The organism is Spiribacter curvatus (genome assembly GCF_000485905.1).
Lineage (GTDB): Bacteria > Pseudomonadota > Gammaproteobacteria > Nitrococcales > Nitrococcaceae > Spiribacter > Spiribacter curvatus.
Genome location: NC_022664.1, coordinates 1 through 114,286, shown reverse-complemented (window position 1 = coordinate 114,286; position 114,286 = coordinate 1). Strand labels below are relative to the sequence as shown.

109 protein-coding genes, 1 tRNA gene and 1 pseudogene (1 of these 111 cut by a window edge) are annotated in these 114,286 nt (G+C 65.4%); 55 read left to right on the top strand and 56 right to left on the bottom strand.

What is annotated here, in order from left to right:
• The 3 genes from glnE to SPICUR_RS00540 all read right to left on the bottom strand — a co-directional run.
• A protein-coding gene (gene glnE / locus SPICUR_RS00550) for a bifunctional [glutamate--ammonia ligase]-adenylyl-L-tyrosine phosphorylase/[glutamate--ammonia-ligase] adenylyltransferase (RefSeq protein ID WP_041381531.1) crosses the window boundary here: on the bottom strand, nt 1–1,740 show its 5' portion. 1,179 nt of this gene lie to the left of the window's left edge; the window shows 1,740 of its 2,919 coding nt (coding positions 1–1,740); the start codon lies at nt 1,738–1,740; its stop codon lies off the left edge, out of view.
• 144 nt (nt 1,741–1,884) lie between these two features.
• Nucleotides 1,885–3,534, bottom strand: a complete 1,650-nt coding sequence (groL, locus tag SPICUR_RS00545) for a chaperonin GroEL (protein ID WP_023364955.1) — start codon at nt 3,532–3,534, stop codon at nt 1,885–1,887.
• A 55-nt stretch (nt 3,535–3,589) separates the two neighbouring features.
• The gene (locus SPICUR_RS00540) at nt 3,590–3,880 is read right to left on the bottom strand and encodes a co-chaperone GroES (protein WP_041381529.1); all 291 of its coding nucleotides are present in this window, start codon (nt 3,878–3,880) and stop codon (nt 3,590–3,592) included.
• A gap of 175 nt (nt 3,881–4,055) precedes the next feature.
• Here SPICUR_RS00540 and dsbD point away from each other — a divergent pair, with 175 nt between their 5' ends.
• The 5 genes from dsbD to accC all read left to right on the top strand — a co-directional run bounded on the left by dsbD (nt 4,056) and on the right by accC (nt 8,856).
• The gene (gene dsbD, locus SPICUR_RS00535) at nt 4,056–5,975 is read left to right on the top strand and encodes a protein-disulfide reductase DsbD (protein ID WP_023364951.1); all 1,920 of its coding nucleotides are present in this window, start codon (nt 4,056–4,058) and stop codon (nt 5,973–5,975) included.
• Nucleotides 5,972–6,505 (top strand): TlpA family protein disulfide reductase, encoded by a 534-nt coding sequence (locus SPICUR_RS00530; RefSeq protein ID WP_023364949.1) that lies wholly within the window; start codon nt 5,972–5,974, stop codon nt 6,503–6,505. Before dsbD ends, SPICUR_RS00530 begins: the two co-directional genes overlap by 4 nt.
• A gap of 94 nt (nt 6,506–6,599) precedes the next feature.
• On the top strand, nt 6,600–7,043 hold the full coding sequence (gene aroQ / locus SPICUR_RS00525; RefSeq protein ID WP_023364947.1) for a type II 3-dehydroquinate dehydratase: 444 nt from the start codon (nt 6,600–6,602) through the stop codon (nt 7,041–7,043).
• 6 nt (nt 7,044–7,049) lie between these two features.
• Entirely contained in the window at nt 7,050–7,502 is a 453-nt protein-coding gene (accB, locus tag SPICUR_RS00520) for an acetyl-CoA carboxylase biotin carboxyl carrier protein (protein ID WP_023364945.1), read from the top strand.
• Nucleotides 7,503–7,512: 10 nt separating this feature from the next.
• Complete coding sequence (gene accC, locus SPICUR_RS00515; RefSeq protein ID WP_023364943.1) at nt 7,513–8,856, top strand: acetyl-CoA carboxylase biotin carboxylase subunit; 1,344 nt, start codon at nt 7,513–7,515, stop codon at nt 8,854–8,856.
• Nucleotides 8,857–8,860: 4 nt separating this feature from the next.
• Here accC and SPICUR_RS00510 read toward each other — a convergent pair whose 3' ends face one another.
• Nucleotides 8,861–9,652 (bottom strand): sulfite exporter TauE/SafE family protein, encoded by a 792-nt coding sequence (locus SPICUR_RS00510; RefSeq protein WP_041381926.1) that lies wholly within the window; start codon nt 9,650–9,652, stop codon nt 8,861–8,863.
• 92 nt (nt 9,653–9,744) lie between these two features.
• Between SPICUR_RS00510 and SPICUR_RS00505 the strand changes: the two genes are divergently transcribed.
• Both SPICUR_RS00505 and SPICUR_RS00500 read left to right on the top strand, forming a co-directional pair.
• Nucleotides 9,745–10,710, top strand: coding sequence for a complex I NDUFA9 subunit family protein (locus SPICUR_RS00505; protein WP_041381924.1), 966 nt, complete (start codon nt 9,745–9,747; stop codon nt 10,708–10,710).
• On the top strand, nt 10,677–11,945 hold the full coding sequence (locus SPICUR_RS00500) for a multifunctional CCA addition/repair protein (RefSeq protein WP_237220335.1): 1,269 nt from the start codon (nt 10,677–10,679) through the stop codon (nt 11,943–11,945). Before SPICUR_RS00505 ends, SPICUR_RS00500 begins: the two co-directional genes overlap by 34 nt.
• On the opposite strand, the gene SPICUR_RS00495 is transcribed toward SPICUR_RS00500, so the two are convergent.
• From SPICUR_RS00495 to folB, 5 genes are read right to left on the bottom strand one after another with little or no spacing between them, the layout of a single operon-like run.
• Nucleotides 11,942–12,739: an undecaprenyl-diphosphate phosphatase gene (locus SPICUR_RS00495; RefSeq protein WP_023364935.1), complete on the bottom strand. Its 798-nt coding sequence runs from the start codon at nt 12,737–12,739 to the stop codon at nt 11,942–11,944. The genes SPICUR_RS00500 and SPICUR_RS00495 overlap by 4 nt on opposite strands.
• The gene (locus tag SPICUR_RS00490) at nt 12,740–13,429 is read right to left on the bottom strand and encodes an adenylate/guanylate cyclase domain-containing protein (protein ID WP_023364933.1); all 690 of its coding nucleotides are present in this window, start codon (nt 13,427–13,429) and stop codon (nt 12,740–12,742) included.
• 50 nt (nt 13,430–13,479) lie between these two features.
• Nucleotides 13,480–14,688, bottom strand: coding sequence for a class I SAM-dependent methyltransferase (locus SPICUR_RS00485; protein ID WP_023364931.1), 1,209 nt, complete (start codon nt 14,686–14,688; stop codon nt 13,480–13,482).
• Between the two features lie 2 nt (nt 14,689–14,690).
• Nucleotides 14,691–15,191: a 2-amino-4-hydroxy-6-hydroxymethyldihydropteridine diphosphokinase gene (folK, locus tag SPICUR_RS00480; protein ID WP_023364929.1), complete on the bottom strand. Its 501-nt coding sequence runs from the start codon at nt 15,189–15,191 to the stop codon at nt 14,691–14,693.
• Nucleotides 15,188–15,550: a dihydroneopterin aldolase gene (gene folB, locus SPICUR_RS00475; protein WP_023364927.1), complete on the bottom strand. Its 363-nt coding sequence runs from the start codon at nt 15,548–15,550 to the stop codon at nt 15,188–15,190. The genes folK and folB overlap by 4 nt, the downstream gene beginning before the upstream one ends.
• An 80-nt stretch (nt 15,551–15,630) precedes the next feature.
• On the opposite strand from folB, the gene plsY reads away from it, so the two are divergent.
• On the top strand, nt 15,631–16,218 hold the full coding sequence (gene plsY, locus SPICUR_RS00470; RefSeq protein ID WP_023364925.1) for a glycerol-3-phosphate 1-O-acyltransferase PlsY: 588 nt from the start codon (nt 15,631–15,633) through the stop codon (nt 16,216–16,218).
• Here the strand turns inward: plsY and tsaD are convergent.
• Nucleotides 16,215–17,237: a tRNA (adenosine(37)-N6)-threonylcarbamoyltransferase complex transferase subunit TsaD gene (tsaD, locus tag SPICUR_RS00465; RefSeq protein ID WP_023364923.1), complete on the bottom strand. Its 1,023-nt coding sequence runs from the start codon at nt 17,235–17,237 to the stop codon at nt 16,215–16,217. The genes plsY and tsaD overlap by 4 nt on opposite strands.
• Before the next feature lie 117 nt (nt 17,238–17,354).
• On the opposite strand from tsaD, the gene rpsU reads away from it, so the two are divergent.
• From rpsU to arsH, 8 genes are all read left to right on the top strand, one after another.
• Nucleotides 17,355–17,570, top strand: a complete 216-nt coding sequence (gene rpsU, locus SPICUR_RS00460) for a 30S ribosomal protein S21 (protein ID WP_023364921.1) — start codon at nt 17,355–17,357, stop codon at nt 17,568–17,570.
• 15 nt (nt 17,571–17,585) lie between these two features.
• Nucleotides 17,586–18,032 (top strand): GatB/YqeY domain-containing protein, encoded by a 447-nt coding sequence (locus SPICUR_RS00455; protein ID WP_023364919.1) that lies wholly within the window; start codon nt 17,586–17,588, stop codon nt 18,030–18,032.
• Nucleotides 18,033–18,074: 42 nt separating this feature from the next.
• Nucleotides 18,075–19,826, top strand: a complete 1,752-nt coding sequence (gene dnaG / locus SPICUR_RS00450) for a DNA primase (protein WP_023364917.1) — start codon at nt 18,075–18,077, stop codon at nt 19,824–19,826.
• Nucleotides 19,827–19,920: 94 nt separating this feature from the next.
• A complete protein-coding gene (gene rpoD, locus SPICUR_RS00445) occupies nt 19,921–21,777 on the top strand; it encodes an RNA polymerase sigma factor RpoD (RefSeq protein ID WP_023364915.1) in 1,857 nt (618 codons plus the stop codon).
• 14 nt (nt 21,778–21,791) lie between these two features.
• Nucleotides 21,792–21,867: transfer RNA gene (locus SPICUR_RS00440), tRNA-Ile, on the top strand.
• A 70-nt stretch (nt 21,868–21,937) separates the two neighbouring features.
• The gene (locus tag SPICUR_RS00435) at nt 21,938–22,465 is read left to right on the top strand and encodes an arsenate reductase ArsC (RefSeq protein WP_023364913.1); all 528 of its coding nucleotides are present in this window, start codon (nt 21,938–21,940) and stop codon (nt 22,463–22,465) included.
• Nucleotides 22,440–22,808, top strand: coding sequence for a metalloregulator ArsR/SmtB family transcription factor (locus SPICUR_RS00430; protein ID WP_023364911.1), 369 nt, complete (start codon nt 22,440–22,442; stop codon nt 22,806–22,808). Before SPICUR_RS00435 ends, SPICUR_RS00430 begins: the two co-directional genes overlap by 26 nt.
• Nucleotides 22,809–22,821: 13 nt before the next feature.
• The gene (arsH, locus tag SPICUR_RS00425) at nt 22,822–23,538 is read left to right on the top strand and encodes an arsenical resistance protein ArsH (RefSeq protein ID WP_023364909.1); all 717 of its coding nucleotides are present in this window, start codon (nt 22,822–22,824) and stop codon (nt 23,536–23,538) included.
• A 53-nt stretch (nt 23,539–23,591) separates the two neighbouring features.
• On the opposite strand, the gene aceA is transcribed toward arsH, so the two are convergent.
• The gene (aceA, locus tag SPICUR_RS00420; protein WP_041381922.1) at nt 23,592–24,881 is read right to left on the bottom strand and encodes an isocitrate lyase; all 1,290 of its coding nucleotides are present in this window, start codon (nt 24,879–24,881) and stop codon (nt 23,592–23,594) included.
• A gap of 115 nt (nt 24,882–24,996) precedes the next feature.
• Between aceA and SPICUR_RS00415 the strand changes: the two genes are divergently transcribed.
• The gene (locus tag SPICUR_RS00415; RefSeq protein WP_023364905.1) at nt 24,997–25,950 is read left to right on the top strand and encodes a LysR family transcriptional regulator; all 954 of its coding nucleotides are present in this window, start codon (nt 24,997–24,999) and stop codon (nt 25,948–25,950) included.
• On the opposite strand, the gene SPICUR_RS00410 is transcribed toward SPICUR_RS00415, so the two are convergent.
• Both SPICUR_RS00410 and SPICUR_RS00405 read right to left on the bottom strand, forming a co-directional pair.
• Nucleotides 25,947–27,266, bottom strand: a complete 1,320-nt coding sequence (locus tag SPICUR_RS00410; RefSeq protein WP_023364903.1) for an OmpA family protein — start codon at nt 27,264–27,266, stop codon at nt 25,947–25,949. The genes SPICUR_RS00415 and SPICUR_RS00410 overlap by 4 nt on opposite strands.
• A gap of 7 nt (nt 27,267–27,273) precedes the next feature.
• On the bottom strand, nt 27,274–28,419 hold the full coding sequence (locus SPICUR_RS00405) for a hypothetical protein (protein WP_023364901.1): 1,146 nt from the start codon (nt 28,417–28,419) through the stop codon (nt 27,274–27,276).
• Between the two features lie 107 nt (nt 28,420–28,526).
• Between SPICUR_RS00405 and SPICUR_RS00400 the strand changes: the two genes are divergently transcribed.
• The 5 genes from SPICUR_RS00400 to SPICUR_RS00380 are packed head-to-tail and all read left to right on the top strand — an operon-like array spanning nt 28,527 to nt 31,356.
• Nucleotides 28,527–29,576, top strand: a complete 1,050-nt coding sequence (locus SPICUR_RS00400) for an AI-2E family transporter (RefSeq protein WP_023364899.1) — start codon at nt 28,527–28,529, stop codon at nt 29,574–29,576.
• A 7-nt stretch (nt 29,577–29,583) separates the two neighbouring features.
• Entirely contained in the window at nt 29,584–29,793 is a 210-nt protein-coding gene (locus tag SPICUR_RS00395) for an oxidoreductase-like domain-containing protein (protein ID WP_023364897.1), read from the top strand.
• A complete protein-coding gene (locus SPICUR_RS00390) occupies nt 29,790–30,284 on the top strand; it encodes a J domain-containing protein (protein ID WP_023364895.1) in 495 nt (164 codons plus the stop codon). The genes SPICUR_RS00395 and SPICUR_RS00390 overlap by 4 nt, the downstream gene beginning before the upstream one ends.
• On the top strand, nt 30,284–30,637 hold the full coding sequence (locus SPICUR_RS00385) for a CidA/LrgA family protein (RefSeq protein WP_023364893.1): 354 nt from the start codon (nt 30,284–30,286) through the stop codon (nt 30,635–30,637). The genes SPICUR_RS00390 and SPICUR_RS00385 overlap by 1 nt, the downstream gene beginning before the upstream one ends.
• Complete coding sequence (locus tag SPICUR_RS00380) at nt 30,637–31,356, top strand: LrgB family protein (RefSeq protein ID WP_023364891.1); 720 nt, start codon at nt 30,637–30,639, stop codon at nt 31,354–31,356. Before SPICUR_RS00385 ends, SPICUR_RS00380 begins: the two co-directional genes overlap by 1 nt.
• Here the strand turns inward: SPICUR_RS00380 and SPICUR_RS00375 are convergent.
• From SPICUR_RS00375 to def, 25 genes are all read right to left on the bottom strand, one after another.
• Entirely contained in the window at nt 31,342–31,926 is a 585-nt protein-coding gene (locus SPICUR_RS00375; protein ID WP_041381525.1) for a YceI family protein, read from the bottom strand. The two genes, SPICUR_RS00380 and SPICUR_RS00375, sit on opposite strands and share 15 nt — an antisense overlap.
• Nucleotides 31,923–32,498, bottom strand: a complete 576-nt coding sequence (locus SPICUR_RS00370; protein ID WP_023364887.1) for a cytochrome b — start codon at nt 32,496–32,498, stop codon at nt 31,923–31,925. The genes SPICUR_RS00375 and SPICUR_RS00370 overlap by 4 nt, the downstream gene beginning before the upstream one ends.
• Nucleotides 32,499–32,530: 32 nt before the next feature.
• Nucleotides 32,531–33,334 (bottom strand): co-chaperone DjlA, encoded by an 804-nt coding sequence (djlA, locus tag SPICUR_RS00365; protein WP_023364885.1) that lies wholly within the window; start codon nt 33,332–33,334, stop codon nt 32,531–32,533.
• A gap of 63 nt (nt 33,335–33,397) precedes the next feature.
• The gene (gene lpdA, locus SPICUR_RS00360) at nt 33,398–34,819 is read right to left on the bottom strand and encodes a dihydrolipoyl dehydrogenase (RefSeq protein ID WP_023364883.1); all 1,422 of its coding nucleotides are present in this window, start codon (nt 34,817–34,819) and stop codon (nt 33,398–33,400) included.
• A gap of 23 nt (nt 34,820–34,842) precedes the next feature.
• Nucleotides 34,843–36,150 carry a 2-oxoglutarate dehydrogenase complex dihydrolipoyllysine-residue succinyltransferase gene (gene odhB / locus SPICUR_RS00355; RefSeq protein ID WP_023364881.1) on the bottom strand — a complete coding sequence of 436 codons (1,308 nt, stop codon included), beginning with the start codon at nt 36,148–36,150 and terminating at the stop codon, nt 34,843–34,845.
• Nucleotides 36,151–36,166: 16 nt separating this feature from the next.
• On the bottom strand, nt 36,167–39,004 hold the full coding sequence (locus SPICUR_RS00350; protein ID WP_023364879.1) for a 2-oxoglutarate dehydrogenase E1 component: 2,838 nt from the start codon (nt 39,002–39,004) through the stop codon (nt 36,167–36,169).
• 191 nt (nt 39,005–39,195) lie between these two features.
• A complete protein-coding gene (tatC, locus tag SPICUR_RS00345; RefSeq protein WP_023364877.1) occupies nt 39,196–39,975 on the bottom strand; it encodes a twin-arginine translocase subunit TatC in 780 nt (259 codons plus the stop codon).
• A complete protein-coding gene (gene tatB, locus SPICUR_RS00340) occupies nt 39,972–40,295 on the bottom strand; it encodes a Sec-independent protein translocase protein TatB (RefSeq protein ID WP_023364875.1) in 324 nt (107 codons plus the stop codon). Before tatB ends, tatC begins: the two co-directional genes overlap by 4 nt.
• Nucleotides 40,296–40,314: 19 nt before the next feature.
• Nucleotides 40,315–40,599: a twin-arginine translocase TatA/TatE family subunit gene (gene tatA / locus SPICUR_RS00335; RefSeq protein ID WP_041381524.1), complete on the bottom strand. Its 285-nt coding sequence runs from the start codon at nt 40,597–40,599 to the stop codon at nt 40,315–40,317.
• A gap of 32 nt (nt 40,600–40,631) precedes the next feature.
• Nucleotides 40,632–40,961 carry a phosphoribosyl-ATP diphosphatase gene (locus SPICUR_RS00330; RefSeq protein ID WP_023364871.1) on the bottom strand — a complete coding sequence of 110 codons (330 nt, stop codon included), beginning with the start codon at nt 40,959–40,961 and terminating at the stop codon, nt 40,632–40,634.
• Nucleotides 40,954–41,349 (bottom strand): phosphoribosyl-AMP cyclohydrolase, encoded by a 396-nt coding sequence (hisI, locus tag SPICUR_RS00325; RefSeq protein ID WP_023364869.1) that lies wholly within the window; start codon nt 41,347–41,349, stop codon nt 40,954–40,956. Before hisI ends, SPICUR_RS00330 begins: the two co-directional genes overlap by 8 nt.
• Nucleotides 41,349–42,119, bottom strand: a complete 771-nt coding sequence (gene hisF / locus SPICUR_RS00320) for an imidazole glycerol phosphate synthase subunit HisF (RefSeq protein WP_023364867.1) — start codon at nt 42,117–42,119, stop codon at nt 41,349–41,351. The genes hisI and hisF overlap by 1 nt, the downstream gene beginning before the upstream one ends.
• 2 nt (nt 42,120–42,121) lie before the next feature.
• On the bottom strand, nt 42,122–42,865 hold the full coding sequence (gene hisA / locus SPICUR_RS00315; protein WP_023364865.1) for a 1-(5-phosphoribosyl)-5-[(5-phosphoribosylamino)methylideneamino]imidazole-4-carboxamide isomerase: 744 nt from the start codon (nt 42,863–42,865) through the stop codon (nt 42,122–42,124).
• The gene (gene hisH / locus SPICUR_RS00310) at nt 42,856–43,491 is read right to left on the bottom strand and encodes an imidazole glycerol phosphate synthase subunit HisH (RefSeq protein WP_023364863.1); all 636 of its coding nucleotides are present in this window, start codon (nt 43,489–43,491) and stop codon (nt 42,856–42,858) included. Before hisH ends, hisA begins: the two co-directional genes overlap by 10 nt.
• Nucleotides 43,488–44,081, bottom strand: a complete 594-nt coding sequence (hisB, locus tag SPICUR_RS00305) for an imidazoleglycerol-phosphate dehydratase HisB (RefSeq protein WP_023364861.1) — start codon at nt 44,079–44,081, stop codon at nt 43,488–43,490. The genes hisH and hisB overlap by 4 nt, the downstream gene beginning before the upstream one ends.
• Nucleotides 44,082–44,131: 50 nt before the next feature.
• Nucleotides 44,132–44,584 carry a D-aminoacyl-tRNA deacylase gene (dtd, locus tag SPICUR_RS00300; protein WP_023364859.1) on the bottom strand — a complete coding sequence of 151 codons (453 nt, stop codon included), beginning with the start codon at nt 44,582–44,584 and terminating at the stop codon, nt 44,132–44,134.
• A complete protein-coding gene (locus tag SPICUR_RS00295; RefSeq protein WP_023364857.1) occupies nt 44,581–44,892 on the bottom strand; it encodes a tetratricopeptide repeat protein in 312 nt (103 codons plus the stop codon). Before SPICUR_RS00295 ends, dtd begins: the two co-directional genes overlap by 4 nt.
• Before the next feature lie 25 nt (nt 44,893–44,917).
• A complete protein-coding gene (locus SPICUR_RS00290; RefSeq protein WP_023364855.1) occupies nt 44,918–46,375 on the bottom strand; it encodes a TrkH family potassium uptake protein in 1,458 nt (485 codons plus the stop codon).
• A gap of 14 nt (nt 46,376–46,389) precedes the next feature.
• Complete coding sequence (gene trkA, locus SPICUR_RS00285; RefSeq protein ID WP_023364853.1) at nt 46,390–47,766, bottom strand: Trk system potassium transporter TrkA; 1,377 nt, start codon at nt 47,764–47,766, stop codon at nt 46,390–46,392.
• Nucleotides 47,763–49,133, bottom strand: coding sequence for a sigma-54-dependent transcriptional regulator (locus SPICUR_RS00280; protein WP_023364851.1), 1,371 nt, complete (start codon nt 49,131–49,133; stop codon nt 47,763–47,765). The genes trkA and SPICUR_RS00280 overlap by 4 nt, the downstream gene beginning before the upstream one ends.
• On the bottom strand, nt 49,133–51,307 hold the full coding sequence (locus SPICUR_RS00275) for a sensor histidine kinase NtrY-like (RefSeq protein ID WP_023364849.1): 2,175 nt from the start codon (nt 51,305–51,307) through the stop codon (nt 49,133–49,135). The genes SPICUR_RS00280 and SPICUR_RS00275 overlap by 1 nt, the downstream gene beginning before the upstream one ends.
• A complete protein-coding gene (locus SPICUR_RS00270; protein WP_023364847.1) occupies nt 51,304–51,846 on the bottom strand; it encodes a DUF4390 domain-containing protein in 543 nt (180 codons plus the stop codon). Before SPICUR_RS00270 ends, SPICUR_RS00275 begins: the two co-directional genes overlap by 4 nt.
• Nucleotides 51,847–51,856: 10 nt before the next feature.
• Nucleotides 51,857–53,173, bottom strand: a complete 1,317-nt coding sequence (gene rsmB / locus SPICUR_RS00265) for a 16S rRNA (cytosine(967)-C(5))-methyltransferase RsmB (protein ID WP_023364845.1) — start codon at nt 53,171–53,173, stop codon at nt 51,857–51,859.
• The gene (fmt, locus tag SPICUR_RS00260) at nt 53,151–54,110 is read right to left on the bottom strand and encodes a methionyl-tRNA formyltransferase (RefSeq protein WP_076742121.1); all 960 of its coding nucleotides are present in this window, start codon (nt 54,108–54,110) and stop codon (nt 53,151–53,153) included. Before fmt ends, rsmB begins: the two co-directional genes overlap by 23 nt.
• Nucleotides 54,107–54,640, bottom strand: coding sequence for a peptide deformylase (def, locus tag SPICUR_RS00255; RefSeq protein ID WP_041381918.1), 534 nt, complete (start codon nt 54,638–54,640; stop codon nt 54,107–54,109). Before def ends, fmt begins: the two co-directional genes overlap by 4 nt.
• A gap of 119 nt (nt 54,641–54,759) precedes the next feature.
• Between def and SPICUR_RS00250 the strand changes: the two genes are divergently transcribed.
• The 5 genes from SPICUR_RS00250 to tsaC are packed head-to-tail and all read left to right on the top strand — an operon-like array spanning nt 54,760 to nt 59,779.
• Entirely contained in the window at nt 54,760–55,161 is a 402-nt protein-coding gene (locus tag SPICUR_RS00250; RefSeq protein ID WP_023364839.1) for a hypothetical protein, read from the top strand.
• A complete protein-coding gene (dprA, locus tag SPICUR_RS00245; protein WP_023364837.1) occupies nt 55,154–56,305 on the top strand; it encodes a DNA-processing protein DprA in 1,152 nt (383 codons plus the stop codon). The genes SPICUR_RS00250 and dprA overlap by 8 nt, the downstream gene beginning before the upstream one ends.
• Entirely contained in the window at nt 56,302–56,775 is a 474-nt protein-coding gene (locus tag SPICUR_RS00240) for a Smg family protein (RefSeq protein ID WP_023364835.1), read from the top strand. The genes dprA and SPICUR_RS00240 overlap by 4 nt, the downstream gene beginning before the upstream one ends.
• 6 nt (nt 56,776–56,781) lie before the next feature.
• Nucleotides 56,782–59,190, top strand: coding sequence for a DNA topoisomerase I (locus SPICUR_RS00235; protein WP_023364833.1), 2,409 nt, complete (start codon nt 56,782–56,784; stop codon nt 59,188–59,190).
• Nucleotide 59,191: 1 nt separating this feature from the next.
• Complete coding sequence (tsaC, locus tag SPICUR_RS00230; protein WP_023364831.1) at nt 59,192–59,779, top strand: L-threonylcarbamoyladenylate synthase type 1 TsaC; 588 nt, start codon at nt 59,192–59,194, stop codon at nt 59,777–59,779.
• 86 nt (nt 59,780–59,865) lie between these two features.
• Here the strand turns inward: tsaC and moaA are convergent, their stop codons facing one another.
• Complete coding sequence (gene moaA / locus SPICUR_RS00225; protein WP_023364829.1) at nt 59,866–60,783, bottom strand: GTP 3',8-cyclase MoaA; 918 nt, start codon at nt 60,781–60,783, stop codon at nt 59,866–59,868.
• Nucleotides 60,780–61,223 carry a molybdenum cofactor biosynthesis protein MoaE gene (locus SPICUR_RS00220; RefSeq protein ID WP_023364827.1) on the bottom strand — a complete coding sequence of 148 codons (444 nt, stop codon included), beginning with the start codon at nt 61,221–61,223 and terminating at the stop codon, nt 60,780–60,782. Before SPICUR_RS00220 ends, moaA begins: the two co-directional genes overlap by 4 nt.
• An 84-nt stretch (nt 61,224–61,307) precedes the next feature.
• On the opposite strand from SPICUR_RS00220, the gene hemF reads away from it, so the two are divergent.
• From hemF to SPICUR_RS00175, 9 genes and pseudogenes are all read left to right on the top strand, one after another.
• On the top strand, nt 61,308–62,234 hold the full coding sequence (gene hemF, locus SPICUR_RS00215) for an oxygen-dependent coproporphyrinogen oxidase (RefSeq protein WP_023364825.1): 927 nt from the start codon (nt 61,308–61,310) through the stop codon (nt 62,232–62,234).
• A 205-nt stretch (nt 62,235–62,439) separates the two neighbouring features.
• Nucleotides 62,440–65,121, top strand: a complete 2,682-nt coding sequence (gene aceE, locus SPICUR_RS00210; RefSeq protein ID WP_237220334.1) for a pyruvate dehydrogenase (acetyl-transferring), homodimeric type — start codon at nt 62,440–62,442, stop codon at nt 65,119–65,121.
• 29 nt (nt 65,122–65,150) lie between these two features.
• A pseudogene (gene aceF / locus SPICUR_RS00205) lies at nt 65,151–66,409 on the top strand (dihydrolipoyllysine-residue acetyltransferase).
• 20 nt (nt 66,410–66,429) lie between these two features.
• Nucleotides 66,430–68,220: a dihydrolipoyl dehydrogenase gene (lpdA, locus tag SPICUR_RS00200; protein ID WP_023364817.1), complete on the top strand. Its 1,791-nt coding sequence runs from the start codon at nt 66,430–66,432 to the stop codon at nt 68,218–68,220.
• Between the two features lie 6 nt (nt 68,221–68,226).
• On the top strand, nt 68,227–69,240 hold the full coding sequence (locus SPICUR_RS00195; protein WP_023364815.1) for a 3-oxoacyl-ACP synthase III family protein: 1,014 nt from the start codon (nt 68,227–68,229) through the stop codon (nt 69,238–69,240).
• Nucleotides 69,237–74,069 carry an NAD-glutamate dehydrogenase gene (locus SPICUR_RS00190; RefSeq protein ID WP_023364813.1) on the top strand — a complete coding sequence of 1,611 codons (4,833 nt, stop codon included), beginning with the start codon at nt 69,237–69,239 and terminating at the stop codon, nt 74,067–74,069. Before SPICUR_RS00195 ends, SPICUR_RS00190 begins: the two co-directional genes overlap by 4 nt.
• A complete protein-coding gene (locus SPICUR_RS00185; protein ID WP_023364811.1) occupies nt 74,066–74,860 on the top strand; it encodes an alpha/beta fold hydrolase in 795 nt (264 codons plus the stop codon). Before SPICUR_RS00190 ends, SPICUR_RS00185 begins: the two co-directional genes overlap by 4 nt.
• A gap of 17 nt (nt 74,861–74,877) precedes the next feature.
• Nucleotides 74,878–77,169: an NADP-dependent malic enzyme gene (locus SPICUR_RS00180; protein ID WP_023364809.1), complete on the top strand. Its 2,292-nt coding sequence runs from the start codon at nt 74,878–74,880 to the stop codon at nt 77,167–77,169.
• Entirely contained in the window at nt 77,166–78,143 is a 978-nt protein-coding gene (locus tag SPICUR_RS00175) for a quinone oxidoreductase family protein (protein ID WP_023364807.1), read from the top strand. Before SPICUR_RS00180 ends, SPICUR_RS00175 begins: the two co-directional genes overlap by 4 nt.
• Here the strand turns inward: SPICUR_RS00175 and SPICUR_RS00170 are convergent.
• From SPICUR_RS00170 to SPICUR_RS00150, 5 genes are all read right to left on the bottom strand, one after another.
• The gene (locus tag SPICUR_RS00170; protein WP_023364805.1) at nt 78,140–79,357 is read right to left on the bottom strand and encodes a heme biosynthesis HemY N-terminal domain-containing protein; all 1,218 of its coding nucleotides are present in this window, start codon (nt 79,355–79,357) and stop codon (nt 78,140–78,142) included. The two genes, SPICUR_RS00175 and SPICUR_RS00170, sit on opposite strands and share 4 nt — an antisense overlap.
• Nucleotides 79,354–80,502 carry a uroporphyrinogen-III C-methyltransferase gene (locus SPICUR_RS00165; RefSeq protein WP_023364803.1) on the bottom strand — a complete coding sequence of 383 codons (1,149 nt, stop codon included), beginning with the start codon at nt 80,500–80,502 and terminating at the stop codon, nt 79,354–79,356. Before SPICUR_RS00165 ends, SPICUR_RS00170 begins: the two co-directional genes overlap by 4 nt.
• Entirely contained in the window at nt 80,486–81,259 is a 774-nt protein-coding gene (locus SPICUR_RS09485; protein WP_023364801.1) for a uroporphyrinogen-III synthase, read from the bottom strand. Before SPICUR_RS09485 ends, SPICUR_RS00165 begins: the two co-directional genes overlap by 17 nt.
• Nucleotides 81,256–82,179: a hydroxymethylbilane synthase gene (gene hemC / locus SPICUR_RS00155; protein ID WP_023364799.1), complete on the bottom strand. Its 924-nt coding sequence runs from the start codon at nt 82,177–82,179 to the stop codon at nt 81,256–81,258. The genes SPICUR_RS09485 and hemC overlap by 4 nt, the downstream gene beginning before the upstream one ends.
• Before the next feature lie 82 nt (nt 82,180–82,261).
• Nucleotides 82,262–83,002, bottom strand: coding sequence for a LytR/AlgR family response regulator transcription factor (locus SPICUR_RS00150; RefSeq protein ID WP_023364797.1), 741 nt, complete (start codon nt 83,000–83,002; stop codon nt 82,262–82,264).
• 152 nt (nt 83,003–83,154) lie between these two features.
• Between SPICUR_RS00150 and argH the strand changes: the two genes are divergently transcribed.
• Nucleotides 83,155–84,558 (top strand): argininosuccinate lyase, encoded by a 1,404-nt coding sequence (gene argH / locus SPICUR_RS00145; RefSeq protein WP_041381910.1) that lies wholly within the window; start codon nt 83,155–83,157, stop codon nt 84,556–84,558.
• Here argH and SPICUR_RS00140 read toward each other — a convergent pair.
• Nucleotides 84,555–85,229: an alpha/beta hydrolase gene (locus SPICUR_RS00140; RefSeq protein ID WP_023364793.1), complete on the bottom strand. Its 675-nt coding sequence runs from the start codon at nt 85,227–85,229 to the stop codon at nt 84,555–84,557. The genes argH and SPICUR_RS00140 overlap by 4 nt on opposite strands.
• 51 nt (nt 85,230–85,280) lie before the next feature.
• On the opposite strand from SPICUR_RS00140, the gene lptM reads away from it, so the two are divergent.
• From lptM to ubiB, 11 genes are all read left to right on the top strand, one after another.
• Nucleotides 85,281–85,409 (top strand): LPS translocon maturation chaperone LptM, encoded by a 129-nt coding sequence (gene lptM, locus SPICUR_RS09850; RefSeq protein ID WP_023364791.1) that lies wholly within the window; start codon nt 85,281–85,283, stop codon nt 85,407–85,409.
• Nucleotides 85,409–86,647 carry a diaminopimelate decarboxylase gene (lysA, locus tag SPICUR_RS00135; protein ID WP_023364788.1) on the top strand — a complete coding sequence of 413 codons (1,239 nt, stop codon included), beginning with the start codon at nt 85,409–85,411 and terminating at the stop codon, nt 86,645–86,647. The genes lptM and lysA overlap by 1 nt, the downstream gene beginning before the upstream one ends.
• A complete protein-coding gene (gene dapF, locus SPICUR_RS00130) occupies nt 86,644–87,483 on the top strand; it encodes a diaminopimelate epimerase (RefSeq protein ID WP_023364786.1) in 840 nt (279 codons plus the stop codon). Before lysA ends, dapF begins: the two co-directional genes overlap by 4 nt.
• The gene (locus tag SPICUR_RS00125) at nt 87,480–88,181 is read left to right on the top strand and encodes a DUF484 family protein (protein WP_023364784.1); all 702 of its coding nucleotides are present in this window, start codon (nt 87,480–87,482) and stop codon (nt 88,179–88,181) included. Before dapF ends, SPICUR_RS00125 begins: the two co-directional genes overlap by 4 nt.
• 2 nt (nt 88,182–88,183) lie before the next feature.
• A complete protein-coding gene (gene xerC / locus SPICUR_RS00120) occupies nt 88,184–89,104 on the top strand; it encodes a tyrosine recombinase XerC (protein ID WP_023364782.1) in 921 nt (306 codons plus the stop codon).
• 71 nt (nt 89,105–89,175) lie between these two features.
• On the top strand, nt 89,176–89,724 hold the full coding sequence (gene hslV, locus SPICUR_RS00115) for an ATP-dependent protease subunit HslV (RefSeq protein WP_023364780.1): 549 nt from the start codon (nt 89,176–89,178) through the stop codon (nt 89,722–89,724).
• Nucleotides 89,724–91,058, top strand: coding sequence for an ATP-dependent protease ATPase subunit HslU (gene hslU / locus SPICUR_RS00110; RefSeq protein ID WP_023364778.1), 1,335 nt, complete (start codon nt 89,724–89,726; stop codon nt 91,056–91,058). The genes hslV and hslU overlap by 1 nt, the downstream gene beginning before the upstream one ends.
• A 7-nt stretch (nt 91,059–91,065) precedes the next feature.
• On the top strand, nt 91,066–91,458 hold the full coding sequence (locus tag SPICUR_RS00105; protein ID WP_023364776.1) for a gamma-butyrobetaine hydroxylase family protein: 393 nt from the start codon (nt 91,066–91,068) through the stop codon (nt 91,456–91,458).
• Entirely contained in the window at nt 91,455–92,219 is a 765-nt protein-coding gene (gene ubiE, locus SPICUR_RS00100; RefSeq protein WP_023364774.1) for a bifunctional demethylmenaquinone methyltransferase/2-methoxy-6-polyprenyl-1,4-benzoquinol methylase UbiE, read from the top strand. Before SPICUR_RS00105 ends, ubiE begins: the two co-directional genes overlap by 4 nt.
• Nucleotides 92,209–92,820 carry a ubiquinone biosynthesis accessory factor UbiJ gene (locus tag SPICUR_RS00095; RefSeq protein WP_023364772.1) on the top strand — a complete coding sequence of 204 codons (612 nt, stop codon included), beginning with the start codon at nt 92,209–92,211 and terminating at the stop codon, nt 92,818–92,820. Before ubiE ends, SPICUR_RS00095 begins: the two co-directional genes overlap by 11 nt.
• The gene (gene ubiB / locus SPICUR_RS00090) at nt 92,817–94,487 is read left to right on the top strand and encodes a ubiquinone biosynthesis regulatory protein kinase UbiB (protein WP_023364770.1); all 1,671 of its coding nucleotides are present in this window, start codon (nt 92,817–92,819) and stop codon (nt 94,485–94,487) included. The genes SPICUR_RS00095 and ubiB overlap by 4 nt, the downstream gene beginning before the upstream one ends.
• On the opposite strand, the gene SPICUR_RS00085 is transcribed toward ubiB, so the two are convergent.
• Entirely contained in the window at nt 94,484–95,767 is a 1,284-nt protein-coding gene (locus SPICUR_RS00085) for a S41 family peptidase (RefSeq protein ID WP_148291352.1), read from the bottom strand. The genes ubiB and SPICUR_RS00085 overlap by 4 nt on opposite strands.
• A 10-nt stretch (nt 95,768–95,777) precedes the next feature.
• Entirely contained in the window at nt 95,778–96,926 is a 1,149-nt protein-coding gene (locus SPICUR_RS00080; protein ID WP_077176279.1) for a murein hydrolase activator EnvC family protein, read from the bottom strand.
• Nucleotides 96,927–96,987: 61 nt separating this feature from the next.
• Between SPICUR_RS00080 and SPICUR_RS00075 the strand changes: the two genes are divergently transcribed.
• Genes SPICUR_RS00075 through SPICUR_RS00065 form a run of 3 tightly spaced genes read left to right on the top strand, consistent with a single transcriptional unit; the run spans nt 96,988 to nt 98,992 of the window.
• Nucleotides 96,988–97,416 carry a rhodanese-like domain-containing protein gene (locus SPICUR_RS00075; protein ID WP_023364764.1) on the top strand — a complete coding sequence of 143 codons (429 nt, stop codon included), beginning with the start codon at nt 96,988–96,990 and terminating at the stop codon, nt 97,414–97,416.
• A gap of 36 nt (nt 97,417–97,452) precedes the next feature.
• Nucleotides 97,453–97,980, top strand: coding sequence for a protein-export chaperone SecB (secB, locus tag SPICUR_RS00070; RefSeq protein WP_023364762.1), 528 nt, complete (start codon nt 97,453–97,455; stop codon nt 97,978–97,980).
• Nucleotides 97,981–97,984: 4 nt separating this feature from the next.
• Nucleotides 97,985–98,992: an NAD(P)H-dependent glycerol-3-phosphate dehydrogenase gene (locus SPICUR_RS00065; protein ID WP_023364760.1), complete on the top strand. Its 1,008-nt coding sequence runs from the start codon at nt 97,985–97,987 to the stop codon at nt 98,990–98,992.
• 1 nt (nt 98,993) lies between these two features.
• On the opposite strand, the gene SPICUR_RS00060 is transcribed toward SPICUR_RS00065, so the two are convergent.
• The 4 genes from SPICUR_RS00060 to glnA form a co-directional block, all read right to left on the bottom strand.
• Nucleotides 98,994–99,467: a tRNA (cytidine(34)-2'-O)-methyltransferase gene (locus tag SPICUR_RS00060; RefSeq protein WP_041381907.1), complete on the bottom strand. Its 474-nt coding sequence runs from the start codon at nt 99,465–99,467 to the stop codon at nt 98,994–98,996.
• Between the two features lie 12 nt (nt 99,468–99,479).
• Complete coding sequence (ntrC, locus tag SPICUR_RS00055) at nt 99,480–100,883, bottom strand: nitrogen regulation protein NR(I) (RefSeq protein ID WP_023364756.1); 1,404 nt, start codon at nt 100,881–100,883, stop codon at nt 99,480–99,482.
• Nucleotides 100,883–101,938, bottom strand: a complete 1,056-nt coding sequence (glnL, locus tag SPICUR_RS00050) for a nitrogen regulation protein NR(II) (RefSeq protein WP_023364755.1) — start codon at nt 101,936–101,938, stop codon at nt 100,883–100,885. Before glnL ends, ntrC begins: the two co-directional genes overlap by 1 nt.
• A gap of 76 nt (nt 101,939–102,014) precedes the next feature.
• Entirely contained in the window at nt 102,015–103,430 is a 1,416-nt protein-coding gene (gene glnA / locus SPICUR_RS00045; RefSeq protein WP_041381515.1) for a glutamate--ammonia ligase, read from the bottom strand.
• Nucleotides 103,431–103,683: 253 nt separating this feature from the next.
• On the opposite strand from glnA, the gene glyQ reads away from it, so the two are divergent.
• Genes glyQ through SPICUR_RS00025 form a run of 4 tightly spaced genes read left to right on the top strand, consistent with a single transcriptional unit; the run spans nt 103,684 to nt 107,971 of the window.
• Nucleotides 103,684–104,589, top strand: a complete 906-nt coding sequence (gene glyQ, locus SPICUR_RS00040) for a glycine--tRNA ligase subunit alpha (RefSeq protein WP_023364751.1) — start codon at nt 103,684–103,686, stop codon at nt 104,587–104,589.
• Entirely contained in the window at nt 104,586–106,676 is a 2,091-nt protein-coding gene (glyS, locus tag SPICUR_RS00035) for a glycine--tRNA ligase subunit beta (protein WP_023364749.1), read from the top strand. Before glyQ ends, glyS begins: the two co-directional genes overlap by 4 nt.
• 3 nt (nt 106,677–106,679) lie before the next feature.
• Nucleotides 106,680–107,213: a D-glycero-beta-D-manno-heptose 1,7-bisphosphate 7-phosphatase gene (gene gmhB / locus SPICUR_RS00030; RefSeq protein ID WP_023364747.1), complete on the top strand. Its 534-nt coding sequence runs from the start codon at nt 106,680–106,682 to the stop codon at nt 107,211–107,213.
• A complete protein-coding gene (locus SPICUR_RS00025) occupies nt 107,210–107,971 on the top strand; it encodes a lysophospholipid acyltransferase family protein (protein ID WP_023364745.1) in 762 nt (253 codons plus the stop codon). The genes gmhB and SPICUR_RS00025 overlap by 4 nt, the downstream gene beginning before the upstream one ends.
• Here the strand turns inward: SPICUR_RS00025 and gyrB are convergent.
• The 4 genes from gyrB to dnaA form a co-directional block, all read right to left on the bottom strand.
• Nucleotides 107,952–110,369 (bottom strand): DNA topoisomerase (ATP-hydrolyzing) subunit B, encoded by a 2,418-nt coding sequence (gene gyrB, locus SPICUR_RS00020; RefSeq protein ID WP_041381512.1) that lies wholly within the window; start codon nt 110,367–110,369, stop codon nt 107,952–107,954. The genes SPICUR_RS00025 and gyrB overlap by 20 nt on opposite strands.
• 65 nt (nt 110,370–110,434) lie before the next feature.
• Nucleotides 110,435–111,526: a DNA replication/repair protein RecF gene (recF, locus tag SPICUR_RS00015; RefSeq protein WP_023364741.1), complete on the bottom strand. Its 1,092-nt coding sequence runs from the start codon at nt 111,524–111,526 to the stop codon at nt 110,435–110,437.
• 2 nt (nt 111,527–111,528) lie between these two features.
• Complete coding sequence (gene dnaN, locus SPICUR_RS00010; RefSeq protein WP_023364739.1) at nt 111,529–112,629, bottom strand: DNA polymerase III subunit beta; 1,101 nt, start codon at nt 112,627–112,629, stop codon at nt 111,529–111,531.
• Nucleotides 112,630–112,845: 216 nt separating this feature from the next.
• Nucleotides 112,846–114,186, bottom strand: coding sequence for a chromosomal replication initiator protein DnaA (gene dnaA / locus SPICUR_RS00005; protein WP_023364737.1), 1,341 nt, complete (start codon nt 114,184–114,186; stop codon nt 112,846–112,848).
• Nucleotides 114,187–114,286 lie beyond the last annotated feature (100 nt).

Below are 114,286 nucleotides of genomic sequence, written 5' to 3'. Positions count from 1 at the left end.
GGGACTGCCACCCACCAGCCGGACCAGCTGAGAGATGGCCATGGGGTGTTCGTTGAGCAGCGCCAGATAAGCGGTCCGACGAACGATCCCGTCGAGCAGTGTCAGCAGCCGACTCAGCGCCGCATCCGGCGAGTCACAGCCATGCACGGCGGCCATCAGCATTGGCATGAGCCGGTCGAGCCGCTTTCGGCCCTGCTCCGAGAGTGCGCGCACCCGGGCACCGTCCCGGAAACGCTGGATCAGAGTCAGTGCCGCACTGGGATCCGCGAAATCGGCCATCGACATAATCTCGCGACCGGTCGCCTCGTCCACCGCGTCATGCCAGATATCGGCGAAATCCGGTTCGTCGGTGACCTCCGCCTCATCCTCCTGCTGCGGGGCGACAAACACCTGATCGAAATGCCCTTGAACGCGCAATCGCCAGTGATCGAGTTCGCGATGGAGTTCGCTCCAGTCCGCGACTCCCATCGCGAGCACCAGCCGCGCGCAGTCGAGGTCGTTGGTCGGCAGATCGTGGGCCTGACGGTCGTACATCGCCTGGATGCGATTCTCGATCCGGCGGAGGTAGCGATAGGCTTCGGTCAGATCGCGCTGGGCATGCTCGGGGATCAGCGCCTGCTCGCAGAGATAGGCAAGGACCGGCTGGAGGCTGCGTTGGCGCAAGGCTGCCTCCTGCCCGCCGCGGATCAGCTGGAACGCCTGGGCGATGAACTCGACCTCGCGAATACCGCCGCGACCCAGCTTGACGTTGTCCGATAACCGGCGACGCCGGACCTCCCGCGTGATCATTGCCTTCATCGAGCGCAGCGACTCGAGCGCGCCGTAATCCAGGTAACGGCGATAGACGAAGGGCGAGAGCATATCGAGAAGTGCCTGTCCCGAAGTCTGATCGCCAGCCACCACGCGGGCCTTGATCAGCGCGTAGCGCTCCCACTCGCGTCCCTGGTCAACGAAGTAGAGCTCCATTGCCGGGACACTCATCGCCAGGGGACCGCTGTCGCCGTATGGACGCAGCCGCATATCAACGCGGAAGCACTGCCCGTCGGGCGTCTGTTGATCGAGTGCGGCAATCAGGGAGCGGCCCAGGCGCAGGAAGAACTGTTCGTTGGCCTTGGGCTGGGTGGCATCGGTGAATCCGGGCTCGGGGAAGGCGAAGATCAGATCGATATCAGACGAGAAATTGAGCTCTCGCCCACCGAGCTTGCCCATCCCCAGCACGATCATCTGCTGGGCATTGCCGGCATCATCCCGGGGTGTGCCGATCTGCTTGCAAAGCCGTGGGTAGAGCCAGGCGAGCGCCTCATCGATGATGACGTCGGCGAGCTCGGAGAGATCCGCCAAAACATCGTCCAGATCGGCTCGTCCGGTCAGATCCCGCCAGGCGATACGAAGCATTTCACGGGCCCGGAAGCGCCTCAGGGCCGAGTGGAGCGCGGCCTCATCGTCAACGCCCTCGAGCCGTTGCCGGAGACGAACCCGAAAACCACCGTCGGGATAAGCGTGATGCAGATCACCGCTATCGCAGAGATCAACCAGCATGCCCATATCCCGCACACAGACACGGGCCGCGAAGTCGCTCATGGCCCAGACCCGTGGGAGTTCAGCGAGCACGGCTTCGTCAGCGGGCAATGACGTACCGTCCGGGAGCCTCTCCAGCGCCGTAGCAACGGGTGTCACCAACGCCTCGGGGAGGGCAGCCAGTGCGGTTCTCAGGGGAGTCGGCGCCGTCTCGGTTTCCATCCCATCAGCTTAACCACCAAACGGGACGGCCACAATTTGCAACGGTTTGGGACAGGCACATAGCAATCGCCCATAAAAAAGCCCCGCCGGAGCGGGGCCTTGAGGCAGCCGGCCCCACGCGGGGCCGGTGGCGCTGGGGGATGATTACATCATGCCGCCCATACCGCCCATGCCGTCCATGCCACCCATGCCGGCGCCGCCGCCGTCATCCTTCTCTTCCGGATGATCGGCGATCATGCACTCGGTGGTGATCATCAGGCCGGACACGGAAGCAGCGTTCTGCAGGGCCGTACGCGTGACCTTGGTCGGATCGAGGATACCCATCTCGACCATGTCACCGTACACCTCGGTCTGGGCGTTATAGCCGTAGTTGCCCTCGCCGGCCTGAACGTTGTTCACAACAACCGAGGAGTCCTCGCCGCAGTTGTAAACGATCTGGCGCAGCGGCTCCTGCAGGGCGCGACGGACAATGCCCACACCGACATCCTGGTCGTGGTTATCGCCAGTGACGCCGTCCAGGCCCTTGAGCGTGCGCAGCAGTGCCACACCACCGCCGGGCACGATGCCCTCTTCGACCGCGGCACGGGTTGCGTGCAGCGCGTCCTCGACACGGGCCTTCTTCTCCTTCATCTCGATCTCGGAACCAGCACCGACCTTGATCACAGCGACGCCGCCGGCGAGCTTGGCAACCCGCTCCTGAAGCTTCTCGCGGTCATAGTCACTGCTGGAATCCTCGATCTGGGCACGGATCTGATCGACACGCGCCTTGATCTCGTCAGCGCGGCCACCGCCGTTGACGACCGTGCTCTCTTCCTTGGAGACGTTGATCTTCTTCGCCGTGCCCAGATCTTCTAGGGTCGCCTTCTCAAGGGTCAGCCCGACCTCTTCAGAGATGACCGTGCCGCCGGTCAGAACAGCGATGTCCTGCAGCATGGCCTTACGGCGATCACCGAAGCCAGGTGCCTTCACAGCGGCGACCTTGACGATGCCGCGCATGCTGTTGACCACCAGCGTGGCCAGCGCCTCGCCCTCGATGTCCTCGGCGATGATCAGCAGCGGACGGCTCGACTTGGCGACGCTCTCCAGCAGCGGCAGAAGCTCGCGGATATTGGAGATCTTCTTATCGCAGATGAGGATGTAGGGGTCCTCAAGCTCAGCGGCCATGCTCTGCTGGTTATTGATGAAGTAGGGGCTGAGATAGCCACGGTCGAACTGCATGCCCTCGACGACGTCGAGCTCATTGTCCAGGCCGCTGCCCTCTTCAACGGTGATGACACCCTCTTTGCCGACCTTCTTCATGGCGTCAGCAATGATCTCGCCAACTTCCTGATCAGAGTTCGCGGAGATGGCACCCACCTGGGCGATCGCGGTGTCGGTCTCACAGGGCTTGGACAGGCTGTGGAGCTCCTTGACGGCGGCGTCAACGCCCTTGTCAAGGCCCCGCTTGAGGTCCATCGGGTTCATGCCGGCGGCGACCGCCTTCATGCCCTCGTGGACGATGGCCTGGGCGAGCACGGTCGCGGTCGTGGTGCCGTCACCGGCGGCGTCGGAGGTCTGCGAAGAGACTTCCTTGACCATCTGCGCGCCCATGTTCTCGAACTTGTCCTTGAGCTCGATTTCCTTGGCGACGGACACACCGTCCTTCGTCACCGTCGGCGCACCGAAGGATTTGTCGAGCACAACGTTGCGGCCACGCGGGCCGAGAGTCGCCTTGACCGCACTCGCCAGGGTGTTAACACCTGAGACCATGCGATGACGGGCATCATCACCAAAACGTACGTCTTTTGCTGCCATTCTTTATTTCCTCTTGATTCTGTTGCTGTCGCGTCCGGCGGCGGAAATCGGGCGTTCAGCCCTCGATCACTGCCATGATGTCGTCCTCACGCATGACGAGGACGTCTTCCTCACCGACCTTGACTTCGGTCCCGGAGAACTTGCCGAACAGCACCTTGTCGCCGACATGAACGTCGAGGCCACGGACCTCGCCGTTGTCCAGGCGCTTGCCACTGCCGACAGCCACCACCTCACCGCGGATCGGCTTTTCGGCCGCGGTGTCGGGGATGACGATGCCCCCGGGGGTGGTGCGCTCTTCTTCCATGCGTTTTACGACGACTCGATCGTGTAGGGGGCGAAGATTCATTGATTGATCTCCCTGCAGTTGATTGTTGTTGAACCCGAGTGCCTTGTTAGCACTCAATACTGGTGAGTGCTAATGATAGAGACGAAAGCCGTCCCGTCAAGGCCCATCGGAGAAGTGGTGGCAGCGGTGCTAACATTCAAGGGGTAATGCGCCGATCAATAACCAAGGGGCTTGTATGACCCAGCGATGGATTCAGCGAATCGTGGCCGGTATCGGCCTGTGGCTGATCATGGCGCTTGCCACCGCGACCGCACAGTCCAGCCTCAGCGATCTGTTCGGGGATGACGATTCGGGAGGGGCCACGCTCCCGGTGGCGGAGGCCTTCGACATCAAGCTCGATACCGATGGCGGCGGAGGGCCGTCGATCCGCATCGACATCGCCGATGGTTATTACCTCTATCGCGACAGTGTGACGATTCAGCGCGCAACCGACGGGGCTGACGGCTCAGCGCTCGCCCTGGCATTCCCCGAACCACAGATCAACGTCGATGAGTTCTTCGGCCGCCAGCCAATCTACAAGCGCCCCATTGACCTGCCGATCAAGGGTGATGACGGGCTCGCCGCATCGACACCGATCACGATCACCTTCCAGGGCTGCTCCGAGTCCGGCGTCTGCTATCCGCCCTATCAGGTCACTGGCAGCGCCAACGACACCACACTCAACTATGCCATCAACCCGGAGGCGGTCCGCCTCGAGGCCAACACGACCGACGGGACGGCGGCCGGTCCATCCGCCGATCCGTCGACGACGGCGACGCCATCCGCCGGTGCCGGGGGCGGCGAGGCCGGACGTCTCGAGGGGCTGTTACAGACCGCCAGCCTGCCGGCCATCCTTGTCGGATTCTTCGCCGCCGGGCTGCTGCTGGCCTTCACTGCCTGCCTCTATCCGATGATCCCGATCCTCTCCGGTCTGATTGCCGGAGACCCGCATCGCAATGGCAGTCTGCGCGCATTCGTCCTGTCGCTGGTCTATATCGAATCCACCGCGATCACCTACGCACTCGCCGGTGTCGCCGCAGGGATGACCGGCGCCGCCGTGCAGGCCGATCTGCAGTCACCGTGGGTGCTGGGGAGCTTCGCAGCGCTGTTCGTGGTGCTTGCGCTGGGCATGTTCGGCGCCTTCGAGCTGCGACTCCCGGGCGCCCTGCAGACGCGCCTGACCCTGCTCGCCAATCGACAGAAAGGCGGCACGGTGATCGGCGTTGCACTGATGGGCGTGCTCTCGACGCTGATCGTCGGCGCCTGCTCGGGGCCGGCACTGATCGCCGCGCTGGTGTTTATCGGCAGCACCGGCGACGCGTGGATGGGCGGACTCGCTCTGTTTACACTTGCCAACGGCATGGGTCTGCCGCTGATGCTCATCGGCACGGCCGCGGGTCGCTGGCTGCCTCGCAGTGGCCCCTGGATGAATACCATCCGCGCGCTCTTCGGGGTGGGCTTTCTGGCGGTGGCGCTGTGGACCCTCGAGCGCTTTCTGCCGGGCACGATCACCCTCGCGCTCTGGGGCGTGCTACTGATCGGTTGTGGCGTCTGGCTGGGCGGACTCGAGCGCAGTGACGGCGCACTCGGCAATCGCCAGCGCGCGGCCCGCACGCTGGGGCTGGCGGCGCTGATCTGGGGTACTGTCAGCCTGATCGGGGCATCCGGCGGGGGCGACAATGTACTGCGCCCCCTCGATGGCCTGTCGCTGTCGGGCGGTGAGCGCGCCGAGAGTCAGGCAATGGCGTTTCGCGATATCGAGACCGTGGCCGATCTCGACACGGCGCTCGCCGATGCCCGATCCGCCGGGCGGCCCGTGATGATCGACATCTATGCCGACTGGTGCATCTACTGCGTCCAGCTCGAGGAGCGCACCTTCACCGACCCATCGGTGCAGGAGGCGGTCGCTGATGCCGTGTTGCTGCGCGCCGATGTGACCGACATGACCGCCGGTCACCGGGCATTGATGAGCCGACTGGATGTCTACCTGCCCCCGGCGGTGATCTTCTATGGTCCCGGGGGTGAGGAGCGACGGGATGCCCGTGTGGTCGGCTTCCTGCGTCCAATGCCTTTTATTGACCGTGCCCGTCAGGGGCTTGGAGCAGCGACATCATGAGTGCAGGCGTGCGCATCGCGCTGACCGTTCTACTCGCCGCGGTCGTTGGTGCTGGCGGTGGCATACTGGCAGTCCTCTGGCTGCAGGACTCATCCGCTGCCGAGACGCTCCGCCCTGATTTCACACTCGAGACGATCGACGATGGCCGGCGCAGCATCGACGAGTGGGACGGACAGATTATCGTGCTCAACTTCTGGGCGACCTGGTGTTCGCCGTGTCGCAAGGAAATCCCGCTATTCTCGCGCCTGCAGAACGAGTATCGGGATAATGGCGTGCGCTTTCTGGGCGTGGCCATCGATGATCCCGAGGCGATCCGGGGTTTCCTGGACGCCGTCGACATGGATTATCCAAGCTTCTTTGGCATGGAAGGTGCCATCGATGTGGCGGCGGCCTATGGCAACCCACGTGGCACATTGCCCTATACCGTGGTGATCGATCGCGACGGGGTGATCGTGGAGCGCTTCAGCGGGCAGGTCCATGAACCGGACCTGCGGCCACTGCTGAGCGACCTGGCCGGCAGACAGGGCTGATCTGCGGCGATCCGGTCGCCATCGGCGCCGACCATGGACAAAAAACAGCGGCTGGGCCAGAATCAACATTTGTCTTGAAGGGTGAGTGCCTGTAATGACGCGATTACTGGTTCTCCATGGGCCGAACCTCAATATGCTCGGCGTGCGCGAGCCGGCGCTCTACGGCTCGTCGGGCCTGGATGCCATCAACGCACGCCTCGGGCAGCGCGCAGCGGCCGCCGGCATCGAGATCGAGTGTTTCCAGACCAATGCCGAGCATGCCCTGATCGATCGGATCCAGCAGGCACCGGCGGCGGGGGTTGATGCGATGATCATCAATCCCGCCGCGTTCACGCACACCAGCGTCGCCCTGCGCGACGCACTGCTGGCGGTGGGCACGCCCTTCATCGAAGTGCATCTATCCAACATTCACGCCCGCGAGCCCTTCCGCCAGCACTCCTATCTGTCGGATATCGCCAGCGGCGTGATCGCGGGGCTGGGGCCGATGGGCTACGAGCTCGCCCTCAGCGCCCTGCTTGAAACCACCCAACGGAACTGACCCGCCATGGATATTCGCAAGATTAAACGCCTGATCGAGCTGCTGGACGAATCCGGCGTCAACGAGATCGAGATACACGAGGGTGAGGAGAGCCTGCGCATCAATCGCGGCGTGACTCAGGTCGCCCCGGCAGCCGCGCCCGCGCCGGCCGCCGCCCCCACGCCTCCGCCAGCGGCCCCAGCCAGTCCGCTCAAGGAGGACACCGCGGGCACCACGGAGGCAGCCGGTCACACGATCCGCTCGCCCATGGTCGGTACCTTCTACCGCGCCTCGTCACCCGACGCCGATGCGTTCGTCGACGAGGGACAGAGCGTCGATATCGGCGACACGCTCTGTATCATCGAGGCGATGAAGATGCTCAACCAGATCGAGTCGGATCGAGCGGGCGTTGTACGCAGCGTGCTGGTCGAAAACGGACAGCCGGTGGAGTTCGATCAGCCGCTGTTCATCATCGAGTAGGGTGGCTGGGATGATCGACAAGGTACTGATCGCCAACCGCGGCGAAATCGCCCTGCGTATCCTTCGCGCCTGCCGGGCGCTCGGCATCGGTACGGTGGCCGTCCACTCCACCGCCGATCGCGACCTCAAGCATGTCCGTCTGGCGGACGAATCGGTGTGCATTGGTGGTGCCAGCTCCGCGGAGAGCTATCTCAACATCCCCGCCATCATCAGCGCGGCAGAGCTGACCGATACCGTCGCCATCCATCCCGGCTACGGATTTCTCTCGGAGAATGCCGATTTCGCGGAACGCGTGGAGCAATCCGGATTCCGGTTCATCGGCCCCCGCGCCGAGACCATCCGGCTGATGGGCGACAAGGTCTCGGCGATCGAGTCGATGAAGGCCGCCGGCGTGCCCTGCGTACCGGGCTCGGACGGCGAGCTGGGCGATGACGACGCCGAGAATATGCGTCTGGCCCGGTCGATCGGCTTTCCGGTCATTATCAAGGCCGCGGCCGGCGGCGGGGGCCGCGGCATGCGCGTGGTCCACAGCGAGGGCGCGCTCCTGCACTCCATTTCCATGACCCGCACCGAGGCAACCAATGCCTTCGGCAGCAGTACGGTCTATATGGAAAAATACCTGGATAACCCCCGCCATGTAGAGATTCAGGTGATGGCCGACGAGTTCGGCAACGCCGTCCACCTGGGTGAGCGCGACTGCTCCATGCAGCGCCGCCACCAGAAGGTGATTGAAGAGAGCCCGGCGCCAGGGATCAGTGCCGAGGAGCGCGCCTTCATCGGCGAGCGCTGCGCCGAGGCCTGCCGGCGACTCGGGTATCGCGGTGCCGGGACATTCGAATTCCTCTACCAGGATGGCGAATTCTACTTCATCGAGATGAATACCCGCATACAGGTGGAGCACCCGGTCACTGAGATGGTGACCGGCCGCGACCTGGTCGCCGAGCAGATCCTCATCGCCGGCGGCGAAGCGCTCTCATTCGAACAGTCGGATATCGAATTCCGCGGCCATGCCATTGAGTGCCGGATCAACGCCGAGGACCCGGTTCGATTCGTGCCCTCGCCCGGCCAGATCACGCTCTACCACCCACCCGGTGGCCCCGGCGTGCGGGTCGACTCCCATGTCTACAGCGGCTATCGCGTCCCGCCCCACTATGATTCGATGATTGGCAAGGTGATCACCTGGGGCGCGGACCGGGATAGTGCCATCGCCCGTATGCGCACCGCGCTGAGCGAACTGGTGATCGAGGGCATCACCGATAACACCGCACTGCATGAGGGCCTGCTCATGGATCGCGGTTTCCAGGAAGGCGGCACGAATATCCACTACCTCGAAAAGAAGCTCGGCCTTTCCTGAGCGTTTAGCCCGAGAACAGCAGCCTCAGCCCGACAATCACCAGAAACCCGGCGAAGGCCCGGCGCAGCCAGACGGCCGGTACGCGGCTGGCGACCCGCGCGCCCAGCGGTGCGAGGAAGACGCTGGCCACGGTAATCCCGCCCACGGCCGGCCAGTAGATATAGCCCGTGCTCAGGGCGGGCAGCTGGTCCTCGCCGGTCCCTGCGATGATAAAGCCGATACTGCCCGCCAGCGCGATGCTTACGCCGGCCGCTGACGAGGTCCCGACGGCCTGACGCATGGTGACGCCCGACCAGATCAGAAAGGGCACCAGCAGCGTACCGCCGCCGATCCCCACGAGACTCGAAATCGTGCCGATCATAAAGCCCACCAGGCTGACGACGAACGGCTGGGGCATCACCCGGCCGGCCGGTGGTTCAAGGGCGAAGATCATCCGCGCCGCGAGTGCCAGCACGAATAATGCAAAGATGATGCGCAGGATATCCCCGGACAGGGCCGCCGCCAGCTGTGCGCCGCCCAGTGCGCCGGTCACCAGCCCCACCACCAGCCACGGCAGCGCGGAGAGCACAAGGTTACCCAGCCGCCAGTGCGCCCGCGCCGACGAGAGCCCGGTCACAACGATGGTCGCCAGGGAACTCCCCACCGCCATATGCATGGCCACATCCATGCCCAGCCCCTGGGCCTGGAAGATCGGTAACAGCATCGGCACGACGATGACGCCACCGCCGATACCGAACAGCCCGGAGACAAAACCCACCACCGCACCGGCGGCTATGTAGATGAGCAGCGAAAGCAACAGCACCTCGGTCCAATGGATGAAAACCGAGAGTAAGTCATTTGCTCTACAATGTGGTCATCAAAAGGCCAAACAGGGAGCGCGCGGTCATCATGCGCATCCAGACTGTCTGCATACTCGGCGGCACCGGCTTCGTCGGTCGCCAGATCGCCAACCGCCTCGCCAACACCCCGATCCGGATCAAGGTGTTGACGCGCCGTCGCGAGCGCAATCGCCATCTGCTCCCGATCCCCAATCTCGAGCTGGTGGAGGCGAACATCCACGACCCGGCAGAGCTCGCGCATCAGCTCGAGGGGGTGGATGCCGTGATCAATCTGGTGGCGATCCTCAACGAGTCGAGCAAACCCGGACGCGGCTTCGAGACGGTCCATGTCGAGCTGGTGGAAAAGCTCCTCGAGGCCTGCCAGACGGCGGGCGTACGCCGTCTGCTGCATATGAGCGCCCTGGGTGCCGCGGTGGACGGTCCCAGCCGCTATCAGCAGACCAAGGGCGAGGGTGAGCGCCTGGCGCTGGCCGCCAATGGCGACGACCTGGCGGTCACGGTGTTCAAACCGTCTGTGGTGTTCGGGGCCGCCGACGGCTTCCTCAACACCTTCGCCGGGATGCTGAAGCTCGCGCCAGTGATGCCGCTGCCAACGCCCAACGCGAAGTTCCAGCCGGTGTATGTGGATGACGTGGCCGCGGCATTCGAGCATTCACTCACCGATCGGCGCACCTTCGGCAGGACCTACGAGCTGGGTGGGCCGAATGTGTATACCCTCGAGACCCTGGTCCGCTACGTCGCCAGGCTGCTCGGACTCAAGCGGGCGATCATTGGACTGCCGGATGGTCTGTCGCGGCTTCAGGGCCGGATCCTGCAACGCTTCCCCGGCAAGCCCTATACCTATGACAACTACCTGTCGAGTCAGGTCGACAACGTCTGCAGCCACAATGGCCTACCCGAACTGGGCGTGCATCCGACCTCGCTTGAGGCCGTGGCTCCGGGCTACCTCGGCGCGGGCAAATCGCGCGATCGCTATGATGAGTGGCGGCGCGACGCGGGGCGTCATTCCGAGTGACCACCGACGGCCTCGAGATCTATGAGGTGGGCGGCGCCGTTCGCGACCGCCTGCTGGGACGCCCGGTCCAGGAGCACGACTGGGTCGTGGTCGGCGCGACCCCCGAGGCAATGACGGCGCGGGGGTTCCGGCCGGTCGGGCGGGAGTTTCCGGTGTTCCTGCACCCCGAGACCGACGAGGAATACGCGCTGGCGCGCACCGAGCGCAAGACCGGTCCCGGCTATCATGGCTTTACCTTCCATGCCAGTCCCGATGTCGAGCTCGAGGCCGATCTGGCCCGCCGCGATCTTACTGTGAACGCCATGGCACAGGCGCCGGACGGCACCCTGATCGATCCATTCCATGGCCGCGACGATCTCAACGCGCGGCAACTCAGGCATGTCTCGACGGCGTTCCGTGAGGACCCGGTCCGCATCCTGCGGCTGGCGCGGTTCGCCGCCCGTCTGGCACCGCTCGGATTCGAAGTGGCCGCCGAGACCATGGAGCTCTGTCGTGAGATGGTCGCAAGTGGCGAGGTGGAGGCGCTGGTGCCCGAGCGGGTCTGGCAGGAAACCGCGAAGGCGTTGATGGCACCCGCACCCGCGGCGTTTATCCGGGTCCTGCGTGACTGTGGGGCACTGGCAAGGCTGATGCCGGAGGTCGACTGCCTGTTCGGCATCCCCCAGCCACCCCGTCATCACCCGGAGATCGACACCGGCGAGCATATCCTGCTGGTGCTGCAGCAGTGCGCGCGGCTCGAGGCCGATCTGCCGACCCGCTTTTCGGCACTGGTCCATGACCTCGGCAAGGGCATCACTCCGGCCGATCATCTGCCTGGCCATCGCGGCCATGAGGCACGTGGTGTTCCTCTGGTGGAGGCACTCTGCGAACGGTTGCGGGTGCCGGCCCAGTGCCGTGATCTGGCGCTGGGTGTGACCCGCCACCACCTGAACTGCCATCGCGTCCGCGACCTCGACCCGGCGGATATTCTGGTAATGCTGGAAGGACTGGACCTGTTTCGGCGTCCATCCCGCATGGATGGCTTCCTGCTTGCCTGTGAGGCCGATTATCGCGGTCGACTGGGGCTCGAGGACCGCCCCTATCCGCAGGCCGACTGGATGCGCTCAACGCTGGCGCAGTGCCGACAGATAGACGCCTCACGCTTTGTGGCGGCCGGTCTCAAGGGCGCGGCCATCGGTGACGCGATCCGCGACGCCCGTCTGGCCGTCATCAGCGACAACCAGGCCAGTGACTAACCAGTGAACAGCACCAACAGCACCACGCCCAGCACCAGCCGGTAGATCACGAACGGCGTCATACCCACCCGCGAGACCAGCGCCAGAAAAGCCTTGATGCATAGATAGGCAGCCACCGCCGAGACCAGCGCCCCGAAGCCGAACACGCCCCAATCAACGGCGCTCTCCGCACCGGCCAGCTGCAGCGTCTTCCAGGCCCCCGCCAGACCAATCGCCGGCATCGACAGCAAAAACGAGAACCGCGCCGCGGCCGTGGCATCGAGGCCCAGCCACAGCCCGGCGGTCATGGTGATACCCGAGCGCGAGGTACCGGGGATGATCGCGAGAACCTGCGCGGCGCCGATGAAAAGCGCCGCTCCCGGGCTGATGCTCCGCTCATCGCGATCACCGGCCCGACGCGCCACGACCCAGAGCAACAGCCCAAAGCCGATGGTCGCCGCCGCGATGATCCGCGGATCGCGGAGCAGGCCCTCGGCGGCATCGGCCAGCACCAGCGCGCCTGCTACCAGCGGCAGCGTCCCGATCACCAGCGCCCAGCCCAGCTGACTCTCGCCCACGGGCCGGCGCTGCCAGGCGGAGCGGATGGTGTCATGGACCAGCGGCAGGACCTGCCGGCGGAAATACAGCATCACCGCGAGCAGCGTCCCGACGTGGACGGCAACGTCGAACGCCAGTCCCTGATCCGGCCAACCGAGCAGACGCGGAAGCAGGATGAGGTGCGCCGAGCTCGAGATCGGCAGGAACTCGGTCAATCCCTGGATGATGCCCAGCCACAGCGCCTGCAACGGATCCATTCAGCTGCGCCTCGAGCGATAGACTGGCACGACTGCATCGATGTCGGCGCGCCCCTGGTCGGTCTGCACAGGCGCAAAACGCTCGGCGATCTCTGCGGTGAGCGCGCCCCGCAACCGCTCGCTGATGACCACGTCCTGCCCGCGTGCGAAACCCGTCAGCCGTGCCGCCCAGTTAACGGTATCGCCGATCGCGGTGTAGGTACGCCGGCTTTCACAGCCGAGCGTACCCATCGCGACATCACCGCGGTGCAGTCCGGCTCCGATCGGCGCCAGGGCGGTCTCGCCATAACGCACCGCAGGCAGTGCCCGGGTCACGACCTCCAGCGCGCAGCGGCAGGCGTTATCCGCCATCTGAGGGCCTTCGAAGATCGCCATCAGTCCGTCTCCGGTGAAGTTATCAACGTATCCGTCATAGTGCTCGATGATCCGGATCTGCCGACCGATGCAGGCATCGACCGTGCGAAACAATGTATCCGACCGGATGGCACGCGACAGATCGGTGAATCCGCGGATATCGGTGAAAAGAATACAGACATCGGCGTTCCGGGGTGAGCGCAATAACCACTGGGCCTGGGGGCCAGCATCAAGGAGCTCGCGGACGGGGCGCGATAGATAGGGCGAGAACCAGTCCTGGCTGGCGGCGTAAAGCGTGTTCGCGGGCCAGTAGCGATAGCGGCCGGGGGACTCCATTCCTTTCTCCCGTTGCTCACATTCCGTGTTGATCCTTTTTCACTACTAAATTAAATTTTATTGACTGACAACCGTGCACGATGATCGGTAAAGGCAAAACCGGGCAGGGTTGTCTCCATGCCGCGACCGAGTCCCAACACCTTGAACCGCTCTCCCAGCTCGTCGGGAAAGATCAGCGGCTTGGCGCTCTGGGCGAGCTCGGCGGCGCGGTTGGGGTCGTCGCCCGCCTGCGCCTGCAGCACATCGGGTAGCCCGGCCCCGGCCAGGAAATTGCCCTGGGTCGCGAAACCGAGCAGCTCCAGTCCGGCATCGATCCCGGCCTCAGCGGCCGCCGTAAAGTCTGCCGAGGCGGTAATGTCCTGAAGCCCGGGCCAGAAAAACGGGTCGTCGTGGGCGCGATGACGGTAGTGGCACAATAGGGTGCCGGTCGCCCGCTGCGGGTGATAGAACTCCGTGCGGGGATAGCCATAATCGATGAGCAGGGCGACACCGGCATCGATCAACGCTCCGAGTTCGGCAATCCAGGGCGCGAGTGAGGGACACCACTCAGAGCAGTACCCCGCCGGCAGGCGCTCACCGATCGCCGCCTCGATGGCCGTCACCGCCGCCTGAAGCTCATCATCCGCGACCTGCGGCTGCCAGCTGAGCGCGCCGGATGCATCGTGACCCACGGCGAGGCAGTCCACACCGGTCTCAGTGCGCCGGAAGCGCCGGACCGGCAGGGCATCCATCACCTCATTGGCGAGCACAACGCCGCGGATCGGCTCCGCAGGCAGGCGATCAAGCCATGCAACACGGGCCCGCAGATCCGGATCGAGGGCGTCGAGTGTGCGTGCCTGTTCCGCGCGCAGGTCGGCGCTGACCTCGACGATGAGATAGCGCGCCGGCGGCGCGTCCGCGGCGGCCATGGCCGCGAGGATATCGGCCGCCATACGGCCTGTGCCGGCACCAAACTCCAAGACCGTGTCGCCGCCCACGGCTTCGAGGCTGCGCTGCACCTCGCGGGCCAGCGTCCAGGAGAAAAGCGGCGATATCAGCGGTGCTGTGGTGAAATCCCCGCCGGCCCCGAACCGCGTCTGACCCGCGCTGTAATACCCCAACCCCGGCGAGTACAGGGCCATCGCCATGTACTCAGCGAAGTCCATACGCCCGCCCGCCATGGCAATGGACGCATCAATCCGCTCGCGCAGATCGGCGCTGTAACGGGCGGCGGTCGCATCGGGCTCGGGCGGTGCGTCGGGACCGTCACGGCGGGCCATGGTCAGCCACCGCTTTCGGCGGAGAGATCAAGCGCGATGGGTACCACGCCTCCGTCGTCCTCGAACGAGGACCAGATGTCGGCGTAGCGCCGACCGTCAAGGGGATGTCGCTCGTCGGGCGCGATATCCACCAGCGGTTTGAGCACGAAGGCATACTTGAGGATCTCATCCCGCGGCAGGATGGGCACGTCATCGCGGATGATATTCCCCAGTGTGAGCAGATCGATATCGAGCGTTCGGGCACTGAAGCGACGGGCGGTCCGCTGCCGACCATGCTCGGTCTCGATCTCGCGGCAGGCGGCCGCCAGCTGATCGACGGCGGTATCGGTGTCGAGCCCGACGACCAGGTTATAGAAGTCGTCACCGTCGAATCCGACAGCAGGTGTCTGATAGACCGGAGAGAGGGTCAACTCGCCAAAGCGGTCATGAAGCGCGGAAATGGCGGCGCGCACATGGCGCTCGGGGTCGATGTTGCTGCCGATGCTGAGATAGGCGCGATTCATGGGACCTCTGACTGGCTTCGGATGATTCTGACACCGACGCTCCTGGCCGTCGGGACCGCGCCCGGTTTGCGCAGCGTCAAATCGACGGACTCGATGCGGTTATCCTCGAGGACGACGTCCGCAAGGCGCGCCGCCAGCGTCTCGATGAGCTGGCAGTCTGCGGTCGCCGCCCGCTCGGCCAGACGCTCACTGAGGGCCGCGTAATCCACGGCCGCGTCGATCGCATCCGTCGCGGCGGCGTCCCGAGTATCCACAGAGAGGTTCAGATCCAGCTCGAGCCGCTGGGCGAAGGACCGCTCCCAGGGATGGACCCCGATCACGGAGCGTAAGGTCAGCGCCTCAAGGAACACGGTATCCATTGCCGCTGGAGCATTTCATGTCGCCGCGGCCAGCACAAGGGCCGCTTGACCCCGTCCCGGCCAGCGGATGGAATGACACCATGATCGACATCGCACTCATTCTCTTCGGCTATCTGGCCGGCTCATTATCCACTGGTGTGCTGGTCGCGCGGCTGCTGGGAATCGCCGATCCACGCAGCGATGGCAGCGGCAATCCGGGCGCCACCAACGTGCTGCGGCTGGGGGGACGGAGTGCGGGAGCGGCAACCCTCCTGGGCGATGCCCTCAAGGGGGCTGTCCCGGTTCTCTGCGGCTATGCACTCGGGCTGCCGGCGACGACCATCGCGGTCATCGGTGGCGCGGCATTCCTGGGGCATGTCTATCCCGTGTTCTTCGGGTTTCGCGGCGGCAAGGGCATCGCCACCGGGCTGGGGATTTTTCTTGCCTGGTCGTGGCTGCCCGGCGTCGTGGCGGTACTGACCTGGCTGGGGGTGGCCGGCCTGAGCCGTCTCTCGTCGCTGGCCGCACTGGTCAGCTTTGCGCTGGCGCCGGCCTACTTCCTGGCCATCGATCAGTCGCCGGCGCTCGCCGGCGCCGCGGCGGGCATGGCGCTGCTGACGGGCTGGCGGCATCGCGGCAATATCCAGCGCATCGCCAGCGGCACTGAACCGCGCATCGGTCGACGCTAGCCGCCACCCGGCGACAGCAGCTCGTCCAGCGGCCATCGCGGGCGAACATCGGTACCCGCAGCGTCGCGCTCGCCGGCGGCCAGCCGGCAGTGCCCGGCGTAGGCGATCATGGCGCCATTGTCGGTACAAAACGCCAGCCGCGGGTAGGCCACCGCCACGCCCTCGGCGCGAGCCACCGACTGCAGCCCATCGCGCAGGGCCTGATTCGCGCCGACACCGCCGGCGACCACGAGATGACTGACGCCGCTCGAGCGCAGCGCGCGACGGACTTTGATGGCAAAGGTATCGACCACCGCATCCTGAAAGGCCCGGGCCACGGCGGCGCGGCGGGCGAGGTCGTCGGGCCCGTCTCGGACTGTGTTGAGCACCGCGGTCTTGAGACCACTGAAGCTGAAATCGAGCCCGGGGCGATCCGTCATTGGCCGCGGGAAGCGCAATGATCCGGCCTCGCCGTCGCGCGCCAGCGCCTCCAGTTCCGGACCGCCGGGATAGGGCAGCCCCAGCAGCTTGGCGGTCTTGTCGAACGCCTCACCGGCGGCATCATCCAGCGATTCGCCCAGGACCCGATAGCGGCCGACGCCCGCCACCTGGACAAGCAGGGTATGACCACCGGACACCAGCAGCGCGAGGAAGGGAAACCGGGGCGGGTCGGGCTCGAGCATGGGCGCGAGCAGATGCGCTTCCATGTGATGGACCCCGAGTACCGGGCAGTCCAGCGCCCAGCCCAGGCTCTCCGCGACCGCCGCCCCCACCAGCAGCGCGCCGGCGAGTCCCGGGCCGCGGGTATACGCGATGCCATCGACGTCGGCCACGCTCAGCCCGGCCTCGGTCAGGCAGTCCTCAATCAGGGGCAGGACACGGCGGATATGGTCCCGCGATGCCAGTTCGGGCACCACACCCCCGTACTCGGCGTGGGTGGCCGCCTGACTGTGGAGACGGTGGGCAATGAGCCCGGCGTCATCGGAATAGAGCGCGATGCCGGTCTCATCGCAGGAGGTCTCGATACCGAGCGTGATCATCGCGGGCGGCAGGTCTGGAGCTTTTGCAATCGATTCATTCCCGGCTTAAACTGTAGGGCTAGTCGGAATCCACGAGATTCTACGTCGTTTACATCAATACGGTAAGGTTAGAGCACTATGCCGAACGTTAAGGTTCGCGAGAACGAGCCCTTCGAGGTGGCCCTGCGCCGCTTCAAGCGGTCCTGTGAGAAGGCCGGTGTGCTGTCAGAAGTGCGCCGTCGCGAGAGTTATGAAAAGCCCACCCAGGAGCGTAAGCGCAAGCAGGCCGCTGCGGTGAAACGCCACGCCAAGCGCGTGCAGCGTGAAAACCAGCGTGGCCAGCGCCTTTACTAGACGGGATATTGCCTCGTGAGCGACCTCAACACGCAGCTTCGCGATGCCGTCAAGGCCGCCATGCGGGCCGGCGACAAGCCTCGGCTTGCGACGCTGCGAATGGTCAGCGCCGCGATCAAGCAAAAGGAAGTCGACGAGCGTCGGTCGCTCGAAGATGCCGATGTGCTTGCGATACTCGATAAGATGGTCAAGCAGCGCCGCGAGTCCGTCGAGCAGTACGAGGCGGCCGGGCGTGCGGAGCTGGTCGCCACCGAGCGAGCGGAGATCGAGATCATTGACGAGTTCCTGCCCCAGGCGCTCACCGAGGCCGAAATCGATGAGCAGGTCACCGCGGCCATCCGCGAAACGGGGGCTGAATCGGTCCGCGATATGGGCCGGGTCATGGCACTGCTCAAGCCGCAGATGCAGGGCCGTGCTGATATGAGTGCGGTGAGCGCACGCGTTAAACAGCAGCTCGGCTGACCCGCCGACTGGACACCGGCGGTTTGCCGTAGAGTGGCAATCATGGCCGGCAGAATCCCTGACTCCTTCATCGATGAACTGCTCGCCCGCGTCGACATTGCCGATGTCGTGGGTGAGCGCGTGCAGCTGAAACGCTCGGGCAGCAACCAGCTCGGGCTCTGCCCCTTTCACGGCGAGAAAAGCCCATCTTTCACGGTCAGCACCGCCAAGCAGTTCTACCACTGCTTTGGCTGCGGCGCCCATGGCAGTGCGATCCGCTTTCTCATGGAGTATGACCGCCTCGATTTCCGCGAGGCGGTGGCCCAGCTCGCCCAGATGGCCGGCATGGAGATGCCCGAGAACACCCAGGATCCGGCCGTCCAGCAGAATCATGCACCACTCTATGCACTCCTTGAGCGGGCGGATCGCGCCTATCAGCAGTGGCTTCGGCAACACCCCCAACGCCAACGGGCCATCGACTACCTGCGCCAGCGAGGACTCAGCGGCGAGATCGCCCGGCGCTTCGGGATCGGATTCGCGCCGCCGGGGTGGGACAACCTGATCTCACGACTCGGTGCCTCTGACGACCTCCAGCGCGTCGGCCTGGTCATCGAGCGCGACGGGGGGCGAATCTATGACCGGTTCCGGGACCGCATCATGTTCCCCATCCGCGACCGCCGTGGGCGCACCATCGGCTTTGGTGGCCGGGTGCTCGATGAGGGCGAGCCGAAATACCTGAATTCCCCGGAGACGCCGGTATTCCACAAGGGCGAGTCCCTCTACGGGCTTTATGAAGTGCTCCAGGCCGACCGCCACCCGGCCGACATCGTCGTGGTGGAGGGCTATATGGATGTGCTCGCACTCGCCCAGCACGGCCTCCCCCGCGCGGTGGCCACGCTCGGGACAGCGACCTCCACCCGCCAGGTCGAGCGTCTGCTCAAGACATCATCGGACATCATCTTTTGCTTCGACGGCGACAATGCCGGTCGGCAAGCCGCCTGGCGGGCGCTGGAGAACGCCCTGCCGACCATGCGCCAGGGCCGCCAGATACGCTTCCTGTTCCTGCCGGACGGCGAAGACCCGGACAGTCTGGTCCGTGCCCTCGGACGCTCGGGCTTCGAGGCGCGACTCCAGCAGGCGACGTCGCTGTCAGACTATCTGATCGAACGCCTTGAGGCCGATACCGACATGCAGAGCATGGATGGGCGCGCACGGTTCGTGGAAAAGGCGCTGCCGCTCCTCCAGCGTCTGCCACCGGATGTCTATCGACACATGCTCTGCGAGCGCCTGGCTGGTCTGGCGCGATTGGATACCGACTACCTCGAGGGGGTAGTGGATGGCCGCGAAACCCTCAGCCGCGACCAGCGGGCGCGGCGCCGTGAGCCCGCCGGCACCGATACCGGTGGCGTGCGACGCACGCCAATCCGGCTGGCCATCGCGCTGTTACTGCAGTCACCGGCGCTGGCCAACAACGTCGACGAGATCGACTCGTTGCGTGGCCTCGACGACCTCCCTGGGCTACCCCTGCTGGTGCAGATGGTTGAACTCGCCCGTCATGAGCCCCATCTCAACCCGGGAGCGATACTTGAAAGGTTCCGGGACAGTGAGCACGAGAGCGCGCTCTGGAAGCTCGTCACCTGGGACCACCTGGTACCGGCAACCGGCCTCGAAGCGGAGTTCGCGGATGCAATGGAACAGATTCGCCGGATCACGGCGGAAAGACGCCTGCGGCATCTCAACGAACGGCTCCAGGCCGGCACCCTCACGACCGATGAATGGTCGGAGTGGCAGCGAATCAAACAGAAGGGGCAGTGATTGGGCATTACATTGTAGATTAGCCAATCGATGCTAATATACGCTGTTATGCATTAATTGCGTCCCTCCGACACAACTCCAGCATCGGTAGTTTATGGCAAGCCAGGATCAGCAATCCCAGATCAGAGAACTCATTGCCCGTGGCAAGGAGCAGGGATACCTCACTTACGCCGAGGTCAACGATCATCTACCCGACGATATCGTCGAGCCGGATCAGATCGAAGACATCATCAGCATGATCAACGACATGGGGATCCCGGTCCATGAGACCGCGCCGGATGCCGACACCCTCATGCTCAGTGACAGCGCCGTGTCGACCGACGAGGATGAGGCCGAGGAAGCCGCGGCGGCCCTGGCGGCGGTGGATGCCGAGTTCGGTCGGACCACCGACCCGGTGCGGATGTACATGCGCGAGATGGGGACTGTCGAGCTCCTCACCCGCGAGGGCGAGATCGAACTCGCCAAGCGTATTGAGGACGGCCTCGATCAGGTACTGCGGGCATTGTCCGGATATCCGGAGTCGTCGCGCACCATGGTCGCCCTGCACAGGGGCATCCAGAATGGCGAGCTGCGGCTTGCCGAGGTCGTCGCCGGCTTTCGTAACATCACCGAGCTCGTCGACAACGTCCCCGAGGTTGTCGCGCGGCATCAGGCACAGGCCGACGAGGCGGCGCGCGAAGCCGAGGCCCGCGAAGCAGAGGCCGACGAGGAAGATGAGGTGCCGGCGGCCGAGACGGGGCCCGATCCCGAGCGCGCGGCGGAGATCTTCGATCGCATCGAGATCCTCCATGCCGAGCTGGTCGAGCTCCTCGAGCAGTCCGGCCCCGATAGCCCGCGGGTCGGCGAGATCCGGGACGAGATGACCGGGTTGTTCCTCGCCATCAAGTTCGTGCCCAAGGTCATCGATGGGCTGGCAGCCAACCTGCGCAAGGCGGTCGAAGGCGTGCGCGCCGGCGAGCGCGAGGTCATGCGCGTGGCCACCAAGCAGGGCGGTATGCCGCGCAAGGACTTCATCGCCAGCTTCCCGGGACACGAGACCGATACCGGCTGGGTTGACAAGGTCGCCGCCCAGGGTAAGAAGTACAGCAGCCAGATCGCCCAGTGCCGGGACGCGCTGGTCGAACAGCAGTCCGAGCTGATCCGGATCCGCGAGCTCACCGGCCTGCCGCCGGCCGAGATCAAGGAGATCAACCGGCGGATGTCGATCGGCGAGGCCCGGGCGCGCCGCGCCAAGAAGGAAATGGTCGAGGCCAACCTGCGGCTGGTCATCTCCATCGCCAAGAAGTACACCAACCGCGGCCTGCAGTTCCTGGATCTGATCCAGGAGGGCAACATCGGGCTCATGAAGGCGGTGGACAAGTTCGAGTACCGTCGCGGTTACAAGTTCTCGACCTATGCCACCTGGTGGATCCGCCAGGCCATCACCCGCTCGATCGCCGACCAGGCGCGGACCATCCGTATCCCGGTCCACATGATCGAGACCATCAACAAGCTCAACCGCGTATCGCGGCAGATGCTCCAGGAGATGGGCCGCGAACCCTACCCCGAGGAGCTTGCCGAGCGCATGGAGATGCCCGAGGACAAGGTCCGCAAGGTGCTCAAGATCGCCAAGGAGCCGATCTCGATGGAGACGCCGATCGGCGACGACGAGGACTCGCACCTCGGCGACTTCATCGAGGATACGTCGGTCATGTCACCGGTGGACTCGGCCACGCGCGAGGGGCTGCGCGAGTCGGTGCGGGAGATACTGGGTGGACTCACGCCGAGGGAGGCGAAGGTCCTGCGGATGCGCTTCGGGATCGACATGAATACCGACCATACCCTCGAGGAGGTCGGCAAGCAGTTCGATGTCACCCGTGAGCGTATCCGCCAGATCGAAGCCAAGGCGCTGCGCAAACTGCGCCACCCGACCCGTTCGGACAACCTGCGCGGGTTCCTCGACGAGCAGTAGCCGCCGCCGATTGCGGGCCCATAGCTCAATGGTCAGAGCAGAGGACTCATAATCCTTTGGTTCCAGGTTCGAATCCTGGTGGGCCCACCACCTGTTGGGGCATGACGAACATACGGATATGCGTATACACTAATGCCTCATCTGGTCATCGGGGCATATCATGGCTCATTACAACGTTCTTTTCCTGTGCACCGGTAACTCCGCGCGCAGCATCATCGCCGAATCGCTGCTCAATAAGATGAGCGACGGCCGCTTCACCGCCTACAGCGCTGGCAGTATGGCCACCGGCAGCGTCAATCCGCTGGCCATCAAGGTGCTCGAGAGCATGGACCTGCCCACCGCGGGCCTGCACAGCAAGAACTGGGACGTATTCGCGACGGACGACGGCCCGACAATGGACTTCATCTTCACCGTCTGCGACCGTGCCGCCGCAGAGCCCTGCCCCATCTGGCCCGGTCAGCCGATGACCGCGCACTGGGGATTACCCGATCCAGCCGCTGCCGAAGGCACCGAGGAACAGCGCCTCCGCGCCTTCCGTGACACGGTGACAGCGCTGCGCCGGCGCATCGGGCTTTTTACCAATCTGCCCATGCAGTCGCTGGATCGGCTCAAACTGCAGAGCGAGCTCGAAGCGATTGGCGATAACCGGACGGAGAACCGCGATGGAAGCGATCGCCCGACCCACTGAACCCACGCTGGACCCGGTCCGGGTGTTCCGGCTGCTCGGCGACGAGACCCGCCTGCGCGCGGCGCTGCTCATGCACCGGCGCGGTGAGCTGTGCGTCTGCGAGCTCACCGAGGCGACTGGCGTCAGCCAGCCCAAGATGTCCCGCCATCTCGGGCATCTCCGGGACGTCGGCCTCGTCGTCACCCGGCGCAGCGGTCAGTGGGTGCACTATGCCCTCCGCGCCGATCTGCCGGATTGGCTGCACCAGGCCCTTGCGACGCTCGCGGGTGAACCCGCATTCGCCGATGATCTTGAACGGCTGCGCACGGCCATTGCCCGTCATCGGGACCAGTGCGAGCAGTGACAGGCCATTCCGCATGAACGACGACGATACCTTCCCGAATCTGGATGAACAGGCCTTCCAGGCAGTCGACGACGCGCAGCTCTTCGCGGCCGCCGAGGCAACGCCGCCGCGTATCCTGCTGCTCTATGGCTCGCTGCGCGAGCGCTCGTTCAGCCGTCTGTGTGCCGAGGAAGGCGCCCGGATACTGCGTCGATTCGGCGCCGAGACGCGCATTTTCAACCCCTCCGGATTGCCGTTGCCGGACGATGCCGGGACCGATCACGAAAAGGTCCGGGAACTGCGTGAACTCGCCACATGGTGCGACGGCTTCGTCTGGAGCTCGCCGGAGCGGCACGGGGCGATGACCGGCGCCATGAAAGCGCAGATCGACTGGATCCCGCTCAACATGGGCGGCGTCCGGCCGACGCAGGGCAAGACCCTGGCGGTCATGCAGGTCTGCGGGGGCTCGCAGAGCTTCAACGCCGTCAATCAGCTGCGCCTGCTGGGCCGCTGGATGCGGCTCATCACCATCCCCAACCAGTCGTCGGTACCCAAGGCCTTCATGGAGTTTGACGACGACGACCGCATGAAGCCATCGCCCTACTACAACCGCATCGTCGATGTGATGGAAGAGCTGGTGAAGTTCACCCGGCTGACCCGGGACCGCCGGGAATACCTTGTCGATCGGTACTCCGAGCGGGTCGAGAGCGCCGAGGCGGTCTCGGCGCGGGTCAACCAGCGGTCACTGTAAAAAAAACGGGGGCCGAAGCCCCCGCAAAGTCAGTGGGTGGCGATCACCCCCACTTACTGATCGCTGAACTGGTCTTCCTCGGTCGATCCGGTCATGGCCGTCACCGATGACACGCCACCCTGGATGGTCTGGGTGACCTGATCGAAGTAGCCGGCACCAACCTCACGCTGGTGACGGGTGGCCGTGTAGCCATTGGGCTCGGCATCGAACTCGGCCTGCTGGAGCTCGGAATAGGCCGCCATCTGGCGCTCCTTATAGCCCCGGGCCAGCTCGAACATCGAGTAGTTCAGGCTATGGAAGCCGGCCAGGGTGATGAACTGGAACTTGTACCCCATGGCCGCCAGCTCGTTCTGGAAGCTTGCAATGGTCTTCTCGTCGAGCTTGCCGCGCCAGTTGAATGACGGCGAGCAATTGTAGGCGAGCATCGTGTTTGGATGCTCCTTTTTGATGGCCTCGGCGAAGCGCTTGGCGAACGCCAGATCGGGTGTGCCCGTCTCGCACCAGATCAGATCGGCATAGGGCGCGTAGGCCAGCCCGCGGCTGATGGCCTGATCCTCACCGGCATGCGTCCGGTAGAATCCCTCGACGGTCCGCTCACCGGTGATGTGCGGCGCATCGTACTCGTCGATGTTGGAGGTGATCAGATCAGCGGCGAGGGCATCGGTCCGGGCGACCAGCAGCGTCGGGGCATCCATGGTGTCGGCCGCGAGCCGGGCGGCAACCAGCTTTTCGACGGCCTCCTGGGTCGGCACCAGAACCTTGCCGCCCATGTGTCCACACTTTTTCACCGACGCGAGCTGATCCTCGAAATGCACCCCTGAGGCGCCCGCCCGGATCATCCCCTTCATCAGCTCGAAGGCATTGAGCACACCCCCGAAGCCGGCCTCGGCGTCGGCAACAATGGGCTGCATCCAGTCGGTACTGTCATCGCCCTCGGCGTGATGGATCTCGTCGGCGCGCAGCAGGGTGTTGTTGATGCGGTCCACCACTGAGGGCACCGAGTCCGCCGGGTAGAGCGACTGGTCGGGGTACATGGTGCCGCCCAGGTTGGCGTCGGCGGCGACCTGCCAGCCGGACAGATAGATCGCCTTGAGACCCGCCTTGACCTGCTGCATCGCCTGGTTGCCGGTCAGCGCGCCGAGGGCGTTCACATAGTCCATCTCACCATCATGGAGATAGCGCCAGAGCTTTTCGGCGCCCAGGTTGGCCAGCGTGTACTCCACCGGCACGGTCCCGCGCAGACGCACCACCTCGGACGCCGGATAGGGCCGTTTGACGTCTGCCCAGCGCGGGTTTTCCTGCCAGTCCTTCTCGATTTCCGCTGCCGTTTTCATTGTATTCATCGCTCTCGCCTCCTCCTGACCGTGATCGATGAACAAAGAATATGCCGCGTTGCATCATTGCACAAGGTAATGTAGATAATACATACCATTGGATCACCTAATACATGGAGCCGCCATGCCGATACCGGCTGATACCCCTTCCCACTATCGGCAGGACCGCCTCCGCCAGCTCCGCGCATTCTGCTTTACCGCCGAGGCCGGCAGCATTTCCCGGGCAGCGGGGCGCCTGTCGGTCACCCAACCCTCGGTATCGCTGCAGATACAGGCACTGGAGCGCGAGCTTGGCATCACCCTGCTCGAGCGTCGCGGTCCGCGCATTCGGCTCACACCTGACGGTGAGGCGCTCTACGCCGAGGCCCATCGTCTGGTCGAGGCGATCGACGGGCTCGCAGAGCGGTTTGGCGAGGGCAATCGACCGCTCGACAGCGGCCGGCTGGATATCGGCGCGGGGGAGTCATCGACGCTCTATCTGTTGCCACCCATCCTCGAGCCGTTCATGGCCGAGCATCCCCATGTCGAGGTACGCCTGCATCACCTCTCGGTCGGTGAGCTCATGGAGGCGTTACGCCAGGATCAGGTCGACTTCGCCGTGGGCGCGATCCTGGATATGCCCGATGAACTGCGCTACCGGGCGATCTATGCCTATGGGCTGTCGTTGATCACACCCCCCGACCATCCGCTCGCGCGGCGCGATGTGATCACCATGCGCGATCTGGCGGGTCAGGACTACATCACGCCACCCCGGGAGATGACCACCTGGCGGCTGATCGATCTGGTCTTCCAGCAGCATGCGGTGCGCTACCACGTGCGCCTCGAGGTCGGCAGCTGGGAGGCCGTGAAACGCTACGTCGGACTGGGCTTCGGGATCGCGATCGTCAGCAATGTATGCCTCACGGAGGCCACTCCGGATGTCGCCGTCCGGTCACTGCCCGAGGTCTTTCCCAAGCGCACCTATGGTGCAATGTCGCGGCGCGGACGGTTCCTGTCACCGCAGGCCCGGCGGTTCCTGGAGATGATGCGACCTGACTTCTTCGACGCCGAGGACCTCCCCTCCGGACTGCGCGACTAGCGGTTGCTGAGCCGCAGCTCGATCCGCCGGTTACGCGCCAGCGCCTCTGGATCATCACCCTCGGCGAGCGGCTGATAGCGCCCGTATCCCACCGCGGCCAGTCGTTCGGGCGGAATCCCCTGATCGATCAGGAAATACAGGATCGACTGGGCGCGGGCCGTGGAGAGCTCCCAGTTAGAGGGGAATTCGGGTGTATCGATCGGCCGCCGGTCGGTATGCCCCTCGACCTGCAGCACCCAGTCGATCTCGGGCGGGATGCGCTCGGCGATGCGATTCAGCGTCCGGGCCACCTGCTCGAGGCGCGCCTCGCCCCGTAGGCCGATCTCGGCCGAAGCGGTGTCGAAGAACAGTTCCGACTGGAAGCGGAACCGGTCACCGACGATCTCGATCTCCTCGACGTCGCCGAGCACCTCACGCAGCCGGCCGAAGAACTCGGAGCGATAGCCGGAGAGCTCCTCCACCTCCTCCGCCAGGGCAATGTTGAGGCGCTCCACGAGGGTGTCGATCCGGGCCTCCTGCTCAGCCACCGTCTCCTCCTCGAGCTGCAGGGATTCAGCGAGGCTGCTGATCTGATCACGGAGCGCCTGGACCTGCCGTCGCAGCGACTCGACCCGCGCCTCCGCATCCGCGGTCAGCTGCTGCTCCTGCTCGATGGCGGACTGTCGGTCCTCGATCTCGGCGACCAGATCACGGATGCGCAGATCGCGCGTCTCGATTTTCTCCTGCGCCAGCCGAGTGCGCTCCTGCTCGTCCGCCAGCCGGGCCTGGAGTTCGCGATTGCGATCGCGCAGGGCGCCCATCTCGCTGCGGGTATCCTCGAGGGTCGACTCGGTCTGCTCAAGGCTGGCGGCAAGCTCGCCCACCCGCGATTCCAGATCGTCCCGCGCTGCCCGCAGCGCCGAGATATCCTGCTGGAGGGAGGCGATCTCCATCAGACTCGCCTCCAGATCGGCCTCACCGACCTGGATCCGCTCGCGGGCGGCTTCCAGTTCCTCGCGGGTCAGCTCAAGGGCCTCGCGCGCCTCGTCACGCTGCGAGAGCGTGGCATGCAGCTCCTCATAGAGCCCCGACACCTGCTCTTCAAGCTGGGCCCGCTGGTTGCGCTCCATGGATAAGGTATCAGCCATTTCAGAGAGTTCGGCGCGCAGCGACTCCAGCGCCCGGTTGCGATCGCTGAGCTGGGTGCTCAGATAGAGCTGCGAGACGACGAACAGCAGCAGCACGAACACGAAGGCAAGCAGCACCGCCGCCAGCGCATCGACAAACCCCGGCCAGATATTGACCGATGAGCGGTTACGGCGATCACCCCCGCGCATTCGGCGATCAGCCCCGGTCGTTGCCGTTGAGGTGGGAGACGGTGCGGGTGAGCAATCGCACCTCATCCCGCAGCTCAGTCATGAGCCGCTCGCGATCGGTCACCATTTCCTGTCGCATATCCTGCAGGCCCTGGGCCATCGCCCGCAGCTGCTCTGTCTGCTCACTCTCCTGACCGCCCCGGGACTCAGTGATATCAGCGAGCCGGCCGAGCACACCCTGCAGCTCCGACTGGGTGCGGGTCAGACCGATGAGCCCGCGCTGCTCGCTGTGCGACTGCTCGGCGAGTCGCGACACCTCCTCGGTGAGCTCGATGATGCGGGCATCGACGCTGCGGCGCTCCTCATCCCCACGGGCCATGATGCGCTGGAGCTTATCGAGACTATCGGCGGTATTCTCCAGCAAGGCCTGAATATAGGCCGGTACCGAGCCATCGGCATCGCCACCCATCGCCCCGGTCGACAGCCGGGTCTGCCCGGATAACCATTCCTCGAGATCGTTGTAGAAACGGTTCTGGGCATGTGATGCCTGTAGATCGACAAACCCGAGCACCAGCGAGCTGGCGAGACCGAACAACGATGAGCTGAACGCCGTGCCCATGCCGGTGAGCGGGGCCTGTAGACCATCGCGGAGTTCGGCGAAGATCTGCCCGGCATCGGCACCGTCAATGCGCAGGTTGGTGATCACTCCACCCACCGCGCGGAGCGTGTCAAGCAGTCCCCAGAACGTACCCAGCAGCCCCAGGAAAACCAGCAGACCGATCAGATAGCGGGACACGTCGCGCGACTCATCGAGGCGGGTCCGGATCCCGTCGAGGACGGTGCGCATGGAGGTGGCGGAGAGACTGAACCGATCCCCCCGCCGGCCTGTCAGCATGCGCGCCATGGAACCGAGCAGCCGACTGTTCGGCAGCGACGGGGCGTCACCCTCCTCGGCATGGCGGAATCGATCCACCCAGTCCACCTCGGGCTTGAGGACGAGCACTTGCCGGCAGTTGATCACCAACCCAACGAACAGGACGCTGAGGATCATCCCGTTGAACACGGGATTCGCGGTGAAGGCGTCGGTCAGCGGCTCGAGCAGCAGCCCGCTGACGGCGGCCACCGCCGCCAGAAAGATAACGATCCAGATCAGGACGCGATTCGGATTGCGCACACTATTCCCCCGGTTGGGCCTTCGCATATCGGTCATACCTTACCGTGATTTCCCGCTCTTTGTACCCCATGGCTGCGTTGACGGCCACGGTTCGCTATCCTCGTCCCATGAATGACGCGATGCGGATCTACCGGAGCACGCTGGGTCTGGCGCTGCTGGTGCTGACCGGCTTTCTGGTCTATTGGCTGCGACCGATCCTGACCCCGTTTCTGGCCGGGGCGCTGCTCGCCTATCTGGGCAACCCACTCGCCGGCCGCCTGCAGCGGATCGGGCTCAATCGGACCGTGTCCGTCAGTCTGGTCTTTCTCGCGCTCACCGCGATCACCGTGGCGGTGGCGCTCATGCTCATCCCGCTGGTCGGCCGCCAGATCGGGATGCTGCAGTCCCAGCTGCCGGCGATGATCGAGTGGGCCCAGACCCAGGCACTGCCCTGGCTCGAGGCGGCAATGGGCATCGACGCCTCGCTGCTCGACCTGAACGTCATCCGCGACACCCTGTCGACCCACTGGCAGTCGACCGGCAATGTGGTCGCCGGGGTCGTGCAACGCGTCACCCAGTCGGGATTCGCGCTGGCCGGGGCCCTGGCGAGCCTCGCGTTGATCCCGGTGGTGGCGTTCTATCTGCTCCGTGACTGGAACAACGTCCTTGCCGCCAGCCTGGCGCTGGTCCCCGGCGCCTGGCGCGACACGGTGGCGGGACTGGCCCGCGAGTGCGACGAGGTAGTGGGTGCCTTCCTGCGTGGCCAGCTGCTGGTGATGATCTCGCTGGGCCTGTTCTACGCGCTAGGTTTATGGTTGGTCGGCATTCAGCTGGGCTTGCTGATCGGGCTTCTGTCGGGGCTGGCGGCCGTGGTGCCGTATCTCGGCTTTATCGTCGGCATCGCCGCGGCAACGCTGGCGACGCTGTTCCAGTTCAACGACTGGCTGCTCCCGCTCGTGCTCGTCTGGGGCGTCTACGGCGCCGGCCAGATGCTTGAGTCGGTGGTCTTCACACCATTGTTTGTCGGCGACCGGATCGGTCTGCATCCGGTCGTGGTGATTTTCGCGGTGCTCGCGGGCGGCCAGCTGTTCGGGTTCGCGGGGGTGCTGCTCGCACTGCCCATCGCCGCCGTGATCGCTGTGCTGCTGCGTCACGCTCATGCCTTCGTCACCGGATAGGATCGTTATGTCCACGCGCAAACCGCTGCCGCCACCGCCGCGCGAGCCCGATCTGGATGAATGCTGCGGAAGTGGCTGCGACCCCTGTGTCTTTGATCTCTACGACCAGCGTGTGGAGCGTTGGCGGGCCCGCTGTCAGGCCATCGAAGCAGAGAACCAGGCGACCGGGGACGGGACGCCCTCCGACCGCGACCCGGGTGGAGTCACGACCCGATGATGCGACTGGTCAGCCTCGCGCTGATAATCCTCGCGCTGACCTATCTGCTCTCGCCGCGTTTCCGGCAATGGGTGCGTGCCCGCGCGCCAATGTTCATCCTCGGCCTGATCGCCGCCACTGCCGTGGCGCTGGCCATCACCGGTCGGCTCAACTGGATTGCCGCGGCCATCAGCGCGGCCATTCCCCTGATCTGGCGGCTCGCGCCGCTACTGCGCTTGCTGCCGTTGGTCGCTCGGCTGAGCGGACGGGCCCGCGGCGCAAAGGCAGACAATGCCGATACGGATCGCCAGCAACCCGCATCGCGTAACGGCCGCATGGCCCGCGAGGAAGCCGCAGAGCTGCTGGGCGTGGATGCCGATGCCGATCGGGACGCGGTGCTGGCCGCGCACCGGCGGCTCATGCAACGCCTGCACCCGGATCGCGGCGGCACCGACTATCTGGCGGCGCGCCTCAACGAGGCGCGGGACGTCCTGCTCGAGGGACAACGCTGATGCCCGGCATAGTCGCGCTGGTACTCTCGCTGCAGCTGATCGGCGAGGTCCTGGTCCGGCTGATTAGCGTCCCGGTCCCCGGCCCGGTGATCGGCATGCTGTTGCTGGTGGGTGTGCTGGGGCTACGCGGCGGACCGCCCGACCCACTGTCGCGGCTGGCGGGAACCCTGCTCGGTCACCTGTCGCTGCTGTTCATCCCCGCAGGGGTAGGCGTGATCAGCTACCTCGGACTGCTCGCGGACCGCTGGCTGGCGATCGCGGTCACGGTGGTCGCGAGCACCCTGATCAGCCTCCTGGCAACGGCACTGACGCTGCGCCATCTGCTCCGGCGCCGGGACACGGAGCGCTCGTAATGGAGGGGCTGTTCCAGGTCTGGGCCTATCTCGAGGAGCAGCCCCTGCTCTGGCTGACCGTGACTGTGGCCACCTATGCCACGGCGCAGTGGCTGTTCGTCACCGGCCGGCGCTTTCCGTTGCTCAACCCCGTTCTGATCGCCGTGACCGCCACGGTATTGCTGTTATTAGCCACCGACACCGACTACGACACCTACTTTGAGGGCGCGCAGTTCGTCCACTTCCTGCTCGGGCCGGCGACGGTGCTGCTCGCGATCCCGCTCTATGAGCAACTCCAGCGGCTTAAGGAGCAGTGGTTTCCGATCATGTTGGCGCTGGGTGTGGGCTCGGTTACAGCGATCGGCAGTGCCGTTGCGATCGGGTATGCGCTGGGGCTGGAGGCCACGACACTGCTCTCGCTGATGCCCAAATCAGCGACCACGCCGATTGCCATCGGCGTCGCGGAGGAACTGGGGGGCGAGCCCTCACTGACGGCCGTTTTCGTCATCATGACGGGGCTCACCGTCGCCGTCGTGGGTATCCCGCTGCTACGACTAATGGGTGAACGCGATCCAGCGGTCAAGGGGTTTTCGATGGGCGTCGCTGGACATGGCATTGCCGCCGCGCGGGCGTTCCAGCACAGCCAGCCGGCGGGCGCCTACGCGGGGCTGGGGATGGCCCTCAATGCCACTCTCACCGCGTTGCTGGCGCCACTGGTCGCCTGGCTACTGGGTCTTTGACAGCGTCAGATCGACGACCACGCGGACCTCATGCCCTGCGACCGACGGATCACTCCAGTCACCCTGGCCGACGCCAAAGCGGGTCCGGTCGATGGCCACCGAGCCCTCCATCCGCGCCTGATCGCCATCAGTCTCCCATTGAAACGGCAGCGTCACCGGATGGGTGTTATCGCGAATGGTGAGCGTGCCCACCGCCTCGTAACCGTCCGCCGTCGCGCGGATGTCCTCGGCGACGTAGGTCGCATCCGGAAAGGCGTCGACATTGAACCAGTCGGCGCCGGGTAGCGCTGAGTCGCGCTGCGAGCTGCCGGTCTCGACGCTGCCGGTCCGGACGCGGACATCGAATCCGCTGCCCGCCAGGTCGTCGGCGGAGAAACGCAGATCTGCGTCGAAGGACTCGAACCGACCCTCAAACGCCCCGCCCTGCTGGGTCGCCTCGAAGCCGAGCCGGCTGTTCTCATCGACAACCACCCACTCCGTGGCGGCCATCGCGGGGGCGCCGATCATCCCGGCTGCGGTCAGCCCGGTGGCGATGAGTCGACGAGTTATGCGGTCAGCTCGTTGAGTCATGGTTGATCCCTCTTTTCCGGTGCATGGCGCACAGGCAGCATGCGTCGGAGAATATTGTCGCGGAGCACGAAGTGGTGGCGCAGGGCGCCGCCGATATGAGCTGTAAGCACGGCCACGAATCCCCAGAAAAAGGCGAGATGCAGCGTGCTCGCCAGCCCCCCGAGTGTCTCGCTCGCGGGCGTTACATTGGGGATCTGGACCAGACCAAAGACGTTGAGCGGGAAGTTGGCGGCAGAGTTGATGACATAGCCGGAGATCGGCATGAGCAGCATCAGCGCGTACAACGCCCGGTGGCCGGCCCTGGCAAGCCAGCGCTCATGTCGCGGCAGGGTGTCCGGCAGCGGCGGCGTGGTATTGATCCAGCGCCAGACCAGGCGCAGTGCCGCCAGCGCCAGCAGGGTGATGCCGAGGCTTTTATGCAGCGAGTAGAGCTGGAACTGGGCAGCCCCCGCCGGCATGTTCACCATCACCCACCCCAGCCCCATCGAGGTGGCGATCCCGGCGGCCATCAGCCAGTGCAGGAACTGGGCACCGGCCCCCCAGAACGTGGCGGTGTTGCGTACAGCGATCATGGTTCAATGGACCTCAGCGCCGCCGGTTGGGTTCAGCGCATGCCCCGAGCGGTCTTGATCGTGTCATAGGCCTTCTGGATATCCTGAGCGCGCTCCTTGGCGATCCGCATCATCTCCTCCGGCAATCCCTTGGCGACGAGCTTATCCGGGTGATGCTCGCTCATGAGCTTACGCCAGGCCTTTTTCACCTCCGCATCCGTGGCATCGGCAGAGACACCCAGCGTGTCATAGGCGCTTTCCAGCTGAGATTCGGTCCCTGACTGATTGGCCGCCTGTCCGCCCATCATGGTCTCGAGCCGGGCGAAGTCCTCCTCTGAAAGGCCCAGCCCCAGGGCAATGCGCCGCAGCATATCCCGCTCGGCGTCATCGAAGCTGCCATCGGCAAGGGCCGCCTGGATCTGGATCTCGAGGAACACGCGGACCAGTTGGACGTGGCCGCGGCAGTAGCGACGGAACTCCTCCAGGGTCTGGTCCAGATCGGCCTCACCGTCCCGGCCGGCGCTGAAGTAGCTGACCGCCTCCTCACGCTGCGTCGGATTAAGATCCATGCGCGCCATGACCTGTTCGGCCACGCGGATCTCCGCCTGACTGACCCGGCCGTCGGCTTTACAGACATGGCCCATGACCACGAAGACGCTTCGGAAGAAGGCAGCATGGACCATCTGGCGATGGCCCGATCCACCGCCGCCCAGGGCCCCGCCAAGCCCACCGGCGGCCTTGCGGGCAAGGCCGCGGTCAAAGAAGTTACCAATGACGAGGCCGATCAGCGCACCGATCCAGCCCCCGGCGAGTCCCCCGAATACGGCGCCGAGGATTTTTCCGATCCATATGTTCATGCCGTAAGGATGCCGTTACGGCATCCTTACGTCCATGGATTCGTACACGCGCGGCCGGTCGCGCTAGTTGACCTTGTGGATGGCGCGCTTGCCGACGGCGAGCGCCGCTTCATGGACCGCCTCGGAGAGCGTCGGATGGGCGTGGATCGTGCGCGCCAGATCCTCGGCACTGGCCTCGTACTCCATGGCCAGCGTCGCTTCAGCGATCAGCTCACTGGCCTGCGGCCCCACCATGTGTACACCCAGAATCCGGTCCGTTTCGGAGTGGGCGATGATCTTGACCATCCCGTCGGACTGATCCATGGCGCGCGCCCGACCCGTGGCGCCGAAGCCGAAGGTGCCGCTGCGATGGGGAATACCGGCAGCCTTGAGCTGCGCCTCGGTCCGCCCCACCCAGGCGATCTCGGGATCGGTGTAGATCACCCAGGGGATGGTGTCGTAGTTGACATGACCGGCATGACCCGCCATCCGCTCTGCCACCATGACGCCCTCTTCAGAGCCCTTGTGCGCCAGCATCGGGCCGCGGACCACATCGCCCACAGCGTAGACGCCGGGGATATTGGTCTCGCAATAGTCATTGACGTGGACGAAACCACGCTCATCGGTGAGCAGGTCGGCATCGTCCGATGCCAGGCCATCGGTGTTGGGTCGGCGGCCGACTGAGACAACGAGCCGGTCCACCTGGAGGTGCTGCTTACCGTCGTTATCCTCGTAGTGAACGCTGATGTTCTTGCCATCGCGCGTCTCAGTGACCCGACAGCCCTGGCGGATCTCGAGCCCCTGCTTGGCGAACAGCTTCTTCGCCTCGCGGGCGACCTGCTGATCCACCGGCGTCAGGAAGGAGTCCTGCGCCTCGAGCAGCACCACCTTGGAGCCCAGCCGGTTCCAGACACTGCCCATCTCCAGCCCGATCACGCCCGCACCGATGACACCCAGCCGCTTGGGGACCTCCTGGAACTCCTGCGCACCGGTGGAATTGACGATCCGGTCACCGGTCAGCGGGGCCGCACCAATATCGATCGGGCGCGAGCCGGTGGCAAGGATCACGCTGTCGGCGGTGAGCGTTTTTTCCTTGCCCTTATGGGGCGTGAACGCGACCTGACGATCGGCAAGCAGCTTGCCATGGCCCTGCAGCCACTCGATGTCATTCGCCTTGAACAACTGCTTGATGCCACCGGTGAGATCGGCAACGACCTTGTCCTTGCGCTTGATCATCTGCGGGACGTCGAGGCTCACGCCGTCGACTTTGATGCCGTGCTGACTGAGTTCGGACTGCACACGGTGATAGTGCTCGGATGAATCGAGCAGTGACTTCGAGGGGATACACCCGACATTCAGGCAGGTGCCGCCGAGCGCCGGCTCGCCATCCTTGCGCCGGTATTCGTCGATCACCGCCACGCGCATGCCCAGCTGCGCGCAGCGAATCGCCCCCACATAGCCGGCCGGGCCGGCTCCGATAACGATGACGTCGTATGAATTCGCCATGATGACTCCCGAGTTCGTTGTAATCAGACCTCGAGCAGAAGCCGCGCGGGGTCTTCGAGCATGTCCTTGATGGTGACGAGGAACTGGACCGCTTCCTTGCCGTCGATGATCCGATGGTCATAGGAGTGCGCCAGATACATCATCGGCCGCACCACGACCTGACCATTCTCGGCCACCGGACGCTCCTGGATTTTGTGCATGCCCATGATCCCGCTCTGCGGTGGATTGAGGATGGGCGTTGAGACCAGCGAGCCGAAGATGCCGCCATTGGTGATGGTGAATGTCCCGCCAGTGAGCTCATCGATACCGATCTTGCCGGCCTGGGCGCGTTGGCCGAAGTCGGCGATGGAGGCCTCGATCTCGGCGAACGACAGCTGATCCGCATCCCGTAGGACCGGCACCATCAGGCCGCGCTCGGTGGATACTGCGATGCCCACATCGTAGTAGCCGTGATAGATGATGTCATTGCCGTCGATGGAGGCGTTGACGCTGGGGTGGCGCTTGAGTGCCTCAACCGCCGCCTTCACGAAAAACGACATGAAACCGAGTTTGGTGTCATGGGTCTTGAGGAAGCTGTCCTTGTGACGTCCGCGAAGATCCATGACCGGCTGCATGTTGACCTCGTTGAACGTGGTCAGCATGGCCGCCGTCTGCTGCGCCTCGACCAGCCGCTGCGCGATCCGCTGGCGCAGCCGGGTCATCGGCACCCGGCGCTCCTCGCGGTCACTGGCCGGAACGGCTGCGGCCGGTGCCGGGGTCGATGCGGCCGGCGCACTGGGCGCGGGCGCCGGTGCTGGCTCGGCCGCCGGTGTCGACTCAGGGGCCGGGGCCGAGGCCGGCGCGGGGGCCGGCTGACTGGCGCCACCCTGCTCAAGATGACGCAGCACATCCTCCTTGAGAATACGCCCGTTGCGGCCGGTGGGCGTAATCTGGCGGGCATCGAGGTCGTTCTCCTCGACCAGCGTGCGCACCGCGGGACTCAACGATGGCATTTCACCATCCGTCGCCGCCGCGGCGGCGGGGGGGTCAGCCGGAGCGGCATCCGCCGGCGCGGGAGCCGACTCGGCCGACGACTCAGCCGCTGCACCGCCGCTGGCCTCACCGAGCACCGCGACCACTTCGCCGGCCGTCACCGTCTCACCCTCGGGCTTGAGAATCTCACCGAGGATGCCGTCTTCCGGCGCCGGCACCTCGAGGACGACCTTGTCGGTCTCCAGATCGACGAGATTCTCGTCGCGCTCGACCGCTTCACCCGGTTGTTTGTGCCACGTGACGACAGTGGCCTCACTCACCGATTCCGGCAGCGCCGGTACTTTGACTTCGGTGCTCATCGACTCCTCGCTTTATTTATCCGTGAATCTTGCCGAGCGCGTCCGCCACCAGGCGGCGCTGCTGTTCGTAATGCACCTTGGCGTAGCCCACCGCCGGTGAGGCAAGTGGGTCGCGACCGGCATAGGTCAGTTTCTGGTCGCGGGTGATGCATTGTGTCAGGTGGTGGTAGACCTGATACCAGGCCCCCTGGTTTTTTGGCTCTTCCTGACACCAGACCACCGACTTGACGGTCTTGTAGCGCCGCTTGAGCAGCGCCGAGAGCTGCGCCTCGGGGAACGGGTAGAGCTGCTCGATACGGATCAGGGCCACATCGCTGCGCTCCTGGCGGCGGCGCTCCTCGAGCAGGTCGTAGTAGACCTTGCCGCTGCACAGTACGACCCGCTGGACGCTACTGGGCCGGACGCCTTCGGTATCATCGATCACCACCTTGAAGCTGCCCCCCGACAGATCGTCGAGCACCGAGGTGGAGAGCTTGTGGCGCAGCAGACTCTTGGGCGTCATGACCACCAGCGGCTTGCGCCAGTGACGGAGCATCTGCCGGCGGATCATGTGGAAGAACTGGGCCGGTGTGGAGGGAACGCATACCTGGATATTCTGCTCGGCGCAGAGCTGCAGGAACCGTTCGATGCGTGCTGACGAATGCTCGGGCCCCTGGCCCTCATATCCATGTGGCAGATACAGCGTCAGACCGCAGAGTCGGCCCCACTTCGTCTCACCGGAGGCGATGAACTGGTCGATCAGCACCTGGGCACCGTTACTGAAGTCGCCGAACTGCGCCTCCCAGATCACCATGGTCTCCGGATCGGCCGTCGCATAGCCGTACTCGAAGCCGAGCACGGCCTCCTCAGAGAGCAGCGAGTCGATGACCACGAAATTATCGCGATCCTCGGGGATCATCTTGAGCGGTGTATGGGTGGACCCATCCGCGGCGTTGTGGAGGACCGAGTTACGATGGAAAAAGGTACCGCGCCCGGAGTCCTGACCGGTCAGGCGCACCGAATGCCCCTCCTCGAGCAGCCCGGCGTAGGCCATGATCTCGGCGAAACCCCAGTCCATGGCCAGCGCACCGGCGGCCATCTTGCGCCGGCTTTCCATCACCGAGGCCACCCGCGGATTGAGCTCGAAGCCCTCCGGCAGCCACTGCAGCTTTTCCTGCAGTGAGCGGATCCGATCCACTGGCATGGTGGTGTCGACCGGCTCGTCCCAGGTGGCGTCAAAGTAGGGCGACCAGTCCACGGTGAACTCGTTGTCCTGCTCCTCGAGCGCGCCCGGGGCAACGACATGGGCAGCATCCAACTCGTCGCGGTATTCCCGCTCCATGGCCCTGGCGCCGTCGCGGTCGATGACACCCTCTTCGGTGAGCTGATCGGCATAGAGCTTGCGGACCGACGGCCGGGCCTTGATCTTTTGATACATCATCGGCTGGGTCGCCGATGGCTCATCCGCTTCGTTATGGCCATGACGGCGATAGCAGATGAGATCGATGACCACATCGGAATGGAATTCGCGCCGGTAGTCCATTGCCAGCTGGGTGACGAAGAGGACCGCCTCGGGATCATCGCCGTTCACGTGAAAGATCGGCGCCTGCACCATCTTCGCGACTTCCGTGCAGTAGAACGTCGAGCGGGTGTCCAGCGGATTCGAGGTCGTAAAGCCAATCTGGTTGTTGATCACCAGATGGACGGTGCCGCCGGTGTAGAACCCCCGCGCCTGCGAGAGCTGCAGGGTTTCCATCACCACGCCCTGTCCAGCCATGGCTGCATCGCCATGGATGAGCACCGGCAGGACCGAGTGACCATCGTCGTCGTTATGCCGGTGCATGCGCGCCCGGGCCGACCCCTCGACGACCGGATTGACGATCTCCAGGTGCGATGGATTGAAGGCGAGCGCGAGATGCAGCGGTCCGCCAGGCGTGTCGATATCCGACGAGTACCCCATGTGATACTTCACATCGCCGGCGCTCGCATGCTCGGGCGCATGCTCGCCCTCGAACTCCGCGAACAGCTCCCCGGGCGACTTGCCCATGATATTGATCAGGACATTCAATCGCCCGCGATGGGCCATGCCGAGCACCATCTCCTCGACGCCATCACGGCCACCGCGCTGCACCAGCTCGTCGAGGATCGGGATCGTCGCCTCGCCGCCTTCGAGGGAAAACCGCTTCTGGCCGACGTACTTGCTGTTGAGATACTTTTCGATGCCTTCGGCAGCGGTCAGGCGATTCAATAGCGCCTTCTTTTCATCGCTGCTGAGCTGCGGGCGGGCCAGTGGTTTCTCGAGGCGCTCCTGGATCCAGCGCTTCTGCGCGGTATCGGTGATGTGCATGTACTCGGAGCCGATCTTGCCGGCGTAGACGCGCTGCACCAGATCGATGATCTCGCGCAGGGTCAGGCGATCCGGCGCGGCGAGGGAACCGGTGTTGAAGGCGGTATCAAGATCGGCGTCCGTGAGGCCATGGAAAGCCGGATCCAGATCCGGAACCTGCGGGCGTTCACGCAGATGCAGCGGATCGGTGTCAGCGTGCTGATGACCGCGAACGCGATAGGCGTTGATCAGGCGCAGGACCGCGGCCTGTTTCTGCGCGGCCATGGCATCCATGCCGTCACTGGCGCTCTGCGCGCGACCCCGACGACTGCTCCGACCGATCTCCTCAAAGGCCTCGCGGATCGGACTGTGCGGGATGTCCCGCCCGGATTGTGGGTCGAGTGCCTCGAGGTCGCGGAAGTAATCCCGCCAGCGCGGTTCGACGGCATCGGGATCGGCTAGATATTTCTCGTACAGTGCCTCAATGAAGTTGGCGTTGGCACCGTTGAGGTAGGAGTGACTGAGCGACTGTTCGAAGGTATCAGTCATAGCAGTTTACCTGGCATCTGCGGTGGGAAAGCCTATAAATGGCGTGCGTGCAAAATAACCCGCAGCCCCTTTAAACGCAACGGCAGTGCGCAGTTACGACGGTTCAGACAGCCTCTGCACAACGACACTCCCAGCGGCTGCTGTTGATTCTGACCTCGAGGTCAGCAAATTCCACGACGGGACACGGACGGCTAGGCGTCGTCCGCATTGGACGGCGGCTGATCGGAGGGTTTTGCCTCGAACCAGCGGGAGAAAAAGATCCCCAGCTCGAAGAGCAGCCAGACCGGCACCGCCAGCAGGACCTGCGAAATGATGTCCGGCGGTGTCAGCAGCATCCCGATCGTGAAGGCAGCGACGATCACGAAGGGCCGCTTTGCCGCCAGCGCCTGACGCGTCGTGGCGCCACTACGCACCAGCAGAATGGTGGCCACCGGCACCTCGAAAGAGGCGCCAAACGCGAAGAAGAGCGTCATGATGAACGACAGATACTCACCGATGTCCGTCATCATCGCGACCCCGTCCGGTGTCGCCGAGGCGAAGAACTGAAACACCAGCGGAAAGACCACGAAATAGGCGAAAGCCATGCCCAGGTAGAACAGCAGCACGCTGGAGGTGACCAGTGGCCAGACCAGGCGCTTCTCGTGGCGGTAGAGCCCTGGCGCCACAAACGCCCATAGCTGGTAGAGCAGGAACGGGATACTCAGAAAGAAGGCACCCGCGAGGGCGACCTTGAGCGGGATCAGAAATGGCGTGGCCACCTGGGTGGCGATCATCGACGTACCCGCCGGCAGAACCGCCATCAGCGGATCGGCGAGTGCGGTATAGAGCGGCTCACGGAACGGGTAGACCCCGAGAAAAAGCAGCAGCACACACCCGCCCGAATACAACAGGCGGGTGCGCAGCTCAAGCAGATGGGTCAGCAGCGGGCGATCTTCGTCATCGGCGCTCGAGTTGCTGGCGGGATCGCTCACCGGGATTCATCTCCGCCGCTTTTCGACGTTGACGACTCGGTCTCTTGCGACGTGGCCGCGGGTTTTTCCACCTCTCCCACCGCGTCGGTGACGCGACGCTTGGCCTCGTTGGCCTCGCGATCGATCGCCTGACGCGTCTGGCGGACGCCGTCGACGTTCACCTCGCGCTCCACCTCATCGCGGATCGACTGGAACGAGGCCCGGGCCCGCCCGGCCCAGAGTCCCAGTGTGCGCATGAGACGAGGCAGGCGCTCGGGACCGACAACCACCAGGGCGATCGCCCCGATGATCAGCAACTCCCAGAAGCTGACATCCAGCATGAACGCGTTCCTCCGACGATCAGGCGTTGCCGCCGGACTGATCCTTGTCCTTCACCTGCTCGCGCCGGGCCGTCGATGACGAAGCACTGGAGGTGTTGTCGTCCTCCTCGAGGCCTTCCTGGCTCTCCTGACTGTCTTGGCCTTCCTTCGCCGCCTTCTCGCCGTCGCTCATGGCGCTCTTGAATCCCTTGAGCGCACCACCCAGATCGGTGCCGACATTACGCAATTTCTTAGTGCCGAACAGCAGCAGCACAATGACCAGTATCAATAAAAGAGACCAGGGACTGATTCCACCAGGACCCATATCGGATTACCTCCAGCGCGTACCAATGGGCGTTATTGCCCTTGTTTGCCCCGTGCCGCCTTTTCAGCGACCCCCGAGAGCCCGAAACGGCGCTCAAGCTCGGCAAGCACCGACCCGGAATCGAGTCCATGATGCGAGAGCATGACCAGGCTATGGAACCACAGATCCGCCGTTTCAGAAACAATCGCGTCGCGCTCACCGTTTTTCGAGGCAACAACCGTTTCCGTGCACTCCTCGCCGAGTTTGCGGAGGATGCGATCGATACCACCGGCATGCAGCCCCGCCACGTAGGACTGCTCGGGATCGGCCTGCCGGCGGTCTGCCAGCACGGCATCGAGACGGCGCAGTATCTCGTCACTCATGAGTCGTTCCTCCATACATCTCGGCCGGGTCGCGCTGCACGGTATCCGTCACCTGCCAGCCGCTATCCGCGAGCGTCCGGTAAAAACAGCTCCGCCGCCCGGTATGGCAGGCCACTCCACCGACCTGTTCGACCAGCAGCACCAGGGTGTCACCATCACAGTCGAGCACGATATCGCGCACCCGCTGGACATTGCCGGAGGACTCGCCCTTGTGCCAGGGCCGCTGGCGCGAGCGCGACCAGTAAACCGCCTCGCCGGTGGACTGTGTGGTCTCGAGCGTCCCGCGGCTCATCCAGGCCATCATCAGCACCCGACCATCGGTGGCATCCTGGGCGATCACCGGGATGAGGCCATCCGCATTCCAGCTGATTTCATCCAGCCAGCCCATCAGCGCACCTCGATACCGGCATCGGCCATGTAGGCCTTCGCCTCGGCGATGGTGTGCTCGCCAAAGTGGAAGATACTCGCCGCGAGTACGGCATCGGCCTGCCCATCAATCACCCCATCCACCAGATGCTGCAGGTTACCAACCCCGCCGGAGGCGATCAGCGGCACGCCGGCCTGCTCGGAGATCGTGCGGTTGAGGGCGTTATCGAAACCGATCCGGGTGCCATCCCGATCCATGCTGGTCACCAGCAGTTCCCCGGCCCCCGCATCGGCCATGCGCCGGGCCCATTCCACGGCATCCAGGCCGGTGGGTTGACGGCCGCCGTGGGTGAACACCTCCCAGCGCGGGTCGGACTCGGTCCCACCGCTGCGTTTGGCATCCACCGCCACCACGATGCACTGCGAACCGAACCGCGCGGCGGCGTCGCTGACCAGTGACGGCTCGTGGATCGCGGCGGTGTTGATCGAGACCTTGTCGGCACCGGCGTTGAGCATCCGGCGCACATCAGCCACTGAGCGGATGCCTCCGCCAACGGTCAGGGGGATGAACACCTCCGAGGCCACCGCCTCCACCGTGTGGACCAGGGTCTCGCGCTCCTCATGGCTGGCGGTGATGTCCAGGAAAGTCAGCTCGTCGGCCCCGGCCCGGTCGTATCGACGGGCGATTTCCACCGGGTCGCCGGCGTCGCGGATGTCAACGAACTGCACCCCCTTCACGACCCGACCGGCATTGATATCGAGACAGGGGATGATGCGGCGGGCGACTCCCATGCTCAGGGCCCCGCGACGGCGTCGTCGGCGAGCCGCTGAGCCTCGGCCAGATCGATCTGCCCCTCGTAGAGCGCACGGCCGACGATCGCCCCGCTGATGCCGGAATCGGCGACCTGGCAGAGGGCCCGCACGTCGTCCAGATTGGTGACCCCGCCGGAGGCGATGACGGGAATGTCGATGGAGCGGGCCAGCTCGGCCGTTGCCTCGACATTGGTCCCGCGCATCATCCCGTCGCGGCCGATGTCGGTGAATACGATGGAATCGACCCCGGCATCCTCGAAGCGCCGCGCCAGATCACTGGCGGCGACCTCTGACACGCTCTCCCAGCCATCGGTGGCCACTCGGCCTTCGCGGGCATCGAGCCCCACCATGATGCGGCCGGGGAACTCCAGACAGGCTTCGTCGACGAAAGCGGGCGTGCGCACGGCCTGGGTGCCGATGATCACGTAGTTCACGCCGACATCGAGATAGGTCTGAATCACCTCGAAGCTGCGCAGGCCGCCGCCGACCTGCACCTCGATGTCGGGATGCGACTCGGCGATCCGACCGATCAGATCGGCGTTCACCGGAAAGCCCGCCAGCGCCCCATCGAGGTCGACCAGATGCAGCCGCCGCGCGCCGGCCTCGACCCATTGCGCGGCAACCGCGAGCGGATCATCCGAGAAAATCGTCTCATCCACCATGCGCCCCTGGCGCAACCGGACGCATTTGCCATTCTTGAGATCGATGGCGGGTATCAGTTGCATGGTTCTCCGTCCCAGGCAATAAAGTTCTTGAGTAGCCGCAAACCGGGCGCCTGACTCTTTTCGGGGTGAAACTGGGTCGCGAATACGTTGGCAGCACCGATGGCCGCGGCAAATGCCGCGCCATAGTCACTCTCGCCCTGAACAATCGCGTTATCCGCTGGTTCGACGTAGTAGCTGTGCACGAAATAAAACCGTGTGCCCGGATCGATGCCGGCGAACAGCGGGTGCGCGCGGGTCTGGGACAGACGATTCCAGCCCATATGCGGGATCTTGAGCCGCGGACTGCCGCCGGTGAGCGTTCGGAAGTGACGCACGGTCCCCGCGAAGTAGCCGAGTGCCTCGACACCGTCGTTTTCCTCGCTGCGGGTCATCAGCGCCTGCATACCCATGCAGATCCCCAGAAACGGCCGATCCTGCATCACCCGTCCCAGGACATCCACCAGCTCGTAGCGGTGCAGCGCGCTCATGCAGTCGCGCACCGCTCCCTGACCGGGGAATACCACCCGATCGGCGGCATCGATCACCGCCGGGTCATCGGTCACCTGCACCGAGGTCGCGCCCACATGCGTCAGCGCCCGTTCCACGGAACGCAGATTGCCCATCCCGTAGTCGATGATCGCGATCATAGCGCGCCCTTGGTGGAGGGCAGGTCATCGCCGCCACGCGGATCGGCGCTGGCGGCCATGCGCAATGCCCGCCCCCCTGCCTTGAACAGGGTCTCGGCGATATGATGCGCGTTCTCCCCCTGAAGGGCATCCATGTGCAGGGTGACGGCGGCCTGGCTGGTGAACCCCTGCCAGAACTCCCGCACCAGTTCGGTATCGAACTCACCGATCCGCGCGCTGGGGAAACTCGCCCGGAAGTACAGCCCCGGCCGCCCGGACAGGTCCACGACCACCCGCGACAACGCCTCGTCGAGGGGGCAGACGGCATGGCCGTAGCGCACCAGGCCGCGCTTGTCCCCGACGACGGCGGCGAACGCCTGCCCCAGGGTAATACCGACATCCTCGACGGTATGGTGGGCGTCGATGTGCAGATCCCCGGTCGCGGTGACATCCAGATCGAGCAGACCATGCCGGGCCAGCTGGTCGAGCATGTGATCGAAAAATCCCACCCCCGTATGGCGTGTTCCTGCACCGGATCCATCCAGATCGAGACTGACCTGAACCCGGGTCTCAAGCGTATTGCGCTCGATGGTTGCCTTGCGTTCGCTCATGCGTCGGGTGCCTTGCATTTGACGGCGTGGAGGATACCACGCCGCCTGTGTCACTTTGAGTCGGGCGGCGCGCTCAGCCAGAACGTGACCGGCCCGTCGTTGCAGAGACTCACCTGCATGTCCGCGCCGAACCAACCGGCCGCAACATGGGGATGACGCTGTCGGGCGGTATCGACCAGCGATCGGAAGGCGGTGGCCGCCGGGCCGGGCTCAGCCGCGGCCGAAAACCCCGGCCGTGTTCCCTTGCGGGTATCAGCCATGAGCGTGAACTGCGGGACAAGCAGCAGTCCGCCGCCGGTCTGCGCCAGGCTGTGGTTCATCAGCCCGGCGTTATCGGCGAACACGCGATAGCCCAGCAGCCGCTCGATCAGCCGTTCGCCGCTCGCGGCGGTATCGCCGCGCTCCACACCGACCAGCACCAGCAGCCCCCGACCGATGGCACCGATGGACTCACCATCGACGCAGACCTCGGCGTGGCTGACCCGCTGGAGGAGCCCGATCACGACCCGTCCAGCCGCTTCAGGCGGACCTCCAGCTCGCGCACGATCTGCATGTCGCCGCGCCGCCGGGCCGCATCCAGACCGGCCCGGAATGTCTCGGTGGCCGCCGCGCGCTCGCCGGCCTTCAACTGCAGGCGCCCCAGCGCCCGCCAGGCGGCGGAGTAGTCGGGATCGAACTCAATCGCCTTGCGCAGGTGTTCCTGCGCGCCATCGGTATCACCCTCGCGGGCCAGTGCCTCGCCCAGGGTCAGGCGGGGCATGGCTCCGTCCCGACCGCCGTCAATCATCTTTTTGAGCGCCTCGATATCCATAACCCAGAGGCTAGCAAGCGAGGCGTCAACGCCGCCAGAAGGCCGGCGTAAAAAGCACCAGCAGCGTGAAGATCTCCAGCCGTCCCATGAGCATCGCCACACACATCACCAGCTTCGGCCCCGCCCCGACGCTGGCGAAATTGGCAGCGACGTCACCAAGCGCGGGACCAAGGTTGGCCAGACCGGAGGCCACCGCCGAGAACGCGGTGATCTGATCGAGCCCCATGGCGAGCATCACCAGCATCAGCAGCACGAACAGCAGCACATAGGCCGCGAAAAACCCCCAGACTGCGTCGATCACGCGCTCGTTGACGGGCCGATCCCCGATCTTGACCGGGATCTGCGCCTGCGGATGGATCAGTCGAAGGATCTCGCGCCCGCCCTGACGCCAGAGCAGCAGAATGCGCACCACCTTCAGGCCACCGGAGGTGGAGTTGGCGCAGCCGCCGACCACGGCCACGAACAACAGCAGCACCGGCAGGAACGCCGGCCAGACGTAATACGAGGCGGTGGTATAGCCCGTCGTAGTGGCGAAAGACACGACCTGGAAGATGGCGTGATGCCAGGTTTCATCCAACAGCAGGCTGTGCGCGGCCTGATAGATCAGCAGCCCCCCGAGCACGAGCGCGATGACGATGCCGAGCACGGTCAAAAAGGCCACCAGCTCCGGATCGCTCCGCCACGGCTCGGTGCTTCGCCATCGCCAGGCCATGAAATGCAACGAGTAATTGAGCGCCGAGATGATCATGAACACCACCGCGATCATCTCGATCAGCGCGCTGTCGAAATAACCCATGCTGGCATCATGGGTCGAGAAACCGCCGGTAGCGATGGTGGTGAAGGCGTGCATGACGGCGTCGAAGGCGCCCATGCCCGCTGCCCAGTAAGCCAGCGCACAGACCACCGTCAGTCCCAGGTAGATGTACCACAGGGCCTTGGCGGTCTCGGCGATGCGCGGCGTGAGCTTGGCGTCCTTCACCGGCCCCGGCAGTTCGGCCCGGTAGAGCTGCATACCACCGATGCCAAGCATCGGCAGGATCGCCACCGCGAGCACGATGATGCCCATACCCCCCAGCCATTGGAGCTGCTGGCGGTAGTACCGGATCGACAGTGGCAGGCTGTCGATGCCGGTCAGGACGGTAGCGCCCGTGGTGGTCAGCCCGGAGACACTCTCGAACAGCGCATCGACGAATCCGAACGGCACCGCGTTCTGGATCACCAGCGGCAGCGAGCCGGCGGCACCGAGCACCACCCAGAACATCGCCACCACGAAAAAGCCGTCGCGGATACGCAGCTCGCGGCGTGACTGGCGGACCGGCAGCCACAGCAGACCACCCAGGACCAACAGCAGCACGAATGTCATCAGGAACGCCTCGGCCACGCCATCCGCGGCGACCACCGCGACCAGTGCTGGCGGCAGCATGGTCACGCTGAAGACCATCAACAGGACCCCCAGTACGCGCTGGACGGCATCGGGATGCATACGCGGATGACTCCCTAGAGAAAGGTGACGCCGACCGAGAAGAGCTTTTCCACGTCACTCAGGCGGCTCTTATCGACAAGGAACAGGATGACGTGATCCTCAGGCTCAATCACCGTGTCGTGATGCGCCATGACCACCTCCTCACCCCGGACGATGGCGCCGATGGTGGTCCCCCGGGGCAGGCGGATCTGGTCAATACGCCGCCCGATCACCTCTGAGCTGCCAGAGTCGCCATGCGCGATGGCCTCGATGGCCTCGGCGGCACCACGGCGCAGGCTGTGCACTGTCGCCACATCGCCCCGGCGGATATGCGCCAGAAGGCTGCCGATGGTGGCCTGCTGCGGGGAGATCGCGACATCGATGTCGTCGCTCGACTGGATCAGATCGACATAAGCGGCCCGGTTGATGAGCGCCATCACCGTCCGCGCACCCCGACGCTTGGCGAGCATGGCCGAGAGGATATTGGCCTCGTCGTCGTTGGTCAGTGCACAGAACACATCCGTGTTCTCGATGTTCTCCTCGAGCAGCAGATCCTCATCGGCCGCATCACCGCGCAATACAATCGTCTTCTTGAGCTCATCGGCGATCGCGCGGCAGCGCTGCGGATTCTGCTCGATGAGCTTCACCTGGTATTTCGTCTCCAGCGACTTGGCAAGACGCATACCGATGTTGCCACCGCCGGCGAGCATGATGCGTTTGACCGGCTTGTCGAGACGACGCAGCTCGCTCATGACGGCACGGATATTCTTGCGCGCGGCGACGAAGAACACCTCATCGCCCGCCTCAAGGACCGTATCGCCCTCGGGAATGATCGCACTGCCCCGACGATAGATGGCGGCGACGCGGGTCTGCACGCCCGGGACGTGCTCACGCAGGGTGCGCAGCTCCTGGCCCACCAGCGGGCCCCCATAGTAGGCGCGCACGCCCACCAGGCGGACCCTGCCAGCGGCGAAGTCCATGACCTGCAGCGCCCCGGGATGCTCGATCAGGCGACGCACGTACTGGGTGACGAGCTGCTCCGGACTGATCAGGACATCAATGGGCAGGGCATCGGGGGCAAAGATCTGGGGATGGGATAGGTGCTCCACCGCCCGTACCCGGGCGATCTTGCTCGGTGTGCGGAACAGGGTGGCGGATATCTGGCAGGCCACCATATTGGCCTCGTCCGAGTCGGTGACGGCAATGACCATGTCGGCATCATCGGCACCGGCCCGCTCGAGCACCGCCGGGTAGGTCGCGTTCCCCACCACGGTGCGCAGATCGAGGCGATCCTGGAGGCCCTGCAGGATCTGGGACTCCCGGTCGACCACCGTGATGTCGTTGTCTTCGCTGGTCAGGTTGGCCGCCACGGTACCGCCGACCTGGCCGGCCCCTAGAATGATGATCTTCATGGTCGGCCTCCGCCGGTCTCGCCGGCATCGCGGGGATCAATGCCCAGCGCACGCAGTTTGCGATAGAGATGGGTCCGCTCCATGCCGGCGAGACGGGCCAGCTGGGCGACACTGCCCTCGGCGCGCTGCAGCTGTTTCTGCAGATAGGCGCGCTCGAAATGCTCACGCGCCTCGCGCAGCGGCAGATCCAGTGCCTGCGGCCAGTCACCGCCGAGCCGATCCGGCGGACGCTGGGCGATCGCCTCCTCGACCTCGCCCACCTCGATGTCGACACCATCACCGAGCACCAGCAGACGCTGGACCAGGTTGTGCAGCTCCTGCACGTTACCCTGCCAGTGGTGATTGCGCAGCCGATTCTGGGCCGCCACCGTGAAGCGTCGGTACCCGAGCTGCTCGGTCTCGACCAGACGGTCGACATGGAAGGCCACCAGCTCAGGGATATCCTCGGCATGCTCGCGCAGCGGCGGGACCGCCAGCGGAATCACGCTCAGTGCGTAGGCGAGATCCTGGCGGAAGCGTCCTGCCCGGGCCTCGGCGGCAAGATCATAGCGCGTGACCGCGATCATCCGCACATCCAGCGGGATCTGGGCTGCGCCGCCAACGCGCTGGAACCGGCCGGCCTCGATCGCCGAGGCGAGCCGCGTCTGCGCCCCGGCATCCAGATCGGCTGCGCCGTCGAGGATGAGCGTCCCGCCAGCGGCGGCCTCCAGCCGACCCGGCACGATCTGCCCGTCCCGCTCCTGACCGAACAGCTCCACGGCCGCCGACTCCCCGGCCAGGGTACCGGCGGCCACCTCCACCAGCGGGCCCGCCCGGCGTCCGCTCAGGCCATGGATATAGCGCCCGAGGCACTTCCGGCCGCTGCCCGGCTCGCCAGTGATCAGTACCCAGCTGTCGGTGGCGGCGAGGCGTTCGGCCTGCTCGCGTAGACCGCGCATCACAGCGCTGCGCCCCACCGGCTCGATCACCGACACCGGTGCGGCCGCGGGCTCGGCGGCGGGCGCCTTCAGGGCCTGCTCCACTGTCGCCAGCAGCTTGCCCATCGACAGGGGCTTTTCAACAAAGTCGATGGCGCCATGGCGGGTCGCCTCCACCGCCGTTTCCACCGTGCCGTGGCCGGAGATCATCACCACGGGGAAGGGGCAGGCCCCGGCCTGCGCCCACTCCTTGAGCAGCGAGATGCCATCCTCGCCGGGCATCCAGATATCCAGCAACACCAGCTGCGGCGGGCGCTCTTGCAGTACCCGCCGTGCCGCGCCCGCACTCTCGGCGGTCGTCACCTCATAGCCCTCGTCCTCGAGGATCTCACGAACCAGTTCGCGGATATCCGGCTCGTCATCAACGACCAGCACATAGGCCTTTGTCATCAAGCGTTCTCCCATTGGGCGTCGTCGCTCACAACACCGGGCAGTCGCACCGAGATCCGGGCGCCGCCATCAACATTCCGGGCAGTGATCGTGCCATTGTGCTCCTCGACGATCTTTTTAACGATCGCAAGCCCCAGTCCCGAGCCGCGGGTCTTGGTGCTGACATAGGGCTCGAAGAGCTGATCAAGCATCGCATCGGCAAGTCCCGGCCCATTATCCTGAACGTCGAGTTCGACGCCCTGGGCATGACGCCCACTGCCCCGCCGGGTGGAGACCACAATCTGACAGTCACCCGCATCGTCCGCCTCGAGCGCGTTCCGGATGAGATTGTTGAGGAGCTGGCGCAACCGCCCGGGGTCAGCCTGCAACCCGGGCAGTCCATCATCCAGCTCGACACTGATGGACGCTCCGGTGGACTGCCCGCGATAGAGTTCAACCACCTCCTGTACCAGGGCATTGAAGTCCACCGTCCGGGGTTGCAGGACCGGCGGCCGGGCGTATTCGGAGAAGGCCTGCACCATCTCCTTCATCGCCTCCACCTGATGGATGATGGTCTCGGTGGAGCGCTGCAACAGCGCCGCCTCGTCGCCACTGAGCCGATGAGCGACCTTGTGCTGGAGCCGCTCGGCGGATAGCTGGATGGGCGTCAGGGGGTTACGGATCTCATGAGCCAGGCGCCGGGCCACCTCGCCCCAGGCGGCATCGCGCTGGGCCTGAATGAGCGTCGTGACATCGTCGAACACGATCACCTCACCGCCCTCATCGCCCTCGCCCGGCAGCATGGCGCCACTGCAGATCAGTGACCGCCGGCCCTCGCGGGTATCCAGGCTGAGTTCGGCCCGCCACTCGGCCTCCGACGCCCGACGATGGGCGTCGACATGGTCGACGAACGGACTGAGGTCAGGGAATCGCTGCACCAGTGCCGAAAGCGGCCGACCAACGCCTTCCTCAAGCGGCAGAGACAGGATCTCCACAGCCGCCTGATTGTAGGTGCGCAGCGTGCCATCGGGCGCCAGCGCCAGCACCCCGGACGACAGTCGTCCCAGCACGGTCTCCAGATAGGTCCGCTGCGACTCGACCAGTGCCTGACTCTGGCGCGCGGCATCGCGGACATTGGCCACCCGTCGACTCATGTCATTGAACGAGCGCACCAGAAACCCGAGCTCGTCATTACCGGCTGGCGGCAGCTGGGTACCGTATTCGCCCGCCGCCATCGCCCGGGTGCCCTCCGCCAGCCGGCTGACCGGCGCCACCAGCCGCCGCGCCAGATAGAAGGCGGACCACACCGCGAACAGCAGTGACAGCAGCAGCACCAGCGACAGGGTCAGGCTGAAGCTATCCTTCAGTGGCCCGCGCAGATAGGCGAGCTCGCGGTATTCGCTGAAGGCCGTCTCTACCTCGGCAGCCAGGTCATTGATTCGTGGCGAGACCTGGAAAAGCCCCTGCAGGATCCGTGTCTTGCCCGGCCCGTCCGGCCCGGGAGCGCGCACCAGTGCGCGAATGTGCAGGCCGGCGTTCTCAATCGGATCAAGCCCGACGTAGGGCCGTCCCTGGCGCAGTTGCAGCAGGATGCTCTCCTCCGGCCGATGCGGCAGGATGCTGTCGGTATCGACGCTGCTTGCCGCAATGATCCGGCCGTTCTCACCGATCAGCGTGAGCTCTGAGGCGCCGGTGCGTCCACGCAGGTCACCGAGCGTGATCGGTGCCATGGCCGGCGTCACGTCGGCGAGTTCCTGCGCGGCCTCCTCGAGGCGCTGCTGCATGTCGCGCATGCGCTGATCGAGTGACGCCTGGGAGAGGGTCAGGGCGTCTTCCAGGGCATTCTCGATACGCACGTCGAACCAGCTGTCCACGCCCCGCTGCAGAAACTGCATCGAGAACCCATAGACCACCAGCCCGGGCACCACCGCCAGCACCACGAACAGAGCCATCAATCGCAGCGTCAGCCGACTGCCGGTCTCGCGCGCCCGGAACGAACGGACCAACCGCTGCAGGTTGTTGATGATCAGTCCCGAGAGCACGACCAGCACCACGCCGTTGATCAGTAACAGCCAGAGATAGAGCCGACCGAAGCGCGCCGAATTCTCGGTGGCCGCACTGAGCAGGTAGAGCGAGAGCACCAGCAGCACACTGAGCAGGATGCGGATGATCGCCTGACGCGGCAGCCAGCTCATGGACGCACCTCGAGCGATTGGGTCTCGCTGCTCAGCTGCCAGTCGGCATTGGTCCAGGCGACCGTCCGCAGCAGTCGTGGCAACGCATCCACCTCCAACCGGGTATCGAGGCTGAGCCGATAGTCGTGGGCTGGATCAAGACGGTCGCGCCCGATCACCGGCCAGGCCTCGATCTCGCCGAGTCGCATCAGCAGGGCATTGAGCGTGCGAAAGCTACGGCTCTCGCCACTCGCAAGACGGTTGAGCACATAGCGGCGGCTGATGGCGTGATAGGCCAACCGGTAGCGCCGCTGCTGATCCGCCACCTCGACATCGCGCCACCACCAGCGCGGGCGCTCCAGCCCCAGACGCTGGACGATCACCAGGTCGACGCCATTCTCCAGCGCCTCGATCGCGGTACTGCTCAGTGAGTAGTCGATCCGGGCGTCCACGACCAGCAGCTGGTCGTCGAACCGGCTCTCGAAGCTGGCAACGCTGAACGCGGACGCCTCGGTCGCGACGCTGACCAGAACCAGCCAGAGCAACCCGGCCAGCGGCACCGATCGGCGCCTAGCGCTTTTCCAGACAGGCATAATAAAAGCCATCGACACCGGCCTCGCCGGTCAGTATCTGCTGGCCACAACCCACTGATTGCCCCACCGGCAGCGCCGGCGGGATCACATGAACATCATCATGATCGCCGACGAAGGCCGCGATGACCGATTCGTTCTCGGCCTGGATGACCGAACAGGTGCAGTAAACCAACCGGCCACCCGCTGCGAGCAACGGCCAGAGCGCCTCCAGCAGGCGGCGCTGGTCGTCGGCCAGACGCGGGATATCGGCCTCGCGCCGCAGCCACTTGATATCCGGATGCCGGCGGATGACACCGGTACCCGAACAGGGCGCGTCGATAAGGATGCGCTCGAATGGCTGGCCATCCCACCACTGATCCGGCGTGGTGGCATCCGCTGCCCGGCACTCACCCTCGAGCCCCACTCGCTCCAGGGTCTCCGAGACCCGCCGCAGTCGCCCGGCGTCACTATCGAGCGCCAGCAGCGAGGGCCAGGAGCGCTCGAGCAGATGCGCCGACTTGCCACCGGGCGCGGCGCAGGCATCCAGCACCCGATGGTGGTCCGCGGCGTCGAGCAGCGGAGCGGCCAGCTGGGCGACGGCATCCTGGACCGAGCAGTCCCCCTCGCTGAATCCCGGCAGTGCCTCCACACTCACCGGGGCCTGCAGGACCAGCGCGTCGTCAAAGCCGGGCAGCCGGTCGGCAGCGAGCCCCGCCGCCGCCAGCCGCTGCTGATAGGCCGCAACCGACACGCGTCGGCGGTTGACCCGCAGGGTCATTGGCGCGCGGTCGTTCTGAGCCGTGAGCAGCGCCGGCCAGTCCGCCGGCCAGTCCGCCTGCAGCCGCTCGAGCAGCCAGTCCGGGACCGACTCGCGTTGAGCGGGATCCGCATCCACCGCGGCCAGACAGCCATCGCCATCGCCATCGCGCTGGAACCGCCGCAGCACTGCATTGATCAGTTTCGCGGCCCAGGGCTTGCCGCGCTGGCGTGCCACTGCAACCGTCTCCGAGACCGCTGCGTGGGCAGGTACATCCATCGCCAGCAACTGGAAGAATCCGATCTCCAACAGCAGCGCCATATCCTGATCACGACCCCGCAGACGGCTGCGCAGGAATCGATCGCGAATCGCGCCAAGCCGCCGATGGTGGCGCAGCACGCCATAGGCGATCGCCCGGCACAGGCCGACATCCCGTCCGTCGCCATCCACCGGAGCATGCTCGGCGAGGGCCCGATCCAGCGAACGGCCCCGGCCGAGCACGGCCAGCAGGACCTCCACGGCGGCCGCGCGGGGGTCAGTCGAGGGTTTCGCCGGCATACACGGGGTGTCCACGGAGGAAATCGGCGACCGGCTGGGCACGCCCGCCCGGCGCCTGAACGCATTGCAGTCGAAGCAGACCGTCACCGGTCTGCACGTCGATACCCTTCTCACCCACCGCGACCACGGTCCCTGGCGCGTGGGGCGTAGCGCTGCCGGCAACGGCCTCGGCCCGCCATACCTTAAGGCGATCATCGCCTCGCTGAGCCCGCATCACCGGCCAGGGGTCGAAGGCACGGATACGGCGCTCCGTCTCCACTGCCGGGCGCTGCCAGTCGATCCAGGCCTCGTCGGCGCTGATCTTGCCGGCGTGGGTCACGCCGGTGTCTGCCTGGGGTGTCGCCCGGCGTTCACCGTTCAGCCAGGCGCCGAGCGTATCGACGAGCAGCCCGGCACCGAGGCCGGCGAGGCGATCATGGACCGTGGCGCCGGTATCGTCCGGTGCAATCGGTGTGGGGCGGGTGGCGATCACCGGACCGGTGTCGAGCCCTGCTTCCATCTCCATGAGACAGACACCGGTCTCGGCATCACCGGCCTCGATGGCCCGCTGGATCGGCGCCGCGCCGCGCCACCGGGGCAGCAGCGAGGCATGGATGTTGAGACAGCCGTAGGTGGGGATCGCCAGTACCGCCGGCGGCAGGATCAGCCCGTACGCCGCGACCACCATGACGTCGGGCTGATACGCCGCGAGCTGCGCCTGGGCGCTTGCGCCGCCGGGGCGATCGGGCTGCTCGACGGTCAGGCCGTGATGCCGGGCGGCGGTCTTGACGGCCGAGGGGCGCGGTTGCCGACCCCGTCCGGCGGGCCGATCAGGCTGTGTGTAGACCGCGACAACGTCATAACCGGCCGCCACCAGGGCATCAAGGGCGGGCACCGCGAACGCCGGCGTACCGGCATAGACAATCCGCGGTGGCGCGTCAGTGCCCGCCGCGATCAGACCGACCCCGTTCGGGCGGATTGATCACCGCGCTGGCGGGCCGCCTTTTCATAGCGCCGGCGCAGTCGCTTGCGCTTGAGCTCCGAGAGATGATCAATGAACAGGCGCCCGTCGATATGGTCGATCTCATGCTGGAGACAGCGGGCCATCATTCCCTCGGCCTCAACCTCGAACGTCTCGCCATCGAGTCCCAGGGCACGAACGGTCACGGCATCCACCCGCTCGACGTTGTCGGTATAGCCGGTGATGGACAGGCAGCCCTCTTCGGCCGTATCACGGGTATCGCTGCGCTGGACGATCTCGGGATTGATGAACACCATGGGCTCGTTGCCCGCGTCGCTGACATCAACCACGACCACGCGCTCATGGACATCGATCTGCGTCGCCGCCAGACCGATCCCCGGCGCGTCGTACATGGTCTCGCACATGTCGTCGACCAGCGCACGGATCCGCTCATCGATGTGCTCGACCGGTTTCGCCTGGCGGCGGAGCCTTTCATCGGGGTACTGGAGGATTTCGCGTATCGCCATGAGACTATCCGTTAAAAGCGGTGACGGTATGACACCGGGGTCATGATGGGTCCGGCCCTCAGTGTATCGAACCGCCGCCACCTGCGACCAGCCAATCCCCGGCACGACAAGGAGAGACCATGATCGCGCGGTTCAACCGGTCCCTGCCCGCAGCGCTTGGAATGATGCTGGCAGCACTACCCGTGCTCGCCTCGCCGCCGGCGCTGTTCCCGGTCAGCCAGCACCTGCCCCGCGTTGTAATGGGTGAGGAGGGACGCCGCCTCAATGCGGCCGGCGACCGGATCTATGCCGCAGGACTCAGTGGCCGCACCGCGACCCGCTACCTCCTGCTCCGCCCGGGGCCGGTGCTGACCGGCGACCGCGGCCAGCGCCTGGGGCGCAGCAGCATTGCGCTCGGCGAGGCCCGACGAGTCACTGATGGCGAGCCCGCGCTGCTACGAATCGAGCGATCGCGCCGCGAGATCCGCCCCGGGGATTACCTGCTGGCCATCGAACCGGATCGGCGCGTCGGCCATGACTGACGCGGCACTCGAGAGCTGGCTGTGCATGGCCCGACTCAAAGGCGTCGGGCCACAGGCCAGCAACCGGATCCTCGAGGCATACGGCGATCCCGACCGCTACCTGGCGGCGAGCGAAGCCGATCGTGCCGCGCGCGGCCTGCCAAAGGCCGCCGTCACTGCGCCCCGCGACCGCGCGGCCGTTGCCGATGGAATCGCTGCGGATCGGCGCTGGGCCGAGGCGGCGGACTGTCACATCATCACCCGCGACGATCCCCGCTATCCGCCAGCGCTCGCGCGCATCGGCGATCCGCCGCCGGTGCTGTTCGTGCGCGGTGACGCCGACGTGCTGGTTCAGCCACAGATCGCCGTTGTCGGTGCCCGGCACGCCTCCGAGAGCGGACGCCGCACCGCCGAGGCATTCGCCGCCCACCTCGCGGCGGCGGGACTGACCATCACCAGCGGGCTTGCCCTCGGCATCGATACGGCGGCCCATGAGGGCGCCCTGGCGGTGGGCGGCGCAACCGTCGCGGTCATGGCGACCGGTCCGGATCGGGTCTATCCGCGCGACAACCATCCGCTCGCCCACTCGATCGGACAACACGGCGCGATCGTCACCGAGATGCCGGTCGGCACACCGGTTACCCGCGGTCTCTTTCCGCGCCGCAACCGACTGATCGCCGGGCTGTCGGTGGGCACCGTCGTGATCGAGGCGGGTCGCAACAGTGGCGCACTGGGTACCGCCTACCGGGCGATCGATTCGGGCCGCGAGGCCATGGCCGTGCCCGGATCGATCCACAATCCCGTCGCCAAGGGCTGTCATGCACTGATCCGGGCCGGTGCGCGGCTGGTGGAATCCGCCGACCAGGTGATCGAGGAAATCAGGGCCGCAGTCGAGGGTTTCACCCCCCAGACGCCCGCACCCATGGCCGGCGGCAATGACGACACGGAGCACCCGGAGTCAGACTGGGCGGCGCTCGATGAGGAGGAAATCGCCGTGCTCGAGGCCATGGGTCACGACCCGATCGCGTTCGAGACACTGCTCCGGCGGGCTTCATTGACGCCCGATATCCTTTCATCCATTCTCCTGAAGCTCGAGCTTTCGGGCGATATCGCGCCCTCCAGCGGCGGTTACTACATGCGAACCAGCAATCGAGCGGGCGGATGAAAGAAAACGTCTTCGAGATCCTGATGTACCTGTTCGAGCACTACTTCCAGGACGCCGTCGACATCGATCCCAACCGTGCACAGATCGAGGCCGACCTCCGCGACGCCGGATTTCCGGACCCACAGATTCTCAAGGCCCTCGCCTGGATTGACGCCCTGGCGGAAAGCCGCGATCTGCCGGTCTCCGCACTTGGACCCTCGGCGATCCGGATCTATACCAGCGCCGAAACGGCCCGACTTGATGTCGAGTGCCGCGGTTTCATGCTGTTCCTCGAACAGGCCGGGATTCTCACGCCGGGTAGCCGCGAGCTGGTCATTGATCAGCTGATGGACCTGGATGACGATCTGATCGATCTCGACCAGCTGAAATGGGTCGTACTCATGGTGCTGTTCAGCCAGCCCGGTCAGGAAGAGGCCTGTGCTTCTATGGAAAGCCTGCTCTTTGAACCTCCCCATCCCACAAAACACTAAGCATACATGTCGCATTCTCTGGTTATCGTCGAGTCGCCTGCCAAGGCCGGCACCATCAACAAGTACCTCGGTAAGGATTTCGAGGTGATGGCGTCCTACGGTCATGTCCGTGACCTGATCGCCAAGGAGGGGGCGGTTGATCCCGGGCAGGATTTCGCCATGCACTACAGTGTGGTCGAGCGCAACGCCAAACAGGTGGACGCCATCGCCAAGGCTACCCGCAAGGCGGATGCCGTCTATCTGGCGACGGACCCGGACCGCGAGGGCGAGGCGATTTCCTGGCATCTGCTGGAGCTGCTTCGTGAACGCGGCGTCGTCGGCGACAAGCCCGTGCATCGGGTGGTTTTCTACGAGATCACCCGCGATGCGATCCGCGAGGCCATCGAGCATCCGCGCGGCCTCTCCGGCGACCTGGTCGACGCCCAGCAGGCGCGCCGCGCCCTCGATTACCTGGTGGGGTTCAACCTCTCGCCGCTACTCTGGCGAAAGATCACCAGTGGGCTGTCGGCCGGCCGGGTCCAGTCACCGGCGCTGCGGATGATCGTAGAGCGGGAAAAGGAGATCGAGGCGTTTGTTCCGCAGGAGTACTGGAGCGTCGAGGCCGACCTGCTCCAGGCGGACACGCCATTCGTCGGGCGCCTCCAGCAGCTCGACGGCGGCAAGGTCGAGCAGTTCACGATCAATAACGCCGAAACGGCCGAGAACACGTCGAAACGCATTCTCGAGGCGAGTGGGGCCGATGCCTCGCAGCCGCTCGGTGAGCCGCTGCCAGCGTCCGGTCAGGGCGAGCTGCTGGTGACCCGGGTCGAGAAAAAACAGCGCCGCCGCAATCCTGCGGCACCATTCATCACCTCCACGCTCCAGCAGGAGGCATCGCGCAAGCTGCGCTTTTCCGCCCAGCAGACCATGCGTATTGCCCAGCAGCTCTACGAAGGGATCGATACCGGCAGTGGTACGGCGGGGCTGATCACCTACATGCGGACCGACTCGGTCAATCTCTCCCAGGAGGCCGTCCACGGGCTGCGTGCGGTCATCGAGAAGCGTTTTGGCAAGGACAAACTCCCGGCGAAGCCCAACCAGTACCGGACCCGTGCCAAGAATGCCCAGGAGGCGCATGAGGGTATCCGCCCGACTGACGCCGAGCGGGCGCCGGAATCGCTCAAGGGCCATCTCTCCGAGGATCAGTACCGGCTATACGATCTGATCTGGAAGCGCAGCGTCGCCTGTCAGATGATCCATGCCACCATTGATACCGTCTCGGTCGATCTCGCCGCCGGCGATGTGGCGGGTTTCCGGGCCACCGGGTCCACCGTCCGCGACCCCGGCTTCATGGCGGTCTATCAGGAAGGCGCCGACGACCGGGGTGGCGATGCCAATGACCGCATCCTGCCGCCGCTCAGCGAGGGTGAGCGGATTCCGCTGACGGCGCTGCGCCCGGAACAGCACTTCACCGAGCCGCCGCCGCGGTACTCCGAGGCAAGCCTCGTCCGGGCGCTCGAGGAATACGGCATCGGCCGGCCGTCGACCTATGCCTCGATCCTCGCCACGCTTCAGGCGCGCAATTACGTGACCCAGGAGAACCGGCGGTTCAAGCCCACCGATACCGGGCGGGTGGTGACGAAATTCCTCACCGAGCACTTCGACCGCTACGTCGACTACGAATTTACCGCCCGCATGGAAGACCAGCTCGATGCCGTCTCCCGGGGCGAAACCGAGTGGGTGCCGGTGCTGCGTCAGTTCTGGGACCCCTTCCAGGAGCGCATCGAGGAAAAGCAGCAGGTCTCACGCAGCGAGGTGATGAAGGCGCGCGAGCTCGGTACCGATCCCGAAAGCGGCCGCCCCGTGTCGGCCCGGCTCGGTCGCTACGGGCCGTTCGCCCAGATCGGCACCCGCGAGGACGAGGAAAAGCCGAGATTCGCCAGCCTGCGGCCGGGACAGAGCATCGACACCATCACCCTCGACCAGGCACTGGCACTGTTCACGCTGCCGCGGGATCTGGGCACGACACCGGATGGACTGGCGCTCAGTGCCAACATCGGTCGCTTTGGACCCTATGTGCGCTTCGGCGACCAGTTTGCGTCCCTCAAAAAGGATGATGACCCGTATACGATCGGCCGCGATCGGGCCCTCGAGCTGGTTGAGGAGAAAAAGGAAAACATCGCCAAACGCACCATCCAGCGCTTTGACGATGGCGCGTTGACGGTCATGAAAGGCCGGTTTGGTCCGTATGTGACCGACGGTCGCAAGCGTGCCAAGGTCCCCAAGGACCGCGAGGCGGAGTCCCTCACCCGTGATGAGTGCCAGGCGCTGATCGACGAGGCCCCCGAACCCAAGGGCAAGGGCGGACGCAAGAAGACCGCCAGTGGTACCAGCAAGGCGAAGACCAGCCGCAAGAAGCCCTCATCCAGCAGCTGACATGGGACCTGCCAACCCAGCGCTGCGCCGCATCCGCGATGCCGTCCTCGCCGGGGGCGTTGGCGCCTATCCCACCGAGGGGGTCTGGGGGCTTGGGTGTGACCCCCTGAATACCGCCGCTATCCGGCGCCTGATCCGGCTCAAGGGGCGGGGTACGGATAAGGGTCTGATCGTGATCGCCGCGGATACCGCGCAACTCGAAGGTCTGGTGGAATGGCCGGTGCAGGCATCGATCCGCGACACCATGCTCGCGACCTGGCCCGGTCCCGTGACCTGGGTCATGCAGGCCGCTGACGGTCTGCCGGCGCTGCTGACCGGCGGGCGTTCCACCATCGCGGTCCGCGTTACCCGCCATCCGCCGGTGGTTGATCTCTGTCGGCGGGTCGGCTCGGCACTTGTCTCCACCAGCGCCAACCACAGTGGCAGGCCGGCCTGCCGGCGTTCCTGGCAGGTACGACGGGTTTTCGGAGCACAGCTCGACTGGTTACTGCCGGGTCCGCTCGGCGGTCAGCGCGGCCCGTCAGAGATCCGCGAGGCGGATACCGGGCGCATTCTCCGCGCCGCACCGGCATCACCCGCCGATGTATGACATCTCGATCCGGCGACTGTCGATCGGCTGCACGCCGGCAGTGCGACGCTCCGAGTAGCGATCATCGCGTCGCGACCAGATATCGGTCAGCGCCGCGTGGATGACCTCGTCACTCCCCCCTCGCGCAGGCGTTGGCGCAGATCGTGGCCGTCGCTGGCGAACAGACAGGTATAGAGCCTGCCCTCGGCTGACAGTCGGGCCCGCTTGCAGGTCCCGCAGAAGGGCTGGGTGACCGAGCTGATCAGGCCGATCTCCCCGCCGCCATCCCGATACCGGTAACGCGATGCCACCTCGCCGCGTTCGTTCGGCGCGAGGGGCTCGACCGGCCAGCGGGCCTCGATGCCATCCAGGACCTCGCGGGATGGCACGACGTGATCGTACCGCCAGCCATTGCTGTTGCCGACATCCATGTACTCGATAAAACGCACGATATGGGCCGTGCCGCGGAAATGCGCCGCCATTGCCGGGATGTCGTGATCGTTGACGCCCTTCTGCACCACCATGTTGATCTTGATCGGCCCCAGGCCGGCGGCCTCGGCGTTGTCGATGCCCGCGAGCACGCGGGCCACCGGGAAGCCGACATCGTTCATGCGCTGGAACGTGGTGTCATCGATGCCGTCGAGGCTGACGGTGATCCGGTCAAGACCGGCGGCGCGGAGTGCATGCGCCTTCTCCCGGGTCAGCAGCGAGGCGTTGGTGGTCAGGCTGATGTCGTCAATGCCGGGGATGCCGCGCAGCTGCTCCACCAGTGTCTCCAGCCCCCGACGTAGCAGGGGTTCGCCCCCGGTCAGGCGCAGCTTGCGCACACCGATCCGCGAGAACACCGCGGCCAACCGGGCGATTTCCTCGAACGAGAGTAATTCCCGGCGCGGCAGAAAGGCATGATCGGCGCCGAACAGCGCCCGGGGCATACAGTAACCACAGCGGAAGTTGCAGCGGTCGGTCAGCGAGATGCGCAGATCCCGCAGTGGCCGGTCGTACTGATCGGTGATGGGTTGTGTCATTCGACCGACTCACCCGCGCCCGGCAGCGTCTCGCCCTGTTGATAGACCTGCGATCCATCGGCATAAGTCTCGCGCTTCCACACCGGTGCCGTTGCCTTGAGCCGGTCAATGGCGAATCGTGCCGCATCGAACGCCTCGGCCCGATGGGCGGCACGCACCACGACCACGACACTCAGCTCACCCACCGCAAGCCGGCCGGTGCGATGACGGATGGCGCAACTGATGATATCGAACCGCGACAGCGCTTCGGATTCCACCGTCGCGAGGGCGCGTTCAGCAAGCGGCGCATAGGCCGAGTACTCGATGTCGGTGACTGACTGACCGGCATGATGACGGCGGACGGTGCCACCAAAGACCACGACTGCACCGGCGTCCGCCGACGCGGTATCATCGAACAGCTGGTCAAGATCAATCGCTGCGGCATCGACGCGTTCCGTCACGGTGATTTCCCTGGCCCATGTCAGCAACTATCCTCACACGCCCGACACTCGTTATAAATACGCAAATTGTGGTGCGACACCTTTATGATCGATGCCGACGCCATTCGCCGTTATCTCCTCGACCTCCAGGACCGGATCTGTACCGAGCTCACCGCGCTCGACGGCAGCGGCTTCCGCGAAGACGCCTGGGACCGTGATGCCGGCGGCGGGGGGCGGACGCGCGTGCTGAGCAACGGTGGTACCTTTGAGCAGGCCGGCGTCAATTTCTCGCACGTCTTCGGTCATGCCCTGCCGGCCACGGCGAGTGAACGGCGCCCCGAGCTCGCGGGCCGCCACTTCCAGGCGCTCGGCGTCTCACTGGTGGTCCACCCCCGCAATCCCTACATACCCACCTCACATGCCAATGTGCGGTTTTTCCTCGCCGAGGCGGAGGACGCCGATCCCGTCTGGTGGTTCGGTGGCGGGTTCGATCTGACACCTTTCTATCCCTTCGACGAAGACTGCCGGCACTGGCACCAGATCGCCCACGATGCCGTCGCCCCCTGGGGCGATGACCTCTATCCGCGCTTCAAGACCTGGTGTGATGACTACTTCTACCTGCCCCATCGCGGAGAGACGCGTGGCATTGGCGGACTTTTCTTTGATGACTTCGACCGCGGCGGATTCGAGTCAGCATTCGGGCTCATGCGCTCGGTCGGAGATGGCTACATGGCGGCCTACCGCCCCATCGTAGAGGCCCGTCAGGGAACCCCATACACCGAGCGTGAGCGTGACTTCCAGCTCTATCGCCGGGGTCGCTATGTCGAGTTCAACCTCCTCTTCGACCGGGGTACCAAGTTCGGTATCCAGTCTGGCGGCCGGACCGAATCGATCCTCATGTCCATGCCGCCGCTGGCACGCTGGGAATACGACTATCAGGCCGCTGACGGCACCCCCGAGGCTGATCTGGCCCACCGATACCTCGTGCCACAGACCTGGATCCAGTCGGACGGGCAGCCGTCACACAAGTGATGGCCTGACGGTCTGACTTCATACAGCCTGTGCCTGTGGGTCCAAAATGATGGGGCGACAACTCGCAATCACTGGGTTAGTTTGGTGGATCTGAAGCGCCGTATTTTTTCCGCAGCGCAACAATAACCTACAGCGATCAAGGGTCTGGTCACACAAAAACCGGGCCGCTAGGCTGTGCCCAGAAAGAAACCTAACGAGGTCAGAGATGGCAGCAAAAATGACGCCCATACCGACGCCGGACGACCTGGATCCGCAGGAGACGCAGGAGTGGCTCGAGGCGATCGAGTCGGTCCTCGAATATGAAGGGCCGGAGCGGGCGCAATTTCTGCTCGAACAATTGGTGGACAAGGCCCGGCGCAGCGGCGGGCAGCTCCCCTTCAAGGCCACCACCGCCTATCAGAACACCATCCCGACCCAGCACGAGCAGCCGTTCCCGGGTGATCAGGCGCTGGAATCACGGATCCGCTCGATCATCCGCTGGAATGCCATGGCGATGGTGGTCCAGGCCAACCGCGACCGTGATGGGATCGGCGGGCATATCGCCTCGTTCGCCTCATCGGCGACGCTCTACGAGGTGGGCTTCAACCATTTCTGGCGCGCGCCAAGCGAGGATCATGGCGGTGATCTGGTGTTCATGCAGGGCCACTCGGCGCCGGGGATCTACGCCCGTGCCTACCTTGAAGGCCGTCTCGACGACGATGACCTGCACAATTTCCGCGCCGACCTCGCCAAGAGCGGCAAGCCGCTGTCCTCCTATCCGCATCCATGGCTGATGCCCGACTTCTGGCAGCTGCCGACGGTGTCCATGGGACTGGGCCCGATCATGGGCGTCTACCAGGCACGCTTTCTCAAGTACCTCCACAACCGCGGCATCGTCGATACCGCCAACCGCAAGGTCTGGGTATTCTGCGGCGATGGCGAGATGGACGAACCCGAGAGCCTTGGGGCCATCGGTGTCGCCGCCCGCGAGGGCCTCGACAACCTGATCTTCGTGATCAACTGCAACCTCCAGCGCCTTGATGGCCCGGTGCGGGGTAATGGCAAGATCATCCAGGAACTCGAGGGCGAGTTCCGCGGCGCCGGCTGGAACGTTCTCAAGGTACTCTGGGGCTCGGAGTGGGATCCGCTGCTCGCCAAGGACTCGCAGGGCCTGCTCCGGCGGCGCATGGACGAAGCGGTCGACGGCGAGTACCAGAACTTCAAGGCCAAGGGCGGCGCTTATACCCGGGAGCACTTCTTCGGCAAGTACCCCGAGCTAAAGGCGATGGTCGCGAACATGTCTGACGAGGACATCTGGCAGCTCAAGCGCGGCGGCCACGACTCGAACAAGGTCTACAATGCCTACCGCGCGGCGACCGAACACGAGGGTCAGCCGACCGTCATCCTCGCCAAGACGGTGAAGGGCTATGGCATGGGTGAGGCCGGCGAGGGCCAGAACATCACCCATCAGCAGAAGAAGATGGCGGAAAACGCCCTCAAGGATTTCCGCGATCGCTTCCATATCCCGGTGCCCGACGAGAAGGTGGCCGATGCACCGTTCTACAAGCCGGCCGAGGACTCGCCGGAGATCAAGTACCTCCACGAGCGCCGCGAGGCGCTGGGTGGCTATCTACCGGAGCGCCGCATCACCGCCGAGCCCGTGGAGATCCCGGATCTCTCCGCCTTCCAGGTGCTGCTCAAGGACAGTGGCGAGCGCGAGATGTCCACCACCATGGCGTTCGTCCGGGCGCTGTCGATCATTGCCCGCGACAAGGGGCTGACCTCGCGCCTGGTCCCGATCGTGCCCGATGAGGCGCGGACCTTCGGCATGGAGGGTCTGTTCCGTCAGCTCGGCATCTACGCCTCGGAGGGTCAGCTCTACGAACCGCAGGATGCCGATCAGCTGATGTACTACCGCGAGGATCAGAAAGGTCAGATCCTGCAGGAGGGCATCAACGAGGCGGGCGCCATGTCCAGCTGGATCGCCGCCGCGACCGCCTATGCCAACCACGGCATCGAGATGATTCCATTTTTCGCCTACTACTCGATGTTCGGCTACCAGCGAGTGGGCGATCTGTGGTGGGCGGCCGGCGACATGCAGGCCAAGGGCTTTCTCATGGGCGGTACCGCCGGGCGCACGACGCTGAATGGTGAGGGACTGCAGCACGAGGATGGACACAGCCATCTGATGACCGCGGCGCTACCCAACTGCCGCTCCTTTGACCCGACCTTCGCCTATGAGATGGCCGTGATCATCCAGGATGGCATGAAGCGGATGTATCAGGAGCAGGAGTCGGTCTTCTACTACATCACCATGATGAACGAGAACTACCATCAACCGGCGATGCCGGAGGGTGCCGAGGACGGCATCACCCGGGGCATGTACCTGTTCCAGCGGGGTGAGAGCGGCGAGCGTCGCGTGCAGCTGATGGGCTCCGGCAGCATCCTCATCGAGGTCATCGCTGCAGCGGATCTGCTCAAGCAGGACTGGGGCGTCGACAGTGATATCTGGAGCTGCACCTCCTTCACCGAGCTGCGTCGCGATGGCATCGACTGCGAGCGTCACAACATGCTGCATCCAGAGGACGCCCCGCGGGTTCCCTACGTCCAGCAGTGCCTCGCCGATCATCAGGGGCCGGCCATCGCCTCCACTGACTACATGCGGGCCTTTGCCGATCAGATCCGGCCCTACATTGACCGGCACTATGTGGTGCTGGGCACGGATGGCTACGGCCGGTCCGACACGCGCGAGAACCTGCGTCGCTTCTTCGAAGTGGATCGTTACTACGTGACCGTGGCGGCCCTCAAGGCACTCGCGGACGAGGGCACCATCAAGGCCGATCAGGTCAGCAAGGCGATCGCCCACTACAACATCGATACCGACGCCCCTAACCCGGTCACGGTCTAGCGGCGAGGCACGGCGCAGGAGGAATTTGCGTGGCAGAGGTCAAGGAAATCACCGTCCCCGACATCGGCGACTTCGATGCGGTGGACGTCATTGAGGTGCTGGTGGGGCCGGGCGACACGGTCGCCGCCGAGGACTCGATCATCACCCTGGAGAGCGACAAGGCGACCATGGAGGTGCCCTGTCCGGTGGACGGTACCGTCACCGAGATGCTGATCCAGCCCGGCGACAAGGTGGCCGAGGGCACACCGGTTGCCAAGGTTGAGGTCAGTGGTGACAGCGCCGGCGGCGGCGATGCCGGGGACGGTGCGGCAGCCGCCGCTGAGGCACCAGCGGCCGAGCCCGCCGCACCGCCGAAACCCAGCGCCTGGCCCACGCCGGTCCATCGGTGCGGCGGTTCGCCCGCGAGCTTGGTGTTCCGCTCGATCAGGTCACCGGCACCGGACGCAAGGGTCGGATCAGTCGGGAGGACGTCCAGTCCTACGTTAAATCGGCGCTCGAGGGCGGGGCCGCTGCGACGCCGGCACCCGCGGCCGCACCCGCGGCCGAGGGGGCGGGCATCCCGCCCATCCCGGCGGTGGACTTCAGCAAGTTCGGCGAGGTCGAGGAAGTCGACCTGCCCCGCATCAAGCGGCTCTCGGGTCCGCACCTGCACCGCAGCTGGCTCAACATCCCGCATGTCACTCAGTTCGACGAGGCCGACATCACCGAGCTCGACGCCTTCCGCAAGGCGGAAAAGGCCGCCGCGGAAAAGGCCGGCGTCAAGCTCACGCCGCTCGCCTTCATGGTCAAGGCATCGGCACGGGCGCTGAGTGAGTTCCCCGATTTCAACAGCTCACTGCGCAGCGACGGGGCGGCCCTGATCCGCAAGCACTACATCAATATCGGTGTCGCCGTGGATACGCCCCAGGGTCTGGTGGTCCCAGTCATCAAGGATGCCGATCGCAAGGGGATCTATGACATCGCCGGCGATCTCGCCGAACTGTCGGGTAAGGCCCGGGACGGCAAGCTCGGCGCCGGCGACATGCAGGGCGGCACGTTCAGCGTCTCGAGTCTGGGCGGTCTGGGCGGCACGGCGTTCACGCCCATCGTCAATGCCCCCGAGGTGGCGATCCTCGGCGTGTCCAAGACCGCCACCAAGCCGGTCTGGGACGGCAGCCAGTTCGTCCCCCGACTGATGCTGCCGCTGAGCCTTTCCTATGACCATCGGGTCATCGACGGCGCCGCGGCCGCCCGCTTCACCACTTATCTGACGGGTGTGCTCGGCGATCTGCGCCGCCTCATCCTGTAAACCTGAAAGGATCGCGATTCATGTCACAAGCCAAGGAAGTTCGCGTCCCCGATATCGGCGACTTCGACGCGGTCGAGATCATTGAGGTGCTGGTCGGTCCGGGCGATACGGTGGAGGCCGAGAGCTCGCTCATCACCCTCGAGAGCGACAAGGCCACCATGGAGGTGCCGGCGCCGTTCGACGGGCGGATCGAGTCGCTGTCGGTCAGCGTTGGCGACAAGGTGGCCGAGGGCGATGTGATTGCCATGGCGGTGCCCGCCGAGGGCGGTGCCGCCAGCAGCGGGGAAGCGGCCCCCGCCGAGTCAGCCGCCAGCGAGGCACCCGCTCCGGCAGCCAGCGCGCCAGAGCCGACACCCGCGGCCGCGGCATCCACATCCGCCAATCAGGCCGCACCCGATTCGCCCGACTGCGATCTCCTCGTCGTGGGTGCCGGACCAGGCGGGTACAGCGCTGCCTTCCGGGCCGCCGACATGGGGCTGAAGACGATCCTGGTCGAGCGCTATCCGAGTCTCGGCGGCGTCTGCCTGAATGTCGGCTGCATCCCCTCGAAGGCGCTGCTGCACGCCGCCAAGGTCATCGATGATGCGGCGTTCTTCGCCGACAACGGCATCGAGTTCGGTGAGCCGAAAATCGATCTGAAAAAGCTCGAGTCGTGGAAGTCCGGCGTGGTCGGCAAGCTGACCGGCGGTCTGGTCGGGCTCGCCAAACAGCGCAATGTCGAGACGGTTCACGGACCGGCGCAGTTCGTTGATGACTATCGCGTCAAGGTCGACACCGCTGATGGCGAGCGCTCGATCAGCTACCGCAACGTGATCATCGCGGCGGGCTCACGCCCCATCGCGCCACCGGGCTTTGATCTGGACCATCCACGCGTCATGGACTCCACCGATGCCCTCAAGCTCGAGGAGGTGCCCAAGCGCATGCTCGTCGTCGGTGGCGGCATCATCGGCCTCGAAATGGCATCGGTCTATCATGCCCTCGGCAGCGAGATCACCGTGGTCGAACTGGCCGACCGGCTGATGACGGGGGCCGACCCGGACATCGTCAAGCCGTTCCGCAAGATCATCGACAAGCGCTACGCCAATATCTTCCTCAATACCAAGGTGACGGCGCTCAAGCCCGACGATGACGGCGTCAGCGTCGAGTTCGAGGGCGGCAAGGCCCCGGCCGAGGATCGTTTCGACCGCGTGCTGGTGTCGGTGGGCCGGCGGCCCAACACCGACCGGCTCAACCTCGAGGCCACCAGCCTTGAGCTGATGGATAACGGCTGCATCCCGGCGGATGATCAGATGCGCACCCGGGTTGATCACATCTTCGCCATCGGCGATCTGATCGGTCAGCCGATGCTGGCGCATAAGGCGGTTCACGAGGGCAAGGTGGCCGCCGAGGTCGCGGCCGGCGAGAAGAGCGCCTTCGATGCGCGGGTCATCCCGTCGGTGGCCTACACCGACCCCGAGGTCGCCTGGGTGGGTGTCACCCAGGAACAGGCCAAGGCCGAGGGCATGGATGTCGAGATCGCCAGCTTCCCCTGGGCGGCCAACGGCCGTTCGCTGTCACTGGGCCGCGATGAAGGCATTACCAAGCTCATTTTCGAGCGCGATACCGAACGCGTCGTGGGCGCCGGCATCGTCGGGCCCAACGCCGGCGATCTGATCGCCGAGGTGGGCCTCGCCATCGAGATGGGCGCCGACATGCACGACATCGGCCTGACCATCCACCCGCATCCCACCATCTCCGAGACGGTGGGCATGGCGGCGGAAGCCGCGGCCGGGACGCTGACGGATCTGTACATACCCAAGAAGAAACGCTGACCCGCGATGAACCGGTCCGCCGCCGTCGTTGCCACCGGGCGCTACCTTCCGGAGCGCCTTGTGAGCAACGACGAGCTGCGGGCCCGCTTTGCGGCCAAGGGCCAGGCCGGCGCCATCGATCGTTTCGAGACCGGCTCCGGCATCAACCAGCGCTATCGGGCGGCACCCGACCAGGCCACCTCGGATCTGGCCGCCGCGGCCGCCCGGAACGTGCTCGAGCGGGCCGGCTGTCACGCCAGTGATCTCGACCTGATCATCCTCGGCACTGATACCCCCGATCGGATCACCCCCGCGACCAGCGTGATCGTTCAGGCCAAACTCGGCGCCGCCCAGGCGGGGACAATGGATATCGGCTGCGCCTGTGCATCGTTTCCGACCGCGCTTGCCACCGCCGCCGGGCTGATCGCGACCAATCCCTCGCTGACGCGGATCATGGTCATCGGCGCCTACATGATGCAGCGCCTCGCCGATCCGGATGATCCGATGATCTTTTTCTATGGCGACGGTGCCGGTGCGGCACTGATGATGCCCACCGACGGCCCCGGCCTGATCACCAGCGCCTTTCTGGCCGACGGCGGATACGCCGATCACTGGGGCATCGCCGCCGGTGGCACCGCCGAACCGGCCAGTCAGGCCGCCGTGGCGGCCGGCCGCACCCGGGTGCGCGTACAGCAGCGCTACCCGCCCGCAATCAATGAACACGGGTGGCCGAGGATCATGCGGCGCCTGGCAAGCCAGGGCGATTTCCCGCTGAGCGCGGTGGATCAAGCGGTCTTCACCCAGATCAATGCCGCCAGTATCGATGACGCCTGCGCCACGCTGGATCTGGCGGCGGAACGGGCGCCCAAACTCATGGATCGTTATGGCTATACCGGCTCGGCCTGTATCCCCATTGCCCTCGATCACCTCATCGAAACCGGTCTTGCCGGGCCCGGGGATCTGGTCACGCTGGTGGGATCCGGCGTAGGTTACAACATGGCGGGCGTCGCCCTGCGACTGGAGGAGAACGCAAACCCATGAACGATCATGCCGAGACCCCCCGCCGGCTGCAGCTCGAGGCCCTCGAACGGTTGGCCGATCAGCGGTGGTCCAGTGCCGATCAAGCGATGATCCGGACATTCCTCGACTGCTACTACGCGAGCACCGCCACCGAGGACCTGACCCCGCGGCAACCGGCCACGCTCTACGGCGCTGCCATCTCCCACTGGCGCATCGGTGACCGACGCCGCCGCGGCGAGATCGCACTGCGGGTCTATAACCCCGACCCGGAGCAGGACGGCTGGGAATCGACCCATAGCATCGTCCAGATCGTTGCTGATGATCAGCCGTTCCTGGTCGATTCGCTGTCCATGGCGATGAACGAGCAGGGGCTGATGATCCATCTCATCACCCACCCTGTGCTCGAGGTCATGCGTGACGCCGATGGCCGCGCCACGACCATCAGTGACCGCTCCGCCAGCGACGGCGATCCCGAGGCCTGGATCCACATCGAGGTCGATCGCCAGGCCACTTCCGAGCAGCTCCAGGCACTCGAGGCCGTCGTGCGCGACACACTGCGCGATGTCGAAGTGGCGGTGGCCGACTGGCAGTCCATGCGCCGCCAGGCCCAGCAGGCCCGGCGCTCGCTGAAACGCCAGGCGCCCACCGCCGACGACGACTATCCGGCCGAGGTGGATGCGTTCCTCGAGTGGATGCTCGACGAGCATTTCACCTTCCTTGGCTACCGCCGCTATGACCTGCGCCGCGTCGATGGAGCCATGCAACTGCAGGCGGTCAAGGACACCGGTCTGGGACTCCTGCGGCCGGCGCGCAACGCCCAACGACTGTCCCAGAGCTTCGAGGCACTGCCGCCGGCGCTGCGCGAGCAGGCCAACGACCCCGATCCGCTGATCCTCACCAAATCCAGTCATCGGTCGACCGTCCACCGACACGGCTACATGGATACCATCGGTGTGAAGCGCTTCAATGCCCAGGGCGAGGTCATCGGCGAGCATCGCTTCCTGGGGCTCTACACCTCGGGGGCCTACAGTCGAAATCCGCGCAATATCCCACTGCTACGGCGCAAGGTCGCCGCAGTGCTCGAGCGCGCCGGCCTGCGCAGCAACAGCCACGCCGGTAAGGCACTGGTCCACATCCTCGAGACCGATCCCCGCGACGAGCTCTTCGAGATCGACTCGCGGACGCTCTACGAGACCGCTCTGGGAATCCTCCAGCTCCAGGAGCGTCAACGCGTCCGGCTGTTCATTCGCCATGACCGTTTCGGCCGATTTGTCTCCTGCCTCGTTTACGCGCCGCGGGATCGCTACGACACGGCGACCCGGCAGCGCATGCAGCAGATCCTCATGGAGGCGTTCAACGGCGCCCACTCGGAATTTACGGTGCAGCTCTCGGAAGCAGTGCTGGCCCGCATCCACTTCATTGTCCATTTCCAGGATAGCGACGCTCAGGGCGTTGATACCGAGGCCCTCGAGGCCCGTCTCGCGGCAACGACACGGTCATGGACCGACGACCTTGCTCAGACCCTGCTCGAGCACTGCGGTGAGGCCCGCGGCACCGAGCTGCATCATCGCTACCGCAATGCCTTCAGTGCCGCCTATCGGGAAGACACCGGTCCTGGCACCGCCACCCAGGACATCGAGCGGCTGGAGACCCTTGCCGATAATAATGGCCTGGTGATCAGCCTCTATCGCCCGCTCGAGGCGCCGGTGGGCAGCCTGCGTCTGAAGCTCTATCACGCCGGCCAGCCAATCAGCCTCTCCGATGTCCTTCCAGTCCTCGAGAACATGGGCGTACGAGTCATCGACGAGCGCCCCTACGGCATCCGTCCGGATCATGCCGGGCAATGCTGGATCCACGACTTCGGGCTGAGCCACGACCCTGATCTGACCCTCGATACCGGGCGTCTGCGTGATGCCTTCCAGTCCGGGTTTGCCGCGATCTGGCGACGCCAGACCGACGATGATGGCTTCAACCGGCTCATCCTGCTGGCCGGGCTGACCTGGCGCGACATTATTATCCTTCGAGCCTACGCCCAGTATCTGCGGCAGGCGGGCATGGCCTACAGCCAGCCCTATATGGAGTGCACGCTGGCGGATCATCCAGCGATCGCGAGTGGACTGATCGAGCTGTTCCGGGCCCGGTTCGATCCCGACGGCGCGGATACCGACCGGGCCAACCGGATCGCCGATGATCTCAGCCAACGGCTCGATGCCGTTGACAGCCTGGACGAGGATCGCATCCTGCGCCGCCTGCTGGCTGCGATGCGAGCCACGCTGCGCACCAATTTCTTTCAGCGCGACGCCGACAACCAGGCACCCGAGAGCATCGCCATCAAGCTCCAGCCGGAGCGCATTCCCGGCGTCCCCAAACCCGTGCCGGCGTTCGAGATCTTTGTCAGCTCACCGCGGGTCGAGGGCGTTCACCTGCGCGGGGGCAAGGTCGCCCGTGGCGGACTGCGCTGGTCGGAGCGCCGCGAGGACTATCGCACCGAGATCCTTGGCCTGATGAAAGCGCAGATGGTGAAAAACGCCCTGATCGTCCCGGTAGGGGCCAAGGGTGGGTTCGTCTGCAAGCGTCTGCCCCGCGACCGGCCGGGCCAGCAGGCCGAGGTACTGGCCTGCTATCGGCTGTTCATCCGCGGGCTGCTCGATGTGACCGACAACATCGTCGATGACGCCATCCAGCCGCCGCACCGGGTCGTCCGCCATGATGACGATGACCCCTATCTGGTCGTCGCCGCCGACAAGGGCACCGCGAGTTTCTCCGACGACGCCAATGCCATCGCCGAAGAGTATGGCTTCTGGCTCCATGACGGGTTCGCCTCGGGGGGCTCCACCGGTTATGACCACAAGGCCATGGGGATCACGGCCCGCGGCGCCTGGGTGGCCGTCCAGCGGCATTTCCGCGAGCGCGGACGGGATATCCAGCGCCAGCCGTTCACGGTGGTCGGGGTGGGCGACATGTCAGGGGATGTGTTCGGCAATGGCATGCTTCAGTCACGCACCACACGACTGCTCGCCGCCTTTGATCACCGCCATGTCTTCATTGACCCGGATCCCGATCCCGAGCGCAGCTATGAGGAGCGCCAGCGGCTGTTCAACCTGGGGCCGTCGAGCTGGGCGGACTACGACGAATCGGTGATCTCCGCAGGGGGTGGCGTCTGGTCCCGCAGCGCCAAGTCCATCCGCCTTCCGGCGGCGGCCCGCGAGGCACTGGGGCTCGAGCGCGAACGCCTGACACCAACGGAGCTCATCGCCGCGATCCTCCGCGCACCGGTGGATCTGCTCTGGAACGGCGGGATCGGCACCTACATCAAGGCGAAATCCGAGAGCCATGCCGAAGTGGGTGACAAGGCCAACGACGCCCTGCGCGTGGATGCCGAGGATCTGCGCTGCCAGGTGGTCGGCGAGGGCGGCAACCTGGGCGTGACTCCGCTCGGCCGTGTCGCCTTTGCCCTTGCCGGAGGGCAGATCAACAACGACGCCATCGATAACTCCGGCGGTGTGGACTGCTCCGACCATGAGGTGAACATCAAGATCCTCATGAACGGCGTCGTCGACGACGGTGATCTGACGGTCAAGCAGCGCAATCGACTGCTTGGCGATATGACCGACGCCGTCGCCGAGCACGTCCTCGCCAACAACTACCGCCAGACCCAGGGCATCAGTCTGATGCTCGATCGGGCGGCGGAGCGGCTCCCCGAGCAGGGACGCTGCATGCGCCGGCTCGAGCGTGAGGGCCGCCTCGACCGGGTCGTTGAACAACTCCCCGATGACGAGACCCTCGCCGAGCGCGAGCAGCAGGGCCTTGGACTGACCCGTCCGGAGCTCGCGATCCTGCTCTCCTATACCAAGATCCGCGCATTCGAGGAGCTCCTTGAATCGCCGCTGGTACGGGGCGAGGAGAATCTCCACGAGCTGGTCGGCTATTTCCCCGCTCCCCTGCGTGAGCGCTTCGCCGGGCGTATCGATCAGCACCCCCTGCGGCGCGAGATCATCGCCACGCATCTCGCCAACCATGTCCTCAACCGCATGGGTGCGACCTTTCTGCTGCGCATGACCGAGGCCACCGGCGCCGATGTCACCGAGGCGGTCCGGGCCTATCTGGCCGCCCGGGATGTCTATGGCCTGCGCGGCCTCTGGCATGAGGTCGATCAGCTCGATAACCGCGTGCCGGTCCCTCACCAGCAGTCACTCCTGCATACCATCTGCGCGCTCCAGGAACAGGCGACCCGCTGGTTGCTGCGCCATCAATCCGGCTGCAACGGTGACACGGTCACGACCCAGGCCATGAAGACGGCCATCGGCACACTCGATGACGCCCTGCCCACACTGCTCACCGATGCGGCGGCCGCCCGTCTGGCCGCCGAGCGCGAGCACCACGTCGAGGCGGGCGTCCCGGAATCGCTGGCGGAGCGCCTGAGCCGGCTGCCGATGCTCTATCCCGGGCTCGATATCAGTGCCGCGGCAACGCTGGCGGGCGCGGATCTGGCGGATGCCGCCGGTATCCACTTCCAGGCCGGTGATTATCTGGCGCTCAACGAACTGCAGGCGGCGATCGAGCGGTTCCGTCCGGGGGATGACTGGCAGGCGCGCTATCGGATCGGGCTGATGGAATCACTCCACGAGGAGCATCGCCGGGTCACCGAGGCCATCCTCCGCCACACCGCCACTGAGGCAGCGCAGACACGGGTCGAGACCTGGCTGGCCGAACAGAGCAATCGCGTCGATGACCTGCGACAGATCATTGATCAGGTCACCACCAGCACGACACCCGATGCGGCGATGTTCGGCGTGGCCCTGCAGGCGCTGCGCCAGGTGGCCGCCAACGCGCAGGGACCCATGCAATGAATGAGCCGGTCGAACTCGCCAGCACCGACAGTGGCCAGGGGCCAGCACTGATCATGCTCCACGGGCTCTACGGATCGGGGAGCAACTGGCGCGCCATCGCCCGGCCCCTCGAGGCCCACCATCGCGTCCTGCGGCCCGACCTGCGCAATCACGGCCAGTCACCGCACTGTACCGATATGGACTACCGGCGGATGGCCGCGGATATCATCGCCCTGCTCGATCGCAAGGGCATCGACCAGGCGGATATCATGGGTCACAGCATGGGCGGCAAGGTCGCCATGGCACTGGCACTGACGGCGCCATCGCGACTGCGGCGACTGATGGTGGTGGATATCGCGCCAATGGCCTACAACCACGAATCAGAACACGGCGGCATCATCCGGGCGATGCAGTCGGTGGACCTCGCCGCCGCGTCAGGCCGCGACGCCGTCGACCGCGAACTGGCGACGACGATCACCCATCCGATGATCCGGCAGTTCCTGCTCACCAACCTGCAACGGCGTGACGGTCAGTGGGTATGGCGGATCCCGCTGGACATCCTCGCCGACCAGCTGCCGGTCATCCAGAGCTGGCCCGATGGCCTCGGCATCCTGACGGACCGGCCCGTGCGCTGCCTCCATGGGGGCGCCTCGGATTACGTCACCGCCGCGGGCCGCACGGCGATCGCCCGGCACTTCCCCGCGGCCACGATCATCCGCTACGACGGCGTCGGACACTGGTTGCATGCCGAGGCCCCGCAGCGATTCACCGACGATCTGAACGACTTTGTGGCCGGCGACGACCACCCCTGACCACGCAGAGGGACATCATGGCTGAGGACTTCAAGCAGAACGCGCTCGATTACCACCGCAACCCGATCCCGGGGAAGATCACGGTCACGCCCACCAAGCCGCTGGCCAACCAGCGCGACCTCGCCCTCGCCTACAGCCCGGGGGTGGCGGCTGCCTGCGAACTGATCGTCGATAACGAGCGTGAAGCCGCCAATGTAACCGCCCGCGGCAACCTGGTCGGTGTCATCACCAACGGCACGGCGGTCCTCGGTCTGGGCGCCATCGGTCCACTGGCCTCGAAACCGGTCATGGAAGGCAAGGGGGTCCTGTTCAAGAAATTCGCCGGCATCGATGTCTTCGATATCGAGATCGACGAGAACGATGCCGATCAACTGGTGGAGACCATCGCCCGGCTCGAACCCACCTTCGGCGCGATCAATCTCGAGGACATCAAGGCACCGGAGTGCTTCGAGGTCGAGGAAAAGCTCCGCGAGCGGATGAGCATCCCTGTCTTCCACGACGACCAGCATGGCACCGCGATCACCGCCGCCGCAGCGATCTACAACGGCCTGCGACTGGTCGGCAAGCGCTTCGAGGACATAAAGCTCGTCACCTCCGGGGCCGGCGCCGCCGCGGTCGCCTGCCTGGATCTGCTGGTATCGATGGGGCTCGACCCGGCGAATATCGTCGTCACGGATCGTCAGGGCGTGATCTATCAGGGCCGCACCGAGGACATGGACGAGCGCAAGGGCCTGTACGCGGCTGATACCGCCGCCCGCACCCTGGACGAGGTCATCGATGGCGCGGATATCTTCCTTGGCCTGTCGGTGCCGGGCGTGCTGAGCGCTGATATGGTCAAGCGCATGGCCGACAAGCCGATGATCATGGCCCTCGCCAATCCCACGCCCGAGATCTGGCCCGAGGACGTACTCGCCGCCCGATCGGATGCCATCATCTCCACCGGCCGTTCCGACTACCCCAACCAGGTCAACAACGTCCTGTGCTTCCCGTTCATCTTCCGTGGCGCGCTGGATGTTGGCGCCACCACCATCAATGACGAGATGAAAAAGGCCTGCGTCCGCGCCATTGCTGATCTCGCCACCATGGAGTCATCGGATGTGGTCCGCGCCGCTTATGGTGGCAAGCCCCTGTCGTTCGGCCCGGAATACCTGATCCCCAAGCCCTTCGATCCGCGTCTGATCACCCGCATCGCCCCAGAAGTGGCCCGGGCGGCCATTGAAAGCGGGGTCGCGACACGCCCGATCACCGACTTCGCCGCCTACCGGCGCCGGCTGTCGAACTACGTGTTCCAGTCCGGTCTGCTGATGAAGCCCATCTTCGAGCGCGCCACCCAGAACCCGCGGCGCGTGGCCTATGGCGATGGCGAGGACGAGCGCATCCTCCAGGCGGTGCAGCTGGTCGTTGATGATGGCCTCGCGAAGCCCATCGTCATCGGCCGACGCCGGGTGGTGAAGATGCGCATCAAACGCCTGGGGCTGCGCCTGGTCATCGATGAGGATTTCGAGCTGGTGGACCCCGAGGACGATCCGCGCTTCAAGGCCTACTGGCAGCTCTACCACTCGCTGATGGAGCGCCGCGGCGTGACCCCGGACCGGGCCCGGCAGATCGTGCGGACCCGCAACACCGTGATCGCCTCGCTGATGGTCCACCGCGGCGAGGCCGATGCCATGCTCTCCGGTGCGGTGGGGAAATACCACCGCCAGCTCGACTATGTCACCGAGGTGATCGGTAAGCGCGAGGGCGTGCGGGACCTCGCCGCCATGAACGCGATCATCACACCCAAGGGTACGCTTTTCCTCTGCGATACCTACGTCAATCACCACCCGAGTGCCGAGCAGATCGCTGAGATGACCACCCTGGCAGCCGACGAGATCCGCCGCTTCGGCATGGTGCCCAAGGTGGCGATGCTCTCGCACAGCAACTTCGGCACCTCCAACGATGCCGAGGCGATGAAGATGCGTGAGGCGCTGCGCCAGGTCGAGGCCCGCGACCCCTCTCTGGAGGTCGAGGGCGAGATGCATGGTGATGCCGCGCTGAACGAGGACATCCGGCGGCGGATCTTCCCCAATTCCCGCCTCGAGGGTGAAGCGAACCTGCTGATCATGCCGACGCTGGACGCCGCGAATATCGCCTTTAACCTGCTCAAGACGGTGACCGATGCGGTATCCATCGGCCCGATCATGCTGGGAATGGCGAAGCCGGCGCATATCCTCACGCCCTCCGTGACCGTGCGGGGCGTGGTCAATCTCACCGCCCTCGCCGGCGTAGAAGCGGGGATGGTTGCCGACAAGGACGGGAGTCCATCATGACCGACGCGATTCGTATCGAAGCATTTGGCGGCCCCGAACAGCTCCAGCTGGCCAGCGTGCCAGCCGCCACACCAGGACCCGGCGAGGTCCGCATCCGGCAGACGCATATCGGTGTCAATTACATCGATATCTACTTTCGTACCGGTCTCTATTCGCCCGCCAGCATGCCCTTCACCCCAGGTCTGGAGGCCGCTGGTGAGGTCATGGCCGTCGGCGAGGGCGTCACGGGACTGACCGCGGGACAGCAGGTCGCATACGTGGGCGGACCGCCGGGCGCCTATGCCACCGACCGGGTCATCGCCGCCGACCGGGTCGTGGCCCTGCCAGCGGCGGTCAGCAGCGGACAGGCCGCGGCGATGATGCTCAAGGGACTGACCGCGCACATGCTCCTGCAGCGGGTCTGCGCCGTCCAGCCGGGCGATCGGGTACTGATCCATGCCGCGGCCGGGGGGGTCGGGCTGCTGCTCTGTCAGTGGGCACAGTCACTCGGGGCGACCGTGATCGGCACCGTCGGGAGCCCGGAGAAGGCCGAGCTGGCGCGCGCCAACGGCTGCGATCATCCGATTCTCTACCGGGATGAGGATATCGCCGCACGGGTCCGGGCAATCACCGATGGCGCAGGCGTGCGGGTGGCCTATGACTCCGTGGGTGCCGACACGCTGACCGCATCCCTCGCCAGTCTGGCGAAGCGGGGCCTGCTGGTCAGCTTTGGCCAGTCATCCGGTGCGCCGCCGGCGATAGCCGTGGGTCAACTGGCCGCCGGCGGGTCGCTGTTCCTGACCCGTCCCTCGCTGTTCGACTACATCGGGACCGCCGCGGAACTGCAGTCCGCCGCCGAGGCGCTGTTCGCGATGGTGGCGGCTGACCGGCTGCGGGTGCGCATCGACAGCGAGTGGCCCCTCGGCGAGGCTGCCGCTGCCCACCAGCGACTGGCATCGCGTCAGAGCACCGGATCGATCATCCTCCGCGCCTAGTCAGCCGCGGCATCCATACGCGGCAGGCTGTTGCCGATCGGATCGAGGCCCAGCGCCTGGCGATAGGTCTGCCGCGCCCGGTCATGCTCGCCAAGGCGCTCATAGAGCTCCGCGAGCATGCGCGCCATTGCCGGGTCGTTACCCCGTGCCACGGCCGTTTCGAGGTGGTTCCGGGCCGCTCCCCAGCGCTCGCAACGCGCGGCCTGCCGGGCCGCCGCATAGAGTAGCGCCGGATCTTCCGGCCGCTCGCCAAGCCACGAGGTCAAGCGGTGATAGACGCGCTCCGGGTCCAGTGGCAACTCGCCATAGACCGCCACCAGCGTGGGCTCCCAGCGCTGGCGTAACCAGCCCCGTAGTTGCCGCTCGGCGGTCACCGGGCAGTCGGCGTCGATCAGCGCCCGGGCGTAGCGCGCCTGAAGCGCTGGATCGCGGCGCCGGCCCTTAGGCAGTGACTTCCAGATACGACCCAGGCTGTCGGCGTTCGCCGACGCACCGAGCTTGCCGATCTGCTCATCCAGCGCGCGCTGTTCGATCGCGGTCAGTTCCGCACTGGGGAGCGACTGCTCACGGCGCAGGTCGGGCAGCAGATCGAGTAGCCCGGCATAGTCCTCCACCGCCCGCATGGAGCGCGCCAGTAGCATCAGCACCCGATGGTTGCGTGGCGCCTTCTCCCGCAACCAACCCAGGGTTGCGAGCGCCTGCTCCCACTGCTCGGCATCAACCTGCAACTGCGCCTGCAGGAGGCCCACCGCGAGTCGCGCCCGGGGATTGGCGGCGTCCGCCTCGGCAAGCAGATCGTCGCGACGCTGCCATTCACCCCGACGCTGCGCGGCGATGGCCGCCAGCAGGTGATGCATCAAGGGCTGATCCGAGATCCGGCTGGTACTCTGCAGGTGGCGCTCCGCCTGGGCATAGCGACCCTCCGCCAGCTCGATCAGACCATCGATCAGCTCGCGCTGCGCCTTGCGTATGCGCCGGCTCGCCAGCCGATTACGGACCTGGGCCGGCGCCTGGGCGGTCCGCCGCAGCAGCCCGAATACCAGGGTCACCAGCGCCCAGAGAGCGATGAACGCGAGCACCGCCACGAACAGGCTGGTCTGAATGGTCCATTCGCCCACGCGGACCATCAGGAATCCGCCCTCGTTGGCGAACCACTGGGCCGCCAGCACACTCGCCAGCAGCAGGACAACGAAGATGATGAGCCGGCGGATCATGATCGACCACCATCATTGAGGACCGGCGCCAGCGTTTCACCGATCGGCGGCCGCTCGACCCGGACCGTCTCATCCATGAGCTCGGCGAGCCGATTCTGGACGTCGGTCACGCTGTCGGCACCGGTGTCGAAATAGGCGCCGATCCAGTCATTCACGCGCTGAAGGGCATTGGTGTAGGTCTGCGGTTCGCCCCGCAGCGCGGCGAGTCGTGCCGATTCGATCTGCAGGCGAAGGTTCTGCTGGAGCAGGAACCGGGATTCCGGTTCCGGCAATGGCTCGACCTGACGGTCGCGGCTGACCGTCACCAACTCCCCAAGCCCCGCCATCAGGCGGTCGCCGGCCCGATCCAGACGCTGGCGCCAGCCACCGTCCGGCGGCTCATCGCCCGCCGCTGTCGCGGTATCGGCCGCCTCGAAGCGCTTGATGCCCGCCGCGAGCGGCAGCGAACCAAGCTGATCGGCAACCCGGTCAAGCCCGCGATTCACGATGACGAGGTCGACCCGATCGACGTCCAGCAGCTGATCGACGGCCTCGCCAATCGCTTCGCGCCGGTCGATCCCAACGCCGCCCAGTCCGGAGAGGAGTATGTCGGCGGCCTCAAGCGCCTCGAGCGCACCCGGGACATCGCCGTTGAACTGCAACCGATGGACCGCCATCCGGGCCAGGTAGCCGGCCTCAGCGATCCGCCAGTCGTCGGTCTCGGAATTCATGCGCCGATAGAGCTGATCGACCCGATCGGCCAGTTCGTTGCGGGCGGTCACCTGATCGGCCATGCGGTTCTCGAGTTGGGCCAGGGACTGCAGGCGGGACTCGAGCTGTTCGTTGAGGTTGGTGATGCGGCCATTGAGCTCACCGGCCATTGCCTGCTGATTGTCAGCCAGCGCCTCGAGGTCACGCTGCGTCGCCAGGTTGGCCTGAGCCTCAGTGAGCTGCTGCATCTGCCAGTAGAGATAGGCGCCACCGGCGGCACTCAGCAGCAGGACCAGAATAGCGATGGCCAATGCCAGCCGACCCGGAGTGCGGCCCGCCGATGGCGTCGCGGCCGCCTCGCCATCGCCCTTCCCGTTGGCGGTGCCGCCGCTGCCCTTTCTGCCGGGCGACGTGGTCTCGAGGGCGTTATCCGTGTCCTTATCTGTCTTGCTCATCGCTCTCTCTCTGCAGCGCGGCACACACCGCACGTGTAATGGCCAGATCGTCCGCACCGGTGGCGACGGCCGGCGGTTCGAATCCGGCGGTGGTCACGGCCGTCGCGATCCGCTCACTCACGGTGACCAGCCTGCTTTTGGCGATCCACTCTAGCGCGGGTTCGCCCGCCATGCCGAGTAGACCGGACAGACCACTCCGGCTTGTCACAATTGTGCAGTCAAGCGGCTGCGCCTGCCACTCCCGCGGGATGTCGAGTTGACTCGCCGCATGGACCCGTCGGTAGACCATCCCTTCCCGGACATCCGCCCCGCGGGCGCGGAGCACGGCCGGCAGCCGGCGGCGCCCCCCCTCACCGCGGATGATCAATACACACGCACCGTCACGGGGATCGAAGGCGGTTTCGGCAAGCAGGGCATCCGCGCCGCCACCGATACGGGGCGCCACGTCGACGGCGCCACCGCGCTCCTCGATGGCCGCTGCGGTACCGGGTCCGACAGCGGCGATGCGGGCGCCCTGCCACATCGCTGCCGGCAGCCACTCAAGCCCGTAACGAACGGCGTTCGGACTGGTAAAGACAAGCCAGTCGGGCTGTGTCGGAAAGCCCTCAGTGGCAGGCGCCAGCGCGACAATGCGAAGGGTCGGCCGATGCAGCACCATCGCACCGGCGGCCTCAAGGCAGCGGATCAGCCCCTCGGCCTGATCGGCGGGGCGGGTCACCAGAATACGTCGACCGGCGAGGGCGCCGCGCTCAGTCACTCGATTTCGGCGAGGATTTCGCCGGCCCCCTGAGCAAGCAGGTCCTCGGCGACGGCATGCCCCAGCGCCGGCCCCGCCGAGCGTGGCGAGCGGCCCTCGGCCCGCAGGACGCGGCGCCCATCGCGACTCGCCACCAGCCCCCTGAGCCAGAGCTCATCGCCCTCGAGCTGTGCATAGGCGGCCAGCGGCACATGGCAGCTTCCCTCGAGACGCGAATTGACCGCCCGTTCCGCCGCGACCCGATCGTGGGTATCGGTATCGTCGAGCCCCTGGATCAGCGCCGCCACCTCGGGGTCGTCGGCTCGGCACTCGATCCCCAGTGCCCCCTGGCCCACCGCCGGCAGGCTCTCCTCCGGCGGCATCACCCGGGTGATCTGTTCGGCCATGCCCAGCCGCCGCAATCCGGATGCCGCCAGTACAATGGCGTCGAATTGCCCCGCATCGAGTTTGCCCAGGCGGGTCTGCACATTGCCGCGCAGCGACTCTACCGCCAGATCCGGTCGCCGAGCGCGGATCTGGCACTCGCGGCGCAGGCTGGCCGTGCCTACACAGCCACCCACAGGGAGCTCGGCGATATCCGTATAGCGCCGTGAAACCACCGCATCGAAAGGATCCTCGCGCGCGAGGATGACCGGCAGGCGGAACGCCTCTGGCACGACCGCGGGGACATCCTTCATGGAGTGAACGGCGATATCGGCCTTGCCGGCGAGCATTCCCTCCTCGAGTGCCTTGACGAACAGCGCCTTGCCGCCCACCGCCATCAGCGGGCGATCGGTGATCTCATCGCCCCGCGTTGAAAGGCGCACCAGTTCGACGTTCAGATCCGGGTATCGCGCCCGCAGACGGTCAGCGACATGTTCAGCCTGCCAGACGGCAAGCGGACTGCGGCGGGTGGCGATGCGGAGGTGCGTGATGGACATGAATGCGGATGCCTGAAAACGACCGTGACGGCCAGTTGCGATGAGCTGCAACGATACCGCCTGACGGCCGTGAGGCAAACCATCAGCCCGGTGTGGCGGCCGTCCTGATCCAGCGTCGGACGGTGGGCAGACGGCGCCGGCTGACCGGCAGCGGATCATCACTGCCATCGACCAGCGCCCGCGTCTGACCATCGAGATCCTTCTCCAGTCCACGGAGTGCATCGCGGGCCACCAGCGCACTGCGATGCACGCGCAGGAAGCGCGGACCGAACTCGGCCTCAAGGCGACACAGGGACTCCTCGATCAGATCCTCGCCATCGTCATGCTGGACCGTGACGTACTTGTGATCGGCCACGAAGCAGCGCACGTCATCCACCGGGATCAGGCTGAGGCCATTGCGCCGCCGGCAGAGGATATGGCGGCGCTCATCCCCGGCGCCAGGGGCCTGGAGCCGCGCGATCTGACCCGCCCCCAGCGGGCGTGCCGCCTGCAGGGCGGCGGCGAAACGGGTCGGCTGAGCGGTGTCAACGACATAGTCCACACCGCTTTCCTCAAGCCGCGGTACGATCGGATCGGCGAGCTCACTGGCCAGCAGAATCGCCGGCGCCGGGGTGGTATTGGCGAGCGCCACCGCGACGGCGAGGTGGGTCTCGTCACGCACACCGAGCACCACCACGTCCACTGGATCACGACCATGGCTGACCGGTGCCTCGGCGGGTGTCTCGAGGACGGCCGCCACACAGCACCCGGCGCTGGTCGCCGCCAGCCCCGCCAGTCGCTGTCGCAGTGCGGGCTGCTCGCAGGCAATCACGATCTTCATCATTGCTATTCCCTCCTGGGGCGTCATCGAATGGAGGGTCGAGCATGCAAAAGCCCGGCAACGGACACCGCCAACCGGTTCACAGACCGGGCATCCGGCGCATTCGGCCGACCGGCTGCTATAATGCCGCGCTCATTCGAACGGGATGCATGGGCATGAGCGAGTCTGACGCCAAGGGTCTCTGGAGCGGGCGCTTCACCGAAGCCACGGACGCCTTCGTGGCGGCCTTCAGCGCCTCCGAACACTACGACCGACGCCTCTATCAGGAGGATATACGCGGCTCCCGCGCCCATGCCCGGATGCTCGCCGACTGCGGCGTGATCAGTGCCGACGATGCAGCGGCGATCGACGCCGGCCTGGATGCGATTGAAGCGGAGATCGAGGCGGGCGGCTTTCCCTGGGATCCGGCCCTCGAGGATGTCCATATGAACATCGAGGCGCGGCTGACCGAGCGCATCGGCGAGGCTGGCAAGCGCCTGCACACCGGGCGCTCGCGCAACGATCAGATCGCCACCGATATCCGTCTGTGGCTGCGCACGGTCATCGACACCCATATCACGCTGCTGCGCCGCTTCCAGCGCGGGCTTGTCGATCTCGCCGAGCGCGAGGCGGACACCGTCATGCCCGGTTTCACCCACCTGCAGGTCGCCCAGCCGGTGAGTTTCGGGCACCACATGCTGGCCTGGTACGAAATGCTGGTGCGCGACGAGGCGCGCCTGCGGGATGCGCGCGAACGCGTTAACCAGATGCCGCTGGGATCGGCGGCCCTGGCCGGCACGACCTTCCCCATCGACCGTGACCAGACCTGTGCGGCGCTGGGTTTTGACGCACCCACCCGCAACTCCCTCGATGCCGTCTCGGATCGGGACTTCGCCATCGAGTTCGTCTCCGCCGCCGCACTCACCATGACCCATCTGTCGCGGATGGCCGAAGAACTGGTGATCTGGGCGTCGCCGCTCACCGGGTTTATCGATCTGCCCGATCGGTTCTGTACCGGCAGTTCGATCATGCCGCAGAAAAAGAACCCGGATGTCGCGGAATTGGTGCGCGGTAAGAGCGCCCGGGTCCATGGCGCCCTGCATGCACTGCTGACCCTGATGAAGGGGCAGCCGCTCGCCTACAACCGTGACAACCAGGAAGACAAGGAACCGCTGTTCGACGCCGCCGATGCGCTTCGCGACAGCCTGCGCGCATTCGCTGACATGGTTCCGGCACTGACGGTCAACCGCGACCGGACGCGGGCCGCCGCCCGCGAGGGGTTCGCCACAGCGACCGATCTTGCGGACTACCTGGTACGCCAGGGCGTGGCCTTCCGGGATGCCCACGCGATCGTCGGCAAGGCAGTGGCTCATGGCGTCGCCGAGGGACGGGATCTCGCGGAGATGTCACTGACGGAACTGCAGGGCTTCTCCACGGCCATCGGCGAGGATGTCTTCGAGGTACTGACCCTTGATGGCTCGCTGGCGGCGCGCGACCACACCGGCGGGACGGCACCGGCCCAGGTCCGGCGTCAGGTGGCCGCTGCCAGGGAGCGGCTCGGCAGCGGCCGGACCGGTTAGCGCGGGAGCACTCGGCGCAGCCATCCGCCGATGTCATTGATCTCCTGCATACAGACCTGGTGCTCCATAGGGTAGTCGTGCCATTCCACGGGGTAGCCGAGACCCGCCAGGGCGTCCCGGGAGTCGGTACCCAGTTGATAGGCGAGCACCGGGTCATGATGGCCATGGGCGAGGAAGACTGGCGTATCGCGATTGGCGGCGGCATGGGCCTGAGAGAGGTGATCGGCCAGCGGCAGATAGGTGGAGAGCCCCATGATCCCGGCCAGGCCGGAGGCATAGCGGAGCCCGGTATGCAGGGCGAGCGCCCCGCCCTGCGAAAAACCGGCCAGCACCAGCCGCTCGGGTGGCACGCCACGGCTTGCCTCGCGCTCGATCAGTGCCTCGATCCAGCCCGCGGCCCGATCAAGGCCCGGCTCATCCTGTGGCGTGCCAGGCACCAATCCGTAGATGTCGTACCAGGAGGGCATGACCATCCCGGCGTTCAGGGTCACCGGCTGCGCCGGGGCATGCGGGAAGACGAATCGCACCGTATCCGGCGCCTCCAGCCCCAGCTGCGGGACAATCGGCTCGAAGTCGTGGCCACTGGCGCCCAGTCCGTGGAGCCAGATCACACTGTATTGGGCATCCTGAGCGCCGGTTTCCACGGTTTCCAGCTGCTGCTGCTCGACCATCGTCTCTTTCCTCTGTTTATACTGACGTTCCACATGAAACGCCGAGTCTGCATGACCCAACGTATCCTGCCCTTTCTGGCACTCATCACGCTAATCCTGCTCACCGGCTGTGGCGTCAAGGGCGATCTCTACCTGCCTGATGCCGGCGGCGCTGAGCGCAGCGAGGGAGAGACGCCGTGATGAAGCGAGACGACGGCACCCTGACCATCGAGGACTGCCCCGCACCGATGCTCGCCGAGCGTTTCGGGACGCCCCTGTATGTTTACTCGCGCGCCGCCATCGAATCGGCATGGCGGGCCTATGACCAGGCCTTCGCGGCGTTCGACCACCAGATCTGCTATGCCGTGAAAGCCAACGGCAGTCTCGCCATTCTCCAGCTGCTCGCACGGCTTGGCAGCGGTTTCGATATCGTCTCCGGCGGCGAACTCGCCCGGGTCATGCGGGCCGGGGGCGATCCGGGCAAGGTCGTGTTCTCTGGCGTCGGCAAGACCGAGGCGGAAATCGAGCAGGGACTGTCCGCGGGCATCCTCGCATTCAACATCGAGTCGGAAGCCGAGCTCGAGCGCATCAACGCGGTTGCCTCGCGCACCGGCCAGACCGCACCGGTGTCGCTGCGGGTCAATCCGGATGTCGATGCCCGGACGCATCCCTACATCTCTACTGGGCTGAAGGAGAATAAGTTCGGCATCGATATCCACGGCGCCGAGGCCCTCTACCACCGGGCGGCGGCCATGCCCGGGATCAGCGTTTCGGGGATGGACTTCCATATCGGCTCCCAGCTCACCGAGCTCGAACCGCTGGCGGATGCCCTGTCGCGCAGTCTGGCGCTGGTCGACCGGCTTGAGGCCGCTGGCATCCATCTGGCGCATCTCGATATCGGCGGCGGGCTGGGCATCCGCTACGACGACGAGACCCCGCCCACCCCGGCGGCACTGGCGGAGCGGTTGGGCCCGCTGCTCGCCGGCCGGCGGCAGACGCTGCTCATGGAGCCTGGCCGGGCGCTCGTCGGTGAGGCGGGGCTACTGTTGACCCGAGTGGAATACCTCAAGCCCGGGCATCGCGACTTCGCCATCGTCGATGCGGCCATGACGGATCTGTTGCGCCCAGCGCTCTACAACGCCTGGCAGGGCATCGAGACCGCTGAACCGGTGGACGCCGAGGCACGGCTCTACGATGTCGTCGGCCCCGTCTGCGAGAGTGCCGACACCCTCGGCCGCGAGCGCTCCCTGGCCCTCGTCCCCGGGACGCTGCTGGCGATTCACGCGACCGGCGCCTATGGCTTTGTGATGGCCTCGCAGTACAACGCCCGTCCACGGCCCGCCGAGGTCCTCGTGGACGGCGACCGTGTCCATCTCATTCGCGAGCGCGAATCGCTCGAGGCCCTCTGGCAGGGAGAGCACCTGCTGGATACGCCATGACCCTCGCCTTCACCAAAATGCAGGGACTAGGCAACGATTTCGTCGTCTTTGACGCGGTCAACCAGTCCCTGGATCCGACGCCGGCATGGATCCGGCATATCGCCGACCGGCGCTATGGCATCGGCTGCGACCAGGTTCTGGTCGCCGAGACCGCGCGTCACTCCGCGGCCGACTTCCGATACCGGATCTGGAACGCCGACGGTCAGGAAGTGGAGCACTGTGGCAACGGCGTCCGCTGCCTGGCCCGGTTCCTGCACGATCAGGGACTGCACCGGGCCGATCACGTCACCCTCGAGACCGACGCCGGCCTGACCCGGGTCGAGCGGGTGGACGACGACCAGGTCCGCGTTGACATGGGGCCACCGGTCCTCGATCCGGCGGCCATCCCCTTCAAGGCCACGAGCCGTCGGGTGGGCTATGAGCTGACCGTTGCCGGGACGGCCTATGAAATCGCCGCCGTGTCGATGGGCAACCCCCATGCAATCCTGCGGGTTGATGATATCGAGACGGCGCCGGTGGCCACGCTCGGTCCCCGGCTCGAATCTCATCCGCGCTTTCCCAACCGCGTCAATGCCGGCTTTCTCGCGGTGCTCAGCCGCGACCGGGGCGATCTCCGCGTCTACGAGCGCGGCGTTGGTGAGACACCGGCCTGTGGTACCGGGGCATGCGCGGCGGCGGTCGCCGGTATGCTCAACGACTGGTTCGATCCCACCGTCACCCTGGCCCTGACCGGCGGCGAGCTGGTGATACACTGGCAGGGCGAGGGTCAGCCGGTCTGGATGACCGGCCCGGCCGAGACCGTATTCGAGGGCAGACTGGTAACGGGAGCGACATGAGCGGTCAGACGGGCGAATCAGCAACGCCGGAGCACCCGATCGACGAACAGGCGGTGCTGGATTACCTGCGCGCGCATCCCGAGCTGCTGCAACGGCACCCGGATCTTGTCGGCCAGATCGACGTCCCCCATCCAACCGGTGGCGTGACCTCGCTGATCGAATACCAGGTATCGATCCTGCGCGAGGAGAACCACGCCCTCGCCGAGCGACTGGATCAACTCCTCCAGGTGGCCCGCGACAATGATCGACTCGTCGAGCAGATCCATCGCTTCACCCTCGAGCTGCTCGCCGCCAATGATCTCGACAGCGTCCTGATGGCGATCCGCGACGGCCTGCGTCACGACTTCCGCGCCGACGTGGTGGAGGTCATCCTCATTGGCGAGTCCCTGGGCGCCGCGGGTGCGCCGGTTCTGGCGCCGGACGACCCCCGCGCGCAGCAGCTCGAGGACACCTTCCCGGGTGATCAGCCGGTACTGGGTGCGCTGGATGCCGAGCACCGCGGGCTGATCTTCGGTGATCAGGCGGATGGCCTCGGATCAGTGGCAGTGATCCCGATGGACGAACCGCCGGTCCGCGGGTTCATTGCCATCGGCAGTCGCGACGCCGACCGCTACCACGGTGAGCAGGGCACGATCTTCCTCGGCCAGCTGGGCGCGCTGGCGGCCAGGGTCCTGCGCCGGTCGAGCGTCGGGGAGTAGCGGTGACGTCGCGCCCGCCACTGTGGGCGGATATTGATCGCTACCTCACCCATCTGCGCGATGAACGGCGGCTGGCGGCGCTGACGCGGCAGCACTACGCCCGTGACCTGTCCGACCTCGGCCAGCATCTCGAAGCCATTGATATCAATGACTGGGCGCAGGTCCGGGGTGATCACATTCGGGCGTGGATCAGTCAGTGCCATCGCCGTGGCCTGTCCCCCCGCTCGCTGCAGCGCCAGCTCTCCGCCGCCCGTGGCCTGTATCGCTATCTGCAGCGCGAGGCCCGCCTCGATACCGATCCGACCGCAGACATCCAGGCACCACGGGCGAAACAAACGCTGCCCGCTACGCTCGATGTGGACGCCACGGCACAGCTGCTGGATCCGCCGGACCGGCCGACGGATCAGGCCGACCCGCTGCGGCGCCGCGACCGGGCGATCTTCGAGCTTATCTATGGTGCCGGGCTACGGCTCGCCGAGGTGGCGGCGCTCAACCTCGATGACACCGGTCGCGAGCCGCGGGAGCTGCGCGTGCTCGGCAAGGGGGCAAGGACGCGGATCGTCCCGGTGGGTCGCAAGGCCCGCGAGGCAGTGGGCGAATGGGTCGCGGTCCGCGATACCGTCGCCGCCGCCGAGGAACCCGCACTGTTCGTGAGCCGACGCGGCCGGCGCCTCTCACATCGAGCCATTCAGGCCCGGCTCAACCAATTGGCGCAGCTGCAGGGTCTGGACCGGCCGGTTCACCCGCATACCCTCCGGCATGCCTTCGCCACGCATCTACTGGAGTCGAGCGGTGACCTGCGTGCCGTCCAGGAGCTGCTCGGTCATGCCGACATCGGCACCACGCAGATCTACACGCACCTCGATTTCCAGCACCTCGCCGAGGTTTATGACCGGGCGCACCCCCGCGCCCGACGAAAATAACCCTCGTCGGTCCGCCTGCGTTACCATTGGCGGATCATCAATGCGTATCCAGCAACCCCCGGAGAGCAGTCTTGCAGCAGTTTGATGGCACCACCATTCTGGCGGTGCGTCGCGGCGGCCAGGTCGCCGTCGGTGGCGACGGCCAGGTCACCCTTGGCAACACGGTCATGAAGGGCAACGCCCGCAAGGTCCGGCGCCTCTACCACGATCGGGTACTGGCCGGATTCGCCGGCGGAACGGCGGATGCGTTCACGCTCTTCGAGCGCTTCGAGAGCCAGCTCGAGCGCCACGGCGGTCAGCTGACCCGCGCCGCGGTGGAGATGGCCAAGGACTGGCGCTCGGACCGCGCCCTGCGGCGTCTGGAGGCGCTGCTGATGGTGGCCGACGAAGACAGTCTTCTGATGATCTCCGGCAATGGCGACGTCGTCGAACCGGAGCAGTCACTGATGGCGATCGGTTCGGGGTCGGGCTTCGCCCAGGCGGCCGCCCAGGCACTGGTCGCGGACACGGATCTGGACGCCGGCACGATTGTCGAACGGTCGCTGGGCATTGCAGCCGACATCTGCATCTACACCAACCATACGCTGACCATCGAAACCCTCGGTGACGGGAAAGCCTGATGAGCGAGATGACCCCCCGCGAAATCGTCCAGGAACTGGACAAGCACATCATTGGCCAGGGCGACGCCAAACGGGCCGTCGCCAACGCCCTGCGCAACCGCTGGCGGCGCCTGCAGGTGGATACCGGGCTGCAGCCCGAGATCACACCCAAGAACATCCTCATGATCGGTCCCACCGGTGTCGGCAAGACCGAGATCGCCCGGCGGCTGGCGCGGCTGGCGAACGCTCCGTTCATCAAGATCGAGGCCACCAAGTTCACCGAGGTCGGCTATGTCGGCCGCGATGTGGAATCGGTGGTCCGGGATCTGACCGACAACGCGATGCGGATGATCCGCGAGCAGGAAATGGCCCGCCAGTCGGGTCGCGCCGACGATGCAGCCGAGGAGCGCATCCTCGATGCCCTGCTGCCCCAGGCCCGGAGCAGCGAGAATGGCGGGAGTGACGAGCGCAGCCAGGACAGTACCCGGCAGAAGATGCGCAAGAAACTGCGTGAGGGCGAGCTCGACGACCGCGAGATCGAGATCGACATCCGCGGCCAGCAGTCGGGCATGGACATCATGGCACCGCCCGGCATGGAGCAGCTCACCAGCCAGCTCCAGGGCATGTTCCAGAATATGGGCAACGCCCGCAGCGAGCGTCAGCGCACCCGCATCGCCGATGCCTGGAAGGTCCTGCGCGAGGAAGAGGCCGCTAAACTGATCAACGAAGAAGAGATCAAGCAGAAGGCCATCGACGCGGTTGAGCAGAGCGGTATCGTCTTCATCGACGAGCTCGACAAGGTCGCCCGCCAGGCCGAACAGAGCGGTGGCGGTGACGTCTCGCGCGAGGGTGTCCAGCGTGATCTGCTGCCGCTGATCGAGGGCAGCACCGTGTCGACGCGCCACGGCATGGTGAACACCGACCATATCCTGTTCATTGCCTCGGGGGCATTCCACGTCTCCAAGCCCTCGGATCTGATCCCGGAGCTGCAGGGTCGACTGCCGATCCGCGTCGAGCTGGGATCGCTGGCGGTGGAGGACTTTGTCTGCATCCTCACCGAGCCCGATGCCTCCCTGGTCCGCCAGTACCAGGCATTGCTGCGCACCGAGGGCGTCGAACTGACCTTCACGCCCGACGGTGTCGACCGCATCGCGCGGGTGGCCTGGGAGGTCAACGCCCGTACGGAGAACATCGGCGCCCGGCGCCTGCATACGATCATGGAGCGGCTGCTGGAGACCATTTCCTACGGCGCCTCCGATCACAGCGGCGAGACGCTGAGCATCGACGCCGACTACGTGGATGCACAGCTCGGAGATCTGGCCGGTAACGAAGATCTAAGCCGCTATATCCTCTGAGGTCGCCATGAAACGCCCCGAGCGCCGGGATACCGGCCGCGTCCCCACGCAGATCCATCTCCACCGTCAGTCCCGGACCCTGTCGGTCACCTTCGATGACGGCTGCCACTTCGACCTGGGCGCGGAGTATCTCCGGGTCCACTCGCCGTCGGCGGAGGTGCGCGGCCATGGTCCGGGGCAGGCGATCCTGCAGGTGGGCAAGGAAGCGGTGGGTATCGAGCGCATCGAACCGGTGGGACAGTACGCGCTGCGTCTGCATTTTGACGACGGTCATAACACCGGTCTCTATTCCTGGGATCTGCTCTATGACCTGGGCGAGAATGCCGCCGCCTACTGGCAGGACTACCTCGATTCACTGGCCGCCGCCGGTGTTCGGCGCGATGCGGGAGACAGCGCATGACAGAATCCGAACCGATCCATCAGGACGAGACGCATTTCGGCTATCAACGGGTGCCGGTCGCAGAGAAGGCCCGCCGCGTGGGCGAGGTATTCAGCTCCGTGGCCAGCCGCTACGACGTCATGAACGACCTGATGTCGGTGGGGCTGCATCGACTCTGGAAGCGCCAGGCTCTGCGCCTGATCAACGCCCGGCCCGGTCAGCGGGTCCTGGATCTGGCCGCGGGAACCGGCGATCTGGCCGAGGGCATGGCCGGGCAGGTCGGCCCGTCCGGCCAGGTCATTGTCTCTGACATTAATCCAGCCATGCTCGAGACCGGCCGCGACCGGCTGCTGAACGAGGGCGTCACCGGTCAGCTCGATTATGTGATCGCTGATGCCGAGCAGCTGCCGTTCCCGTCGCGATCCTTCGATCGCATCAGCATCGGCTTCGGCCTGCGCAACGTCACCCGTATCCCGGCGGCGCTGAAGGCCATGCGCGAGGCGCTTCGACCCGGCGGGCAGGTCGTCATACTCGAGTTCTCGTCGCTCTATCTGCGCCCCCTGCAGCCGGTCTACGACCTCTACTCCTTCCGCATGCTGCCGCTGATGGGGCATTTCGTGGCGCAGGACGCCGACAGCTATCGCTATCTTGCCGAGTCGATCCGCCAGCATCCCGACCAGGAGACACTGAAAGCCATGATGGAGACCGCGGGCTTCGAGGATGTCGATTACATCAATCTGAGCGGAGGGGTGGTCGCGCTCCACCACGGCCATGTCTACTGAGTGGCTGCCGCTGGGACTGATCGAGACCGGCATCAACCGGATCCTGCAGCTGGATCCGGTCACACCCGAGCGCCTCGCGCCGCTTGACGGCCGCGAGCTGGGACTGCGTCTGACCGAACCAGCGGTGGCGCTGCGGGTCGCGTTCAGCGAGGCGGAACTCACTCTCATCAATGATGCGACCGACATGAACGACTGCGATGTCGTACTCGAGGCCTCACTCGCCGGCCTGACCGGGCTGATCCTGTCGCGCGGCCGACGCAGCCGTGATGTCTCATTCCGCGGCGATATCGGCACCATTCAAGAGGTGCGCACGCTGTTCAGTGAGCTCGATGTCGACCTCGAGGCGCAGCTGGCGCAATTAGTCGGCGAGGCGGGTGCCGCCCGAATGGCCACCGGCCTGCGTGAGGGCAGTCACTGGAGTCGCCGCAGTGCCGACACCCTGCTGCGCAACGCCGTCGAGCTCGCCACCGAGGAACGCCGCTGGCTGCCCACCGCCATCGAGGTACGGCACTTTCTGGCGGACGTCGATCACGTCCGCGAGGATGTCGATCGCCTCGACGCCCGACTGCGACGCCTCGAGCGCCGCGGGGGGCAGTCATGATCCGACGCGCACGACTGCTGCTCCGCCTGGCACAGATCAATATCGTGCTACTGCGCCATGGCCTCGACGAGGTGCTGTTCGCGACCCGCTGGTTCCGGCCATTCCGCTTCCTGCGCGTATTCATGCCCTGGACCTGGTTCGAGCGCCGTCAGCGCCCGCGGGGCGAGCGGATCCGCACGGCGCTGGAGGACCTCGGCCCGATCTTTGTGAAGTTCGGTCAGATCATCTCCACCCGCCGTGACCTGCTGCCCCCGGATATCGCCGCCGAGCTCGCCCGGTTGCAGGACCGTGTGCCGCCGTTCCCGGGTGAGGAGGCACGCGCCATCATCGAGGCGGAGTATCAGCAGCCGGTGGATGCCTGGTTCGCGCACTTCGATATCGAGCCGATGGCCTCCGCCTCCATTGCCCAGGTACACGCGGCCCGGCTGCATGACGGCCACGATGTGGTCGTGAAGGTCGTCCGCCCCGGCATTGAGCAGGCCATCACCCGCGATCTCGGGGTGTTGTATCTATTCGCGCGGCTCGCCCAGCGCTACTGGTCCGAGGGTTTCCGTCTGCGGCCGGTGGAAGTGATCCGCGAATTCGACAATACCCTGCACGACGAGCTCGATCTGATGCGCGAGGCAGCGAACGCCACGCAGCTGAAGCGCAACTTCCGCGATTCCGATCTGCTCTATGTCCCTGAGGTTCACTGGTCCGGCACCCATCGCCGGGTGATGGTCATGGAGCGCATCCATGGCCTGCAGATCAGCGACATCGAGGGGCTCCATCGGGCCGGCGTCGACATGAAGGTGCTTGCCGAACGCGGCACCGAGATCTTTTTCACGCAGGTATTCCGGGACAGCTTCTTCCACGCCGACATGCACCCCGGCAACGTCTTCGTCGATGTCCGCGACCCCGCCAATCCCCGCTACGTGGCCGTGGATTTCGGCATCATGGGCTCGCTCAATCCGGTCGATCACCGCTACCTCGCGGACAACTTCATGGCGTTCTTCAATCGCGACTACCGCCGGGTTGCCGAGCTGCATGTGGAATCGGGCTGGGTGCCGGCGGATACCCGCATCGATGAGTTCGAGAGCGCCATGCGCACGGTCTGCGAGCCCATCTTCGAGCGGCCGCTGGGCGAGATCTCACTGGGTGCGCTCCTCATGCGGCTGTTCCAGACCGGACGCCGCTTCGATATGGAAATCCAGCCCCAGCTGGTACTGCTCCAGAAAACGCTGCTGGCGATTGAGGGGCTGGGCCGTCAGCTCTACCCGGAGCTCGATCTCTGGGATACTGGCAAGCCCTATCTAGAGCGCTGGATGCGCGATCAGGTCGGACCCGGTGCCTTCCTCAAAAAGGCCCGGCAGGAACTCCCCCACATGGCCGAGACCCTGCCCACCCTGCCACGTCGCATCGACGAGGCCCTCGGCGAGGTCGGCCGGAGCCGTGCACAACTCGTCGAACAGCAGCACCAGCTCACCGCCATGCGCCGGGAGATCCGCCAGAGCGGCCGGCGCAGCTTTGCCACGGGCGTCGGCGCGGCGCTGGTGGTCTCGGCGTTCATCGTCGCTGCGCTCGACGGTCGCAGCCCCACCATGCTGGGCGAGGCGCCGCTGGTGAGCTGGATCGTCGGCAGCCTCGGGGTCGTGATCTGGATCGCCGCCTGGCCGCGCAACGACTAGTTGCCGAGGATCGTCAGCCCCTTGAGCAGGTTCAGCGCCTCGGCGAGGGCATAATCCTCGGTGGCCAGCGCAGACGCCGGCGCATCCGCCGATGACCCGCCCGCATCGCCATCGGCGCGCAGATGCCGGGGCAGATCCGACTCGCGCAACCGGGCCGGATCGCCCTCGACGTCACTGACCCGCAGATTGGTCACCTCGACGTCCGGCTGGATACCCTCGGCCTGGATGGAACGGCCGCTCGGCGTGTAATAACGGGCGGTGGTGAGCTTGACCGCATCGCCGTTGCGCAGCGGCAGGATCGTCTGTACCGACCCCTTACCAAACGTGGGCTCACCCATGATCACCGCCCGCTGATGATCCTGCAGGGCGCCGGCGACAATCTCCGCCGCCGAAGCCGAGCCGGCATTCACCAGCACCACCAGCGGCGCGCCGTTCAGGGTATCGTTCGGGGTTGCCGTAAACGCATCCCGCGAGCGCTCGATCCGACCACTGGTGGAAACGACCTGGCCGCGGCTGAGGAAGGCATCCGTCACCGCGACCGCGGCATCGAGCACGCCACCGGGATTATTGCGCAGATCCAGCACCAGCCCGTCGAGCGGGCCGACCTCATGGGTGAGCTGATCAACCGCCTCGAGCACATCCTCGCCGGTCCGGGCCTGGAACTGGCTGATCCGCAGATAACCGAAACGATCCTCGAGCACCCGGGCGCGGACGCTGTCGACCTGGATCACCGCCCGCTCCAGGGTGACCTCGATCGGGCCATCCGCGCCGTCGCGGAGAATGCCCAGCGTCACGGATGTCCCGGTCTCACCGCGCATGCGCTCCACCGCCGCCTGCAGGTCGAGGCCCTTCACCGGCTGGCCGTCGATACGCATGATCAGATCACCGGGCCGGATGTCCGCGTCCTCCGCCGGCGTACCGTCGATGGGCGCGATGACCTTGATCAGGCCATCCTCGGTGCCGACCTCCAGTCCCAGACCACCGAACTCGCCGCGGGTCCCCTCCTGGAGCCGCTGATACGCCGACTCATCGAGGTAGGCCGAGTGCGGGTCGAGCCCCGAGAGCATGCCGCGAATGGCGTTCTGGATCAGTCGCTCATCATCGACCGATTCGACATAGTCACGCTGGATACGCTCATAGACCTCGGTGAAACGCTGCAGCTCCTCCAGCGGCAGATCGTCTCTGGCCGTCGACTGTGCCGTCACGGTCTGGATATTGGCGAGCAGCAGCGCGATCAGCACCCCGGCTGTCAGCCCCTGTAGCAGTCCGGGTATCCGCATCATTCCACCCTCAACCCTGATTGTCCCGCGACCGTAGCCACACCAGTGGATCCACTGGCCTGCCCTCGGCGCGCAGTTCGAAATAAAGCGCCGGCTCGGCGCGCCCGCCGCTACGGCCGACGGTTGCAATGACATCACTCGCCGTCACCCGATCGCCGACATCGACATAGAGCGCTTCATTGCGCCCGTAAAGACTGAGGTAGCCCTCGCCGTGATCAATAATGAGCAGCAAACCCAGGCCACGCAACCAGTCGGCGAACACCACCTGTCCCGGCGCCACCGGCCTGACCGGATCGCCGGATTCACCACCAATGAGCAGTCCGGTCCAGTCCAGATCACCGGCTCGTTCACTGCCATAGCGCGCCAGTAGCGGCCCCTGATGGGGCCATGCCAGCGCGCCGGTGGCCATCTCGGCGCCCTGCGTCGGCGCCGGGCCCGTGGATGCCAGCCGCTCGCGCAGATCCTCGATCAACCCGTTCAGCGTCGCCGCCTCTTCCCGGCGGGCAGCGAGCCGGGCGTCGCGATCACGGATCCGGCCGCGGATCTCATCCAGCAGGGCATCGCGTTCGGCCAGATCGGCCTGGAGTTCACCCAACCGGGTCTGGCGCCTGTCGCGGTCGGCCCGCTGGGCTGCCAGCGCCGACTCGCGCTCGGCGCGCCGATCGCCAAGCCGACGGATCGCTGCCTCGGCTTCCCGGACCTGCTCGCTGCGGGCGCCCGCCAGCACCTGTTGATAGACCAGCAGCCGCTGCAGACGGGCGGGGTCGTCGGCGTTCAGGACCAGCCGCAGGGCCGCCGTGTCGCCCTGGCGGTGCGTCGCCCGCAGGCTCTCCGCCAGCCGCTCGCGGAGCGCCTCGCTGCGCCGCGACTGCGTGGCAATGGCCGACTCCAGCTCGGCGATCCGCTGGTGGCGCTTGCGGATCTGTTCATCGAGCGCACTGAGCGCCTGACGCTCGCGGCCGATCCGCTGCTCGAGCTCGCTCAGTTCCGCCTCCAGCCCCCCGGCGCGTTCCCGGTCCTGCGCGATGCGTGACTGCAGCTCACCGATCTGCTCGCGCAGGGTCTCGAGGCGAGCCTCGCGTGATGCCAGCTCATCGCTCTGGCCCAGCACGATGGCGCTCGGCAACATCACACAGATGGCAAGGAGGCATCGGATCATCGGTATGGCGTCTCGACTGGTATACTCTGCGGCCCAATACGCATCCTAACAGCGCCGGGTCATGGATAGAGTCATAGAGTTCAGCACCAATCACCCACTGCTCATCGCATCGCTGCTCGCCGTGCTGGCGGCGCTGATCGCCAATGAGTATCTGAGTTACCGGCGCAGCCGTCAGGCCGTCGATACCGCCGAGGCCACCCGGTTGTACAACCAGGACGCCGCGGTATTCGTCGACATCCGCGACGAGAACGCCTACCAGGGCAGCCATCTGCCCGCGGCCATCAATCTGCCGATGGCCTATATCGACAAGCGTCAGGATCGGCTGAAACGCTTCAGCAACCGCACCATCGTCGTCTACTGCGATAACGGCCAGCGCAGCCTCAAGGCCATTCAGGCCCTCGAGGCCCAGGGCTGGTCCGACGTCAGACAGCTGCGCGGTGGGATCAACGCCTGGCGTGAGGCGAGCCTTCCCACGGAAGGCCGCGGCTGACCCCCCCATTATTGATACCGACTCGAGGGAGACAGAATGGCCGAATCAACGAACGCAGACGCCAGCGGCGCCAATGGTCAGGCCGCCGGCGAGAACGCCAACCCGCAGCAGTTCACCATCCAGAAGATCTATCTCAAGGACAGTTCGGTGGAGACCCCCGGCGCGCCTGAGGTTTTCACCCAGTCATGGAAGCCCGAAGCCAAGGTCGAGCTGAACACACGGCGCAGCACCATCGGTGAGGGCCTCTACGAGGTCGTGCTCACGGTCACCGTGACCGCCACTGTGGAAGAGCGCACCGCCTATCTCTGCGAGGTCCACCAGGCGGGGCTATTCACCGTGGCCGGGTTCGAGGACAACGCCACCGATCAGCTGCTCGGCGCCTATTGCCCGGGCGTGCTCTTCGCCTACGCCCGTGAGGCGGTCAGTGACCTGACCGGCAAGGCCGGATTCCCGCCCATGACCCTCTCACCGGTCAACTTCGACGCCCTCTACGCCCGTCAGCGCCAGCAGGAAGCGGCCGGCGCCGAGGCGACCGGCGGCGAGGAAACCGACACCGCGGGCTGAGGCGATGGCGGACTACGCGGTGCTGGGCGCCGGCTCGTGGGGCACGGCGCTTGCCCTGGTGCTGGCGCGAAGCGGCCACGACGTCCGCCTGTGGGCCCATGATCCTGACATGGCACGGACCATGGCGGCGACCGGTTACAATCCCCGCCATCTGACCGATATCCGGCTCCCGGAGACGGTCCGGCCGACCGTTGATCTGGCCGCCAGTGTTGCCACCGCCACGACCGTCCTGGTCGCGGTCCCCAGTCATGCCTTCGCCACGACAATGCGGGCCCTCGCGCCGGCCATTGCCGCGGACACCCCGGTGGTATGGGCCACCAAGGGACTCGACAACGCCGGCGGCGGACTGCTCCACGATGTGGCAGCGGCAGCGCTGCCGGACCACCCGCTGGCGGCACTGTCCGGTCCCAGCTTTGCGGGGGAAGTGGCCCACGGTCTGCCGACCGCGATCGTGCTTGCCTGCCAGGATCGGGCCGTGGGCAACCGGCTCTGCGCCGATTTCCACGATGAGCGCTTCCGTGTCTACCTGAGCGATGATCTGATCGGTGTCGGGCTTGGTGGTGCCGTCAAGAACATCCTCGCCATTGCCACCGGCATCGCCGATGGCCTGGGGTTCGGCGCCAATGCCCGCAGTGGGCTGGTCACCCGCGGGCTCGCCGAAGTCCGTCGGCTGGGGGCCGCACTCGGCGCCGACGACCGCACGCTCACGGGGCTTGCCGGGCTCGGCGATCTGATGCTCACCTGCACCGACGATCAGTCGCGGAACCGCCGGATGGGGCTCGCGCTGGGCCGCGGGGCATCCATCGACACGGCAACCGCCCAGATCGGGGCCGTGGTGGAGGGTGTCCGCACCGCCACCGAGGTGGGCGGGCTGGCACGGCGGCTGGGCGTGGATATGCCGATCTGCGCGGCGGTCGAATCGATCATCACCACCGGGCGCTCACCCATGAGCGCGGCAGAGGCCCTCATGGAGCGCCGCCCCGGCGCGGAGTTTGATGATCGCCTGAGCTGATTCAATCGATCCCGACGCTACCGGCGAAGTCAATCTGCCGCCAGGCCTCATAGACCGTCACGGCCACACTGTTGGAGAGGTTGAGGCTGCGATTGCCGGGCTGCATGGGCAACCGCAGTCGTCGCTCCGTAGGGATCTGTGCCATGACCGCGTCCGGGAGCCCGGCGGTCTCGCTGCCAAAGAGCAGCGCGTCGTCGGGCTGATAGGCCGGTCGATCGAAGCGGACCTGGCCACCGGTGGTCAGCGCCCAGACCCGGTTCGGCGCCACGGCGTCGAGAAACGCCGCAAAATCATCATGCACCCGCATCGCCGTGAATTCATGATAGTCCAGACCGGCGCGGCGCATCCGCCGGTCGTCGAGTCCGAACCCGAGCGGCCGGATCAGATGCAGCGGCGCGCCGCTGTTGGCGCAGAGCCGGATCACATTGCCGGCGTTAGGCGGAATCTCGGGACGGTGGAGGACAACATGGGGCAGCATGGCCGGTGATTATACCCGCATCTGCAGATCCCGGATCTTGCGTGTGAGGGTGTTGCGGCCCCAGCCGAGCAGCCTTGCGGCATCCTGACGTCGACCCCCGGTACGTCGCAGCGCCGCCTCGATCAGGACCCGGTCAACGCGACCATGAGCGGCGGCCAGGGCACCATCGCTCTGGCTCTCCGCCTGCTGATCGGCCCAACGCGCCAGGGCGCTCTCCCAATCCGCCGCGCCACTGGCTGGCACCGGCTCATCGACACCGGCGAGCTCCGGCGGCAGGTCCTCCATCTGCACCGTGCGACCACTGGCCATGACCGTCAGCCAGCGGCAGGTATTCTCCAGCTCGCGGACATTGCCGGGCCAGGGCAGCGCCTGCATCCGCTGCTCGACAGCCGGCGCAAGCTGCTTGGGTTCGACATTGAGCTCACGAGCGGCACGGCGCAGGAAATGATCCGCCAGTGACGGGATATCCGCCTGGCGCTCACGCAGCGCCGGGCAGTGAATGCGAATAACGTTCAGACGGTGGAACAGATCCTCGCGGAAACGCCCCTCCGCCACCAGGTGATCGAGGTTCTGATGGGTTGCGGCGATGATGCGTACATCCACCCGCATCGGCGTATGGGCACCCACCCGATAGAACTCGCCGTCCGCCAGCACGCGCAGCAGCCGGGTCTGGAGTTCGGCGGGCATGTCACCGATTTCATCGAGGAACAGCGTGCCCCCATTGGCCTGCTCGAAACGGCCACGCCGGACCTGGTGGGCGCCGGTAAACGCGCCCTTCTCATGACCGAACAGCTCAGACTCCATCAGATCGCGTGGAATCGCGGCCATATTGAGGGCGATGAACGGCTTCTCCGCCCGTGGACTATGGCGATGCAGCGAGCCCGCCACCAGCTCTTTGCCGGTCCCCGATTCGCCGTTGATCAGCACGGTGATATTGGAGCGCGACAGACGGCCGATGGCACGGAACACCTCCTGCATCGCCGGCGCCTCGCCGATGATCTCCGGCATCTCGCCGCCGGGATCGGCCGCCGGCGCACTGCTGCGGACCGCCGCGGCCGCCCGGCGGACCAGATCGATGGCCTCCTCGACATCGAAGGGCTTGGGCAAGTATTCGAACGCGCCACCCTCATAGGCGGACACCGCCGCGTCGAGATCGGAATGGGCGGTCATGACGATCACCGGCAGCTCGGCGTCGAACGCATTGACCCGCTTCATCAGCGTCAGCCCATCGAGCCGCGGCATGCGTATATCGGTGATCAGTACATCCGGCGCGCCGTCACCCATCGCCGCCAGCGCCGCCTCACCGGATTCGAAGTCCACCGCCTGCATGCCATCCCGCTCCAGCGCCTTTTTCAGGACCCACCGGATCGAGCGGTCATCATCGATAATCCATACATTGATTGCGTCATCCATCAGGCATCCTCCAGCGGTAACCAGACGGTGAAGACGGTGTGCCCGGGCTCGCTGGTGCACTCAATCAGCCCGCCATGCTGATTCACCAGGTTCTGGGCAATCGGCAGGCCAATACCGCTGCCCTCCGCCCGTCCCGTCACCATCGGGTAGAAAATCTGATCCTGCATCGCCGGGGAGATCCCCGGTCCGTTATCAATCACCTCGATCCGCGCCACCAGCCGGTGCTGACGCTCACCAATCGTGAAACGCCGCTGGGTGCGGGTCTGCAGCGTGATCCGGCCCCTCTCGCCGACCGCCTGCAGGGCATTGCGCACCAGATTGAGCAGCGCCTGGATCAGCTGGTCGCTGGCTGCCGCCATCACCGGAATGCTCGGATCGTAGTCACGATGGATCTCCACTCCCTCGGGGGCCTCGACGACCGCCAGACTGCGGACATGCTCGAGGACCTCGTGGAGGTTCGTGGGCGAGTGCTCGATCCGTGAATCGGGCCCGAGCAGGCCGTTGACCAACGTCCGTAGCCGATCGGCCTCGCTGATGATGATGCGGGTGTACTCGCGCTGGTCATCATCATCGAGCTCCGAATCCAGCAGCTGCGCCGCGCCACGCAGCCCACCCAGCGGGTTCTTGATCTCGTGGGCCAGACCCCGGATGAGCTCCCTGATCGCCTGGTTCTGCGCGATCAGCCGGTTCTCGCGGGAGATGCGCAGATGGCGATCGAGCTGCTCGAACTCCAGCAACAGCGTCTCGGTCTGATCGAGCGGCGTGATCGCGCAGTCCACCGTAATGGTGCGGTCCGGCCCAAGGCTGAGGCGCATCTCCCGCTCGGTATAACTCGCCGCCTGGGCAAAGGCCTGCTCAATCGGTTCCTCGAGAACCGCCAGGGCCGGGACGACCTGCGTGAACCGCTCGCCCAGCGCCTGCCGACTGCTCATATGCAGGAGCGATTCCGCTGCCGCGTTCATGCGAACGATCCGGCGCCCGGCGTCGATCACCACCACGGCACGGGTGAGGTTATCGAGGATTCCGCAGGCATCGATTGTCGCGGCATTCGTCATCGTCGCCCTCGATTGAAGAAAAAAACCCCCGCAGGTGCGGGGGTCTTTGATCGAACATCGTCACAGTGCGAGCGGATCAGACGCTGTAGTAGAGGTTGAACTCAATCGGATGCGTCGTCATCCGCAGCTGCTGGACGTCCTCGCGCTTGATATCGATGTAGCCATCAATGGCGTCGTCGCTGAAGACACCGCCCACCTTCAGGAACTCGCGATCCTTGTCGAGCGCGTCCAGCGCCTCCTCCAGCGAGAAGGCCACCTTGGGAATATCCGCCTCTTCCTCGGGCGGAAGGTCGTAGAGATCCTTGTCCATGGCATCACCGGGGTGGATCTTGTTCTGGATCCCGTCGAGACCGGCCATCAGCATCGCCGCAAAGCACAGGTACGGGTTGGCGGTGCTGTCCGGGAAGCGCAGCTCGATGCGCCGGGCCTTGGGATTGGCCACCCACGGGATCCGCACGGATGCGGAGCGATTACGGGCCGAGTAGGCCAGCAACACCGGCGCCTCGAAGCCCGGGACCAGCCGCTTGTAGCTATTGGTCGAGGCGTTGGCGAAGGCGTTGATCGCCCGGGCATGCTTGATCAGCCCGCCGATGTAGTAGAGCGCCGTCTCGGACAGCCCCCCGTACTGATCGCCGGCAAACAGCATCTCGCCAGTCTTGCCGATGGACTGATGGACGTGCATCCCGCTGCCATTATCACCCACGACCGGCTTGGGCATGAACGTGGCGGTCTTGCCGTAGGCGGCGGCGACGTTGTGCACGACGTACTTGAGGGTCTGCACCTCATCGGCCTTCCTCACCAGGGTGTTGAAGCCCACGCCGATCTCGCACTGCCCGGCGGTGGCCACTTCGTGATGATGCACCTCGGTGGTCATGCCGACGTCGGTCAGGCACTCGAGCATCGCCGAGCGCATGTCGTGGAGGCTGTCCACCGGGGGCACCGGGAAGTAACCGCCCTTCACGCCCGGACGGTGGCCCATGTTGCCATCGGGATAGACCTTCTCGGTGTTCCAGTCCGCTTCCTCGGAGTCGATCTTGTAGAACGAGCCGCTCATGTTGGTGCCATAGCGCACGTCATCGAACACGAAGAACTCGTTCTCGGGCCCGAAGTAGGCGACATCACCAATGCCGGTGGACTGCAGATAGGCCTCGGCGCGCTGGGCGATGGAGCGCGGGTCACGGCCATAACCCTGCATGGTGTTGGGCTCGATGATCTGGCAGACCAGCGTGAGGGTCATGTCGTCGAAGAACGGATCGAGCATGGCGGTATCGGCATCGGGCATGAGAATCATGTCCGACTCGTTGATGCCCTTCCAACCATCGATCGAGGATCCGTCAAACATCTTCCCCTCGGCAAAGAGATCCGCATCCACGGCGTGGGCCGGCAGTGTGACGTGCTGCTGCTTGCCCTTGGGGTCGGTGAAGCGCAGATCCACAAAGCGGACCTCGTTGTCCTTAATCATTGCAAGAACGTCGTCGGCGGTTTGAGCCATCGTTTGGCCTCCAGTCGTATCCGTTAAAAAGTCCCCCGGGGAGAAGCATTTTCCGTGCCAATCCGTCAGAGCGCACCAAATCGGGCCCCAATATGACCAATACGGGGCACCAGTCGGGGTGCATGCACCACTCTAACGCGTTTGCCTGATCAAGCGCACCAAACCCGTGCAATCAGTGGCGGAGCGCGGCCTGACAGGGGTGGCGTGGCCGGGCTATACTTTCGGCCTTTCGCCGTTTCGCTGGAGAGCCTCCATGACCTTTCAGGCGCTGATTCTTGCGCTGCAGAAATACTGGGCCGACCGCGGCTGTGTGCTGATGCAGCCCCTCGACATGGAAGTCGGTGCCGGGACCTTCCATCCCGCGACCTTCCTGCGGTCGATCGGCCCGGAGCCCTGGCGCGCCGCATATGTCCAGCCATCCCGGCGGCCCACTGACGGCCGCTATGGCGAGAACCCCAACCGCCTGCAGCACTACTACCAGTTCCAGGTCGCGCTCAAGCCCTCGCCGGCGGACATCCAGGAGCAGTACCTGGGATCGCTGGAGGCGCTCGGCATTGACCCGCTGGTCCATGACATCCGCTTTGTCGAGGACAACTGGGAGTCGCCCACGCTGGGCGCATGGGGGCTCGGCTGGGAGGTCTGGCTCAACGGCATGGAGATCACCCAGTTCACCTATTTCCAGCAGGCCGGCGGCCTCGACTGCCGGCCGGTGATGGGCGAGATCACCTATGGTCTGGAGCGGATCGCGATGTATCTCCAGGAGGTGGAGAGCGTGTTCGACCTGGTCTGGAGCGAGGGCGTCGACGGACCCGTCACCTACGGCGATGTCTACCTGCAGAACGAGCGTGAGCAGTCCCGCTACAACTTCGAGGAAGCCGATGTCGGGAGCCTTTTCACGCAATTCGACACCTGCGAGCGCGAGGCGCTGAGGCTTGTTGACCAGGGGCTGGCCCTCCCGGCCTATGAGATGACCATGAAGGCCTCCCATGCCTTCAATATGCTCGATGCCCGGCACGCCATCTCGGTGACCGAGCGGCAGGGCTACATCCTGCGTGTCCGCACCATGGCCCGGGCGTCGGCCCGCGCCTATTACGACTCGCGTGAAGCACTCGGCTTCCCGCTGTGTCCGACGACCGAGTCCAGACGGGGTGCGGCATGAGCAGTGATACCGCGACGCTGCTCTTCGAACTGGGCATGGAGGAGCTACCGCCCGGCGCCCTGGACGATCTCAGTGATCGCCTCGCCACTGCAGTGGCGGGCGGTCTCGAGCGTGCCGGTGTCGAATACACGACGTGCCGGGCGTTGGGTGCGCCCCGCCGCCTCGCCGTCCAGATCGAGGCGGTCGCGCGTCGCCAGCCCGACCGCGACTTCGAGCGCCGTGGGCCCGCGCTGGCCGTGGCCTATGACGATAGTGGTGCACCAACCCGTGCCGCCGAGGGCTTCGCCCGCTCCTGCGGCGTTAACGTCAATCAGCTAGAGACCCTGGAGACCGACGAGGGGGCCTGGCTCGCGCATCGTGGTACCGAATCCGGCCGCGACACGCGGGAGCTGCTGCCCGGCATCATCGAGCATGCCCTGAGCCATCTGCCGATTCCCAAGCGAATGCGCTGGGGCGATCAGACCAGCGAATTCGTCCGCCCGGTGCACTGGGTGGTGCTCATGCTCGATGAAGCGGTCGTCCCGGTGACCGTGTTCGGCGTCGACAGCGGCCGGGAAAGCCGCGGTCACCGCTTCCATCACCCGGCCCCGGTGGTGCTTGCCCATGCCCATGACTACACGGCGGCGATGCGCGATGCCCATGTCCTCGTCGATCGCACGGATCGGCGGGATCATATCCTCGAGGGCGTGCGTGCCGAAGGCGAGCGTATCGGTGGTCATGCAGTGATCGATCCGGCGCTGCTCAATGAGGTCAATGCCCTGGTGGAATGGCCGGTGGTGCTGTCGGGAAGCTTCGACGAGGCCTTCCTGCGCGTCCCGCCGGAGGCACTGATCTCGAGCATGGAGGGTCACCAGCGCTACTTCCCGGTGCGTGACGCGGATGGCCACCTGCTGCCGCGGTTCATCACCGTCGCCAACATCGACAGTCGCGATCCGGCCCGGGTGGTCGCCGGCAATGAGCGGGTCATCCGGCCACGGCTTGCCGATGCAGCGTTCTTCTGGGATCAGGATCGGGCCCGGACCCTGGAGTCGCGCCTTCCGGCCCTCGAGCAGGTCGTATTCCAGAAACAGCTCGGCAGCCTGGCGGATAAATCGGCACGAGTCGCGGATCTCGCCGCCCGTTATGCCGAGCGCTTTGAGACCGATCCCGAGCAGGCACGACGCGCCGGGCGGCTGGCGAAGGCCGATCTGGTCACGGAGATGGTCGATGAATTCCCCGAGCTACAGGGAGTCATGGGCCGCTACTACGCCACCGAGGACGGCGAAGCGCCGGCGGTGGCGATTGCCCTCGATGAAATCTATCAACCCCGGTTCGCCGCCGACGCCATTGCCGCCTCGCCGTTGGGCCGGCTGCTGGCTGTCGCCGAACGCGCCGATACCCTCACCGGGATCTTTGCCATCGGCAAGGCGCCCACCGGCGCGAAGGATCCGTTCGCGCTGCGACGCGCGGCGGTCGGGTTACTCCGCAGCCTCATCGAGGGGGAGCACCCGATCGATCTGACCGCTCTGCTTGAAGATGCGGCCGCCCACCAGCCGGCGGAGCTCAATGCCGGTGCACAGGTTCAGCCACTGGTCGAATTCTGTCTCGAACGACTGCGTGGGCTCTACCATGAGGCGGGCTATGGCGCCGAGCTCTTCGAGGCAGTCCGCTCGGTCCACGCGCCCGATGCCCTCGAGCCGCTGGATTTTGACCGCCGGCTGCGGGCCTGCCACGACTTCGCCCGGCTGCCCGCCGCAGGCAGCCTCGCCGGCGCCAATAAGCGCATCCGCAATATCCTTCGTAAGGCCGACCGGACACCACCGGCGCATATCGATACCGACCGCCTGGTTGAGCCGGCCGAGCAGGCGTTGAATACCGCCATGGCGGCGCGCGCCCCGGCGGTGGAGGCACTGATCGCGCAGGGTGGTTACAGCGAGGCCCTTGCAAAGCTCGCTGAGCTGCGTGAGCCGATCGATCGGTTTTTCGATGGGGTGATGGTCATGAGCGATGACGCTGCCATACAGATGAACCGCCTGGCGCTGCTACAGCGCCTCCAGCAGCTGTTCCTGGCGATCGCTGACGTTTCGGCGCTGCCGGAGTCCAGCTGAGCGGTGCGCGCTGGCTGCGTACTCCTCGACCGGGATGGCGTCATCAATGAAGACGCCGACAGCTATATCCTCAGTGTCGCGGCGTTCCAGCCGATCGCCGGCAGCCTTGAGGCGATCGCGCGTCTGACCGCGGCCGGGATTCCGGTCGCAGTCTGTACCAATCAGTCGGCCCTTGCCCGCGGCATGCTCACCAACGATTGCCTCGCCGCTATTCACCGGCACCTGCAGACCGCCGTCTCGGACGCCGGTGGCGCACTGGCGGGGATCTTTTTCTGCCCGCATGGCCCGGGCGAGGGCTGTCACTGCCGCAAGCCCGCACCGGGGCTCATTCACCAGGCCTTGCATCAGCTCGACTGCAGGGCTGAAGACACCATCCTGATTGGCGACAGCCAGCGCGATATCGACGCCGCTGCACGCGCCGGCGTCTCGGCGTGGCTGGTCCGTACCGGCAACGGTCAGCGCACTGAGGCGCAACAGACCGGCGATGTGCCGGTTTACGACGATCTGGCCGCTGCTGTGGAGACACTGCTCTCATGAGTCCGTCGACGCAGGATTCGACCGCGCCACGCGGCAGCCTCATCCGGGGCCTCCTGTTCCGGATCGGCCTTGTGGTGACGGTGGTGATCTGGGCCACGCTGAGTGTCCCGAGCTTTCCCCTGCCGCTGCGCTGGCGGTACTGGTGGATCACCCGCTGGTGCCGCATTGTCGCGTTGATGGTTCGCTACATCGGTGGAATCCGTTTGCAAATCAATGGCTTGGATAATCTACCGAAGGATCCGGGGGTGATGCTGGCAAAGCACCAGAGCGCCTGGGAGACCCTCAATCTATTGCCCTGGTTCTACCCGCAGAGCTGGGTGCTCAAGCGTGAGCTGCTGAAAATCCCGGTGTTTGGATGGGGACTCGCCCGGCTCGATCCCATCGCTATCGATCGCAACGCCGGGCGTGAGGCACTGCGCCAGGTCATCCGGCAGGGTACCGCCAGACTCGCCCAGGGCCACTGGGTCGTCATTTTCCCGGAGGGAACACGGATGGATCCTGGACAGCGCGGTCGATATCAGCAGGGCGGTGCGTTACTGGCCTGCCAGGCCGGGGTGAATGTGACGCCAGTGGCACACAATGCGGGTGAACACTGGCCGCGCCAGGGCGTTCGACTGACGCCGGGGGTCATCACTGTGGAGATCGGCCCCACGATCCATACCGCCGGTCGGACACCGGCCGCCGTGAACCGCGAGGCCGAGGAGTGGATCGAATCGGCGATGGAGCGGCTGACCGATCCTAGATATCGAGGTTGCTGACCTGCAGCGCATTCTTCTCGATGAATGCACGGCGGGGCTCGACATGATCCCCCATCAGTGTGGTGAAGATATCATCAGCGCCGACCACGTCCTCGATCTTCACCTGCAGCAGTCGGCGGGTTTCCGGGTCCATCGTGGTCTCCCAGAGCTGATCGGGATTCATCTCGCCAAGCCCCTTGTAGCGCTGCACTGACAGGCCGCGCTTGCCCTCGTCCATCAGCCATTCCACCGCCGTCCGGAAGTCGGTCACCGTCTGACGACGCTCGCCCCGGCGGATTTCGGCTCCCTCACCGATCAGCGTTTCCAGCGACTCGGCAAGCCGGCGGATGCTCTCGTACTCGCGGGACAGGAAGAATGCCGCCGGGAATGAGTGGGGATAGAGGATCCCGTGCATCCGCTTGGTGATCACAGCGTCCTGGAAGCCGCCGTCGGGCCCGATCTGGACCCGGACGCGGTACTCGGTACCGGTGGGCAGCCCCTTATTGATCTGCTCGCCGAGCGCCTCGAACCAGCCCTGCAACGCCTCGCCATCGCTCAGGTTATCCTCATTGAGCGGTGGCCGGTCCACCATCGCCCGCAGAATCACCGGATCCGAGCGCCGGCCGAGGTGATCGATCATCTCCATGGTATCGAGGTACTGGCGGATCAGCTTCTCCAGCGCCTCGGGACCAATCAGCGGGGCCTCGCTGGATGGCAGCAGACTGGCACCGGACAGGGAGAGCTGGAGCAGATAGTTGGTCAGCTCCCGCTCGTCTTTGACGTAGTGCTCCTGCTTGCCGCGACGGACCTTATAGAGCGGTGGTTGGGCAATATAGATATGCCCCCGCTCCACCAGCGTCGACATCTGCCGGTAGAAGAATGTCAGCAGCAGCGTGCGGATATGCGATCCATCCACATCGGCGTCGGTCATGATGATGATCCGGTGGTAGCGAAGCTTCTCCGGTTCGAACTCCTCGCGGCCGATCCCGCAGCCGAGGGCCGTGATGAGTGTTCCGACCTCGGCCGATGACAGCATTTTGTCAAAGCGCGCCTTCTCGACGTTAAGGATCTTCCCCTTGAGCGGCAGGATCGCCTGCGTCCGCCGGTCCCGGCCCTGTTTGGCCGAGCCGCCGGCGGAGTCGCCCTCGACCAGGTAGAGCTCCGAGCGGCTGGGATCCTTTTCCTGGCAATCCGCCAGCTTTCCGGGTAGACCCGCGACATCGAGCGCCCCCTTGCGGCGGGTCATCTCCCGCGCCTTGCGAGCGGCATCGCGGGCTCGGGAGGCGTCCACGACTTTCTCAACAATCGCCCGGGCGTCATTGGGATGCTCGTAGAGAAAGGCGTGCAGCGCTTCCGATAGCGTTGACTCGACGACTCCCTTCACCTCGGAAGACACCAGTTTTTCCTTGGTCTGCGACGAGAACTTCGGATCCGGCACTTTCACCGAGATCACCGCAGTCAGGCCTTCGCGGATATCGTCGCCGCTGGGCGTCACCTTGAGCTTCTTACTGTAGCCCTCGGTATCCATGTACTGGTTGATGGTCCGCGTCAGCGCCCCACGGAAGCCCGCCATATGGCTGCCACCATCCTTCTGCGGGATGTTGTTCGTGAAACAGAAGATCGCCTCCTGATAGGAGTCGCTCCACTGCATCGCCACTTCCACAAGGATATCGTCACGCTTGGTGCTGAGGAAGAAGACCGCCGGGTGGAGGGGCGTCTTGTTCTTGTTCAGATGCTCGACAAAGGCGCGGATGCCACCGGCGTATTCGAATGCATCCTCACGCTCGCTCTTTTCGTCCTTGAGGACGATCCGCACGCCGGGGCTGAGGAACGACAGCTCGCGGAAACGCTTCGCAAGGATGTCGTAGTTGAAATCGATATTGGTGAAGACATCAGCGCTGGGATGGAAGGTGATCCGCGTCCCAGTCTCCTCGGTCTCCCCCGCCAGCTTGAGCGGTGCCACCGGCTCGCCCTCGCGGTACTCCTGCATATACAGCTTGCCCGCCTTGTTGACGACGAGCCGCAGGTGGTCCGAAAGGGCGTTCACCACGGACACACCCACGCCGTGGAGACCACCGGATACCTTGTAGGAATTGTTGTCGAATTTTCCGCCGGCATGAAGGACGGTCATGATGACCTCGGCGGCCGAGCGACCTTCCTCCGGATGGATATCGACGGGGATACCGCGACCGTTATCGCGCACAGACACCGATTGATCACCGTGGAGGATGACCTCGATCTCGGTACAGTATCCGCCCAGGGCCTCATCGACGGCATTATCGACGACCTCGAAGACCATATGATGCAGTCCGGTCCCGTCATCGGTATCGCCGATGTACATCCCGGGACGCTTACGGACGGCGTCCAGTCCACGAAGGACCTTGATTTGGGAAGAATCGTATTCGCTGTTTGCGCTCATCGGATGACCTTTTCGAACAAGGCCTTAAGTATAACCGATATCGGCAAGGAACAGGCGGGTTTGGGTTATCCGTCCGTCGTCGAGATCCCACCATGTTCCACGTGGAACCATCGGGCATCACCGGCCACCGGGAGCAGGTCGCCCTCGATCGCCGTCAGGAATACCTGGGCGCCGCTGGCCTCCAGCCGGTGAACAAGGTCGGCACGATGGCCACGATCCAGCTCGGCCGGCAGGTCATCGACAAGCATCACGGGTCGCTGGGTCGACGCGGCGGACCAATAACCGATCAAGGCCAGCTTGATGGCCGCCACCAGTAGCTTTTGCTGGCCACGACTGAGGAATGTCGTCGCCTCGACGCCATTGGTGATGACCCGAAAATCGGCCCGGTGCGGACCATGGAGGCTGAACCCCTGGGTGATCTCCTGACCGCGGGCATCCGCAAGAATGGTGCCCAAGGCTTCGCCGGCACGCCAACCGGATCGATAGCGCCAGTCCAGCGTCACGTCGGGCAGCCACTCATGCGCCACCGACAGCGCCGCTGGGATGACCGCGTCCAGAAACCGGCGACGGCGTGCATCGACGGACTCGGCGGCCTCGACCATATCCGGCTCCCAGGCCGATGCAAGGCGGTGATCCCCTGATCGAAGTGCCGCGTTCCGCTGCCGCAGCGCGCGTTGATAGCGACGCCACTCATCGCGATAGAGAGGTTCCACGTGGAACACCCCCCAATTCAGGAAGCCACGCCGAACCGCTGGCCCATCCGTCAGTAGCCGCTGCGCCTCGGTATTGAGCACCTGCAGCGGCAACAGCCACGCCGATTCGGAGAGCACCGTGACATCACGTCCATCCAACCGAACCCGCGTCTCGCCCTGCCCATGCTGCACCCCAAGGCGATGAACGCTGCCATGGGCGCTGATCCGACCACTGACCAGCGCTTCCGACTCACCACTGCGGATCAGCCGTGCCGTGCGATGGGTGATGAAGCTGCGGGAACGGGCGAGAAAGTGGACCGCTTCCAGGAGGCTGGTCTTACCCGCCGCATTCGCCCCCTGGAAAACATTGAGCTGATGATGGGGGTCAATCGACCCCGCCTCCAGATGTCGGACGGATTGCCAGCGAAAGTGGATGAGGCCACCCGCACCCGCTGACGTATCCATCCCTAGAGGCGCATCGGCATGACGACGTAGCGGGCGTCGCGCATGGTCTCGCCCAGGATCAGCGCACTGCTGTTCGCATCACGCACATGCAGATGAACGGTCTTCTCATCGATCGCCGCGAGCGCATCCAGCATATAGCTGGCGTTGAAACCAATCTCCATCGCCTCGCCACTGAAACTGGCCGGGACCTGCTCCTCGGCCTCCTCCTGCTCGGGATTATTGGACTGGATCCGAAGCTGATCGCCCTCAAACCCGAACCGGACTCCCCGATATTTCTCATTGGAGAGGATTGATGCCCGCACAAGGGCCTTGCGCAGCGTCTCGCGGTCAACCACCGCAAAGCTGCCCTCTTCCTCAGGAATGACCCGCTGGTAATCCGGGAAACGACCGTCGATGAGCTTCGAGGTGAACCGGATCCCCGCCAGGGTGACCTGGACGTGGCCCGCCCCCAGATCAATCTCCACCGGTTCCTCATCGTCATCGAGCAGCCGCAGCATCTCCTGCACCCCCTTGCGGGGAACGATAACCTGCGCCGCTTCGCCGAGCGAGTCAGCTGAGGACACTGCCGCGAGCGCCAGGCGGTGACCGTCTGTTGCCACTGCCCGTAAGTGCTGCGGTTCAAGCTCGATCAGGAGCCCATTGAGGTAGTAACGAACGTCCTGAAGGGCCATCGCGAAGTGCGTCTTCTCGATCAGCCACCGAAGCTGCGATTGCGGCAGGGCGAATCGATGCGAGGGCTGTACGTCGTCGGCGGTCGGGAAATCATCCGCCGGCAACGTCGCGAGCGAAAACCGGCTCGGGCCGGCTTTCACGATGATCCGGTCCTGCTCCTGCTTGAGATGCAGGGTCACGTCATCCGGCAGGTTGCGCACGATATCCATCAGCTTGCGGGCCGGGACGGTCACACGACCCGGCTGTCCGCCCTCAAGCGCGGAATCGGTCTTTAGCTCCACCTCCAGATCGGTCGCCGTCAGGCAGAGTCGATCCTCGGTTTTCTCAATCAGCACATTGGCAAGAATCGGCAGTGTCTGGCGTCGCTCAACCACACCGATGATTGATTGCAGCGGTCGGAGGAGGGTTTCCCGTTCGGTCTGGAATTCCATGATCTGTCTCGTTCTTCTCTTATTATAAGAGTGTGTATTAAAGACTGTTGTAGTGACAAGGCACGCGCCAGTCGGTGGATAAGTGATTCAAGCGATTGATTTTATTTGGATTAATACAACTCATATCCTGTTCACGGCAATGTCCGTGACCGGGGATGGAAGCTGCACAACCTGTGGACAGAATCAGTCCTTATTTCTGCCCACCGGTTATCCACATCATGATGACAGGGTTCTCGACAGGTTGTGATAGTCCTCATCGAACCGCGCATCCGATTCCCTCAGCGTCTGTACCTTGCGGCAGGCGTGCAGCACCGTGGTGTGATCCCTGCCGCCGAAGGCGTCACCGATCTCAGGCAGGCTGTGACTGGTCAATTCCTTGGAAAGCGCCATCGCCATCTGTCGGGGACGGGCGATGGACCGGCTCCGCCGCTTGGAGAGTAGATCCGAGACACGGACCTTGTAGTACTCAGCGACGGTTTTCTGGATGTTCTCCGTTGTGACCAGCTTGTCCTGGAGCGCGAGCAGGTCCCGCAGGGCGGATTTGGCGAAATCGACAGTGATGGCGGCGCCCGTGAAGTGGGCATTCGCCATCACCCGGCGCAACGCCCCCTCGAGTTCACGGATATTCGAGCGAATGCGCTTCGCGATGAAAAACGCGACCTCCGGCGGCATATCAATGCCTGCCTGATCCGCCTTGCTCAGCAGGATCGCGACCCGGGTCTCGAGCTCCGGGGGATCGATGGCGATGGTCAGTCCCCAGCCGAAGCGCGACTTCAGCCGCTCCTCAAGGCCATTGATTTCCTTGGGATAGCGGTCACAGCTCATCACCACCTGCTGGTGTCCCTCGAGCAGCGCATTGAAGGTATGAAAGAACTCCTCCTGAGAGCGTTCTTTGCCCGCGAAGAACTGGATATCGTCGATGAGCAACGCATCGACGCCGCGGTAATGGCGCTTGAATTCATTGATGGCGTTGTGTTGCAGGGCCTTGATCATGTCGGCGACGAAGCGCTCGGAGTGCAGATACAGCACCCGTGCATCGGGGCGGGCATTCATGAGCGCGTTACCGATCGCGTGCATCAGATGCGTTTTGCCCAGCCCCACGCCGCCATAGATGAACAGCGGGTTATAGGCCTGTCCCGGATTATCGACGACCTGAAGGCTGGCGGCGCGGGCGAGCTGGTTGGACTTACCCTCGACGAAGCTGTCGAAGGTGAAATCCCGATTGAGGTTGGCATTGTGGGGCGTGGACGCCGGCGCACTGGTGCGTGCCCGTGACTCGCGCTCCTCCGCGGCCGGTGCCCGGGGCGCCGATGGCTGGACGCCGATCTCCATGATCAGCTGCGGCGGCGCATCTGGATACTGACTCGCCAGCAGCTCCTCGATGCGCGTTGAGAAATGCTCCCGGACCCAGTCGAGGACGAATCGGTTCGGCGCAAACAGCCGGAGCTGGTTACCCTGCTCCTCGGCCTGCAGGGGGCGTATCCAGGTATTCAGCTGTTGATCGGGGAGTTCTTTCTCCAGCCGCTGCAGGCAGCCCTTCCAGAGTGATTCGGACAAGAGTGTGCTTCCTCAAGATCGTAGAGAGACCGCATCGAGTCTATCGTCTGGCCTGATCGTGTACCAGCAAGGCGCTGGTCGACGCGACGGGCGGAATTGA

Bases quoted from the DNA above. Each gene is read 5' to 3' on its own strand.
- groL (WP_023364955.1), bottom strand. From the start codon at position 3,534: ATGGCAGCAAAAGACGTACGTTTTGGTGATGATGCCCGTCATCGCATG.
- SPICUR_RS00540 (WP_041381529.1), bottom strand. From the start codon at position 3,880: ATGAATCTTCGCCCCCTACACGATCGAGTCGTCGTAAAACGCATGGAA.
- dsbD (WP_023364951.1), top strand. From the start codon at position 4,056: ATGACCCAGCGATGGATTCAGCGAATCGTGGCCGGTATCGGCCTGTGG.
- SPICUR_RS00530 (WP_023364949.1), top strand. From the start codon at position 5,972: ATGAGTGCAGGCGTGCGCATCGCGCTGACCGTTCTACTCGCCGCGGTC.
- aroQ (WP_023364947.1), top strand. From the start codon at position 6,600: ATGACGCGATTACTGGTTCTCCATGGGCCGAACCTCAATATGCTCGGC.
- accB (WP_023364945.1), top strand. From the start codon at position 7,050: ATGGATATTCGCAAGATTAAACGCCTGATCGAGCTGCTGGACGAATCC.
- accC (WP_023364943.1), top strand. From the start codon at position 7,513: ATGATCGACAAGGTACTGATCGCCAACCGCGGCGAAATCGCCCTGCGT.
- SPICUR_RS00505 (WP_041381924.1), top strand. From the start codon at position 9,745: ATGCGCATCCAGACTGTCTGCATACTCGGCGGCACCGGCTTCGTCGGT.
- SPICUR_RS00495 (WP_023364935.1), bottom strand. From the start codon at position 12,739: ATGGATCCGTTGCAGGCGCTGTGGCTGGGCATCATCCAGGGATTGACC.
- SPICUR_RS00490 (WP_023364933.1), bottom strand. From the start codon at position 13,429: ATGGAGTCCCCCGGCCGCTATCGCTACTGGCCCGCGAACACGCTTTAC.
- SPICUR_RS00485 (WP_023364931.1), bottom strand. From the start codon at position 14,688: ATGGCCCGCCGTGACGGTCCCGACGCACCGCCCGAGCCCGATGCGACC.
- folK (WP_023364929.1), bottom strand. From the start codon at position 15,191: ATGAATCGCGCCTATCTCAGCATCGGCAGCAACATCGACCCCGAGCGC.
- folB (WP_023364927.1), bottom strand. From the start codon at position 15,550: ATGGATACCGTGTTCCTTGAGGCGCTGACCTTACGCTCCGTGATCGGG.
- plsY (WP_023364925.1), top strand. From the start codon at position 15,631: ATGATCGACATCGCACTCATTCTCTTCGGCTATCTGGCCGGCTCATTA.
- tsaD (WP_023364923.1), bottom strand. From the start codon at position 17,237: ATGATCACGCTCGGTATCGAGACCTCCTGCGATGAGACCGGCATCGCG.
- rpsU (WP_023364921.1), top strand. From the start codon at position 17,355: ATGCCGAACGTTAAGGTTCGCGAGAACGAGCCCTTCGAGGTGGCCCTG.
- dnaG (WP_023364917.1), top strand. From the start codon at position 18,075: ATGGCCGGCAGAATCCCTGACTCCTTCATCGATGAACTGCTCGCCCGC.
- rpoD (WP_023364915.1), top strand. From the start codon at position 19,921: ATGGCAAGCCAGGATCAGCAATCCCAGATCAGAGAACTCATTGCCCGT.
- SPICUR_RS00435 (WP_023364913.1), top strand. From the start codon at position 21,938: ATGGCTCATTACAACGTTCTTTTCCTGTGCACCGGTAACTCCGCGCGC.
- SPICUR_RS00430 (WP_023364911.1), top strand. From the start codon at position 22,440: ATGGAAGCGATCGCCCGACCCACTGAACCCACGCTGGACCCGGTCCGG.
- arsH (WP_023364909.1), top strand. From the start codon at position 22,822: ATGAACGACGACGATACCTTCCCGAATCTGGATGAACAGGCCTTCCAG.
- aceA (WP_041381922.1), bottom strand. From the start codon at position 24,881: ATGAATACAATGAAAACGGCAGCGGAAATCGAGAAGGACTGGCAGGAA.
- SPICUR_RS00415 (WP_023364905.1), top strand. From the start codon at position 24,997: ATGCCGATACCGGCTGATACCCCTTCCCACTATCGGCAGGACCGCCTC.
- SPICUR_RS00410 (WP_023364903.1), bottom strand. From the start codon at position 27,266: ATGCGCGGGGGTGATCGCCGTAACCGCTCATCGGTCAATATCTGGCCG.
- SPICUR_RS00400 (WP_023364899.1), top strand. From the start codon at position 28,527: ATGAATGACGCGATGCGGATCTACCGGAGCACGCTGGGTCTGGCGCTG.
- SPICUR_RS00395 (WP_023364897.1), top strand. From the start codon at position 29,584: ATGTCCACGCGCAAACCGCTGCCGCCACCGCCGCGCGAGCCCGATCTG.
- SPICUR_RS00390 (WP_023364895.1), top strand. From the start codon at position 29,790: ATGATGCGACTGGTCAGCCTCGCGCTGATAATCCTCGCGCTGACCTAT.
- SPICUR_RS00385 (WP_023364893.1), top strand. From the start codon at position 30,284: ATGCCCGGCATAGTCGCGCTGGTACTCTCGCTGCAGCTGATCGGCGAG.
- SPICUR_RS00380 (WP_023364891.1), top strand. From the start codon at position 30,637: ATGGAGGGGCTGTTCCAGGTCTGGGCCTATCTCGAGGAGCAGCCCCTG.
- SPICUR_RS00375 (WP_041381525.1), bottom strand. From the start codon at position 31,926: ATGACTCAACGAGCTGACCGCATAACTCGTCGACTCATCGCCACCGGG.
- SPICUR_RS00370 (WP_023364887.1), bottom strand. From the start codon at position 32,498: ATGATCGCTGTACGCAACACCGCCACGTTCTGGGGGGCCGGTGCCCAG.
- djlA (WP_023364885.1), bottom strand. From the start codon at position 33,334: ATGAACATATGGATCGGAAAAATCCTCGGCGCCGTATTCGGGGGACTC.
- lpdA (WP_023364883.1), bottom strand. From the start codon at position 34,819: ATGGCGAATTCATACGACGTCATCGTTATCGGAGCCGGCCCGGCCGGC.
- odhB (WP_023364881.1), bottom strand. From the start codon at position 36,150: ATGAGCACCGAAGTCAAAGTACCGGCGCTGCCGGAATCGGTGAGTGAG.
- SPICUR_RS00350 (WP_023364879.1), bottom strand. From the start codon at position 39,004: ATGACTGATACCTTCGAACAGTCGCTCAGTCACTCCTACCTCAACGGT.
- tatB (WP_023364875.1), bottom strand. From the start codon at position 40,295: ATGCTGGATGTCAGCTTCTGGGAGTTGCTGATCATCGGGGCGATCGCC.
- tatA (WP_041381524.1), bottom strand. From the start codon at position 40,599: ATGGGTCCTGGTGGAATCAGTCCCTGGTCTCTTTTATTGATACTGGTC.
- SPICUR_RS00330 (WP_023364871.1), bottom strand. From the start codon at position 40,961: ATGAGTGACGAGATACTGCGCCGTCTCGATGCCGTGCTGGCAGACCGC.
- hisI (WP_023364869.1), bottom strand. From the start codon at position 41,349: ATGGGCTGGCTGGATGAAATCAGCTGGAATGCGGATGGCCTCATCCCG.
- hisF (WP_023364867.1), bottom strand. From the start codon at position 42,119: ATGGGAGTCGCCCGCCGCATCATCCCCTGTCTCGATATCAATGCCGGT.
- hisA (WP_023364865.1), bottom strand. From the start codon at position 42,865: ATGCAACTGATACCCGCCATCGATCTCAAGAATGGCAAATGCGTCCGG.
- hisH (WP_023364863.1), bottom strand. From the start codon at position 43,491: ATGATCGCGATCATCGACTACGGGATGGGCAATCTGCGTTCCGTGGAA.
- hisB (WP_023364861.1), bottom strand. From the start codon at position 44,081: ATGAGCGAACGCAAGGCAACCATCGAGCGCAATACGCTTGAGACCCGG.
- SPICUR_RS00295 (WP_023364857.1), bottom strand. From the start codon at position 44,892: ATGGATATCGAGGCGCTCAAAAAGATGATTGACGGCGGTCGGGACGGA.
- SPICUR_RS00290 (WP_023364855.1), bottom strand. From the start codon at position 46,375: ATGCATCCCGATGCCGTCCAGCGCGTACTGGGGGTCCTGTTGATGGTC.
- trkA (WP_023364853.1), bottom strand. From the start codon at position 47,766: ATGAAGATCATCATTCTAGGGGCCGGCCAGGTCGGCGGTACCGTGGCG.
- SPICUR_RS00280 (WP_023364851.1), bottom strand. From the start codon at position 49,133: ATGACAAAGGCCTATGTGCTGGTCGTTGATGACGAGCCGGATATCCGC.
- SPICUR_RS00275 (WP_023364849.1), bottom strand. From the start codon at position 51,307: ATGAGCTGGCTGCCGCGTCAGGCGATCATCCGCATCCTGCTCAGTGTG.
- rsmB (WP_023364845.1), bottom strand. From the start codon at position 53,173: ATGCCGGCGAAACCCTCGACTGACCCCCGCGCGGCCGCCGTGGAGGTC.
- def (WP_041381918.1), bottom strand. From the start codon at position 54,640: ATGGCGATACGCGAAATCCTCCAGTACCCCGATGAAAGGCTCCGCCGC.
- SPICUR_RS00250 (WP_023364839.1), top strand. From the start codon at position 54,760: ATGATCGCGCGGTTCAACCGGTCCCTGCCCGCAGCGCTTGGAATGATG.
- dprA (WP_023364837.1), top strand. From the start codon at position 55,154: ATGACTGACGCGGCACTCGAGAGCTGGCTGTGCATGGCCCGACTCAAA.
- SPICUR_RS00240 (WP_023364835.1), top strand. From the start codon at position 56,302: ATGAAAGAAAACGTCTTCGAGATCCTGATGTACCTGTTCGAGCACTAC.
- SPICUR_RS00235 (WP_023364833.1), top strand. From the start codon at position 56,782: ATGTCGCATTCTCTGGTTATCGTCGAGTCGCCTGCCAAGGCCGGCACC.
- tsaC (WP_023364831.1), top strand. From the start codon at position 59,192: ATGGGACCTGCCAACCCAGCGCTGCGCCGCATCCGCGATGCCGTCCTC.
- moaA (WP_023364829.1), bottom strand. From the start codon at position 60,783: ATGACACAACCCATCACCGATCAGTACGACCGGCCACTGCGGGATCTG.
- hemF (WP_023364825.1), top strand. From the start codon at position 61,308: ATGATCGATGCCGACGCCATTCGCCGTTATCTCCTCGACCTCCAGGAC.
- aceE (WP_237220334.1), top strand. From the start codon at position 62,440: ATGGCAGCAAAAATGACGCCCATACCGACGCCGGACGACCTGGATCCG.
- lpdA (WP_023364817.1), top strand. From the start codon at position 66,430: ATGTCACAAGCCAAGGAAGTTCGCGTCCCCGATATCGGCGACTTCGAC.
- SPICUR_RS00195 (WP_023364815.1), top strand. From the start codon at position 68,227: ATGAACCGGTCCGCCGCCGTCGTTGCCACCGGGCGCTACCTTCCGGAG.
- SPICUR_RS00190 (WP_023364813.1), top strand. From the start codon at position 69,237: ATGAACGATCATGCCGAGACCCCCCGCCGGCTGCAGCTCGAGGCCCTC.
- SPICUR_RS00185 (WP_023364811.1), top strand. From the start codon at position 74,066: ATGAATGAGCCGGTCGAACTCGCCAGCACCGACAGTGGCCAGGGGCCA.
- SPICUR_RS00180 (WP_023364809.1), top strand. From the start codon at position 74,878: ATGGCTGAGGACTTCAAGCAGAACGCGCTCGATTACCACCGCAACCCG.
- SPICUR_RS00175 (WP_023364807.1), top strand. From the start codon at position 77,166: ATGACCGACGCGATTCGTATCGAAGCATTTGGCGGCCCCGAACAGCTC.
- SPICUR_RS00170 (WP_023364805.1), bottom strand. From the start codon at position 79,357: ATGATCCGCCGGCTCATCATCTTCGTTGTCCTGCTGCTGGCGAGTGTG.
- SPICUR_RS00165 (WP_023364803.1), bottom strand. From the start codon at position 80,502: ATGAGCAAGACAGATAAGGACACGGATAACGCCCTCGAGACCACGTCG.
- hemC (WP_023364799.1), bottom strand. From the start codon at position 82,179: ATGTCCATCACGCACCTCCGCATCGCCACCCGCCGCAGTCCGCTTGCC.
- SPICUR_RS00150 (WP_023364797.1), bottom strand. From the start codon at position 83,002: ATGATGAAGATCGTGATTGCCTGCGAGCAGCCCGCACTGCGACAGCGA.
- argH (WP_041381910.1), top strand. From the start codon at position 83,155: ATGAGCGAGTCTGACGCCAAGGGTCTCTGGAGCGGGCGCTTCACCGAA.
- SPICUR_RS00140 (WP_023364793.1), bottom strand. From the start codon at position 85,229: ATGGTCGAGCAGCAGCAGCTGGAAACCGTGGAAACCGGCGCTCAGGAT.
- lptM (WP_023364791.1), top strand. From the start codon at position 85,281: ATGACCCAACGTATCCTGCCCTTTCTGGCACTCATCACGCTAATCCTG.
- lysA (WP_023364788.1), top strand. From the start codon at position 85,409: ATGAAGCGAGACGACGGCACCCTGACCATCGAGGACTGCCCCGCACCG.
- dapF (WP_023364786.1), top strand. From the start codon at position 86,644: ATGACCCTCGCCTTCACCAAAATGCAGGGACTAGGCAACGATTTCGTC.
- SPICUR_RS00125 (WP_023364784.1), top strand. From the start codon at position 87,480: ATGAGCGGTCAGACGGGCGAATCAGCAACGCCGGAGCACCCGATCGAC.
- hslU (WP_023364778.1), top strand. From the start codon at position 89,724: ATGAGCGAGATGACCCCCCGCGAAATCGTCCAGGAACTGGACAAGCAC.
- SPICUR_RS00105 (WP_023364776.1), top strand. From the start codon at position 91,066: ATGAAACGCCCCGAGCGCCGGGATACCGGCCGCGTCCCCACGCAGATC.
- ubiE (WP_023364774.1), top strand. From the start codon at position 91,455: ATGACAGAATCCGAACCGATCCATCAGGACGAGACGCATTTCGGCTAT.
- SPICUR_RS00095 (WP_023364772.1), top strand. From the start codon at position 92,209: ATGTCTACTGAGTGGCTGCCGCTGGGACTGATCGAGACCGGCATCAAC.
- ubiB (WP_023364770.1), top strand. From the start codon at position 92,817: ATGATCCGACGCGCACGACTGCTGCTCCGCCTGGCACAGATCAATATC.
- SPICUR_RS00085 (WP_148291352.1), bottom strand. From the start codon at position 95,767: ATGCGGATACCCGGACTGCTACAGGGGCTGACAGCCGGGGTGCTGATC.
- SPICUR_RS00080 (WP_077176279.1), bottom strand. From the start codon at position 96,926: ATGATCCGATGCCTCCTTGCCATCTGTGTGATGTTGCCGAGCGCCATC.
- SPICUR_RS00075 (WP_023364764.1), top strand. From the start codon at position 96,988: ATGGATAGAGTCATAGAGTTCAGCACCAATCACCCACTGCTCATCGCA.
- secB (WP_023364762.1), top strand. From the start codon at position 97,453: ATGGCCGAATCAACGAACGCAGACGCCAGCGGCGCCAATGGTCAGGCC.
- SPICUR_RS00065 (WP_023364760.1), top strand. From the start codon at position 97,985: ATGGCGGACTACGCGGTGCTGGGCGCCGGCTCGTGGGGCACGGCGCTT.
- ntrC (WP_023364756.1), bottom strand. From the start codon at position 100,883: ATGGATGACGCAATCAATGTATGGATTATCGATGATGACCGCTCGATC.
- glnL (WP_023364755.1), bottom strand. From the start codon at position 101,938: ATGACGAATGCCGCGACAATCGATGCCTGCGGAATCCTCGATAACCTC.
- glnA (WP_041381515.1), bottom strand. From the start codon at position 103,430: ATGGCTCAAACCGCCGACGACGTTCTTGCAATGATTAAGGACAACGAG.
- glyQ (WP_023364751.1), top strand. From the start codon at position 103,684: ATGACCTTTCAGGCGCTGATTCTTGCGCTGCAGAAATACTGGGCCGAC.
- glyS (WP_023364749.1), top strand. From the start codon at position 104,586: ATGAGCAGTGATACCGCGACGCTGCTCTTCGAACTGGGCATGGAGGAG.
- SPICUR_RS00025 (WP_023364745.1), top strand. From the start codon at position 107,210: ATGAGTCCGTCGACGCAGGATTCGACCGCGCCACGCGGCAGCCTCATC.
- gyrB (WP_041381512.1), bottom strand. From the start codon at position 110,369: ATGAGCGCAAACAGCGAATACGATTCTTCCCAAATCAAGGTCCTTCGT.
- recF (WP_023364741.1), bottom strand. From the start codon at position 111,526: ATGGATACGTCAGCGGGTGCGGGTGGCCTCATCCACTTTCGCTGGCAA.
- dnaN (WP_023364739.1), bottom strand. From the start codon at position 112,629: ATGGAATTCCAGACCGAACGGGAAACCCTCCTCCGACCGCTGCAATCA.